Annotated in this window: 100 protein-coding genes (1 of these 100 only partly in view); 38 read left to right on the top strand and 62 right to left on the bottom strand. The window is 58.1% G+C overall.

The features are described from left to right. From G6L01_RS19700 to G6L01_RS19670, 7 genes are all read right to left on the bottom strand, one after another. Positions 1-42 carry the beginning of a thiamine pyrophosphate-dependent enzyme gene (locus tag G6L01_RS19700; protein ID WP_070165295.1) on the bottom strand. The gene continues 567 nt to the left of window position 1, outside the view, so the window shows 42 of its 609 coding nt (coding positions 1-42); the start codon lies at positions 40-42; the stop codon falls past the left edge of the window. Next, the gene (locus G6L01_RS19695) at positions 39-539 is read right to left on the bottom strand and encodes a thiamine pyrophosphate-binding protein (RefSeq protein ID WP_060717303.1); all 501 of its coding nucleotides are present in this window, start codon (positions 537-539) and stop codon (positions 39-41) included. Before G6L01_RS19695 ends, G6L01_RS19700 begins: the two co-directional genes overlap by 4 nt. 93 nt (positions 540-632) lie before the next feature. Beyond that, complete coding sequence (locus tag G6L01_RS19690) at positions 633-1,583, bottom strand: LysR family transcriptional regulator (protein ID WP_070165292.1); 951 nt, start codon at positions 1,581-1,583, stop codon at positions 633-635. Beyond that, on the bottom strand, positions 1,583-3,382 hold the full coding sequence (locus G6L01_RS19685; protein ID WP_070165664.1) for an adenine deaminase: 1,800 nt from the start codon (positions 3,380-3,382) through the stop codon (positions 1,583-1,585). The genes G6L01_RS19690 and G6L01_RS19685 overlap by 1 nt, the downstream gene beginning before the upstream one ends. 53 nt (positions 3,383-3,435) lie before the next feature. Beyond that, on the bottom strand, positions 3,436-4,068 hold the full coding sequence (locus tag G6L01_RS19680; protein ID WP_070165291.1) for a glutathione S-transferase family protein: 633 nt from the start codon (positions 4,066-4,068) through the stop codon (positions 3,436-3,438). Beyond that, on the bottom strand, positions 4,068-4,760 hold the full coding sequence (locus G6L01_RS19675) for a Rieske (2Fe-2S) protein (RefSeq protein ID WP_070165290.1): 693 nt from the start codon (positions 4,758-4,760) through the stop codon (positions 4,068-4,070). Before G6L01_RS19675 ends, G6L01_RS19680 begins: the two co-directional genes overlap by 1 nt. Before the next feature lie 52 nt (positions 4,761-4,812). Then, on the bottom strand, positions 4,813-5,046 hold the full coding sequence (locus G6L01_RS19670; protein WP_070165288.1) for a hypothetical protein: 234 nt from the start codon (positions 5,044-5,046) through the stop codon (positions 4,813-4,815). A gap of 461 nt (positions 5,047-5,507) precedes the next feature. Between G6L01_RS19670 and G6L01_RS19665 the strand changes: the two genes are divergently transcribed. The 7 genes from G6L01_RS19665 (at position 5,508) to G6L01_RS19635 (ending at position 13,534) form a co-directional block, all read left to right on the top strand. After that, complete coding sequence (locus G6L01_RS19665; protein ID WP_070165286.1) at positions 5,508-6,620, top strand: BMP family ABC transporter substrate-binding protein; 1,113 nt, start codon at positions 5,508-5,510, stop codon at positions 6,618-6,620. Between the two features lie 73 nt (positions 6,621-6,693). Beyond that, on the top strand, positions 6,694-8,289 hold the full coding sequence (locus tag G6L01_RS19660) for an ABC transporter ATP-binding protein (protein WP_070165284.1): 1,596 nt from the start codon (positions 6,694-6,696) through the stop codon (positions 8,287-8,289). After that, positions 8,282-9,328 carry an ABC transporter permease gene (locus G6L01_RS19655; protein ID WP_070165283.1) on the top strand — a complete coding sequence of 349 codons (1,047 nt, stop codon included), beginning with the start codon at positions 8,282-8,284 and terminating at the stop codon, positions 9,326-9,328. The genes G6L01_RS19660 and G6L01_RS19655 overlap by 8 nt, the downstream gene beginning before the upstream one ends. Before the next feature lie 11 nt (positions 9,329-9,339). Beyond that, entirely contained in the window at positions 9,340-10,275 is a 936-nt protein-coding gene (locus tag G6L01_RS19650) for an ABC transporter permease (RefSeq protein WP_071205704.1), read from the top strand. Between the two features lie 26 nt (positions 10,276-10,301). Continuing rightward, a complete protein-coding gene (locus tag G6L01_RS19645; protein WP_070165279.1) occupies positions 10,302-11,150 on the top strand; it encodes an aromatic ring-hydroxylating oxygenase subunit alpha in 849 nt (282 codons plus the stop codon). A gap of 19 nt (positions 11,151-11,169) precedes the next feature. After that, positions 11,170-12,534 carry a guanine deaminase gene (gene guaD / locus G6L01_RS19640; protein WP_070165278.1) on the top strand — a complete coding sequence of 455 codons (1,365 nt, stop codon included), beginning with the start codon at positions 11,170-11,172 and terminating at the stop codon, positions 12,532-12,534. Positions 12,535-12,676: 142 nt separating this feature from the next. Beyond that, entirely contained in the window at positions 12,677-13,534 is an 858-nt protein-coding gene (locus tag G6L01_RS19635; protein WP_234891878.1) for a formate/nitrite transporter family protein, read from the top strand. Between the two features lie 15 nt (positions 13,535-13,549). Here G6L01_RS19635 and G6L01_RS19630 read toward each other — a convergent pair whose 3' ends face one another. Then, on the bottom strand, positions 13,550-14,740 hold the full coding sequence (locus G6L01_RS19630; RefSeq protein ID WP_070165276.1) for an ROK family transcriptional regulator: 1,191 nt from the start codon (positions 14,738-14,740) through the stop codon (positions 13,550-13,552). A gap of 403 nt (positions 14,741-15,143) precedes the next feature. Between G6L01_RS19630 and lacZ the strand changes: the two genes are divergently transcribed. Next, on the top strand, positions 15,144-18,173 hold the full coding sequence (gene lacZ, locus G6L01_RS19625; protein WP_197432323.1) for a beta-galactosidase, LacZ type: 3,030 nt from the start codon (positions 15,144-15,146) through the stop codon (positions 18,171-18,173). Here lacZ and G6L01_RS19620 read toward each other — a convergent pair. From G6L01_RS19620 to G6L01_RS19565, 12 genes are all read right to left on the bottom strand, one after another. After that, complete coding sequence (locus G6L01_RS19620) at positions 18,135-19,532, bottom strand: cytosine deaminase (RefSeq protein ID WP_070165273.1); 1,398 nt, start codon at positions 19,530-19,532, stop codon at positions 18,135-18,137. The two genes, lacZ and G6L01_RS19620, sit on opposite strands and share 39 nt — an antisense overlap. Positions 19,533-19,600: 68 nt before the next feature. Then, complete coding sequence (locus tag G6L01_RS19615) at positions 19,601-20,503, bottom strand: LysR family transcriptional regulator (RefSeq protein WP_139190122.1); 903 nt, start codon at positions 20,501-20,503, stop codon at positions 19,601-19,603. An 86-nt stretch (positions 20,504-20,589) separates the two neighbouring features. Further along, on the bottom strand, positions 20,590-21,573 hold the full coding sequence (locus tag G6L01_RS19610; protein WP_420359838.1) for an isopenicillin N synthase family dioxygenase: 984 nt from the start codon (positions 21,571-21,573) through the stop codon (positions 20,590-20,592). A gap of 117 nt (positions 21,574-21,690) precedes the next feature. Beyond that, a complete protein-coding gene (locus G6L01_RS19605) occupies positions 21,691-22,446 on the bottom strand; it encodes an ABC transporter permease subunit (protein ID WP_070165270.1) in 756 nt (251 codons plus the stop codon). A 55-nt stretch (positions 22,447-22,501) separates the two neighbouring features. Beyond that, the gene (locus tag G6L01_RS19600) at positions 22,502-23,275 is read right to left on the bottom strand and encodes an ABC transporter ATP-binding protein (protein WP_071205701.1); all 774 of its coding nucleotides are present in this window, start codon (positions 23,273-23,275) and stop codon (positions 22,502-22,504) included. Positions 23,276-23,280: 5 nt separating this feature from the next. Beyond that, positions 23,281-24,270, bottom strand: a complete 990-nt coding sequence (locus G6L01_RS19595) for an ABC transporter substrate-binding protein (RefSeq protein WP_070165267.1) — start codon at positions 24,268-24,270, stop codon at positions 23,281-23,283. Positions 24,271-24,718: 448 nt separating this feature from the next. Further along, positions 24,719-25,819 carry an ABC transporter ATP-binding protein gene (locus G6L01_RS19590; RefSeq protein WP_070165265.1) on the bottom strand — a complete coding sequence of 367 codons (1,101 nt, stop codon included), beginning with the start codon at positions 25,817-25,819 and terminating at the stop codon, positions 24,719-24,721. After that, positions 25,816-26,643, bottom strand: a complete 828-nt coding sequence (locus G6L01_RS19585; protein ID WP_070165264.1) for a carbohydrate ABC transporter permease — start codon at positions 26,641-26,643, stop codon at positions 25,816-25,818. Before G6L01_RS19585 ends, G6L01_RS19590 begins: the two co-directional genes overlap by 4 nt. Beyond that, positions 26,640-27,542 (bottom strand): carbohydrate ABC transporter permease, encoded by a 903-nt coding sequence (locus G6L01_RS19580; protein ID WP_071205699.1) that lies wholly within the window; start codon positions 27,540-27,542, stop codon positions 26,640-26,642. Before G6L01_RS19580 ends, G6L01_RS19585 begins: the two co-directional genes overlap by 4 nt. A 136-nt stretch (positions 27,543-27,678) precedes the next feature. After that, positions 27,679-28,911, bottom strand: a complete 1,233-nt coding sequence (locus G6L01_RS19575) for an ABC transporter substrate-binding protein (protein ID WP_070165259.1) — start codon at positions 28,909-28,911, stop codon at positions 27,679-27,681. Between the two features lie 75 nt (positions 28,912-28,986). After that, positions 28,987-29,919, bottom strand: a complete 933-nt coding sequence (locus G6L01_RS19570) for a sugar phosphate isomerase/epimerase family protein (protein ID WP_070165656.1) — start codon at positions 29,917-29,919, stop codon at positions 28,987-28,989. A gap of 11 nt (positions 29,920-29,930) precedes the next feature. Beyond that, the gene (locus G6L01_RS19565) at positions 29,931-30,971 is read right to left on the bottom strand and encodes a Gfo/Idh/MocA family protein (RefSeq protein WP_070165654.1); all 1,041 of its coding nucleotides are present in this window, start codon (positions 30,969-30,971) and stop codon (positions 29,931-29,933) included. 356 nt (positions 30,972-31,327) lie between these two features. On the opposite strand from G6L01_RS19565, the gene G6L01_RS19560 reads away from it, so the two are divergent. From G6L01_RS19560 to fucP, 6 genes are all read left to right on the top strand, one after another. After that, the gene (locus tag G6L01_RS19560; protein ID WP_070165257.1) at positions 31,328-32,365 is read left to right on the top strand and encodes a LacI family DNA-binding transcriptional regulator; all 1,038 of its coding nucleotides are present in this window, start codon (positions 31,328-31,330) and stop codon (positions 32,363-32,365) included. Between the two features lie 167 nt (positions 32,366-32,532). Next, entirely contained in the window at positions 32,533-33,564 is a 1,032-nt protein-coding gene (locus G6L01_RS19555; RefSeq protein WP_070165255.1) for a sulfate ABC transporter substrate-binding protein, read from the top strand. A gap of 27 nt (positions 33,565-33,591) precedes the next feature. Next, on the top strand, positions 33,592-34,449 hold the full coding sequence (gene cysT / locus G6L01_RS19550) for a sulfate ABC transporter permease subunit CysT (RefSeq protein WP_070165253.1): 858 nt from the start codon (positions 33,592-33,594) through the stop codon (positions 34,447-34,449). After that, positions 34,436-35,305 carry a sulfate ABC transporter permease subunit CysW gene (gene cysW / locus G6L01_RS19545; protein WP_070165252.1) on the top strand — a complete coding sequence of 290 codons (870 nt, stop codon included), beginning with the start codon at positions 34,436-34,438 and terminating at the stop codon, positions 35,303-35,305. Before cysT ends, cysW begins: the two co-directional genes overlap by 14 nt. A gap of 14 nt (positions 35,306-35,319) precedes the next feature. Next, a complete protein-coding gene (locus tag G6L01_RS19540) occupies positions 35,320-36,357 on the top strand; it encodes a sulfate/molybdate ABC transporter ATP-binding protein (RefSeq protein ID WP_070165250.1) in 1,038 nt (345 codons plus the stop codon). Between the two features lie 431 nt (positions 36,358-36,788). After that, a complete protein-coding gene (gene fucP / locus G6L01_RS19535; RefSeq protein WP_070165652.1) occupies positions 36,789-38,063 on the top strand; it encodes an L-fucose:H+ symporter permease in 1,275 nt (424 codons plus the stop codon). A gap of 59 nt (positions 38,064-38,122) precedes the next feature. On the opposite strand, the gene G6L01_RS19530 is transcribed toward fucP, so the two are convergent. Beyond that, on the bottom strand, positions 38,123-38,587 hold the full coding sequence (locus G6L01_RS19530) for an SgcJ/EcaC family oxidoreductase (RefSeq protein ID WP_070165248.1): 465 nt from the start codon (positions 38,585-38,587) through the stop codon (positions 38,123-38,125). 198 nt (positions 38,588-38,785) lie between these two features. On the opposite strand from G6L01_RS19530, the gene G6L01_RS19525 reads away from it, so the two are divergent. The 5 genes from G6L01_RS19525 to G6L01_RS19505 are packed head-to-tail and all read left to right on the top strand — an operon-like array spanning position 38,786 to position 43,326. Continuing rightward, positions 38,786-39,880 (top strand): sensor histidine kinase, encoded by a 1,095-nt coding sequence (locus G6L01_RS19525; RefSeq protein WP_081344083.1) that lies wholly within the window; start codon positions 38,786-38,788, stop codon positions 39,878-39,880. After that, positions 39,877-40,527, top strand: coding sequence for a response regulator (locus tag G6L01_RS19520; RefSeq protein ID WP_070165246.1), 651 nt, complete (start codon positions 39,877-39,879; stop codon positions 40,525-40,527). The genes G6L01_RS19525 and G6L01_RS19520 overlap by 4 nt, the downstream gene beginning before the upstream one ends. After that, positions 40,524-40,871 (top strand): CHASE3 domain-containing protein, encoded by a 348-nt coding sequence (locus tag G6L01_RS19515; protein WP_345799433.1) that lies wholly within the window; start codon positions 40,524-40,526, stop codon positions 40,869-40,871. Before G6L01_RS19520 ends, G6L01_RS19515 begins: the two co-directional genes overlap by 4 nt. 35 nt (positions 40,872-40,906) lie before the next feature. Then, on the top strand, positions 40,907-42,880 hold the full coding sequence (locus G6L01_RS19510; protein ID WP_234902131.1) for a hybrid sensor histidine kinase/response regulator: 1,974 nt from the start codon (positions 40,907-40,909) through the stop codon (positions 42,878-42,880). Next, positions 42,877-43,326 carry a response regulator gene (locus G6L01_RS19505; protein ID WP_070165243.1) on the top strand — a complete coding sequence of 150 codons (450 nt, stop codon included), beginning with the start codon at positions 42,877-42,879 and terminating at the stop codon, positions 43,324-43,326. Before G6L01_RS19510 ends, G6L01_RS19505 begins: the two co-directional genes overlap by 4 nt. Before the next feature lie 110 nt (positions 43,327-43,436). Here G6L01_RS19505 and G6L01_RS19500 read toward each other — a convergent pair whose 3' ends face one another. The 9 genes from G6L01_RS19500 to G6L01_RS19460 form a co-directional block, all read right to left on the bottom strand. Then, a complete protein-coding gene (locus G6L01_RS19500) occupies positions 43,437-45,011 on the bottom strand; it encodes an ABC transporter substrate-binding protein (RefSeq protein ID WP_070165241.1) in 1,575 nt (524 codons plus the stop codon). Between the two features lie 41 nt (positions 45,012-45,052). Further along, positions 45,053-46,129, bottom strand: a complete 1,077-nt coding sequence (locus G6L01_RS19495) for an S-methyl thiohydantoin desulfurase family protein (RefSeq protein WP_070165239.1) — start codon at positions 46,127-46,129, stop codon at positions 45,053-45,055. 2 nt (positions 46,130-46,131) lie between these two features. Further along, the gene (locus G6L01_RS19490) at positions 46,132-47,256 is read right to left on the bottom strand and encodes an S-methyl thiohydantoin desulfurase family protein (protein ID WP_070165238.1); all 1,125 of its coding nucleotides are present in this window, start codon (positions 47,254-47,256) and stop codon (positions 46,132-46,134) included. Continuing rightward, positions 47,253-48,806 (bottom strand): hydantoinase/oxoprolinase N-terminal domain-containing protein, encoded by a 1,554-nt coding sequence (locus G6L01_RS19485; protein WP_070165236.1) that lies wholly within the window; start codon positions 48,804-48,806, stop codon positions 47,253-47,255. The genes G6L01_RS19490 and G6L01_RS19485 overlap by 4 nt, the downstream gene beginning before the upstream one ends. 24 nt (positions 48,807-48,830) lie before the next feature. After that, positions 48,831-50,498 (bottom strand): dipeptide ABC transporter ATP-binding protein, encoded by a 1,668-nt coding sequence (locus G6L01_RS19480; protein ID WP_070165235.1) that lies wholly within the window; start codon positions 50,496-50,498, stop codon positions 48,831-48,833. 2 nt (positions 50,499-50,500) lie between these two features. After that, entirely contained in the window at positions 50,501-51,379 is an 879-nt protein-coding gene (locus G6L01_RS19475; protein WP_139190105.1) for an ABC transporter permease, read from the bottom strand. After that, positions 51,376-52,404, bottom strand: coding sequence for an ABC transporter permease (locus G6L01_RS19470; protein WP_070165232.1), 1,029 nt, complete (start codon positions 52,402-52,404; stop codon positions 51,376-51,378). Before G6L01_RS19470 ends, G6L01_RS19475 begins: the two co-directional genes overlap by 4 nt. A gap of 116 nt (positions 52,405-52,520) precedes the next feature. After that, on the bottom strand, positions 52,521-54,836 hold the full coding sequence (locus G6L01_RS19465; protein ID WP_174089291.1) for a helix-turn-helix transcriptional regulator: 2,316 nt from the start codon (positions 54,834-54,836) through the stop codon (positions 52,521-52,523). A 272-nt stretch (positions 54,837-55,108) separates the two neighbouring features. Beyond that, positions 55,109-55,759 carry a GntR family transcriptional regulator gene (locus tag G6L01_RS19460; RefSeq protein ID WP_070165648.1) on the bottom strand — a complete coding sequence of 217 codons (651 nt, stop codon included), beginning with the start codon at positions 55,757-55,759 and terminating at the stop codon, positions 55,109-55,111. Positions 55,760-55,926: 167 nt separating this feature from the next. Here G6L01_RS19460 and G6L01_RS19455 point away from each other — a divergent pair, with 167 nt between their 5' ends. The 3 genes from G6L01_RS19455 to G6L01_RS19445 all read left to right on the top strand — a co-directional run bounded on the left by G6L01_RS19455 (position 55,927) and on the right by G6L01_RS19445 (position 60,411). Further along, positions 55,927-57,324: a malonyl-CoA decarboxylase gene (locus G6L01_RS19455; protein WP_070165230.1), complete on the top strand. Its 1,398-nt coding sequence runs from the start codon at positions 55,927-55,929 to the stop codon at positions 57,322-57,324. Between the two features lie 97 nt (positions 57,325-57,421). Further along, on the top strand, positions 57,422-58,936 hold the full coding sequence (locus G6L01_RS19450) for a malonate--CoA ligase (protein ID WP_070165228.1): 1,515 nt from the start codon (positions 57,422-57,424) through the stop codon (positions 58,934-58,936). A gap of 128 nt (positions 58,937-59,064) precedes the next feature. Then, positions 59,065-60,411, top strand: a complete 1,347-nt coding sequence (locus G6L01_RS19445; protein ID WP_070165226.1) for an SLC13 family permease — start codon at positions 59,065-59,067, stop codon at positions 60,409-60,411. Between the two features lie 109 nt (positions 60,412-60,520). Here the strand turns inward: G6L01_RS19445 and G6L01_RS19440 are convergent, their stop codons facing one another. Both G6L01_RS19440 and G6L01_RS19435 read right to left on the bottom strand, forming a co-directional pair. Beyond that, positions 60,521-61,258, bottom strand: a complete 738-nt coding sequence (locus G6L01_RS19440) for a PspA/IM30 family protein (RefSeq protein WP_070165225.1) — start codon at positions 61,256-61,258, stop codon at positions 60,521-60,523. Next, positions 61,255-61,701, bottom strand: a complete 447-nt coding sequence (locus G6L01_RS19435; RefSeq protein ID WP_070165224.1) for a YjfI family protein — start codon at positions 61,699-61,701, stop codon at positions 61,255-61,257. The genes G6L01_RS19440 and G6L01_RS19435 overlap by 4 nt, the downstream gene beginning before the upstream one ends. A gap of 279 nt (positions 61,702-61,980) precedes the next feature. Here G6L01_RS19435 and G6L01_RS19430 point away from each other — a divergent pair, with 279 nt between their 5' ends. From G6L01_RS19430 to G6L01_RS19415, 4 genes are read left to right on the top strand one after another with little or no spacing between them, the layout of a single operon-like run. Next, positions 61,981-62,640 carry a YjfK family protein gene (locus G6L01_RS19430; protein WP_070165222.1) on the top strand — a complete coding sequence of 220 codons (660 nt, stop codon included), beginning with the start codon at positions 61,981-61,983 and terminating at the stop codon, positions 62,638-62,640. Between the two features lie 27 nt (positions 62,641-62,667). After that, positions 62,668-63,069, top strand: coding sequence for a DUF350 domain-containing protein (locus tag G6L01_RS19425; RefSeq protein WP_070165220.1), 402 nt, complete (start codon positions 62,668-62,670; stop codon positions 63,067-63,069). 10 nt (positions 63,070-63,079) lie between these two features. Further along, complete coding sequence (locus G6L01_RS19420; RefSeq protein WP_070165219.1) at positions 63,080-63,661, top strand: DUF1190 domain-containing protein; 582 nt, start codon at positions 63,080-63,082, stop codon at positions 63,659-63,661. Between the two features lies 1 nt (position 63,662). Further along, entirely contained in the window at positions 63,663-64,817 is a 1,155-nt protein-coding gene (locus G6L01_RS19415) for a glutathionylspermidine synthase family protein (protein ID WP_071205695.1), read from the top strand. 119 nt (positions 64,818-64,936) lie between these two features. Here G6L01_RS19415 and G6L01_RS19410 read toward each other — a convergent pair whose 3' ends face one another. From G6L01_RS19410 to G6L01_RS19355, 12 genes are all read right to left on the bottom strand, one after another. Then, complete coding sequence (locus tag G6L01_RS19410) at positions 64,937-66,769, bottom strand: ABC transporter ATP-binding protein (RefSeq protein ID WP_071205693.1); 1,833 nt, start codon at positions 66,767-66,769, stop codon at positions 64,937-64,939. Positions 66,770-66,865: 96 nt separating this feature from the next. Then, the gene (locus tag G6L01_RS19405) at positions 66,866-68,650 is read right to left on the bottom strand and encodes a gamma-glutamyltransferase family protein (protein ID WP_070165212.1); all 1,785 of its coding nucleotides are present in this window, start codon (positions 68,648-68,650) and stop codon (positions 66,866-66,868) included. 47 nt (positions 68,651-68,697) lie between these two features. Continuing rightward, positions 68,698-69,567 (bottom strand): ABC transporter permease, encoded by an 870-nt coding sequence (locus tag G6L01_RS19400; protein WP_070165211.1) that lies wholly within the window; start codon positions 69,565-69,567, stop codon positions 68,698-68,700. After that, positions 69,564-70,511, bottom strand: coding sequence for an ABC transporter permease (locus G6L01_RS19395; RefSeq protein WP_070165210.1), 948 nt, complete (start codon positions 70,509-70,511; stop codon positions 69,564-69,566). The genes G6L01_RS19400 and G6L01_RS19395 overlap by 4 nt, the downstream gene beginning before the upstream one ends. Positions 70,512-70,611: 100 nt before the next feature. Beyond that, positions 70,612-72,120, bottom strand: coding sequence for an ABC transporter substrate-binding protein (locus G6L01_RS19390; protein WP_070165209.1), 1,509 nt, complete (start codon positions 72,118-72,120; stop codon positions 70,612-70,614). Positions 72,121-72,171: 51 nt separating this feature from the next. Further along, a complete protein-coding gene (locus G6L01_RS19385) occupies positions 72,172-72,888 on the bottom strand; it encodes a FadR/GntR family transcriptional regulator (protein WP_070165208.1) in 717 nt (238 codons plus the stop codon). Positions 72,889-73,004: 116 nt separating this feature from the next. After that, positions 73,005-74,150, bottom strand: a complete 1,146-nt coding sequence (locus tag G6L01_RS19380; RefSeq protein ID WP_070165207.1) for a M24 family metallopeptidase — start codon at positions 74,148-74,150, stop codon at positions 73,005-73,007. A 21-nt stretch (positions 74,151-74,171) separates the two neighbouring features. Then, positions 74,172-75,146: an ABC transporter ATP-binding protein gene (locus G6L01_RS19375; RefSeq protein WP_012653733.1), complete on the bottom strand. Its 975-nt coding sequence runs from the start codon at positions 75,144-75,146 to the stop codon at positions 74,172-74,174. Further along, positions 75,143-76,159, bottom strand: a complete 1,017-nt coding sequence (locus G6L01_RS19370; protein WP_234891880.1) for an ABC transporter ATP-binding protein — start codon at positions 76,157-76,159, stop codon at positions 75,143-75,145. The genes G6L01_RS19375 and G6L01_RS19370 overlap by 4 nt, the downstream gene beginning before the upstream one ends. A gap of 7 nt (positions 76,160-76,166) precedes the next feature. Beyond that, entirely contained in the window at positions 76,167-77,120 is a 954-nt protein-coding gene (locus G6L01_RS19365) for an ABC transporter permease (protein WP_081344082.1), read from the bottom strand. 8 nt (positions 77,121-77,128) lie between these two features. Next, positions 77,129-78,208 (bottom strand): ABC transporter permease, encoded by a 1,080-nt coding sequence (locus G6L01_RS19360; protein WP_070165205.1) that lies wholly within the window; start codon positions 78,206-78,208, stop codon positions 77,129-77,131. Positions 78,209-78,536: 328 nt separating this feature from the next. Then, positions 78,537-80,156, bottom strand: a complete 1,620-nt coding sequence (locus tag G6L01_RS19355) for an ABC transporter substrate-binding protein (protein WP_070165204.1) — start codon at positions 80,154-80,156, stop codon at positions 78,537-78,539. Positions 80,157-80,386: 230 nt separating this feature from the next. Between G6L01_RS19355 and G6L01_RS19350 the strand changes: the two genes are divergently transcribed. The 3 genes from G6L01_RS19350 to G6L01_RS19340 are packed head-to-tail and all read left to right on the top strand — an operon-like array spanning position 80,387 to position 83,734. Further along, positions 80,387-81,115, top strand: a complete 729-nt coding sequence (locus G6L01_RS19350) for a FadR/GntR family transcriptional regulator (RefSeq protein ID WP_070165644.1) — start codon at positions 80,387-80,389, stop codon at positions 81,113-81,115. Beyond that, complete coding sequence (locus G6L01_RS19345; protein WP_070165203.1) at positions 81,112-82,284, top strand: PLP-dependent transferase; 1,173 nt, start codon at positions 81,112-81,114, stop codon at positions 82,282-82,284. The genes G6L01_RS19350 and G6L01_RS19345 overlap by 4 nt, the downstream gene beginning before the upstream one ends. A 43-nt stretch (positions 82,285-82,327) precedes the next feature. After that, complete coding sequence (locus G6L01_RS19340; RefSeq protein WP_070165202.1) at positions 82,328-83,734, top strand: M20/M25/M40 family metallo-hydrolase; 1,407 nt, start codon at positions 82,328-82,330, stop codon at positions 83,732-83,734. Here G6L01_RS19340 and G6L01_RS19335 read toward each other — a convergent pair. The 5 genes from G6L01_RS19335 to G6L01_RS19315 form a co-directional block, all read right to left on the bottom strand. Further along, entirely contained in the window at positions 83,721-84,449 is a 729-nt protein-coding gene (locus tag G6L01_RS19335; RefSeq protein WP_070165201.1) for an SDR family oxidoreductase, read from the bottom strand. The genes G6L01_RS19340 and G6L01_RS19335 overlap by 14 nt on opposite strands. A 40-nt stretch (positions 84,450-84,489) precedes the next feature. After that, on the bottom strand, positions 84,490-85,239 hold the full coding sequence (locus tag G6L01_RS19330; protein WP_070165200.1) for an ATP-binding cassette domain-containing protein: 750 nt from the start codon (positions 85,237-85,239) through the stop codon (positions 84,490-84,492). Further along, positions 85,229-86,275 (bottom strand): ABC transporter permease subunit, encoded by a 1,047-nt coding sequence (locus tag G6L01_RS19325; RefSeq protein WP_070165642.1) that lies wholly within the window; start codon positions 86,273-86,275, stop codon positions 85,229-85,231. The genes G6L01_RS19330 and G6L01_RS19325 overlap by 11 nt, the downstream gene beginning before the upstream one ends. Positions 86,276-86,395: 120 nt before the next feature. Continuing rightward, positions 86,396-87,385, bottom strand: coding sequence for an ABC transporter substrate-binding protein (locus G6L01_RS19320; protein WP_071205691.1), 990 nt, complete (start codon positions 87,383-87,385; stop codon positions 86,396-86,398). Between the two features lie 111 nt (positions 87,386-87,496). Beyond that, positions 87,497-88,438 carry a sugar-binding transcriptional regulator gene (locus G6L01_RS19315; RefSeq protein ID WP_070165198.1) on the bottom strand — a complete coding sequence of 314 codons (942 nt, stop codon included), beginning with the start codon at positions 88,436-88,438 and terminating at the stop codon, positions 87,497-87,499. A 275-nt stretch (positions 88,439-88,713) separates the two neighbouring features. On the opposite strand from G6L01_RS19315, the gene G6L01_RS19310 reads away from it, so the two are divergent. The 3 genes from G6L01_RS19310 (at position 88,714) to G6L01_RS19300 (ending at position 92,954) form a co-directional block, all read left to right on the top strand. Beyond that, positions 88,714-89,628: a tagatose-bisphosphate aldolase gene (locus tag G6L01_RS19310; protein WP_070165197.1), complete on the top strand. Its 915-nt coding sequence runs from the start codon at positions 88,714-88,716 to the stop codon at positions 89,626-89,628. Between the two features lie 14 nt (positions 89,629-89,642). Continuing rightward, a complete protein-coding gene (locus G6L01_RS19305) occupies positions 89,643-91,109 on the top strand; it encodes an ROK family protein (RefSeq protein ID WP_070165196.1) in 1,467 nt (488 codons plus the stop codon). 369 nt (positions 91,110-91,478) lie between these two features. Further along, a complete protein-coding gene (locus tag G6L01_RS19300; RefSeq protein ID WP_234891881.1) occupies positions 91,479-92,954 on the top strand; it encodes an aldehyde dehydrogenase family protein in 1,476 nt (491 codons plus the stop codon). Between the two features lie 96 nt (positions 92,955-93,050). On the opposite strand, the gene G6L01_RS19295 is transcribed toward G6L01_RS19300, so the two are convergent. From G6L01_RS19295 to G6L01_RS19275, 5 genes are all read right to left on the bottom strand, one after another. Then, a complete protein-coding gene (locus tag G6L01_RS19295) occupies positions 93,051-93,851 on the bottom strand; it encodes a phosphodiesterase (protein WP_070168040.1) in 801 nt (266 codons plus the stop codon). A gap of 101 nt (positions 93,852-93,952) precedes the next feature. Further along, positions 93,953-95,248, bottom strand: a complete 1,296-nt coding sequence (locus tag G6L01_RS19290; protein WP_070168039.1) for an ABC transporter substrate-binding protein — start codon at positions 95,246-95,248, stop codon at positions 93,953-93,955. Between the two features lie 43 nt (positions 95,249-95,291). Beyond that, the gene (locus tag G6L01_RS19285; protein ID WP_070168038.1) at positions 95,292-96,113 is read right to left on the bottom strand and encodes a carbohydrate ABC transporter permease; all 822 of its coding nucleotides are present in this window, start codon (positions 96,111-96,113) and stop codon (positions 95,292-95,294) included. Further along, positions 96,113-96,979 carry a carbohydrate ABC transporter permease gene (locus G6L01_RS19280; RefSeq protein ID WP_322192600.1) on the bottom strand — a complete coding sequence of 289 codons (867 nt, stop codon included), beginning with the start codon at positions 96,977-96,979 and terminating at the stop codon, positions 96,113-96,115. The genes G6L01_RS19285 and G6L01_RS19280 overlap by 1 nt, the downstream gene beginning before the upstream one ends. A gap of 56 nt (positions 96,980-97,035) precedes the next feature. Then, positions 97,036-98,196 (bottom strand): ABC transporter ATP-binding protein, encoded by a 1,161-nt coding sequence (locus G6L01_RS19275; protein WP_070168036.1) that lies wholly within the window; start codon positions 98,194-98,196, stop codon positions 97,036-97,038. 371 nt (positions 98,197-98,567) lie between these two features. Here G6L01_RS19275 and G6L01_RS19270 point away from each other — a divergent pair, with 371 nt between their 5' ends. The 6 genes from G6L01_RS19270 to G6L01_RS19245 all read left to right on the top strand — a co-directional run bounded on the left by G6L01_RS19270 (position 98,568) and on the right by G6L01_RS19245 (position 107,256). Further along, complete coding sequence (locus G6L01_RS19270; RefSeq protein ID WP_070168035.1) at positions 98,568-100,172, top strand: inorganic phosphate transporter; 1,605 nt, start codon at positions 98,568-98,570, stop codon at positions 100,170-100,172. Between the two features lie 194 nt (positions 100,173-100,366). Beyond that, a complete protein-coding gene (gene katE / locus G6L01_RS19265) occupies positions 100,367-102,523 on the top strand; it encodes a catalase (RefSeq protein ID WP_070168034.1) in 2,157 nt (718 codons plus the stop codon). A gap of 242 nt (positions 102,524-102,765) precedes the next feature. Next, complete coding sequence (locus G6L01_RS19260; RefSeq protein ID WP_139190104.1) at positions 102,766-102,966, top strand: hypothetical protein; 201 nt, start codon at positions 102,766-102,768, stop codon at positions 102,964-102,966. A gap of 109 nt (positions 102,967-103,075) precedes the next feature. Then, positions 103,076-103,408 (top strand): hypothetical protein, encoded by a 333-nt coding sequence (locus tag G6L01_RS19255; RefSeq protein ID WP_234891883.1) that lies wholly within the window; start codon positions 103,076-103,078, stop codon positions 103,406-103,408. Between the two features lie 119 nt (positions 103,409-103,527). Continuing rightward, positions 103,528-105,807 carry a glycosyltransferase family 4 protein gene (locus G6L01_RS19250; RefSeq protein WP_070168032.1) on the top strand — a complete coding sequence of 760 codons (2,280 nt, stop codon included), beginning with the start codon at positions 103,528-103,530 and terminating at the stop codon, positions 105,805-105,807. A gap of 135 nt (positions 105,808-105,942) precedes the next feature. Continuing rightward, the gene (locus G6L01_RS19245) at positions 105,943-107,256 is read left to right on the top strand and encodes a glycoside hydrolase family 130 protein (RefSeq protein ID WP_070168031.1); all 1,314 of its coding nucleotides are present in this window, start codon (positions 105,943-105,945) and stop codon (positions 107,254-107,256) included. Positions 107,257-107,272: 16 nt separating this feature from the next. Here the strand turns inward: G6L01_RS19245 and G6L01_RS19240 are convergent, their stop codons facing one another. The 8 genes from G6L01_RS19240 to G6L01_RS19205 form a co-directional block, all read right to left on the bottom strand. Further along, on the bottom strand, positions 107,273-108,403 hold the full coding sequence (locus tag G6L01_RS19240; protein ID WP_070168029.1) for a PQQ-dependent sugar dehydrogenase: 1,131 nt from the start codon (positions 108,401-108,403) through the stop codon (positions 107,273-107,275). Positions 108,404-108,575: 172 nt separating this feature from the next. After that, on the bottom strand, positions 108,576-109,427 hold the full coding sequence (locus G6L01_RS19235; protein WP_070168028.1) for a fumarylacetoacetate hydrolase family protein: 852 nt from the start codon (positions 109,425-109,427) through the stop codon (positions 108,576-108,578). Positions 109,428-109,442: 15 nt separating this feature from the next. Beyond that, positions 109,443-110,333, bottom strand: coding sequence for an acetoacetate decarboxylase family protein (locus tag G6L01_RS19230; RefSeq protein WP_070168027.1), 891 nt, complete (start codon positions 110,331-110,333; stop codon positions 109,443-109,445). 215 nt (positions 110,334-110,548) lie between these two features. Continuing rightward, positions 110,549-111,448: a VOC family protein gene (locus G6L01_RS19225; RefSeq protein ID WP_070168025.1), complete on the bottom strand. Its 900-nt coding sequence runs from the start codon at positions 111,446-111,448 to the stop codon at positions 110,549-110,551. A gap of 12 nt (positions 111,449-111,460) precedes the next feature. After that, the gene (gstA, locus tag G6L01_RS19220) at positions 111,461-112,051 is read right to left on the bottom strand and encodes a glutathione transferase GstA (RefSeq protein ID WP_070168054.1); all 591 of its coding nucleotides are present in this window, start codon (positions 112,049-112,051) and stop codon (positions 111,461-111,463) included. Between the two features lie 72 nt (positions 112,052-112,123). Continuing rightward, positions 112,124-112,543 carry a nuclear transport factor 2 family protein gene (locus tag G6L01_RS19215; protein ID WP_060717227.1) on the bottom strand — a complete coding sequence of 140 codons (420 nt, stop codon included), beginning with the start codon at positions 112,541-112,543 and terminating at the stop codon, positions 112,124-112,126. Between the two features lie 62 nt (positions 112,544-112,605). Further along, entirely contained in the window at positions 112,606-113,937 is a 1,332-nt protein-coding gene (locus G6L01_RS19210; protein WP_234892369.1) for a carbohydrate porin, read from the bottom strand. A gap of 74 nt (positions 113,938-114,011) precedes the next feature. Next, positions 114,012-115,334, bottom strand: coding sequence for an MFS transporter (locus G6L01_RS19205; RefSeq protein ID WP_174089289.1), 1,323 nt, complete (start codon positions 115,332-115,334; stop codon positions 114,012-114,014). Positions 115,335-115,343: the final 9 nt, after the last annotated feature.

The raw sequence follows: 115,343 nt of genomic DNA, 5'->3' as shown, positions 1-115,343 counted from the left end.
CAGCCGCGCGGCCAGCAATTTCATGCAATCATAGCGCTTCATCGGACGATGCTCCCGCCAAGGGCGATGGCCGAGTGGTAGTAGGCATTGTAGGACCAGTTATAGGCATCGATAATCGATTGCTCGATTTCGTCTTCCTCGCGCACCACCCGGTAGGGAATGCGCAGCGCGTTCAGCACCGGCTCCATGGTGATGCCATGGGGAATGGCCCACCAGTTGTTTTCACCCAGTTCGCCGCGATAACTCATCAGCATGACAACCGGAATACCAGCCCCCAGCCCCATGCGGGCCAGCGGTTCAACGGAAGCCCGCAGGCCGGAATTTTCCATGACCAGGGCCGCGCGCTTGCCGGAGAGAAATACGCCGCCACAGATTGCTGCCCCCTCGCCCTCATTGGTGACACGGATGGTGCGGATATCAGGATCGGCATCGAGTGCCGGATACAGCTCCTTGAACAGCGAGTCGGGCAGGTAGCAAACGACACTGACCCCGGCTTTCTTGAGGCCGCGGATAACGGCATCGACGGATGATGGTTTCATGGTGATCCCTCGTTTCCGAGTGAGGTTCGCAAACTGCACATGTTTCGAATAGACGGCATTTTTCGACGCAAGTGATGCGCAAAAGGCAACATGTTACGATGTCTCTCGCGCGGCCTGTCCTGCCGCCTGGGCAAGCTGTTCGACCGATTGCTCCAGCAGCCGACCCAGCGCCGAGGCCGCATCCGACATCTCCTTGGCCGAGCGCGATAGCAGCATCAGCTTGCGGTTCGGCAAACGGCTGTCGGAGAGCGGCACGAAGACCAGCGAACCCTCGGCTAACTCCTGTTCCACGCCGACCCGGGTCTGCAAGACAAGGCCGAGATTGCGCCTCGCCAATTCCACCATCAGGCCGATGGAATTGGTGCGTGAGCGGTGCGAGAGATCCACCAGTGACCGGTTCAAGGCCTCTTCCACCGAAGCGCCCAGCGTCAGGCTGGCATCCGAGAGGATCACCCGCAGATTGGCAAGATCGAACAGCTTGATTTCCGTGCGCTTGGCCATGTCGCTATCCGGCAGAGCCAGAACGCCGATTGGCAGCGAGACGCTGGCAATGCGGCGCACAGTGCGCGGCACGCGCACGTCGAAAATAACCGCAAGATCACATTCGCCCTCGGCCACAGCATTTGCTGCCTGCTGCGAAGCCATGACCTTGATATCAACGGTAATGGCCGGATGGCGGCTCCAGAATGCCTCCAGCGCCGCCGGCAACAGGCCCCGCGCCACGCTTTCCACCACAGCCACCGAGACGGTGCCTCGGTGCAGCCCGTGCAGATCGTTGATTTCGGCGCAGGCCCGGCTGAGTTCCGACAGCGATGCTTTGGCGTGATACAGCAGCAATTCACCGGCGCTGGTCAGTTTCAGGCGCTGGCGCACCCGGTCAAACAATGGCGTGCCGATTTCCTCTTCCAATTGGCGCAGGATACGGCTGACGGAAGAAGGTGCCACATTGAGGGTAAGGGCAGCCTGGCGGATCGAGCCCAGCCGCGCCACCAGCTGGAAATAATGGATGCGCGTTGCAACCAGGCCCAGCCGGTAGGCATCCATCACGCCGCCTCGAAGGGCGGCACGATCACCATTTGCGGCACCGTCACCAGGCCCTTGTCCGTAATGCGGATTTCCGGGATCACCGACAGCGGGATGAGGTTGAAGCCCATATAGGGAATGGTGCAGCCAGCCTTTTCCCACTCCACTTTCAAGGCCTGAACTTCAGCTGCCACTTCATGCACCCGCTTGTCGGACATCAGGCCCGCCACCGGCAGCGGCACCATGGCTGTCACCGTGCCATCCTGCACCACACAGACCCCGCCCTGATGGGATTCGATGGCGCGCAAAGCCACCTGCATATCGGCCTCATTGGTACCGGCGATGATGATATTGTGGCTGTCATGACCGACAGAAGAAGCAACGGCACCGCTTTTCAGCGCGAAATTGGAAAGAAGCGCATGCGCCACATTGCCCGGCGATTTGCCGTGCCGTTCGATCACCGTCACGAAGCAAAGACCATGGCGGGCAAAATGCGTTTCCCAGTCATTGGCCGGTTCCAGCTCGATCTTCTCGTGTCCGAGGATGATACCCGGCAATTCAGTGCGGATCGTGTTGGCTATGACTTTGCTACTCGGCAGATCTGGCGTCAGCTTCACCACGTCAGGCAGCTTGACCGTGTGATAGGCAGCATCGGGATAGCGCCAGCGGCTGGAAAGGGCGGCATCGAGAACCGGAGTAATCTTTTTGTGGTCAACCACCAGTTCACCGCCATACCAAGTACTGACCGGTTCAAGGTCGTCATTCAAAAGCACCAGATCGGCCCGGCGACCGCCGCCCAACCCGCCGATCTCCCCATCCATACCAAACCGTGTCGCGCCATGCAGCGAGCCCATGGCCCAGGCCTGCTCCCGGCTCATGCCCGCGCGTCGTGCCTCGCGCACCACCCAGTCGAGGCCGAAGGCCAGCAGGTCCTCGGCATCGCGGTCGTCGGTGCAGACGGCGATGCGCTTATGCGAAGCGCCAAGCTCGGTGACGGTGCGGATCGCCTCCGGCAGTGAATGCCAGGGCGTGGTTGGCGGGCCGCCGCGCAGGAACAGCCAGATCCCCGCCTCCAGCAGATCATCGGCAATGTCGCGGTCGATGGCTTCATGCGTATCGGTCACGCCGGATGCGGCATAGGCCGAGACGAATTCACGGCCATAGACATGCCCGGAAACTGGCCTGCCCCGGCCAAGCGCCGCGGCCAGAATAGCATGAGCGCGCTCATCGCCCATGGTGACGGGGACGAAATCCATCTTCTCACCCAGCGCCACCGCTTCCGGCCATCTGTCGAACAGGGCAGCGATCTTTTCCGCTGTCAGATCCCCGCCCGCCGTTTCCAGCTCCGGTGAGGTGGCAGGCACGGTTGAGGGAACGGTGAGAAAAATCGATAGTGGCGCATGACGGGCGTCTTCCAACATCGCCTCGACACCGGCCACATCCATGACATTGCCGATCTCGTGGCTATCGCAGAAAATCGTCGTCGTACCGTTGAGAAGCGCTGCCTCTGCATAGGCGCAGGCCGTGACCATGCTGGATTCAATATGGATATGCGGATCGACCAGACCCGGCGCAAGAATGCCGCCCTGCGCATCGTAGCGCGGCACGCCCAAAACTTTCGAGCTGCCCGCCGGTTTGACGGCGGCGATCCGTCCGCCAGCCAGCCAGATTTCCCTGTCAGGCAAAATACGCTCGGAATAGGTCGAGAGAACGCGGGCACCGGTGATCACCAGATCAGGCGCGGCGCGACCGGACGCCACATTTGCCAAGTGCCGTGTCATGCCCGCCAGCGGGGCAACGGAAAATCGGGTTAAAGCCATCGGCATGAACTCCTCTGATGGACAGAATGGTGAGATCCGGCTCTGTCCTATCGTCAGTGATAATCGGGTATGCCCGGCATAGTCCGGAAACCGGGGATGCTGCGAAACCGCCTTATCCACCGCCGCAGCGCTGGAAATTCATCGTGATCGATGCCGTAGTCGCGGCTGAGGGCAAAGCTTGGAAACAGGGCGAGATCGGCAATGGTCGGGCCTGCCCCGGCAAACCATTCGCAGCCATCCATCTGGCGCAGCGTCATGTGGTCGTCCATGATCCGGAAGGCGGCGCGGGATGACGCTTTCAGTGCTTCGGCATCACCTGGACCGCCAAACAGCGCCACCCGCCGGGCCGTGACAGCACAGCCAAGCGGCGAGACTGAAAACAACGTCCATTGCATGACGCCGCCAAAGATGGCTGGATCGAGTGGCAGCCATGTGCCGGAGGGGTCATACGCCCTGGCCAGATGGGCAAGAATGGCCTGCGTGCCGTAAAGCACCTGCTCGCCATCCCTCAGCACCGGAAGCTCCCCCAGCGGATTGAGCGCCAGCATCGCCGGGGTCTGTTCCTCCCGGCCCGGCACCATATCGATAGCAAGGGTTTCATAGGCCATCCCAAGACAGGACAGCAGCAGCCGCACCCGGTAGCAGTTTTCGTCCAGATCGTAATTGTAAAGCGTGATCGCAGACATCAGGCCACCTGCGCCAAGGCGGAGGGTGCCTCAAGTGTCAGGCGCAGGGCCTCTGCCCAACGGGCAAGCGTCGGCCTAGATGCCGCCGACGCAGCATCTGTCACCAGATGGAGGGCAAGCCTTCCGGCGGAGACCGCCTGAACCGCTACGGCGACACGCAGATCGCCAGCCTCAAGCCGCCAGGCATTGGCGGCAATAACCTCAAAATGTGCGGGCAAAATTCCCTTTTTGGTGGGGAGTTGCGCTTCCTTCAGCACATTCATGGCCTGTTGCAATGTGCAATCTGCATAAAGGCTGCGCACGCTTAAGCCCAAGCCAAGATCCGGGATGCTGGCCACGTCGGCACGATCGGCAAGCGCTGTCCAGATCACGCCATGGCGCTCCTCGGCGGCATAGGTCGTCACCCGGATGGTCTTCGGCACATCCAGATCGGGATGCGCTGGAATATGGGTGCATTGTCCCGCCGTATCGTAGGACCACCCGTGGTAGAGGCAGGCAATATGGTCACCCCGCACGAAGCCAAAGCTCATCCGCATACCGCGATGCGGACAGCGGTCTTCCCAGACATGCACTGCCCCCTTGGCATCGCGCCAGATGACGATCTCCGCACCATCAACGACAGCGCCAGCCGAGGTTCCAGGCTCGATAGATGAAGACAGTGCCACCGGCACCCATGCTTTTTCAATGCTCATGACCCCTTCACCTTTCAAAAACTGCCTGTCTCGCACTCTCAAACCTGTGCCATCACGAAAGCCGCCGGACATCCCACACGATGCAGTCTGCCGGGCCGAGGCTACAGGCCATTTCAAACATATCGACCAAGGCCTCCTGCCCGATGACGCAAACCGCAACGCGGTTTTCGCTGCAAGCCTCGACATCAATGCCGATATCAAGCCTGCCAGCGCGATGGCGGGCAAAACTCAGGAAGCTTTGGCAGTTGAAATTTCCCTCGAACACCAGATTGACCGTCAGGCTCATCACAGATCCACCATTGCTGGTACATCATTTTTCGGCTCAACCTCAGGCTCAATCCTGCGCAATATTTCGTCTCCGATTGACCGTTTCAAACGCATAAGATTAAATCTTGTGCATGCCTGATTTTTATTCAGTCTAGCGTCAGGAGAAGCAGGCTTACAAGCATTTTCTTCAGCCTAGATGTTGCCTTTTACGCATCGTCTTGATCGATTTTTTTCGACTATGCGGAACACCAGCGTTTTGAAAAGGTCAAAGCCGATTGGAATGGGGTGAACATCAGCGCGGTGAACAACCCAGCGTGTATGACGTCGTCCTACCAATGTCGATGCTGAAGCATCGGCCGTTGAACGTCACCATCTGGCACGGTTGTTGCGTCAGAAAGGACGGCAGGTGGATGCGGATCGCCGCTTTCCAACCGGTAGAGTTCGACAAAACCAGTTCAACAAAAACATATGGGGGTTCCAATGATCGACCTGCGCAGCCTTTCCCGTCGCGGCTTTCTCAACATGGCAGCAGCCGGCAGCGCCTCGCTGGCGCTTCCCGGCATGTTGCGCACCGCCGCAGCCGCAAGTGCCTTGCCTGCTATAAAGGAAGAGGACGCCGTGATCGGCTTCGGCCATGTCGGCCCGGTGACGGATGAAGGCTGGACCTGGTCGCACCATCAGGGTGTTATCGCCGTAAAGGAAAAATTCCCCAAGCTGAAGAAGATCCTCGAGGTCGAGAACGTCCCCTATTCAGCGGATGCCACCCGCACCTATCGGCAATTCGTGTCGGAAGGCGCGAATATGATCTTCGACACGTCCTCGACAGGCGACTTCCTGCATGACGTGGTGCGCCGCGCCAAAGACACCGCCTTCATGGAATGCAATGGCCATGTGACGATGGACAATCTCGGCTGGTACTACATGGCCCATTGGTATCCGACCTATGTGGTCGGCGTCGCCGCCGGGCATCTGTCGAAAACCGGCAAACTCGGTTACGTCGCCTCCTTCCCGGTTGCCTCGGTCTATGCCTCGACCAATGCCTTCCTGATGGGGGCGCGCACCGTCAACCCCAATGCCACCTGCCAGACCATCACCATCAATTCCTGGTTTGATCCGCAGGCCGCAGCCCAGGCTGGCACCGCGCTGATCGACAATGGCTGTGACTTCCTGTTCGGCATCATGGATGAAGCCGCCTATCTCCAGGTTGCTGAAAAACGCGGCGTCTGGGCTGCGATGTGGAACACCGACATCCGCCGCTATGGCCCCAATTCCTATGTGTCCTCGATCATTATAGACTTCAAGGAGTTCTATATCGATCAGGTGCGCAAGCGGCTGGCAGGCGAATGGTCGCCTTCGGAAAGCATCTTCGCGATGGGCGCTGGCGTTGACCGCGATACCTGGGGAGCCAAGGTTCCCGCCGAAGTCGGCAAGGCGGCGGATGACGTGCGCACGAAAATCCTCGGCGGCTGGTCGCCGTTTGTCGGCGAATTGAAGGACGCCAAGGGTGCCGTGCGGGTGGCCAAGGGCCAGAAGATGACCGAACTCGAGCTTTATAATTGGGATTGGTCGGTGGAAGGCGTCACGGGGCTTTAAAGCACCCGACGCAATATAGAGGCCGGGCGATGATGCCCGGCCCTTCGCAGTCTCTCATGCCGGTGTGCCGAGAATGAATGAACATCCTGCGAAATATACAGTGCCGACGGGGGCAGCCCCTCTCGTCCAGTTGAAAGGCATTGCCAAATATTTCCCCGGCGTTATCGCCAATCGCGATGTCGATCTTGAAGTCATGCCCGGTGAAATCCACGCGCTGCTGGGGGAAAATGGCGCTGGAAAATCGACACTGATGAATATCCTGACCGGCATTTACCAACCGGATGCGGGCGAGATCATCATCGACGGCTATGCAAGGCAATTTACCGGGCCGCAACAGGCGATTGCCGCAGGCATCGGCATGATCCACCAGCATTTCAAGCTGGTGAATGCCTTCACCGTGGCGGAAAACATTCATCTCGGCTGGAGCGATACGCCACGCCGTGCCTCAGCCTCGGTTCTGGAGGAACGCACCGCAGAGCTTGCGGCCAGGTTCAATCTTCAGGTCAAGCCTTCGGCGCGGATCACCGAGCTTTCGACAGGTGAACAGCAGCGGGTGGAGATCCTGCGGGTTCTCGCCCGCAAGGCTCGCGTGCTGATCCTTGATGAGCCAACCGCCGTCCTCACACCGCTTGAAGCACGCGAGCTGTTCAAGGCCTTGCGCGATTTCGCCTCCACCGGCAATGCGGTGATCTTCATCTCCCATAAGCTCGATGAAGTGCTGGAAATTTCCGACCGGGTGACGATCCTGCGCGGCGGGCAAAAGGTCGGCACCGAGCTTTCCGCCGATTGCAGCCCGGCCAAGCTGGCGCGGCTGATGGTCGGGCGCGATATCGTGCTGGCCGACATGCGGGGCCGTCCGCAGGGTGCCGCCGCGCTATCGTCTGCTCCTGTCATGCGGGTCAGCACAGTGACGGCGCTGGACGATAGCGGACGCCAGACCTTGCACGATATTTCCCTTGATCTGCGTGCAGGCGAAATCCTCGGGATTGCCGGGGTAGCAGGCAATGGCCAACGTGAACTGTCGCAGGTCCTGACCGGCACGCGGCCCATCGCTTCCGGCACCATCGAAATCGACGGCGAAGCGGTTGGTCCCGCAAATGCCGCTGATTTCGTGCGGCGCGGCATCGGCCATATCCCGGAAGACCGGCTACAAAGCGGCTTGGCACCGGGGCTGTCGATCACCGTCAATGCCGTGATGCGCGAATATGGCAAACCGCCGGTCACTGTTGGCGGACTGTTTCGCCCCTCCGCCGCCAAGGCGCTGGCCCGCAGCATTGCCAGCGTCGCAGAGGTCGCCATCCCGGATTTCGCCATGCCAATCCGCAATCTATCGGGTGGCAACCAGCAAAGGCTGGTGGCGCGGCGCGAAATGCGGATCGCCACGAAAATTCTGGTCGCCGCCTATCCCAGCCGGGGGCTGGATGTCGGGGCGATCAACACCATGCTGCGCTATATCGTTGACCTGCGCAATGCAGGCGCCGGTATCCTACTGATCTCGGAGGAGCTTGAAGAATTGCTGAACCTCTCCGACCGCATCGCCGTGCTTTACGAAGGCCGGATCATGGGCATCGTCGAGAATGACAGCACCGATATCGAGCAGATCGGCCTGATGATGGGCGGGCGACAGCTTCAGCCGGGTCAGTTGGCAGGAGGCACGCATCATGGCTAGTCTTCGCCTGCAACGCTTCCCTTCAGCCACGCCCACTGCTGCCCTTGGCGCACGGGTGGCGGCTATTGCGCTGGCGTTAGTGATCGCGGGTGTCATTCTGGCTATTGCGGGGAAAAGCCCTGTTAACCTTGGCATTCAGGTGGTTTCGTCCTCGCTCGGTTCCAGTTTCGGCCTGGAAGATCTCGGCCTTCTGGTTATCCCGCTGATCCTGACCGGCCTGTCCGTCACGGTCGCGCAACAGATCGGCGCCTGGAATATCGGAGCGGAAGGGCAGTTTTACGCAGGCGCCTTCGCCGCCAGTGCCGTTGGTCTTTTTGTGCCGCTGCCGGAAGGCTGGAGCCTGGTGGCGATGTTTTTCGCCGGAGCGCTTGGCGGAAGCGTGTGGATCGTCATTCCGGCCCTTGCCCGTGCCTATGCTAATGTCAACGAGCTGATCACCACGCTGCTGCTCAATTTCGTCGCCATCCTGATGGTTTATTATGTCTCCACGGATGCGTGGCGCGAACGCGGCGGCGTCGCCAACTCGGCCACTCCGCGCATCAAGGCCGAAATGCCGGAATTCTGGGGTCTTGTGCATTGGGGCCTGCCAATTGCAGTGCTTCTCGCGCTGGCCATGGCGGCGCTGCTGGCCTTTACCCGCTGGGGTTATGAGGTGCGGCTGATCGGCTCCAATCCGCAGGCCGGAAACTATGCGGGCATTGCCGCCCGCCGTCATCTGATCACCGTCATGCTGCTATCGGGGGCAATTGCCGGTCTGGCGGGCATGTTGGAAGTCACCGGAACAGTGCATCGTCTTCAAGGCGGCATTTCCAACAATTACGGCTATCTCGGCATCATGGTCGCGGTGCTGGCGCGGGGGTCCTGTATTGGGGTTATCCTTGCGGGCGCGCTGATGGCCTTCATCCTCAATTCGGGCATCATTTTGCAAACGCAGGGGCTGACAACCTCGACCGTGCTGGCAATCACCGGCCTCATCCTCTTCCTGACAGCCATCGGCGACGAGATTTCCCATTACCGCATCGTCCGCGACAAGACCTGAAAGGACCCGCGATGGAACTGTTGACCGGACTTCTGACCACCGCCTTTCTGGCTGGCGGCGTCTTGGCGCTGGCGGCCATGGGCGAAGTGCTGGCCGAGCGGGTCGGCGTCGTCAATCTTGGCGTCGAAGGGCTGATCGCCATGGGAGCGATCACCGCTGTTGCCACCGTCACCGCCTTTCCCTCCCCCATCCTCGGCTTTTTGGCGGCGCTCGCTATCGGCGCTTTGTTCGGCATGGTGTTTGCGGTGGCGACTGTGACGATCAGGGCCAATCAGGTGCTCTGCGGGCTGGCATTGACCTTGATCGGCACCGGCCTTGCCCAAACGATTGGTAAATCCTATTCCGGCATGCCGGTTCCGGCGACATTCCAGGGCGTCAAGATGCCGATCCTCTCGGAGATCCCCATCCTCGGACCGGCTTTTTTCAGCCAGAATATTCTCGTCTACCTGATCTACATCATCCTGCCGCTGGGCCTGTCCTTTCTGATGTTTCGCACCCGCCACGGGCTCAATATGCGCGCCGTTGGCGAAAATCCGGCGGCTGCCGATGCGGCGGGCATTCCGGTCCATCGCATCCGCTTTGGCTATGTCTGCGCAGGCGCGGCGCTTGCATCAGGCGCAGGTGCCTATCTGGTTCTGGCCTTCGTGCCATCCTGGTCGGATGGCGTGGTGGCGGGGCGCGGCTGGATCGCGGTGGCGCTGGTGATCTTTGCTGGCTACCGGCCTATTCCGGCGGCTCTCTCCGGCCTGTTATTCGGCTTCATCACCGCGCTCGGCTTCGTCGGACAGGCGCGCGGCTGGCCGATTGCTCCGGCCTTTCTGTCCATGCTGCCCTATGCCGGAACCATCGCCTTCATTATCGTGCCTGTGATCGCCTGGCAGCGCATGCGCCGGTTGATGGCGGCACCAGCCGCCCTTGGCCTGCCCTATTACCGCAGCCTTCGTTGACCAAGGATGCAGGGAGAAACCCAGTGATGGCAATCGACAAAACAAGCCTCGATCAATGGTATCCCATCGATACCGAAACGCTCATTCCCTATGGTCTATCCGCCAACCGGCTGCTGGGCATTGATCTCGCCGTGACCCGCACCGAGGACGGTGACGTTACCGTGAAAGCGCAGGAAAACAACCTGCCAATCCGGCGGCGCTACGGCTATATCTGGACGACGCTCGGCAGCCCGGACAAGGAGCTTTTCCCCATTGAGGAAGCCGATGAGCCGGATCGTCGCATCGTGCCCTGCGGTGCTGTCACCGTGAAGGCATCAGGCCTGCGGATCGTCGAAAACTTTCTCGACATGGCGCATTTTCCCTTCGTCCATACCGATATTCTCGGCTCCGAACCGCATACGGAAGTCGAGCACTATAATGTGGAAATCCGCCGCGACGTCGATGAGGTCTGGGCGACCAATTGCCAATTCTTCCAGCCGCAAGCGGCCCTTTCCGCCACGGACGGATTGATGACCCACTATATCTACCGGGTGATGACACCCTTCACGACGCTGCTCTACAAGACCTGTCCGAATTCTGACAGCCGCTGGGATGTGATCTGCCTGTTCGTCCAACCCCTGGACCCGGATCGCTGCCGCGCCCATCCGATCATGTATCTGATCGATGATCAATCGACCACCGCCTCGCTGATCCAGTTCCAGCAGCTGATTTTCCTGCAAGACCGGATCATCCTTGAAAACCAGCGCCCGGTTCTGCTGCCGATGGAGCCGCGCTCGGAAATCCCCACCCGTGCTGACGCAACCTCCATCGCCTACCGCCGATGGCTGAAGGAAAAGGGCGTGACCTATGGAACGTCGCTGAAAGCCGTTGCATGACCAATACCGCGCACCAGCAATGAGTGATTTCAGGGACACGGTGCTGATCGCCAGCGGTTTTCATGCGCCGGTGGCTGGTGAAATCGATGTGCTGACTGATTGCCTGATCGCCATCGATGCGGATGGCGTGATACTCTCCGTGCTGCACCCCGACGATGAAGGATACGGATTGGCGAAAGCCGATGCCGACCGCCAAGGACGGCTTTCACGTCTACCGGCGGGCTGCCTGCTCCTGCCGGGTCTGGTGGATTGCCATGTGCATGCGCCACAATATCCGCAGCTTGGCACCGCCCTGGATGTGCCGCTTGAAACCTGGCTGCATGCCCATACTTTCCCGCTGGAAGCCCGCTATGCGGACCTAGCCTATGCAAAGCGCGTCTATGGCCTGCTGGTCGATGATCTGCTGGCCAATGGCACGACCACGGCGCTGTATTTCTCCACCATTCACCAGGATGCGACACGCGTTCTGGTCGATACCTGCCTGGAAAAAGGTCAGCGCGCCCTGATCGGCAAGGTCGCCATGGACAATGTAGAGCAATGCCCGGACTATTACCGGGACGCCTCACCGGATGCGGCTTTGCAGGGAACACAAGCGCTGATCGACTATATCAGCACCCATCCGGATAACACAGCGTCCCGCGTCTGGCCGGTGGTGACGCCACGGTTCATTCCGGCCTGCACGGATGCGACGCTGGAAGGGCTGGGTGCGATGGCACGGGACTGCGGCTGCCATGTGCAGACCCATTGTTCGGAAAGCGATTGGGAACATGCCTATGTGCTCTCGCGCCACGGCATGACGGATGCGATGAGCCTTGATCGTTTCGGCCTTCTCACCCGCCGCAGCATGTTGGCCCATGCCAATCTGCTGACTGCGGATGATATGGATCTGATCAAGCTCAGACAGGCGGCAGTGGCGCATTGCCCGCTCTCCAATGGCTATTTCGCCGGTGCGGTCTTTCCCCTGCGCGCTGCCCTGGAAAAGGGTCTGCATGTCGGGATGGGCAGCGATATTTCCGGTGGACCGAGCGCTTCGCTTCTCGACAATATGCGCGCCGCCATTCTCGTCTCCCGCATGTTGGAAACCGGCGTCGATCCGGGCCTCCCGCCGGAAAAGCGCGCAAGCGGCGCCAAGGCCCGCATCGACTTTCGCCACGCCTTCCATATCGCCACCGCTGGCGGCGGCAAGGCATTGGATCTCCCCATCGGGCAATTTGCCCCGGGCTATCGTTTCGATGCCATCGTCATTGATCCGCAGGCGGCCCAAGGCACGGTGCGGTTCTACGAGAGCGATGAAATGACGGAGACCCTGCTGCAGAAAATCGTCTTTACGGCATCGCGCGCCAATATCTCTGCCGTGTTTATCGACGGATGCAAGGTGGCCTGATCGGCATGGAAAAGCGGCGGCACAGTTGCCGCTGGAACCGAATGGGCTCTCGATAGTTTAGCCTGCCGTGCGAGCGTCCACCCCGGTTCAATCAGGGATGATGAGAGAGCACGCTCGCCAGTTTTACCCCGGAAAGACAAGAATGCCTGATATCGCCGAACAGGAAGCCGACAAGGAGGCGCAGCCCTCCAACGCCATGTCGGAGGAAGACAAACAGGATATTGGCGAGCGAGGGTCCGGTTCGCCCAAGGTGGTCCATGAAGTCGTTCGTCTGCAAGGCGATGAGGAATTGGGCCGCCCGCTTCAGTCCCTGCTTTTTTCGGGCTTTGCTGCCGGGGTCGCAATCTGTGCATCCCTGCTGGCGGAGGCTTTCCTGCACGCGCGACTACCCGACACGCCTTGGCGGGTGTTGATCGTCTCCCTTGGCTATACCGTCGGCTTCGTGATCGTCATTCTGGGCAATCTGCAACTGTTTACCGAAACGACCGTCACCGCCGTGCTTCCTATCGCCGCCCACCCGACACGTCGCAACCTTTTCCGGCTTGTTCGCCTATGGGTGACGGTGCTGCTGGCCAATCTGCTCGGAACATTTTTCATCGCGGTGCTCATGGAAAACCAGCTCATCATCGGCGCCGAGCAGCGCGAGGCGATATTGGATATTTCCAGGGCGATCCTCGGGCATGATTTTGCAGCGACATTGCTGCTTGCCACGCCTGCGGGCTTTCTGATTGCCTCAATCGCCTGGATTCTCCCCAATGCCCGAGGCAATGAGTTTTGGGTGATCGTGATGATTACCTATACGGTGGCGCTTGGCGGGTTCAGCCATGTCGTCGCCGGGTCTGGAGAGGCCTGGCTGCTGATGCTGGCGGGCGAAACAAGCGTCTGGGGCGCTATCGGCGGCTTCATCCTTCCAACGTTGATCGGCAATATCATCGGCGGCACCGGACTGTTTGCCGTTGTTGCCCATTGCCAGGTCCGCGATGAACTCAAGCCGGAGTGATATGGAAAGCAATTTTCAGGCTGGCAGGCGCATTTCGCTTGGAAGGTCCTGGGGAGAAAACAGCGCATTGTGAAGCTGGTTGAGCGCGATGGCCACCGCGCCAACCAGGGTGGCGCGGGACTGAAGTGTGCTGGCCTCAAGCGAAATGCAGCTGCGGGTCGAACTTGCCAACGCCTCCTTGACCATGCGCACCATCAACGGATTGCGACCAACATTGCCGCCCAGAATAATCTTGCCTGGATCAAGCATGGCGTGAACCGAAACCACCAGCAAAGCCGCCAGCCGGGCGGTCTCCTGCACCGTCGCCAGCGCCTTTGCTTCGCCCTTTTCAGCCGCTTCGAGAATATCGCGAACGGTCATCCCGCCGTCTCCGGGATTGCCATAGCGCTCCAGAATGCCGCGTGCGCCAATCGCGCATTCCAGCGCGCCGCGCTCCAGACTTTCAGAGCTATAGGGATCGGTGCCAAACGGTAGATAGGCGATTTCGCCCGCCGCCCCTTTGGCCCCGCGCATCAACTTGCCATTGACGAGAACACCAAGGCCAATACCGGTTCCCAGCGATACGAACGCAACCGAATCGAGACCGATGCCACTGCCTTTCCAGCTTTCGCCGATCACTGCCGCATTGACATCGTTTTCGACGATGACATCGCAGCTAAACAGGCCCTGCAAGGCCTTGATCACATCGAGACTGCCGATTTCAGAGAGGTTCGGGGCAAGGGAAAGCCGACCGGTTTCAGGATCGACCACCCCCGGCATGGCCACGGCAGCAAGAAGAACCTTGCTGCGGGGAATACGCGCCTTTTTAAGCGACGCTTCGACAATGCCGCTGACATGGGCCAGAAGGGCCTCTCCACCACGCTCCCCGGCTGACTTCTCGGCTTCCTGCACAATTGTCCCGGCAATATCGGCAATCGCCACCCGAATGGTCGTTGCACCAATATCCAGGCCAATGACGAAACCGGCATCCGGTGCGACTTCATAGGTCACGGCGCTGCGCCCGACCTTGCCGGACACGATGCCCTTGACCCGGACCCAGCCCGCTGTCTCAAGCGTGCGGATGACCTCGGACATCGTCTGTTTCGACAGGCCGGTCTTTTTTGCCAGATCCGCCCGCGATGTCGGCCCCTGGTGCAGAAGAATGTCCATGGCGGCACGAACGGAGATCTGGCGTAACATCGGCGGTGTGCTCGTCCAGAGATTCATCCGCAATCACCTCATCCTATCGACAACAGGCATGTTTAAATCTTGACGACACGTATCGCACGACTGGGTCACAGGTGCAAATAGTTCGTCCCCGTGACGAATTATCTCATCTTGCCACAATTCGTCCTCACCCCGTTGATACGCGAGAACAATAGCACGATCAATGCCACCGCAAATTGCCTGAGGAAAATGCAACCGGAGCCAGCATAGGATTTTTTTATCGCCGCGATCGAGTTCGCCGTGTTCCAGACTTTTCTTGTCTTTCAAGCTTCTTTTGCGCGCAAAAAATCGATAACACTCTATAGATGCTGGATATTTTTGCCACTATCCGATTCCGGTTTCGCTTGTAATATGATAAGAGACACTGGTATTATGAGTTAGAATAGACGTCCGGGAGGGACATGTGACGACCAATACTCTGCCTGCCACAGCACATCTCGATTGGCTTTCCGATCCCAAGGTTTTTGCCGTCGGGCGGTTGTCTGCCCATTCCGATCATATCGTCTATCCCGATGAAGCATCCGCTGCGGCGGGATCTGCCTCTCCGCTTCGCCAGAGCCTGGATGGCACCTGGAAGTTCGTCTCCGCCACATCAGCAACTGAGCGCCCTGAAGGTTTTCACCAGCCAGACTTCGACCGCAGCGGCTTCGGCGACATTATCGTGCCTGGCGCCATGCAGTTGCAGGGCCATGGCCGCCCGCAATATGTCAACACCCAATATCCCTGGGACGGCCATGAGGCGCTGGCGCTTGGGCAGGCCGCCGGGGCCAACCGGGTCGGCTGCTATGCCCGGACCTTCCGACTTGACCCGGCCCTTGCCGGCCAGCGGATCATTCTGACCTTCGACGGTGTCGAGACCGCCTTCTATGTCTGGCTGAACGGTCGTTTTATTGGCTATGCCGAAGACAGTTTCACGCCCTCACGCTTCGATATTACCGATGCGCTGATTGACGGCAACAACCTGCTGGCCGTCGAGGTCTATCACCGCTCTTCCGGCGCCTGGCTCGAAGACCAGGATTTCTGGCGTCTGTCGGGCATCATGCGGCCCGTGCGGCTGGAGGCCTGGCGGAGCCTGCATATCCGCGACCTGTTCGTCACCACAGATCTTGCTGATGATTTCAACAGTGGCTCCCTGCGCCTGCGGCTGGCCCTCGACTTGGCGGATACAGAAACGGCCAGTCTTGGCGTGACGCTGTATGATCCAAACGGCGATACCGTGCTGTCGGCCACCTTCGATGCCGCAATCAATATGGATATCGCCCTGCCCGTCACCGCCCCGCATCTGTGGAGTGCCGAGACGCCGCATCTCTATCGCCTGATGCTTGTCCTGAAGGATAGGAACGGCGCAACAGTCGAGGCCGTGCCGCAGCCGATCGGTTTTCGCCGGTTTGAAATGCGCGATGGGGTGATGCGCCTCAATGGCCAGCGCATCGTTTTCCGTGGCATCAACAGGCATGATTTCCATCCACGCCGTGGACGTGCGCTGACGGTCGAGGACATGCTTTGGGATGTACTGTTCTTCAAGCGCAACAATATCAATGCGGTGCGCACCAGCCATTACCCAAACCGCAGCGAGTTCTACGCGCTCTGCGACCAGCACGGCCTCTATGTGATCGATGAGGCCAATCTTGAAACCCATGGCACCTGGTCGGTCGAGACCCTGGACCCGGACAAAGTCCTGCCCGGCGACCGCGACGAATGGCGGCCCGCCGTGCTCGACCGTGCCGCCAACATGCTGGAGCGCGACAAGAACCATCCTTGCGTGCTGATCTGGTCCTGCGGCAATGAGAGCTATGGCGGCAGCGTGATTGCCGATATGGCCGATTGGTTTAGGGACCGCGATCCCTCCCGCCTCGTCCATTACGAAGGCGTGTTCCACGACCGTCGCTTTGATGCGCGCTCCAGTGACATGGAAAGCCGGATGTATGCGCGCCCGCAGGACATCGAGGACTACCTGCGCAGCAACCCGTCCAAGCCTTTTGTGTCCTGCGAATATACCCATGCGATGGGCAATTCCTGCGGCGGCATGCATCTCTATACCGACCTCACCTATCGTTATGATCAGTGCCAGGGCGGCTTTATCTGGGAATATATCGAACAGGCCCTCTACGGCACCCGCCCGGATGGCAGCGAAGGCCTGCTGTTTGGCGGCGATTTTGCCGACCGTCCGACCGATTACAGCTTCTGCTGCGACGGCATTATCACCGCTGACCGGCAATTGACCCCAAAAGTCCAGGAAATCAAGGCGCTTTACCAGCCTGTCCGGCTAATCCCGGACGCGCACGGCGTCAAGGTGATCAATGACAACCTGTTCTTGAACCTCGACGCTTTCTACCTCAGATATTACCTGCTGAAGGATGGTGTCGCGGTGGCAGAAGGGCAGGCCGATATTGCGCTTGCGGCCCAGGAACAGACCTATCTGCGTCTGTCCGTGCCTGTCACGCAGCAGCCGGGCGAATATGCCCTGCAATGCTCCCTGCGCGAACGCCATGAGCGCGCCTGGGCACCGGCTGACCACGAAGTGGCGTTTGGCGAGCATGCCTGGACCGTGGCAGACGAAAAACCAAGCTCGGTTTCCCGTCCCCTCACCCGCGCCGAAGGCAGCTACAATCTCGGCATTTCCGATGGCCACAGCCGCACCTTGTTCTGCCGTCGCTTTGGCGGACCGGTATCGCTGGTCAATACGGCGGGCGTGGAGTTCCTGGAACGGCCGCCCCTGCCGATCTTCTGGCGCGCGCCGACCGACAATGACCGGGGCGCAGGCTTCGGCTTCAAATTCGGTAGCTGGCGTCGCGCTAGCCTCGACCAGAAACAGGCTTCCTATACCTATCGTGACACCGGGGCCGATTATCGCTTTGCCCTACCTGACAGCAGCATGCAGGCCACGGTGTCCTACCGCTATGAGGAGGATGGCGCGATTGCCGTCACCGCCCATTGGCCGGGCGATGCCAGCCTGCCCTCGCTGCCACTGTTCGGCCTGACGATCCCCATGCCAGCAACCTTCAACCGCTTCCGTTATTATGGACTTGGACCGGAGGAAAATCACATCGACCGCGCCCATGGCGCACGGCTTGGCATTTACGAGCGCGCGGTGGCCGACAATGTCACGCCCTATGTCATCCCGCAGGAATCCGGAAACCGAACCGGCGTGCGCTGGGCCGATCTGTTCGACGCTGACGGCAACACATTGCGCTTCGAGGCGGTGGATATGCCGTTCGAGCTGGGCGTTTCGCCTTATACGGCTTTCCAGCTGGAAGCCGCAGCCCGGCCCTACGACCTGCCGCCAGCCAACCGCACCATCGTCACGCTGATGGCCCGGCAGATGGGCGTCGGTGGTGACGACAGCTGGGGCGCGCTGCCGCATCCTCAATACATGATCGAACCGGGTGAGCCTTTAACGCTCACCTTCCGGATGAGAGTGATGGCAGGATGAGAGTGATGGGGTGAGAAAGGGCAATTCGATCTCCCGATAGGATGGCAACACTGCCTCGCTGACCCTGCCTGCCCGCACGATCACCCGGTCGGTTTGCGGGCGGGCAATGACCTGGTCCATGCTCCAGGCCTCAAAGATCATCAGATCCGCCGGACGCCCGGCGCCGATGGTTCCAGCGGAAAAGCCGGTCATCGCGGCGGGTTGGGTGGTCGCCAGTGCCACGGCATCGTCATAGGGGTGGTCGAGATGCAGAATGCGCACCGATTGGCGCCAGGTATCGACCATATCATGATCGCCATAGGCAAAAAACGGATCGCGGCAATTGTCACCCGCAACCGCGACGCGGATACCGGCAGCGCGTAGCTCCTTGACCGGCGTAACACCACGCCAGCGCGGGGTGACGCCCGGAGCACGGCCTTGCAAATACATATTGACGGTCGGCAGTGTGACGATGGACATTCCGGCATCGACCAGAAGCGCAATCCGCTCGCGGATTTCCGCATCACTGAACAAAGCCAGCGAACAGCAATGGCCGCAGGTAACGCGGCCCTCATAGCCATGGCGGATGGCGGCGCGGGCCACATGCGGCAGGGCATCGGCTTTCTCGGCTTCATCCACATGCAGGTCGATATCGAGATCACGCTCTCGGGCCAGCAAAAACAGGCTGTCGAGCAAAGCATCGATATCATCGAGACCTCGACCATGTGTCCCGCCCGAGGCGCGGGTCACGCCGCCCAACAGCCCGCCCTGACGGGCAACCAGGTCGGCGAGCTGCTTTCCATGGTCAGTGCGATAGGCATCCAGCGGCACAAGGCCGACCGCCTGCAATGCGATACGCCCCGACCACCGGGCCTGCACTTCTTCAAATGCCGCCCAGGTGGTTTCCGCCTGGCCCGCATGGCTATCGAGATGGGTGCGGAGTGCGGCAACGCCGTGAGCATCCGCGCAGGCCAGACCGAATTCCATCCGCTGGACCAGATCGTCGTGACACCAATGGGCCTGCCGGTCAGCTGTCGTTGCCGCGCGGGCGCTGGGATGCGTGCCATCGGAGGCTGGTGCCCGGCTGATCGTGTGGCCCTTGTCGAGATGAACATGCATGTCGACCATCAACGGCCAGAGATGGCGGCCCTCCAGATCGATGCCACCGCCGCTCACCCCGCTTGCCGCTGGCAGCACGGCTGCAACACGTCCGTCATCCAGCAGAATATTAACCAGAGCACAGCCGTCGCGGTCGAGAACGCTACCCGGCGGCACACCGTCCGCAAGACAGACCGTTGGCACGCGGGCCTGACGGATAGCGATGCGGCCATGGCCGGTGAAACTGGAACGCGCTAGCGCGCGGACGGAATTGTCAATCATGATCGATCTCGATAGGGCATAAGCCGAATTTCAAGGTGTGGGGATGGCGACGTCGTCGAATATCGCCATCAACGGCTGTCCTCCACCATGCGCAGCCGTTCCTGGGCGTAGTGCATGAAATGGCTGGCAGCAGGCGAGAGAGAACCGCGCGCCCGGTGAAGAATGTTCAGCCTTTGCAGTCCCGCAGACCCGGTCAGCGGAAGAAAGACCAGTTCTCCGCTTTGCAGTTCGCGGTCCACATCGACGCGGTTGAGAAAGGTAACATGCGGTGCGCCATGCACCAGCCGCTTCATCAACTCCATGGAATTTGTCTCGACCACCGGCATTAATTGGGCCTGGGCTGGTGTCAGGTTCTCAACCACCTCCCGCAGCGACAGGCTGTTGTCAGCCAGTACCAGCGGATAGATCAGGCAATCGGCAATCCGCACCGTCTTGCGCGCCGCCAACGCATGGTCGGGCGCAACCACTGCGCCGAGCGGATGCATGAATTCCGCCGCCCGCTGCAAACGGTTATCCTCCGGCAGATTGTAGGCCAGCGCCAGATCGGCGGCCCCTGAAGCGACCATGTCGCAAACTGCGGCGCGATCACCGACCTTGATGCGCAAGCTGACCTGCGGAATATCGGCGCGGTAAGCAGCAATGATGTCGGCAAGCCTGCCTGCCGCCAGCGTCGCCATGGTGGCGATCACCACCTCGCCGCGGCTGAGGCCACGCAGAGCCTTGATCTGCACCCGCATCGTGTCATGCGCTTTCAGCGTCTCGCGGATATGGGCAATGAGGATTTCGCCGGAGCTGGTCAGCTTCAAGCCGCGCGACAATCGCTCGAAAATCGGCGCATCCAACTCCTGCTCCAGGTCGAGGATATAGCGATTGATGGCGGAGGCAGCGACATTCAGTGTCTTTGCCGCCTTGCGGATCGAGCCCTGCCGGGCGACTTCGTCGATATAGCGCAAAGCGCGGCCATGAAGCATCAGCGTTCCCGTCACGCGACAGGGGCGTTTGCCCCTGTCCGCTGTCTGTCTGGCCACGATGGCATCATGGCTCGCCGGGTTCAACATCATTTCCGGGCGAAGTTGGCGTTGATGCGCTGCGTCAGATAATCACCGGCGGTGATCGCCTCATATTTGCCGAGCGGACCCTGCATGACCGCATCGCGATTGGCCTGGCAGAAGAAGGGAAGCGACAGGCGGCGGCCCAGATATTCGCCCGGACGCGGCATGCGCACACGGTGAAGCGTCGATTGCAACTGGTCATCGGACCAGCGCATCAGCATGTCGCCGATATTGCAGGTGATATAGCCGTTTTTCGGCGGTACATCCGTCCACTCGCCGGAGGCCGCATCCTTGCCGGGGCAGACCTGCAAGCCGCCCTCGCCTTCCTTCTGGTGCAGGATGGTCAGGCAATCGAAATCGGAATGGGCACCGGCCCGCCAGAATTCGAAATCCTCCGGCTTGGCATGTTCCATCGACATATAATGGATAAGTCGCTGCGTCGATTGGTACTCACCGGAGGCCGGATCATGCGCCTTGGTGAAGAAGTCCTCGGCAAAGCCCATCTTGAGAGCAAAGCAGGAGAGAATCCTCATGCCGAGTTCCCAATTCTGCCGCTCGAAGCGCAGCATATTCTCCTTGAAATCAGGCAGCTCTTCTTCACTCGGCCACAGCCCACCCATCATCGGACGGGTAATCTGGTAGCTTTCCTTGTTATCAGGGGTGCCGGTGGAAGGGCGCACCTGCGCCTTGAATTCCCAACCGGCATTGGTGCCCTTGGGCATCGGATACTGGGCTTTGACCTCGGCTGGCAATTCAAAGAAGGACCAGGCGGTCTCAAACGCCGCGTCGATATCCTGCTGCGGAATGCCGTGGTTATAGACCTGGAAAAACCCGATACCAACAGAGGCGTCCCACAATTGATCGGCGATTTCTGCCTTGCGATTGTCGAAATCGGCGAGATCAATGACAGGCACCTCGCGCTCGACAGTCTTGCCGACGCCGCCAATGGTGGTTTCCTTGTTCAATTCGGCAAGGCTGTAGCTTTGCATGGTCATGGCAGTCTCCTTGAGGTTGGGCCGGATACCGGCCGTTGAGGAGCAATGTCCGGGCATGCCCGACTGCTTCTACTCCGAAAAGAACGGGGAGATTTTCCCCGGCAAGAGGCTTCAACTGTTCTTCGGCAGGCTCCACGGAAAGAGCAATTTCTGCACGAGCAGCACGGTCTGAAACAGGATGAGCGACAAGGCTGCCAACACGAACAATCCGGCCCAGGCCTGGGGCAGTTTGAACAGCGATGTCGAAAACTGGATGAAATAGCCCACCCCCGCTTCGGACGCGCAGAATTCCGCAACCACCGCGCCAATCACCGCCAGCGTGATCGAGATTTTCAGCGCAGAGAAGATGTAAGGCACGGCAAAGGGCAGCCTGATCTGGGTAATCTCCCGAAAGGCGGGCGCCCGCAGGCTTCTGGACAGTTCGATCAATTCCGGCGGCGTCGCCGCAAGCCCGGTCGCCGTCGAGACGACCAGCGGAAAGAAGGTGATGAGACAGGTGATCACCACCCGTGGCGCATCGCCCGCCCCCAGCACGACGATGATGATCGGTGCCACCGCGACGACCGGCGTTGACTGGATGACGACCAGCAGCGGGTAAAGCGTCTTTGACAGAAGCGGCGAGCGCATCATGACAATGGCCAGCGGAATGGCGATGGCAATCGACAACACATAGCCAATCATCGCCACCCGCAGCGTCGCCCAGAGGTGCAGGCCCCAACGGTCAATGCCGATGGACGAAAACGCATTGAAGATCGACGATGGCGACGGCAGCAGATAGGACGGAACAGCAAATAGCCGCACAGCCAATTCCCAAAACAGAATAACACCCGCCAGCGAGACAAGCGCTGCAAGGCCCGGCAGGCCCATGAGCTTGGAGACAGTATTGCGCAACGACAGTCGCCCGCCAGTTCCAGCCACAGGCTCAGGCCGCCTGTCGCTTGAGGAGGAGGTCGCGGAGATAAGCGGTAAGGTCATGAATGGCTTTCTCGTTGGCTGTTTCGGGACCACGCGGCCGACCGACTGGCACGGCAATATCGGTCAGCACCGTGCCGGGACGGCCGGTCATCACCAGCACGCGGTCGGCCAGCAGCGCCGCCTCATTGACGGAATGGGTAATGAACACCACTGTCTTCGGACGGTCGGTAAAAATCCGCAGCAGATCAAAGCCCATCACTTCGCGGGTCAGCGCATCAAGCGCCGAAAACGGCTCGTCCATCAAAAGGATATCCGGGTCCATCAGCAAGGCCCGCGCAATGCCAACCCGTTGCTGCATGCCACCCGACAATTCATCGGGAAGCCGGGAGGCGAACCCCTCCAGACCCACCATCCGCAACAACTCGCCTGCCCGCTGCCGTTCCTCGGCGCTCACCCTGCCGCGCTTGTGGCGGGCCGGAAACAGCACATTGTCCTCGACTGTCGCCCAGGGCAGCAGTGTCGGCTTCTGGAACACAATGCCAATATCGTCGCGCGGCTCGGTGACGGGATGGCCGAACACCTGGAGTGAACCACTGCTGGGGGCCAGAAGCCCGGCGATCATCCGCAGCAAGGTGGATTTGCCGCAGCCGGACGGGCCGAGAATGGCCAGAAACTCATGCCGCGCCACCTCGAAGCTGACATCGCGCAGCGCTTCCGTTTGTCCCGAGCGGGTCGAAAATACCTGACCAAGCCGGTCGAAGCGGATTGCGGGTATCGTCATGCTCTTCACTCCGTTGGAATGAAGCTGCGGTTGACCACGGTTTCCGGGTCAAGCTTGGCCGGATCGATGGCTTGGGCGGCGGCAACCCGGCGCCAGGTTTCCGTCAGGCGCTTGGGCTCGAACACGCCCAAGCCATCCTTGTCCGTGACCTCATTGAAGATCAGCGGCAGCGTGTCATTGATCGATCCCTTGACGTCTTCCGACCCAAGTTCCGGCACCACACTGGTCACGGAGGTGACGGCGGCATCAGGATTGGCGCGGGTAAATGTCACAGACTTTTTGTAGGCCTCGATGAAACGCTTGGCGACATCCGGGCGCTTGGCCAGGAAATCCTCACTGGCGATCAATGAGGCCGAATAAAGCTCAAGCCCGGCAGCAGACCAGGGTAGCGCGACGATTTCCTTGCCCGCTTGGCGGGCCTGATTGGAATAGCGGGTGAAATCCGTCATCCAGGCAATGATCCCATCGGCATTGCCGGTCATCAGCATCGGACCGAGCGCGCCGGGATCAGCCTTGATCAACTTGATCGCGGACGGATCGATGGACTGGTCCTTCAGTACCAGCGGCAGATAGACATTGGACGAGGTAAACGGCGATGTGGCGATGGTCTTGCCCTTGACGTCGGCAACAGTGGCGATTGAGCCGCCCTTGATCACATAGAAGGCGTGCGGCCCCTTGTTGAACACCGACAGAACGCCAACAACCTTCACGCCTTCATTGGCACGAGCCGCCATCAAGGCGCCGATATCCGAAACACCGATATCGGAGGAGCCCGCCGCCAGTTTCGAAATCGCCTCGGTCGAGCCGCGGCCCGAGGCAATGGTGACATCAAGCCCCGCGTCCCGACAGAAGCCCTGATGGATACAGACATAAATCGGTGCTTTGTCGCCACCCGGCAGCCAGTCCAGCTGGAATGTGACCTTGTCGGCGGCAAGGGCAGTCCCGGAAAAAAGGCCAAGGGTGAACAGCGTGGACGCAAGCTTACGACGAAACATGGTGTATTTCTCCAAGGCTCAGTGTTCGATTTTCAAGGACGGTTGACGGGGGGAAGCATGAATCTGGCAGACGTGCGATGGCACGCCCCGCATCAAAAAGACCGGGCTGTGATGGTGATTTTCGGCAAATGGCGGCAAGAATAGCGGCACGAAAGCATCTCTTCGACAGGGTTTACCGTCGAGCAATGCCCAGAGCGTCAGGCTCAGACCGCTTCTACTCGCGTCCAAACCATTTCACGCAAGCGCGCATTCTGCAAGAGTTTTAAACAATGCATAATTTTGCATATAAAATAGGCGAAACTCAGTTTCGCGGCGTGTAGCCTTCAAAACTGAAGGCCCCGATCCTTATATTTCAACAGCCTGCGGCACGAACTTGCCGCAAGCAAAGAATTAGCGTCGGTCAAAAAATAAGCGCTCTAATAATTAGAACACAACAAGCGGAAAATTCTTATCGCGCGCCCTCAAAATCCAGCCGCAAACCGGTCTGCGCATCGTAAAGATGTACGGTCTTCGGATCGATCCCGACACCCAGCCGATCGCCGGAGCGCAGGCCACGCCCACCGGAAACGACAATGGTCAATTCCGGGTCGGTTCTGGTCGTCACATAGGTTGACGATCCCGTCGATTCGACCAGCGCCACCTCAACGTCGAACGCGCCTTGCCCGGATGGCATCAGCGACAGGTGTTCCGGCCTCAGGCCAAGGGTCAGGGGCTGGCCTGGCGCAACGCCAATAGTAATCCCGGCTGCAAATGTCAGTACCTCGGCTTTCCCGACGAAATCGAGTTCCAGGCGAAGTCCATCCGGCGAGACCCGCGCAGGAATGAAATTCATCGCCGGGGAACCGATGAAACCGGCAACGAAGCGGTTAGCAGGCCGGTCGTAAAGGTCCAGGGGCCGCCCCTGCTGCTCGATCACGCCATCGCGCATCACCACGACATGATCGGCCATGGTCATCGCCTCGACCTGATCGTGGGTGACATAGACGGAGGTCGCCTTCAACCGGTCATGCAGCAGCCGGATCTCTTTTCGCATATGCACCCGCAGCGAGGCATCGAGATTGGACAGCGGCTCATCAAACAGGAAGGCCTTGGGATTGCGGATGATCGCCCGGCTCATGGCGACGCGCTGGCGCTGACCGCCGGAAAGTTCACGCGGATAGCGCTTCAACAGCGGCATCAGCCCGGTTGTTGTCGCCACCGCCTCGGCGGCCTGGCGCGCCTCCGCCTTGCCTATACCCTTTATCCGCAGGCTATAGGTCAGGTTTTCCTCAACCGTCATATGCGGATAGAGCGCGTAGGACTGGAACACCATGGCAATGTCGCGCTTGCGCGGCGGCACATTGGTCATCAGGTTTCCCGCGATTTTCATTTCGCCGGCGGAAATCTTCTCCAATCCGGCCAGTGACCTCAAGAGTGTGGACTTGCCACAGCCGGAAGGACCGACCAGGGCGACGAAACTGCCCTTTTCAATGGCGAGATTGATGTTCTTCAGGGCATGGAAAGCGCCGTAATGCTTGTTGACGCCGTTCAATTCGATCTGGATGGTCATTTCAGGGCTCCCGAAGTGAGGCCGGAGACGATGCGGCGCTGTAAAAGAACGAAAATGGCGAGGATCGGCGTCACATAGATCGAGGCATAGGCCATGATCCCGTTCCATTCATTGGTATTGGGACCCATGAAACTGTTCAGCCCGACGCTGGCCGGTTGCAGGTCCACCGATTGGATCATTGATTTGGAATAGACGAATTCGCCAAAAGCCTGCATGAAGATCAGAATGGCGCTGACGAGAATGCCATTGCGGGCCAGCGGCAGGACGATGCTGAAAAACGCCCCGATCCGCGAATTGCCATCGACCATGGCCGCTTCCTCCAGCTCGATCGGCACCGTCATGAAGCTGGAACGCACCAAAACCACGAAGAACGGCATGCTTTTCGCCGCCACCGCCAGCATCACGGCAAAGCGCGGCGTGTTCAGCAGGCCAAGCTGCGAAAAGCCGACGAAGATCGGGGTGATCATCAGCGAGGCCGGTAGAACCTGGAGCATCAGGATCAGGAACAGACCGGCATCGACCCAGCCATTGCGATAGCGCGCCAGCACATAGGCGCAGCCGGTGCCGAGAACGCAGATGATACTGACAGAACCCAGGGCGATCACTGTCGAATTCCACAGATAGCGGCCCATATTGCGGCTTTGCCAGACATCAGCATAGACACCCCATTGCGGATCGTCGGGCCAGAAATGCGGCGGGGTGGCAAACATTGCCGAGCCGGTTTTCAGTGCCGTGACATACATCCAGTAGAGCGGAAAGAGATAGATCGCCGCCATGACGAGGGCGATGGCAAGCATCAGGCGGTTACGAACTGTTTCGCTCATCCGCGCACCTCATGACGTGTGGATCGGACATAAACGAGCGATGCCAGAAGCACGAAGACGGTCATGATCACCGAAACAGTCGCACCCTTGGCGAAATCATATTGCCGGAAAGACAGGTCCCAGGCCCAATACTGCGCCACATTCGATGCATTGGCCGGTCCGCCGGAGGTAATGGCGGCAAACAGGTCGAATTGCTGCAAGGTAAAGATCAACCCCAGCGACACCAGCGCGCCAATGGACGAGCGCATCATCGGCAAAGTGATGGTGTAGAACCGTTGCAGCACGGTCGCGCCATCCAGTTGCGCTGCCTCATACAGATCCTTGGGGATGCCGGATAGCCCCACGGACAGCAGGATCATGTTGAAGGAGGTGCCCAGCCAGACATTGGCGATAATCACCGCCCATAGCGCATAGGCCGGATCGGACCGCCAGAAGATATTGGCGCTGATCAGCCCGGTTTCGCGCAGCATATAATTGAATACGCCGAAATCACCTGAGAGTATCCAGTTCCAGGTCGCGCCGACGACGAGACCGGGCATGATCCACGACACCAGAAACAGGCCGCGCAGCCAGGAGGAACCAGGAAATCCCACCCCGAAAAACAGCGCCAGACCAAAGCCCAGAAGGAATTGCCCGGCAATCGATGCCACAACGAAAATCGCCGTATTGGTGAATATGGGCAGCGTTTCCGGTTGCGCCATCAGGTCGATATAGTTCTGAAAACCGACAAAGGGACGGGAAAAGGTTCCAAGGCTGAACATGTCAACCTCCTGAAAGCTCATCACGATATTATAGATCAACGGCAGACCCGACATGACCAGAAGAAAGGCCAGCGGCACCCCGGCCAGACCGAAGTCGAAGCCACGCCCATCGACAATACTCGACATGATCCGTTTCATGAGACCTCTTTCTCCATTCAGAGCGCCGTCCAGGGGCCGCATTCTCCCAGGAGAAATGCAGCCCCTGCCGGGAGGAAGGGTAGCCATGCCACGCGCATTGACGGCGCATGACGTGATTGCGGGATGGTGTCGACGCTCAGCCCAGGGCGGCTTTGATCTTTTTCTGCGCCTGGTCCAGCGCATCCTTGGGCGTCATCTGGCCAGTCAGGGCGGCCTGAATGGCATCCTGGATCGCCTTGGAGATTTTCGGCCAGGCCGGATGTGGCCCGCGCGGCTTGGCATATTTCATCTGCTCGAGAAACACTTGCAGCGCCGCATCCTTCAAAGGCGAACCCGATGGCGGAATGGCGATGTCGGAACGGGCTGGCAGCTGTCCGAAATTCTTGAACATATCCTTGTCCTGCGAGGCGAAGAACTCCAGCGCCTTGAAGGCTTCGGCGGGATGCTTGGTGCTGGAAAAGATCGCCCAGTTGAAATCACCCATGCCGGAAGACCGTTCAGCGCCGGGGCTTGGCACCGGAAGCAGGGCGACGCCCCAGTCGAACTTGGCTTCCTTCAGCATGCGGTCAAGTTCCCACGGCCCCGAAATCGCCATGGCGGCATTGCCGGAATTAAACGTACCGGTCGAATCCCACTGGCCGCGGGTCAGCGTATCCGGCGAGGCCAGTTTTTCGATCATGATGGTTTTCCAGGTCTCCAGCGCCTTTACCGCGCCCGGAGCATTGATATGGTCATAGCCGCCGCCGCCCATCTGCGCCCAGGGCAGAAACTGGAACGTTCCCTCTTCACTGGCCTTGGCGGAAAAAGCCAGGCCGTAGACGTTCTTAGCCGGGTCGTTCAGCTTGCGGGCAGCGGCCACAAGTTCGTCCCAGGTCTGCGGTGGCTTGAGTGGATCGAGCCCCTTAGCCTTGAACATGTCGCGGTTGTAGTAGAGCGCGATGGTGTTGGTGGCTTTCGGCACGCCGAAATAGCGCTCCTTCCAGGTCACAGACGCAAGCGGTCCCGGAAAATAGTTCTGTGGCTTGATCACATCCGACTTGGCGATCATGTCGGTGAGATCGAGGAAAGCACCCCGCGAGGCAAACAGCGCGTGTTCCGGATTATCGACCGCGATGATATCTGGCGCCTGTCCGGTCGAATAGGCGCGCATCGCTTCCGTTACGACATCGTCGAACTGAAGGAGCCGATACTCGATCTTGATGCCATTGTTGAGCGCGTTGAATTGCTTGACCAGATTGGGCGCAGGCTGGATATCCTTGTCGAGCGACCAGAGATTGAGTGTAACGTCGTCCGCCCGGGCGGTCGATGCAAGCGGGCAAGCCGTGGCAAGAGCCAGCACAGCGATCAAGGCACGTCTGTTGATGATCATGGGTTTCCTCCTCCGTTTCTATCCCGTCCTCCAATCGCCCGGCACCTCCATGCCGGACGATCTCGAGACTTCATGCTATTTCAGCGTTGGGTCTCCCCCGCCATAGACGGCGGTTTCGTCGATAAAATCGCCGCCACGCGCCTGCTTCAGATGGTTGAGGGCATGGACCTGGCCGGTCATTTCCAAAGCGTCGCGATAGACGGGATCATGCCAGCCTTCGATATCGATCGCGCCGCTATAGCCGGCAAGGCGCAACTCGCTGATCACATTGGTCCAATTGCTGTCGCCGAAGCCCGGTGTGCGCATGAACACGAACGGCTCCTTGCCGAAAATGCCGTGTTCACGAATGACATCCCAGCGAATGGTGGCATCCTTGCCGTGCACGTGGAAGATCTTGGATGCCCATTTGCGGATCTGCGGCAGGGGATCGATCAGGTAGACCATCTGATGGCAGGGTTCCCATTCAAGGCCGATATTGTCATCCGGGGTCTCGTTGAACATCAACTCCCAGGCATCGGGGTTATGGGCAATATTCCAGTCTCCGCTCTGCCAGTTGCCGTCCATGGCGCAGTTTTCAAAGGCGATGCGAATGCCCTTGTCGGCAGCGCGCTTGGCCAGTTCGCTCCAAATTTCGCGGTAGCGTGGCAGGCTGTCCGTCAATACCTTACCTCGCAGCCGCCCGGTAAAGCCGGCAACGCAAGTAGCACCGAAATGATGGGCATTATCGATGCATTGTTTCCAGCCCTCCAGCGTCTCAAAGTCGATGTCGGTTTCCTCAAGCGGATTGCCGAACATGCCGAGCGTCGAAATGGTGATGTCCCGGTCGCCGATGGCATCGACGCAGCGCTTGCCGAGTTCGGCAAGGTTCTGGCCCTTGGTCGTCTGCCAGAAAAACGGCTCGAAACTTTCAAAGCCAAGACCGGCGATTTCCCGGATGCGGGTGGCGGCATCGCCGTTATTGCCGCTGATCATGGTGCCGATACGAATGGATTTTGCAGGATTGCTCACAGTCATGGTCCTTATAGCGAAGCTGAAATGTCGATACGCTTGCCGCTCTTGGCGCTTTCGATGGCGGCAAACACCATGGCAAGACTGTTGATATTGTCGAAACCGGCGGTCTCGGGCGGATCGCCACCGGCAACTGCCGCAATGAAGCTTTCCAGCACGCTGGCATGGCCATGCGTCTCGCCCGGCGCGACGTCTTCAGAAACGTTTACGGTCGAATATCCACGCAACAGGCCGGGTTCGTCTGCGGCAATGGAGGCTTCAAACGTCTCTTCCCCATCCCAGGTCAGCATGCCCCTGCTGCCGACCAGCCGCCACGCACTTTCCCAACTCGTCCTGTGCCCTTCGGCGCACCAGGAGCCGCGATAGGTGAAGACCACATCGTCAGTGAACTCGAAGATCGCATTGGCGCTGGCGCCATGGGCATACCAGGAGCCTTGCGGATTGCGCTCCACGCAATAGGCCGCCAGCGGCTGACGATTGGCTATGAAACGGGCGGCATCGAATGTATGGATTGCCATGTCGAGCAGCAGGACATGCTCCATCTCATCCCTAAACCCGCCGAAATGCGGTGCCAGGAAGAAATCACAATGCACTGCCGTCAACTCACCGATCGCGCCGCTGTCCAGGAATTGCCGCATCCGGCGGACCCCTTGAATGAAGCGGCGGTTCTGCACGACGGCGTGGATACGCCCCGTCTCAGTGGCCAGTTTAACCAGGGCCTTCGCCTCTTCCAGCGTATTGGCCATGGGCTTTTCGCTGAGCACGTGGCATCCGGCCTTCAGCGCGGTGGACACGATATCGAAGCGGGCCGCCGGGATGACGACATCGAAGACCAGATCGGGTGCCGTCTGTTGGAGAACATCGGCAAGACTGTTGCCCGTCACCGCACCTTCGAAGCCGAATTCCTCTGCCAAGGCCTCGGCTGCTGAAACATTGACGTCAACGAGCCCGACGACAGAAATTCGCTCGGCAAGCGAGGGCGTGTCGGCAATGGCCCGAAGCCAGCCCTTGGCCATAGCTCCGCACCCGCATAAAACGGCTTTGAATTGCAAGATATCCTCCCTTGCATCCCATCCGGTCGCTATCGCGCCAGACATGGTTCCAGTTTCCGGTTTTCGATAGGCCGAAACAGCAAACGCTCTTCCGACAGCCTCCAGCCGCGCAAACTCCTCTTTGCATCGGTTTCCGTAAACGTTTACGATACTAATCGCGGTTTTTGTCTCATGTCAATACGCGGCCTGGTTATTATGCCCGGCGACACGATAAACCGCTTCAAGCTCAAGGGAAAAACCGATTCCTGCTTGCGAAATTTTACAGTACACCGGACAAGGCAGAGCATGGGATTTACAACCGGCCTGCTCATCGTAGCGCCTTTTGGTGAGGTGGCTTCAGGGAGAAAGTATCTGGCATGAAGGGCATACATCAGCTTGCAAAACATCTCGACATCTCCATCGGGACCGTGTCGCGCGCGCTGAATGGACGCCCCGACGTCAATGCGGAAACGCGACGGCGGGTGCTGGAGGCCGCTGAGCAGCTGGGCTATGTCGCCAATCAGTCCGGCCGCAGCCTGCGCAAAGGCACGACCAATGTCATCGGACTGATGATCGAGGCCGGCAAGGATAATGCCGACAACAGCGACAACTTCTTTTTCGGCGTCATGGACGGCTTGCAAACGGTGTTTGCCCGCCACAATCTCGACCTCGTCCTTCTCCCCTGCCCCGCCGACGAAGACCCCCTTGAGTATCTACAGCGCATGGTGGCCCGCCGCTTGGTCGATGCGATGATCATTTCCGCCACCCAACGGGTCGATAAGCGCATCGACCTGCTGATCAAAACCAAGATACCCTTTGTAACCCTGGGGCGCAGCACATCCGGTGGCAGCCATACCTGGATCGACCTCGATTTTGCCGGTGTCGCCAATTCCGCCGTGGATCGGCTGGTGTCGAAAGGTCATCGCCGCATCGCCATCGCCGCCCCCTGCACCGATATCAACCTCGGCACCGTGTTTACCGATGCCTATCAGGCCGCACTTGAGCGCAATGGCATCACATTCGATCCGGCGCTGGTGCTGCGGGCAAGATCCAGTGAAAGCGGCGGTTATAATGTTGGCAGCGAACTGTTAGCGCTCGATCCGCGCCCCACCGCCGTCATCCTGGTCTATGAACTGATGGCGATTGGCCTGTACCGGCGGCTGGCCGAAGCAGATATCATCCCCGGCAAGGACATCGCCGTCATCGGTTTTCGCGAGTCCCCGCGCGCCCAATTTTTGCAACCGGCATTGACCTGCTATCGCTTATCCCTGGAGGATCTCGGCGTAGAGCTGGCAGAAACCTTGCTGGCCTCGATGCCCGACTATGCCGAGAGCTACAAGACCCATGCCGGCAACCGTCTCTGGCCGCTGGAACTGGTGCCCGGCGCAAGCGATACTTTCCATCTGGCGCCGTGAGGCAATGCCCCCGGCGCTGAAAAATCCTGCCGCTCTGAGCCGGAATGACGCTTGAAATTGCTAAACTGGAAGCGCTTGAGGGCACGTTCTCTCTCGAATTATCCTTATCCGTTGACATACTCTATAACCTCAATAGATTTTACAGTCTTAGGGGTAAGGAGATCGCAATGTCCCGCTTTCGAACCATGAAGATCGTTGCCGCAATGACACTGGCGGCAAGCCTTGCCATGCCGGTTCTGGTGGCCCCAGCTGTCGCCGCCAATGTCACGCTGCTGAATGTCAGCTATGATCCCACGCGCGAGTTGTACAAGGATTTCAACCCCGCCTTCGCCGCCTATTGGAAGCAGAAGACCGGCGATAGCGTCTCGGTGAGAATGTCGCATGGCGGTTCCGGCGCCCAGGCCCGCTCGGTGATCGACGGTCTTGAGGCCGATGTCGTGACCCTGGCATTGGAAGCGGATATTTCCGCCATCGCCGAAAAGACCGGCAAGATCCCTGCCGACTGGAAAACCAAACTGCCAAGCAGCAGCGCACCCTATACATCCACCATCGTCTTTCTGGTGCGCAAGGGCAATCCGAAAGGCATCAAGGACTGGGCCGACCTCACCAAGGACGGGATCGAAGTGATCACCCCCAACCCGAAAACCTCGGGCGGTGCCCGCTGGAACGTGCTGGCCGCCTGGGGCTGGGCGTTGAAGGCCAATAATGGCGACCAGCAAAAAGCCAAGGACTATCTGAGCGCCCTGTTCAAGCATGTGCCGGTTCTGGATACCGGGGCGCGCGGCTCCACCACCACCTTCGTGCAGCGCGGCATCGGCGATGTTCTGCTTGCCTGGGAAAACGAAGCCTTCCTGTCAATCGATGAACTCGGCCCCGACAAATTCGACATCATTGTGCCGTCCGTTTCGGTCAAGGCAGAACCGCCAGTCGCCGTCGTTGAAGGCAATGCCAAAGCCCATGGGACGGAAGCAGTCGCCAAGGCCTATCTCGATTATCTCTATTCCGACGCCGGGCAGAAAATCGCTGCCAAGCATTATTATCGCCCTGCAAAGCCGGAGCTGGCCGATCCCGCTGATTTGAAGCGCTTCCCGTCTGTTGATCTCGTCACCATCGAGGATTTCGGTGGCTGGGCAAAAGTACAACCGCAATTCTTCGCTGATGGTGGCCTGTTCGACCAGATCTACCAGCCCGGAAAATAAGTCAGCCAAGAAAGTAAGAAAAACAGAATGGCCCATAGTCCTGTTCAAGGCAGGTGGCAATTCCGTCAGCCGAGCGTTCTTCCCGGATTCGGGTTAACGTTCGGCTTCACGGTGTTTTACCTCGCCCTCATCGTTCTCATTCCCCTGTCCGGTCTGGTCTGGCGCTCCGCCGAACTCGGCTGGGCGGATTTCTGGCATATCGCGTCTGACCGCAGGACGCTTGGCGCACTGAAGGTCAGCTTCGGCTCGGCCATCCTGGCGGCACTGCTCAATGTCGTATTCGGCGTATTGGTCGCCTGGGTGCTGGTGCGCTACAATTTCTGGGGGCGGCGGATCATCGACGCGATGGTCGATCTGCCCTTTGCGCTGCCAACCGCCGTTGCCGGTATCGCCCTTGCCTCGCTCTACGCGCCAAACGGCTGGATCGGCTCGCTTCTTGCGCCGCTTGGACTTAAAGTCGCCTATACCCAGGCTGGTATCGTCGTTGCCATGGTGTTTATCGGCCTGCCCTTCGTGGTGCGCACCGTGCAGCCGGTCATGGAAGAAATCGACCGCGACGTGGAGGAGGCCGCAGCAACGCTGGGCGCCAGCCGCTTCGCAACGATTTTCAAAGTGCTTCTGCCGGGCCTTGCACCGGCTATTCTAACCGGCTTTGCCCTTGCCCTGGCGCGTGGGGTCGGGGAATATGGATCGGTGATCTTCGTTGCCGGCAATGTACCTTATGTGTCTGAAATCGCACCCCTTCTCATCGTCATCCGGCTGGAGGAGTTCAACTATGCGGGCGCAACCGCCGTTGGCGCGGTGATGCTGGCGATTTCCTTTGCCATGTTGCTGCTGATCAATCTCATTCAGGCTGCAAGCCGGAGAAAATATGGCAATGACTGACCGCCGCTCCCCTACCTTTCATCGAGCGACGACCGAGACGCCTGTCGTCCAATGTCTGCTCATTCTCGTCTCACTGCTGTTCCTGCTGCTGTTTCTGGTGCTCCCGCTGGTGGCGGTGTTTTCCGAGGCATTCCGCAATGGCGCCAGCGCCTGGCTGGAAGCGCTTGTCGAACCCGACGCCCTCTCGGCCATGCGGTTGACACTGCTGGTCGCGGTAATCGCCGTTCCTGCCAACGTGATCTTCGGCATTGCGGCCGCCTGGGCGATTGCGAAATTCGAATTTCACGGCAAGGCCTTCCTGATCACCCTGATCGACCTGCCATTTTCAGTGTCGCCGGTCATATCCGGTCTGGTCTATGTGCTGCTGTTCGGCTCCAACAGCCTGCTTGGCCCATGGCTGCGCACGCATGGCGTCGAGATCCTGTTTGCCGTGCCGGGCATCGTGCTGGCAACGATTTTCGTCACTTTCCCTTTCGTGGCGCGCGAACTGATCCCGGTCATGCAGGAGCAGGGCACTGGCGATGAAGAGGCCGCAATCAGCCTCGGTGCCAGCGGCTGGCAAACCTTCTGGCGGGTCACCCTGCCGAATATCCGCTGGGGATTGCTCTACGGCGTGCTGCTGTGCAACGCCCGGGCCATGGGAGAATTCGGCGCGGTCTCGGTGGTTTCAGGCCATATCCGGGGTGTGACCAACACCATGCCGCTGCATATCGAAATTCTCTATAACGAATATAACTTCGCCGCTGCCTTCGCGGTCGCTTCACTGCTGGCTGGGCTGGCATTGGTCACCCTCGTTCTCAAGACAACCATTGAACTGCGCTATGCCGACCAATTGTCGGCTGCCCGTGGGCATTGATCGGGAATTCGCTCATGGAACTGAATATTCGCAATATCCGCAAGGACTTCAACGCGACCGCCGCCCTCCACGAACTGTCGCTGGACATCCGCTCCGGCGAGCTGATCGCGCTTGTCGGCCCCTCCGGTTCGGGAAAAACCACCTTGCTGCGGCTGATCGCCGGGCTTGAGCGGCCAAGCGCCGGGCAGATTTTCTTCGGCGACGACGATGCGTCGCGCAAGACGGTGCAGGAGCGGCAAGTCGGCTTCGTGTTCCAGCACTATGCGCTGTTCAAGCATATGACGGTGCTGGAAAATGTCGGCTTCGGCCTCACCGTTCGGCCAAAGTCGTCGCGTCCGCCCAAGGCAGAAATCCGCAAGAGGGCCTTGGAGCTGCTTGATTTTGTTCAGCTATCGGGCCTTGAAAAGCGCTACCCCGCCCAGCTCTCCGGTGGCCAGCGCCAGCGCGTCGCGCTGGCCCGCGCCATGGCAATCGAGCCCAAGGTGCTGCTGCTGGACGAGCCCTTTGGCGCCCTCGATGCCCAGGTCCGCAAGGATTTGCGGCGCTGGCTGCGGGAAATTCATGATCGCACCGGCCATACCACCGTGTTCGTCACCCACGACCAGGAAGAAGCCCTGGAGCTTGCCGACCGGGTGGTGGTGATGAGCCAGGGCCGCATCGAGCAGGTCGGCACCGCTGATGACGTCTATGACAATCCGGCGGCCCCCTTCGTTCACCGCTTCATTGGTGAATCCTCGGCGCTGCCGGTGCGCATCGAATCCGGCCAGATCTGGCTTGATGACCGGCCAACCGGGCTGAAATCCGAGGGCAACGGCAATGCGACCCTGTTCTTCCGGCCGCAGGAAGTCGAGATTGTCGATGGCTGTGGCGGTTGCTTTGCCGGAACGGTGATCAGCAGCCGAAGGCTGTCGGGAACCCGTCGTCTGGAACTGGAGCTTGGCGGCGCACGGCATCTGGCGGAAATCGACGTTCCCGTCGATCATCCCGCCGCCACCCGAACCGGGATATCCTTCCGGCCCAAACGCTGGAAAGTCTATCCGGCAAGCGCCTGAATCATGCATCACAAGGCATCAGCATCGTGCGGCAACCTAGAAACCGCACGATGCTGGAGGATGTTTACACATCTTCGCCTTGTATAAATTACCAATATCTCAAACACATAGAGAAAACCGGGCCGAAAGGCTCGGTCCCTCAAATTGCACGGGATTACACCCTGCATCTTCTTGCGGTGCCCTATCAGGAGCGATAAGCCAACAGGGCTTACAACTGGCCGTCCTCCCAAGCGGACAGTTGTCAGTCGCGGTTGCCCGCAGCCAGCACGCCGAAATCACGGCCAGGCATTTTTGCGGAACAATCACGCTCTCCTCCGCGTTGCGGGCCGGCACTTGCGTATTCGAGCCGCAGCCACGGCCATCGCTCCGCCAGATCGTTAATCCATGCCGCAGTGTTCCCGCTGCGCCGCATCAAGAAAAAAGAACCGAAAATGGCAGGAATTCAAACAGGCGCGTCACAAACCGCGCGCGCAGGAGCCAGCCGCTCCTACACCGGTCCGCTGATTGCGCTGACCTCTCTTTTCTTCCTCTGGGGCTTCATCACCTGCCTCAACGATATTCTTATCCCACATCTGAAAAACGTATTTCAGCTGAATTACACGCAGACCATGTTGATCCAGCTGTGCTTCTTCGGCACTTATTTCATCGTGTCTCTGCCCGCAGGGGCTCTGGTCAAGCGCATCAGCTATAAATGGGGCATCGTCACGGGGCTTCTGGTTGCTGCCATCGGCTGCGCCCTGTTCATCCCCGCTGCAAGCATGCGGGTCTATGGCCTGTTTCTCGGCGCGCTGTTCGTGCTGGCGGCAGGTGTCACCATTCTCCAGGTTGCGGCAAACCCCTATGTTACCGTGCTGGGCGCCCCTGAAACGGCTTCCAGCCGTCTTACGCTGACCCAGGCTTTCAATTCCTTGGGCACCACCGTCGCGCCGATTTTCGGCGCCTTCCTCATCCTGTCTTCGGCAACGGCTGCCGTTGAAAATGCCACACCGGAGCAGATGGACGCCCTGCGCATGGCGGAAGCCGCAGCGGTCAAGTTTCCTTATCTGATGCTGGCTGCCGCCTTCCTTGTTCTCGCTGCCATTTTCGCAGCGCTGAAACTGCCGGCTGTCGAGGCCGAAGAAGACGCCAAGTCCAGCGACATTTCCGGCTCCGCCTGGGGCTATCGCCATCTGGTTCTCGGCGCGGTCGGGATTTTTCTCTATGTCGGCGCAGAAGTCAGCATTGGCAGTTTCCTGGTGAACTTCATGGCCGAGCCCAGCATTGCTGGCCTGCCGGAACAGACCGCTGCGCATTACGTCTCCTATTTCTGGGGCGGTGCCATGATCGGGCGTTTCATCGGTTCTGCCGTGATGCGCTACATGGATGACGGCAAGGTTCTGGCCTTCAATGCGGTCGCAGCCGGTATTTTGCTGCTGGTCACCGTGCTGACAACAGGCCATGTCGCCATGTGGTGCGTGTTGTCGATCGGCTTCTTCAACTCGATCATGTTCCCGACCATTTTCAGCCTGGCGCTGAAGGGCCTCGGTCGCCATACCAGCCAGGGTTCCGGCATTCTTTGCCTCGCCATTGTCGGCGGCGCGTTGTTGCCACTGGTACAGGGTGGGCTTGCCGATACGGTCGGCATCCACCTCGCCTTCCTGATGCCGATCTTCTGCTACGTCTATATCGCCTATTATGGCGCGCTCGGTTCCAGAACCGCAGCATAAACGGATGTCATTGCATGTCGCCGCGCATCCGAGCGCGGCGACATGTTCATAGCTTTCCTTTACGACGTGCGTTCCGGCATTGCCGAAGAGTGATGGGAGGAAATCAGCCATTTCCCACCATCATAGTCATAGGTGAAGGTATAACGCGCCGGAACCTTCGTGCCATCCCCCAGGGTGAACGTGTAGACGCCGGTATCAATGGCCGTGTTGCAGCCCAGCTTGATCGTCCGGTTATTGACCACGCCCTGCGGCTTCTTTTTCAGAAAATCGACAAAATACGCGCGACGCTCGTCCTGCGTCAGCCGCGGCTGGTTTGACAGGGTCGCCAGCAAAACCGCATTGCCCTCATAATTTTCGACGACTTTCTCCGGATCGAGCGTCGCAAGGGATGCGTTCCAACGGTCAAACAGCTTTTCCACCTGTCCCTCTGTCATCGGCGCGCATTCCTGTGCCATCGCGGGTGCGGTAAAAGACGATACCGAAAGACCGGCGGTTACACCGAGTGCCAAAAGAATTTTCTGCATGAAAGTGCTCCTTTATCAAGCCCGAGCCAAGCCAAACGCCGGTCGGTTGCTTAGAAAAGTGGCCATCAAGACGGGCTGTTACGTCTGCCGCATGGTGTCGAAAGGATATGCCGAATGGCCTATGTAAAATGGCCCCATGATTTCTTATCTCTCCCCTCGGATAGCTGAACGCACCTTGATACAGGAGCATGATGACGAATGATGACGGCGACGGACCCGGAACACCTTGCCTCTCCCATTCAGGAGTTGCGCAAACTTTACCGGGAGGCGGAAGCCAGGGCCAGCCGGTTACGTCTCATTGTGGAAACACGCGCCAGCCTTGATCACTATCCGCTATCGCGCGCGATCACTGATATCACCGGATTAATCTCCAGCTTTTGCGGCGGCGCGACAATTCATTTGCGCCCACCAACAGAGCAACACCAGACGATTGCCGATAACGCCATGGCAAGCAAGGATGGCAGAACGGTCATCACCTTCGAGGATCGATCGATCGCAAGGATGGGTGAAGAAGATAAAACCAGTCTTCAGATCGTCGCCGACCTTCTTGCCGCAGCCGTTTTTGCCGATGACCGAGAACAGGAGCGGGAAGCCCTGCTCCTGACGCTTGCCGAGCGAGAAAAGCAGCTCGCGCAATTGGTGGCCGCCATTCTCTCCACACAGGAACGAGAGCGCAGCCATATTGCCTATGACCTTCATGATGGCGTGGCCCAGACCCTTGTCAGTCTGCTGCATCACTTGCAGGCATTGGAAGCAGATCCGGGCTTGACAACAGCACTCGCAAGAAAGGTCGATCAATGCAGCGAGATTGCCCGCATGGCGATCCAGGATATCCGCCATGCGATTGCCGACTTGCGGCCCGCCGAGCTCGATGACCTTGGCTTGCCAGCCGCCATCAGTGCAAAGCTGGACACCGTCGATGAGATTGCCTGTCGGCTGGACAACCGGTTGCCGGATGGCCGTCTGCCTCAAGCCATTGAGATCGTCCTTTATCGTGTGGCGCAGGAAGCGATCACCAATGCCCGCAAACATGCGGGCTGCCAAAATCTGCATGTGCAATTGCGGATTGATGCCGGGCATGTCGTCCTTGAGGCGAGCGACGATGGTTGCGGTTTTCCCCTTTCCGCAGGGCAAGGCGAAACCAAACCCGTCCGTGGCTTCGGGATCGGTCTGTCGGCGATGCAAGAGAGGCTGTCGCTTGTCAACGGCACGCTGGATATCATCAGCGCCCCAAATCAAGGCACGCGGCTGATCGCCCGCGTTCCTCTGACCGAAAAAGACCAGAGCCGATGACCAAAGCGCGTATTCTGATTGCCGACGACCATGATCTGGCCCGATCCGGCATTATTTCGGTCCTGTCGGGTGCGCCAGACCTGGAGGTCGTGGCCGAAGCGCGAGATGGGCTGGAAGCAATCGCGCTTGCCGCACAGTTTTTGCCTGATATCGCCCTGCTCGATATCAGGATGACACCGATGGACGGGTTGGCGGCGGCGACAGAAATCCGCCGCGTATCTCCCTCGACACGGATCATGATGCTGACGATGCATGACAGCCTCGACTATCTGGAAGCAGCCGTTAAGGCCGGAGCCAGTGGCTACGCGCTGAAAGATGTGCGGCGTGACACTTTGCTGCGGATGATCCGGGCTGTTCTCGACGGCCAGGAATTTTTCGATACTGGATTGGTGCGGCGGATGCTGACCCGCGTCTCGCGCACATCGCCAGCCGAGGATGCCATTTCACAGCTGACCACCCGTGAGCGGGAAATTTTGCAGGAAGTGGCACGGGGCGCGACCAACAAGGAAATCGCCCGCAGACTGTCCATCGCTCCGGGCACGGTCAAGGTTCATGTCGAGCGCATCATTGCGAAATTGCGGGTGGGCGATCGAACCCAGGCCGCCGTGCTGGCAGCGCAGGCCGGATTGGTTGCGGGAGAGGCATGATGACGGATATCCCGGCAAAGACCATGGTGTCCGCCCACAGTCGCTTTCGCTTTCTCAACCAGCCTTTGGCCGTCAAAGGCCTGATCGTGATTGCCCTGCCCCTGGCCTGTCTTCTCATTGCCCTCGGCTCGGTCTTCCTCGCTGATCGTGAAAGCCGAAAGGCCGAAAATTACGTGCGCGTCACCTTCGCCATTCAGCAGAATATTCTGGAGCTACACGCTTTGCTGGCCGAAGGAGCCTCCGGTGTGCGGGGATATCTTCTCACCCGCGACGAAACGTTCCTCGCCCCCTACAACAAAGCCGTGACGGAGTTACCGGCGGTGTTTGCCGCGATCGGCCACTGATCATCGATGCGGAACAGCTTGAGCGGCTAAACCGGATGGAACCACTGGTCGATAAAAAGCTGAAGGGCCTTGCCTCGCTGATGCAAGGTTCGGTTTCGAATAACCAGATTCCGGAAGCTTTGCGGCAGACATTGATTGCCAACAAGGCCTTCCTGGACGAGCTGCGCCTGCAGATCGCCGAGATGCGGCTGAGGGAGGACGCGCTTCTGGCGCAACGAACGGCCAAGGCCGATGAAATCCGGGCGCTGTCGCAAAGAATTACCCTGTCGGGCGCCATCGCTGGCGTTATCGGATGCATCGGCGCCATCGTCCTAATGTCGAAAGGTATCGTTCGGCGGGTCGACCGGCTGAAACTGGCCGCCAGCCGCCTCGCCCAGGGCCAAAGCCTGAGGCTGTCAGAACATGCAACAGACGAAATCGGTGAATTGTCGAGCGCGCTCGAAGAAGCAAGTCGCCTGCTGACAGCGCGCGAGGAGGCCTTGCGGGAAAGCGAGGAACGCTTCCGACTGCTTGTCGATGGTGTCCACGACTACGGTATTTTTGGGCTGGATACCGACGGCAATGTGGTGAGCTGGAATGCGGGTGCAGAGCGTATCAAGGGGTACCGCGCCGACGACATCATCGGCCAGCACTTTTCTCGCTTCTATCCTCTCGAGCATCGAGAAACACTGCCACTTCAGGAAATGGCGCAGGCCGCCGCTTTTGGCCGTGTCGAAGACGAGGGATGGCGGCTGCGCAAGGATGGCCGCCGCTTCTGGGCCAATGTGGTGATGACAGCCCTGCGCGATAAACAAGGACAATTGCGGGGCTTTTCCAAGATTACCCGCGACGTGACGGATCGCAAACGAACCGAAGAAGCCCTGCTGACAGCACGGCGCGACGCCGAACGGGCCAGCCAGGCCAAGAGCGAGTTTCTCTCGCGCATGAGCCATGAATTGCGCACGCCCCTAAATTCCGTTCTGGGCTTTGCGCAGATCCTCGACATGGACATCGAAGATCGGGAGATGCGCGAAAGTCTGGCGCAAATCCTCAGAGCCGGGCGGCATCTGCTCAGCCTGATCGATGAAGTTCTCGATATTGCCCGGATCGAAGCGGGCCGCATGGAACTGTTGATCGAGCCGGTCGGATTGGACGATATCGTAACTGAAGCCATTGCCCTGGCGGCTCCCTTGGCCGAACCGAAGCAATTGACGATCAGCGTCGAGATGGAGGCAGCGGGCCAAGCCATTGTTGCGGTTGATCGTCGCCGGTTTTTGCAGGTGCTGCTGAACCTGCTTTCAAATGCGGTGAAATTCAACAGGGATGGTGGTGATATCCGGTTGTCCGCTCATTGCTTGGCAGAAAACATCATCGCAGTCGATATCACCGACACGGGCTGCGGAATTGCTGATGTGGATAGAGACCGGCTGTTCAAGCCGTTCGAGCGGCTTGGCACCGACCGAAACGCCACGACCGGCACAGGCCTTGGCCTTGCTCTGTCGCTCAATCTGATGCGGGCCATGGATGGCGATCTTTTCTTGACCGAGAGTGGCGCGACCGGCTCGGTATTCTCCATCCATATTCCCGTGTCGCAAGCCCCTGACGCCTTCACAGAGAGCGTTAAAACAGATGAGAAACGGGCAGCCCCAAGCGGATCGACCGGCAAAGCCACGGTCCTTTGCATTGAGGACAACCTTGTCAATCTCAACCTGATTGAGAACCTCGTGCGCCGCCGTTTAAAAACCAGGATCATTCCGGCCATGTTGGGCGGCCTTGGGTTGACGCTTGCCTTCGAGCACCACCCCGACCTTATTTTGCTGGATGTTGATCTGCCCGACATGAATGGACTATCGGTGCTTGCCGCCTTGCGCGCCGATCCTCGGACGCAAACCACCCCGGTCGTTGTGATAAGCGCCGATGCCACGGAAAAAACACGCATGCTGGCGATGGAAAAAGGCGCGACACAGTACCTGACCAAACCGCTGGACGTGCGCCGCTTGATGAAAACCCTGGATGAGGCTCTGACGTGAAATTTCCCTTCGACCTCGCCTCAGAGGCGCAGATACTGATCATTGATGACGAACCCGCCAATATTGCCCTATTGGAAAGGCTTTTGCGGCGCGAGCGTTTCGACAGGATTGCATCGACCACGGACCCGCGCGAGGCCACCGCTCTTTTTACAAAGCATAAAGCCGATATTATCCTGCTCGATCTTCTGATGCCGCATCTGGATGGTTTTGCCTTGCTCGACAGGTTCACACGGCTGATCGGACCGGATGATTTTGTCCCCATCCTCGTGCTGACAGCCGATGTGACAACAGAAACACGCCGCCGCGCCCTGTCGCTGGGCGCAAAGGATTTCCTCGTCAAACCGATCGATACGGTGGAAACGGTTTTGCGTATCGTCAATCTGTTGGAAACGCGCTTTCTGTTCAAGGCATTGAAGACGGCAACGCCACCAGATGGGGCTGATTGATCAGGTCACCGGTCGATTGTGAGGTTGAGATAAAAACACCAACCCTGGAAAATCTTTTGGCAGAACAGCCAGATTTTCCAGAGTTGAAATAGTCGCAAACAGACCCCGGATTACTTGGCCGGGCAGGTCCATGTCAGATTGTGGAAATTGTAATCCCAGCTTTGCATCGGCACAAATTTGTAGCCGGAGATGCATTTGCTAAAGGCGACACGCTGCACTTTCGTTAGCAAATTCACATCTGGCGCCTTGTCGGAAATGACCTGCTGGATCTGTTTGTAAAGCGCATTCTGCTTGGCACTATCGGTGGTGGAGCGGGCATCATCGATCAATTTATCGACCTCGGCATCCTGCAACCATTCCATCGAGGCCCATGTTCCCGCCGATTTGGAGTGATATTGCACGTAGAATACGCTGTCCGGCGAAGGATAGGTTGGGCCATAGAACACTTGCGTTGCCGAAGGCGTGGTCTCCGGCTTGGCGGCCAATTCGGTGATGCGGTTCCAGGGTTCGGGCTTGATGTCCACATCCACACCGATCTGCTGTAAATTGGACTGCATCAGAAGCGCAATATCCTCCTCAAACGACAGGCCCGCGACATAGGTCATCGTCAGCTTGATGGGTTTGCCAGCATATTTGGACTGAGCAAGCTCGGCCTTGGCCTTTTCAAGGTCGAATTCGGGTGCTTTCAGATTGTCAAGATAGGCTTCCTTAAACACCGGTGCCATTGGCCCGGCCAGCGTGTCACCGGTCATAATCTGGGTCTGGATCGTCTTGTAATCGGTGGCATATTGCAAGGCGCGGCGCACATGCACATCGTCTGTCGGCGCGGCCTTGGTGTTGAGCTTCAGATAAAAACCTGTCGCTGTCGGCGTGGTCTGCACCACATAGCCGTCGGTTTTGGCCAGCGCGTCATACGTTTCATTGGCCTGCGTTGTGGAAGAGATTCCCAATAGGCCTGATGTGGCCAGCGCCTTGACGGTTGCCTCATCATTGGTCTGCACGAAGCGCACTTCATCAATCGGGTTTGTTGGCCAGCCCGCGTAATATTTCTCATAACGGCTGATGACCATTTCCGAGCCGCGCTGCCAGCTGGACAGGACATAAGCGCCTGCGCCCATGGATTTTTCGCCGACAACATCCTCGCCCCAAGGCTGCTTGGATGCCGCTTTGACGGCATCCTCGTTGATGACAAGCAGCAGCGGGGTGGTGGTCAGGAACGGCGCATAGACCTTGTTCAGCGTGATGGAGACGGTGTGGGCATCCACCGCCTTCACATTGTCGGGGTTGATCAGCGACGCAAACAGATAGGCCGGCCCCTTGTTGATCGCCAGCAGGCGCTGGACAGTATAGACGACATCCTTGGCCTCAACCGGTGAGCCATCCTGAAAACTTGCGTCCTTGCGCAGATGGAAGGTGTAGGTCAGGTTATCGCTGGACACATCCCAGCTTTCGGCCAGCTCGGGGATGATCTTGCCGGTGCTGTCCACGGTGGTCAGGCCATCGTAAAGGTTCACGGCGGCGAGATATTGAGTGTAATCGGTGATCTTGGCCGGATCGATGGTGCCAAACACCTGCGTTACATTCATCACGGTGGAGGTTTTTGCCACGGCCACTTGTGGCGCGACAATGGCGGTTCCCATCGCCAAAACCACCGCAAGGTGCTTAAAAATCTGTGTTGCGTTCATCTCATTCCCCTTTTTTTGACAGTTCGCTGTATTTTAAAAAATCATGCAGAGAGTGGCTTTGCGCTGTCGCCGTAGCCAAAATAGCCCGGCCCCGCGAGCGCCAAGCCTTCTGGCGTATGCCATTGCGGATCGGCGGGGATGCCGGTGAATTCTACCATCAAGCCGTAGCGCATCTGTTCGGTGGTGACAGGCAGGCCCATATCGGCATCAAGGGCACAAATCAGGTCCGGCGTGGCCCAGACGGTTTCACCATTTTCGCCCTCGGCCAGCAGAAACTCGTTCTGGAAATGCACGGCAAAACGTTGGCCTGCAAAGCGGTCCACACCGCGCAAAATCAGCTTGCCACGGGCAAAGCCACCCGTTGTGGCGCGCTCCACATCCACCACGCGACCGGTGAAAAGATGGGTGCCGCCAAGCTTTTCGCGCAAAGCCTGCCCGGCATGGCGGGAGCGGGCACGCTCATGCAAAATGGTCTCGCCAATGGTACGGATTTGCGACATCGTGCCGTGCAAAAGCGCCTGTTTCATCTGCTTTCCACTCATGGCATAGGCCGCAACAAGGGCGGCACCGCCCATTTGAATGGTCACGGCGCGGGCCATTTTCTCGGTCCACAGATTGGAAACGGCTGAGAACAGTGAGGAATTGCCCTTGTCATCGGCCAGAACCAGTGGGCTTGCCGAGATCCCATGCAGGGTGAAACTCACCATCTGTAATTCCGGAAAAGCGCGGCCCATGCCATCGCCATCCACCAAAGGCAGACCAGTCACAGCCGCCACCATATAGGGAATGGTGGAGTTCAGCCCGCCTGCCTCAACGCAGAGGATGGCTCCGGCCTTGCGGCCCAAAAACTGCTCCAGCTCATGCAGGGCTTTCAACACTTCCGCACCAGATGGCAGTTTTTCCAGCATCACTGTGGGCGCACCCATCATAAAGACGGAAATGCACAGCGTGTCGTCATCCACTTCGTCTGCGGCAACCACTGTGACTGGCCCATGCTCGCGAAGGGCCGCTTGCGCCATCAACTTGCCAATATAGGGATCACCGCCGCCGCCCGTGCCGAGATAGGCACCGCCAAGGGCAATGGCCTCCAGATCATGTTCTTGCACCTGATAGGACATGATCACGATCCCTTCATCGGGGTATAGACAATGCCATCCAGCCCGAAGGCCTTGGGGCCAACCACGTCCAGCGCTTCGCGTGAGCGCAACAACCCATGGCACGGCAAGGCAACGATGGCGACGCGCTGGCCATAGCGGAGCATTTCGGTGGTGATGGCTTCGCCGCTATCGACATCCAGCACCAGAATCAGGTCTGGCACGCAGCATTCCATCTCACCATCGTGGAAGAACACCAGATTTTCATTCTGGATCAGCACCGAGCCGGTTTCGCCGTGGTGGGCATCAATGCCGGAAAGCTGAACTTCGCCGCGCACAAAACCGCCGCGCAAGTGACGCTTCAAATCGTTGATCTTGCCGGTGAACAGCTTTTTGCCATTCTCCTTTTTGCAGATCGCTTCAATCGGGTCATCGTGGTTTTTCTGCGCAAGCCTAACTGCCTGCCCGAGGCTGACGGCTTGCGTGTAGGAATTGGGAATGCCGAATTGCTTGACAAAAGCCCCGGTCATGGGTGCCGAGGCCAGGGTCGATGCTCCGCCCTGCGCTACCACGCAGGCCCGCGCCATGCGCTCGTGCCAAAGCTCCGACACCGCATGCTGAAACAGCACGACATTGCCATGCACATCGCACATGGCCGATGGCGTAGAGCTATGCCCGTAGATGGAAAACGTGGTCATCTGCATTTCCGGGAAGGCACGGCCCATGCCATCACAATCGATCACCGGCAGGCCCGTCAAAGCGGCCACGACCAGCGGCTCCATAGCATTGGAGCCACCGATTTCCTCGCAGACAATGGCATCGATGGATAGGTCCAGATGCGCTTCCAACGCCCGAATGCACCGCAAGCCTTCCCGGCCCTCCCGCAAACGCTCAATGCCAACCACCGGCGCACCGATACCGCCCACGGAAACGCAAAGCGCATCATCGTGGATTTTCTGGTGCGGCAGAACGGAAAGCGTATAGCCCTCATCCAGCAATTGTCGGGCGCGCAGCTTGCCAATATAGGGATTGCCACCGCCGCCGGTCCCCAGAATGCCCGCGCCGATTTCCAGCGACAGGAGATCATCGTGATCGAGAATCCAGAGATCTTTCGGATCAAAATAATCCTTTTGGGAGATAATCGCGCTCATAGCTGCCCTCCCATCTCACCCACGACCTTCACGTGGATGCGGGTGGCATTGCCGGGCAGATAGGCCAGAGGCACATCTTCACGCTCAATCACCTGAATGGTGGTTGGATCAGCCCCGGCAGCAACGGCGTTTTTCGTGGCTTCCTCTTCGGCCTGCTTCAGGCACAGCTCGCGGGTCAGGCCATTTTCAAGGGCAAAGACCCGGTCTACTTCGCCAGAAATCTGGGCAATGGCAGCACCAACGGCATTGGCAACCGAGAAGTTTTCGGGCCGGATAATCTGAAAATCACCCAACTTATCCGGCATCAGGATAGAGCCGCCACCAACGGCGATGACCGGAATAGGCTCTGGAGAAACCCGGCTGCGCTCAATGGCATTTTCCAGCATCTGGTGGATGCGCGCAAGCGCTGCCTTGGCAAGCTCTGGGGAGACATCGGCCACCTTGCTCTTATCGCCCACATCGGCATGGCCAGCGGCCACGGCAATATCGGTAGCCGTCAGCGTTGCGCCGCCAAACACTTTAGCTTCAGAGGTGATACGATAGCCCACCGATTGTGGCCCAACGGTAACTGTTTCCGCGTCCCCACGCACCAGCGAACCGCCGCCCAGACCGATGGAAAACACATCTGGCATACGGAAATTGGTGCGCACGCCGCCAACATCCACCACCGTGGCTGCCTGACGTGGAAAGCCCAGATGCAGCGCCCCAACGTCCGAGGTCGTGCCGCCAATATCGACCACAATCGCTTCCTGCACGCCGGTGAGGAAGGCCGCACCGCGCATGGAATTGGTGGGGCCGGAGGCAAAGGTCAGAACCGGGAAATCCTTCACCGTCTCTGCCGCCATCAGCGTGCCGTCGTTTTGGGTGATGTGGAAGGGGCAAGTGAGACCAGCACTTTTGAGCGCTTCGCCAAAGGCCCGCACGGTTTTATAGGCCAGTTCCAACAGGCTGGCGTTCATGATCGCCGCACTTTCGCGCTCCAGCAACCCGATACGGCCAATATCGGTGGACATCACCACCGGCAAGCCGGGGCAATGCTCCTGCAAAATTGCCTTGGTCCGCTGCTCCATCGCCGCATTGATCGGGCCGAATACACACGTGACGGCTGCGGCCTTGAGATTGTTGGCGCGGATTTCACCGGCAATGCGCTTGATCTCATCTTCATCCAGTGGCGAAATTTCGCGGCCATCAAATTCATAACCGCCGCGCACCATATAGCCGTGCTTGCCAACCACGGGTTTCAGGTCTTCCGGCCAGTCGATGGCTGGCGGCAAGCAGGCGGTGGCGGGCAGGCCGAGGCGGATGGCGGCCACCTGCGTCATATGCTTGCGCTCAATCACCGCATTGGTGAAATGGGTAGTGCCGATCATCACGTTGGTCACGAGGCTGCGGTCAATGCCTGCGGCTTTGATCGCCCCTTCCATGGCCTCAACCACGCCAGTGGTGACATCCTCCGACGTTGGAGCCTTGATCCCGGACAGAACCTTGCCGCCTTGCATGACCACAGCATCCGTATTGGTGCCGCCCACATCTATTCCCAATCGGTACACGTATGTTTTCCTTTCAACAACGGGTCAATGTCCGGTGCTTTGCACCAGAAAGCGGCCTCGTTCCTCTTCACTAATGGTGGGTTTCAACGCCTCTTGCGCATCGGTCAGAACCGGAATGGCAGCAATGAGGGCGCGGGTGTAGGGGTGGTGGGCCTGTGCGAATACCTCGGCAGGCGTGCCTTGCTCGACGATTTCGCCCTTGTACATGATGACAATGCGCGAGCAGAAATTGCGCATCAAAGACAGATCATGAGAGATAATCACATAGGTCAGACCGAGCTTTGCGCGCAGGTCCAACAGCAGCTCAATCACGGTTTTCTGCACCGAGACATCCAGCGCCGATGTTGGCTCATCCAGAATGATGATCTGCGGATTGGCCGCCAAGGCGCGCGCAATCGCCACCCGCTGCTTTTGCCCGCCGGAAAGTTCATGCGGATATTTTGAGACGAAATTGGCGGGCAGGCGCACGAGGTCCAGAAGCTCGACCATGCGTGATTTACGTTGCTCCTTATCGAGACCAACATGGGCCAAGGGAACAGCCAAAATCTGCGCCACCGTGCGTTTGGGGTTCAGCGATGTGCCGGGATTTTGGTAGACAATCTGGCTGAGGCGCAAAGCGCCCGCTCTGGGCGTTCCGCGCACAACAATCTCGCCACCGCTGGGCTGCAATAGGTTCATCATCATCCGCGCCAGCGTGGTTTTGCCAGAGCCGCTTTCTCCGGCAAGGCCAAAGATTTCGCCCTCATTGACGTGAAGATTGATGTTGTTGACGGCCAGATGGCCGCGTTTTGCGCCAAACAGCGCCCGCTTGGCATAGAGTTTGCGCACATTACTCAGAGTGATGATCGGAGCTTTGTCACTGACCGGCTGATCAACCACACCCTCGCCATAGAGCGGCGGCACCGCCGCCATCAGCTCGCGGGTATAGGCCTGTTGTGGGGCCTGAAATACGGCTTTCAACGGTCCCTGTTCGACAATGCGGCCATGCTGCATCACAATCACCCGGTCCGCCGTCTGGCGCACCACGCCGAGATTGTGGGTGATCATCAGCAGTGACAGGCCTTCTTCCGACACCAGCCGATTGATCAGCCGCAAGATTTCATCCTGCGTGGTCACATCCAGTGCCGTGCCCGGCTCGTCGGCAATCAACAGATCGGGCTGATGCAAAAGCGCCAGCGCAATCAACACCCTTTGGCGCATACCGCCTGACAGCTCGAACGGCCAGGCGTTGAACACCCGCTCAACATCGCCCAGTTGCACCTTGCGCAACACCTCGAAAATCCGCTGCTTGCGCCCCTTCGGCGTGTCATAGATGCCTTGATTGCGATCAGCATAATGCATCACATCTTCCAGATGCCGACCAATGCGAAACACCGGGTTGAAGGAGGACAGCGGGTCCTGCATGATGATGGAAAAGGCTGTGCCTTTCAGCTTGTTGCGTTCACCTGATGGCAGGCTCAACAATTGCCGTCCGCGATAGGCAATTGCGCCCGCCTCCACCTTGGCATTGTTTGGCAACGTGCCGAGAATGGCCTTTGACGTGACGGATTTACCCGATCCGGTTTCGCCAATTAGGGCGACCCGCTCTCCGGCATCGATGGTGAAGGAGATGTCGTGCAACACCCGGTTCACCCGACCATAGCCGGAGAAGGCAACCGTCAAATCCTGCACACTCAGCAAGGGATCAGCCATGGTCACGCCTCCACATCAAACATGTCGCGCAGGCCATCGCCCAGCAGGTTAAAGCCGAGAGTGGCGTAAAAAATCGCACCACCAGGAGCCAGCACTTCCCACCATTTTTCTGGCAGAAACTGACGCCCATCGGCCACCATCGAGCCAAGGTCCGGCGTTGGCGGCTTCACGCCAAAACCGAGGAAGGACAAGGTTGCGCCAAACAGGATGACAAAGGCCGCATCCAGCGTGGTCTTCACCGAAATCACCGCAATGCAATTGGGCAGGATTTCCCGAAACAGGATATGGATAGGCCCGGCACCGGCGAGACGTGCCGCCTCGATAAAATCTTCACCGGCAATCGAGACTGTGACGCGGTAGACAAGCCGCGCATGCCATGTCCACCACAAAAGCGTAATCGCAATCATCGCATTGATCAGGTTTGGCTCCAGCACATTGCCAATCGCCAGCGCCATCACCAGTGGCGGAATAGCCAGCATGATATTGGTAAACCCGGTGATCAGCCGCTCTGTCCAGCCGCCGAAATAACCGGCACACAGGCCCAGCACCGCACCAACAGGCACCGAAATCCCCAACACGCCAAACACCAGCAGCAGCGAGACGCGAAAGCCAAAAATGGTGCGGGTGAACAGATCGCGGCCCACCTTGTCGGTTCCAAACCAGTTGATGAGGTTCGGCGGATTGTGCCGATGGCGAAAATCGACAATGGAGCCGATATGGCTTGGAAAGGGCGTGATCAGCGGTGCAAGGATCGCCATGACCACGACCGAAATCACAATCAACGCACCGATCAAAGCAGCAGGATTGCGGGAAAATCGATACCAGTTCATGTAACCGGCTGAGAGGTCGCGCTTGTTCATCATAGAATTGGGGCCCATCATTGGCCTCCCCGAAAACGCAGGCGCGGATCAATCAGGCTGACAGTGAGATCGATGACAAGATTGGCGAGGATGAAAAACAGGCCGGAAATCAGCACCACAGCCATTAGAGCGTTCAGGTCTTTTTGCAAAATGGCATTGAGACCATAGGAAGCAAAACCGCCCCAGCCAAACACCATTTCCACCACAAAGGCATTGCCAATCAGCGAGGCAAATTCCAGCCCCATGATGGTCAGCGGCGCAACAGACGACAGCTTGAGCAGGTAGCGAAAGGTCACGACATAATCCGGCACGCCAAAACTCAGCAACGTCAACACATGGTCCTTGCGCTGATTTTCAATCATTGCCGAGCGCATGATGCGGGTGATCTGGCCAATACCGGCCATGGCCAGCGCCAGTCCAGGAAAGAGCAGATGCTGAAGGGCATCGGTGAACACATCAAACCGGCCATGGAGCAGGCTATCCACCAGCAGAAAGCCGGTTGGCCCGGCGGGGGCGTGAAGATCGAAATTCACCTGCCCCAACAAAGGCCAACCCGGCAGAAAATTCGCCGCAAACAATTGCAGGCCAATAGCAAACAGAAAGGACGGCACCGTGACGCCAACCATGGAAAACAGCCGTCCGAGATTATCGATCCAGGTGTTGCGATGGCGTGCCGTAATGACGCCTAGCGGAATGGCAATCAGCAGATCCAGAATGACCGTAACCACCACAAGCTCCAGCGTGGCGGGAAGAAATTCGACAACATCATGAATGACCGGACGATGCGACGACAGCGATTGGCCAAGATCGCCTTGCAGGGCGTTGGCGATATACCGGCCATATTGCACAATGACCGGCTGATCGAGGCCCATTTCGCGGCTCAGCGCCGTGACCTGCTCCTGCGATGCGGACGGCCCAAGCGCCATGCGGGCCGGATCACCGGGCACCACGCGGGCCAGCGCAAAAATCATCAAAGACAGCACGAACAGCACCATGACCACGGAGAAAACCCGCCTCGCGATCTGTTCGACAACATGCAAAATCATCCCGCCATTCCCTCTTTGCGCCATGGTGGCGCGGAAGGACGGGCAAGAGCAATGCGGACGAAGGATAGGTTTTTACAAAATAAGGATAGGTTTTAAGGCATTTCAGTGATGAACTATTAGCGCACCCACCCCAGCGCCTTTGCCGCCGCAATCGCCTCGTGTCGCCGGGAGCAGCCCAGTTTGCGATAGACATTTTTCAGATGAAATTTCACCGTCGGCTCTGAAATGCCGCTGTTGCGGGCAATCAGCTTGTTGGAGGCGCCTTCCGCCAGCATGGTCAGGATTTTCAGCTCCTGCTGGGTCAGCCGGGTTCGGGCCGCCGCAAGACTGCTGTGACGCCCCTTGTCCAGCCGCCGCAGGATAGCCCGCGCCGGGGTGGCCGCCATCACGAATTCGACTATCCGCTTGTCTTGCAGCAGCTGATCGAGAAACAGCCATTCCTCTGAAAGGGCCGTCAACCCTCCATGGCTTGCGCAGCGTTCAAACACCTGCCGCAGCAGAGTGCGAGCTCTGGAATTTTGCTGCGTTTGCCGCAAGACAAAGGCCAACCAGAGGGAAACCGCAATTTCCTGCCGGACCAGCAGATGCGGGTTGGTCAGCATCACCTCAAGCTTGCGGTCGAGATGGGGAAAACCCGGGCGCTCGTAGGAGATTTGCCGCAGCCAGCTCAAGGCCAGCGTAATCTCGTCTCGACCCGCCAGACGGGCCAAAGCCTCCTGCGCGCTTTCAATCCACACCCGATCAAATCCGGCCCGCAACGGTGCAAGAAGCCGGGTCGCATCACCCCAGCAATTACCGCTTTGCAGGATCTGCGCCTTGCGCACATCCAGGGAGAGACGAAACTGCCGGTTCATCGGCTGGTAAACGCTCCAGCCATCCAGAAAGCGAAGAGCGACGCGGGTGGACATGTGGACGCTCAAGGCTTGGCTGCCGTAGTAGATGGCGACATCGGCCAGACTTGGCCACAACTCGCCCGCAATCAGTGCGGCCATCTCTTCTTGCAAAAAGCCAAGCAGCACCGCTGGCTCGCCGTTTTCATAGGCCATGCAAGCTGTCAGCAGATCAAGAAAGCGACGATCTCCGGGACTGTCAAAGCCTGTTTTTGCCAGCATGTCCTCGGCAAGCCGCAGAGACTGGTCCATACGGTTGAAATCGGAGGTCAAAAGGCTGAGCACCGATTGATGCAGCGCTATGTAGAAGCAAAGAATGGGACAATCCGCCTGCCGATAGGCCTTCATGGCCTTTTCGGCCATGCCATTTGCCTCTTCGTAGCGCCGGAGCCGAAGGAAAAACTCCAGCATGGCGTTGTAAAATGATCCGCGCTGCTCCGGCTCGCCCAGCGGTAACTCGCCACCAATCTCAAACAGCGCTTCCAGCAATCTATCGGTCGGCGCAACATCCTCATAAATCAGGACCGTGATACGAAACAGTCTGACACGTAGGGAAAGCGCACTGTCGCGCGAGAAAACGGCCAAAACATTGCGCATTTCCACACCGAAGCACTGGACCAGAAATTGCATTGCCCATGCCACATCACCGGCTTTGATCATCAGAAAGGCGCGACTGATGGCCAATTCTTCCGGTAGATCATCACAGCCCGCCTCAAGACCTGTCACCACACGCAAGAACGCATCATGGCCCAGCCGATAATAGAGAAACCAGCCGCCTGTCTTGCAAAACAGTGCCAGCGCGTCCTTGCCCTGATTGCACGCCAGCAATCGCAGGATCACCACCTCCAGATTTCGCGGGTTTCGACGTAAAGCCTGCGCGAGAACGCCAGACGGATCAGCAGTCCGGGACGGATCGGCAAGACGCCGGAGCATTTCTTGCTCCAGCGCGCCGGGCAAGGCGCTGTTGATCCTTTGGCAGGCTGCGGTGGCGGAATGTGCAAGCGGCGGCAGACGCATGGCAAGCCAGGACGGCCAATCCTGTCCACAGACCAGCAGCGCCGACATATCAGCATCATCCAGGCCAGCCAGACAGTCGTCGCCCAGAAACGTCGAAAGCCGGCTCTGTCCAGCCAGCGCATCCTGACAATCTACCCCCGGCGACAACAGGACTGGCCAGCCTGCACACCTGTCCCAGTCACGATGGCTTAACCCGTCCTGAGGCAGCAGAAGATCCTCACCATCAAGATCCAGAACCTGACCATAAAGGCGCAGCCGGTCCAGTCCGGGCAAGCTCTCGCCGGGGCGCAGGGCAACGGCATAGCGATGTCCTTGCTCAAGCCGCGAAAGATCGGGAGAAATGGTTGGGCGATCATACACCGTCCACCGGGCGGCATCAGCCCCCAGCGCGACGATCAATGCCTGAAGAAGCCAGGTCTTGCCGAAGCCTGCGGGCGCAGTCACGACAATGACAGGGCTGACGTCATGGACAATGCGCGCGATCAGATCGCTTCGCGCAATCGGCGCATCGGGGGGTGAGGTCATGGATTTCGCATTATGCTTCGACATCAGCGCTTACAGTCTGCCTAACAGTCTATCCAATAATCGCCGCTGGCCGTCTGCAAATGGAAATTTCTGCGCTTGCCTGCTTCATTCGCATTTCCAAACGGAAAACCGCTTCGCACTTTTCCTGGAATGCTTGTACTCACGTACATTAAGTACGCTCCGTTCCGGTTCTCGAAATCACCATTTTCGCCAGGCCAACAGCAATTCTTGAACAGACTGTAAGAGACCAAAACGCAATTATAATACTCTAATCACCGTGCAGCCATATTGGCAACGAGGTCGCTGAACCTTTCACCCTGAACGGCCACATGCATTCCGAGCAGCCGTCTTGTCTCCTCGACATCGCCTCGGAAAAGCGCCTCAACAATCGCCCCATGTTCGGAAAATGACGTCGACAAGCGGTTGCGCACCCGCAATTGCAGCCGCCTGTAGGGTCGCAGGCGACGATGCAACTGGTTGCACTGCTCCTCCAGAAATTCACTTCGGCTTGCCGCATAGATCGCCTTGTGAAAGGCTTCGTTGTCATAATAATAGCTATCGCTGTCACCAGCACCCGCGGAGATTTCGCACCGCTTATGGGCATCAAGGATCGCCTCTTTGGATTGCTCATCCAGCCGACGGGCGGCAAGCGAACCGGCCAGACCTTCCAGCTCGGCCATAACCTCGAACATTTGATAGATACGGTGCGGCCCCGGATCGATAACCACGGCGCCACGGCGCGGACGGATCTCGATGAGGCCAATGGCGTTCAACTGCATCAGCGCTTCGCGCACGGGTGTGCGTGACACACCGAACCGGTTAGCCAGCAAGGTCTCATCCAAGCGGAGACCGGGTGCGAATTCATGGGACAAAATCGCATTTTCAATTTCGTCTCGCAGCCAACGCCCCGCGTTTTCAGACATGCATCCGGCCTTCATAATGCAATTTTTCCATTCTTGTATACAAGGCTGTTGACACCGTGCACATTGTGGGCCAGCTTACATACCATATTGCGGTGGATATTGAATAGACAATGATAATAAAAGGGGCAGCGCGGGGGGCGCCGTCCTGATGATCGGAGGAATTTTAGATGGCCGGAACCTCTTTTCTCAGTGACCTGCTTTCGGGCGTCACGGAACGCGGTCGCGCGCTGCTGTTTTCGGGATCGAAGGCACGCGACAGGGTCGTTGATACTGACATCGAAACCCTGTGCGAGATGCTGCTTTCAAGTCGTGGCGAAGCCTCGGGCATGGCAATCGCAGCGGAAATCCTGGATCGCTGGAGCCGTTTCGATGCCGCGGAGGCCGTCCAGTTCTTGCACATGCTGTCTGACCGTTTCGGCGCGGAAGCCGCAGCGCTCGACAAGGCGATAGACGCCTATCGGACCGACAAAAGCCCGATGGCCGTCATCGCGCTGCACAATGCAGCCGAACCACGCCGGCAGGAGCTTCTGCGCCGCCTCAACCTTGCACCCAACGGCACGCAAAAGCTTGTCCGCATGCGCGAACGACTGCTGGAAACCAAGGAGGATCGCGCCGATCTTGGTGCCGTCGATACCGATTTCGCCCATCTTTTCAGCTCCTGGTTCAACCGTGGCTTCCTGACGCTGCAACCCATCGACTGGACGACACCGGCGCATATTCTGGAAAAGATCATCAAATACGAAGCCGTGCATGAGATTGCCGGGTGGGAAGAGTTGCGGCGGCGGCTTGCGCCCGCAGATCGGCGCTGCTTTGCCTTTTTTCATCCGCGCCTGCGCGATGACCCGCTCGTTTTCGTGGAAGTCGCGCTGACCCGTTCGATACCGAGTGCCATCGCCGATGTGCTGGATGAAAGCCGGGATCATATCGGCCCCGATACCGCAACGACTGCGGTCTTCTATTCGATTTCCAACTGCCAGGACGGTCTTCGCGGCATTTCCTTCGGAAATTTTCTCATCAAGCAGGTGGTGGAAGACCTGCGGCGGGATCTTCCCGGCCTCAAGGAATTCGTCACGCTCTCGCCGGTTCCGGGCTTTGCCCGCTGGATTTCGAAGATCAGAGATCCGAAGTCCGGTTTCCCGCTGTCGCAAGAGGACCGCAACACGCTGGCTTTGCTGGATGATCCGACATGGCCTGAAGATAAGGCAAGGGCGGATGCCGTGGAGCGCGTGCTGCTGCCGCTCGCGGCACGATATTTCATCACCGAGAGAACGCCGGACAACCGCCCGGTCGATCCGGTTGCCCGTTTCCACCTTGGCAATGGCGCCAGGCTGGAGCGGCTTAACTTTCTGGGCGACCGCTCAGTGAAGGCAATGCGCCAGGCGCATGGGCTGATGGTCAATTACCTCTACAAGCTGGAGGACATCGAGACCAATCACGAGGCCCTGGCACAGCGCGGAGAAGTGGCAGCGTCGCCAGGCGTTAAAGCCTTGCAGGGAAAAATCGAGCTGGGTCTTCCCGAAAAAACCAGGGATATCAAAAAGGCGGAGAGCCTGTCCGGTTCTTAACCGAACTGGAGAGAGACCCGCACGCTGCCTGGAGCCAGGACGGATTTACGGTCCGCGGCACAGACGGCGATCACCATGATCGGAGGAGTAGAGTAATATGAGCAACCATCTTTTTGATGCTATCAAGGCTGCAGCACGGCCTGATTCACCGTTCATTCTGACCAATGGCGGGAAGACCTGGACGTATGCCGATGCGATTGCGCTTTCCGGACAGATTGCTGGCGCTATCGCCAAGCTCGGCATTCAGCCCGGCGACCGGATTGCCGTGCAGATCGAAAAAAGCCCGGAAGCGCTGATCCTGTACCTGGCCTGCCTTCGCGCTGGCGCGGTCTATCTGCCGCTGAACACCGCCTATACGCTCGCCGAACTGGACTATTTCATTGGCGATGCCGAGCCGAAGCTGGTGGTTGTCTCCTCCTCCGCGCTGGAACCCATCAGGAAAGTGGCTGCCCCCTATGGAGCGCATGTTGAAACGCTGAATGCCGACGGCTCAGGCTCGCTGATCGATCTTGCCCGCATCGAACCGGCCGATTTCGCCAATGTCGCCCGCGCGCCAGACGATCTCGCCGCCATCCTTTATACGTCGGGAACGACCGGTCGCTCCAAAGGCGCGATGCTGACCCATGACAATCTTCTGTCAAATGCCTTGACCCTGCGTGATTTCTGGCGCGTCACAAGCGATGACCGGCTGATCCACGTCCTGCCGATTTTCCATACGCACGGGCTGTTCGTCGCCACCAATGTGACCCTGCTGTCGGGCGCGTCAATGATCCTCTTGCCAAAATTCGATCCTGAGGAAGTGCTGTCATTAATGCCGAATGCCACGCTTCTTATGGGCGTTCCGACCTTTTACGTGCGCCTCCTGCAAAGCCAAAAACTGGACCGGGAGATCACGGCCAATATACGTCTTTTCATCTCCGGTTCGGCGCCATTGCTGGCCGAGACCCATGTCGAATTCGGCAAGCGCACCGGCAAAGCTATCCTTGAGCGCTATGGCATGACCGAAACCAACATGAACACGTCCAATCCCTATGACGGAGACCGGGTTCCAGGCACAGTCGGCCTGCCGCTGCCGGGCGTGACCGTGCGCATCACCGATCCCGCCAGCGGTGCCATTCTCCCGGCGGGAGAAACAGGGTCCATCGAAATCAAGGGACCGAATGTCTTCAAGGGCTATTGGCGGATGCCTGAAAAGACCGCTGCGGAGTTCACCGCGGACGGCTTTTTCATCAGCGGCGATCTCGGCAAGATCGATGAGAACGGCTATGTTCATATCGTTGGACGCGGCAAGGACCTGGTGATTTCAGGCGGATACAATATCTATCCCAAGGAGGTCGAAAGCGAGATCGACCAGCTTGAAGGCGTGGTCGAAAGTGCTGTTATCGGCGTACCGCACCCGGATTTTGGCGAGGGCGTAACCGCCATTGTCATCTGCAAGCCGGGCGTCTCGCTGGATGAGAAGGCAATTCTCAATGCGCTTCAGGATCGGCTTGCCCGCTACAAGCAGCCCAAGCGCATTATTTTCCTGGAAGATCTGCCGCGCAACACGATGGGCAAGGTCCAGAAGAATGTTCTACGCCAGCAATATGCCGATCTTTACGCGGCAGCCTGATTAAACCCGGGAGCGCGCTCCAATCGCTCCCGGATTACGCCGCGTCATTTGGGAGGGGCGCGTGCGGACATATTCAATCCGAAAACACACATGCTGCCGGCGCTCATCACGCCGCAGGGAGGGGACTTATGAGCATCGAAATCCTATCTATAGGGCTGCTGGTTGCGATCTTCATTATCGCGACAATCCAGCCGATCAATATGGGGGTCCTGGCCTTTGGCTGCACCTTCGTCCTGGGCTCGCTGATTATCGGCATGAAGCCCGCCGACATTTTTGCGGGCTTTCCCGCCGACCTGTTCCTCACACTGGTGGCCGTCACCTATCTCTTTGCTATCGCTCAGATTAACGGAACCATCGACTGGCTTGTGGAGAGGTCTGTCCGGATGGTTCGCGGGCGTGTCGGGTTGATACCCTGGGTGATGTTCCTCGTTGCAGCGATCATCACCGGCTTCGGCGCCCTAGGGCCTGCTGCGGTGGCCATCCTCGCGCCCGTGGCACTCAGCTTTGCGGTTCAATACAGGATCCATACGGTATTGATGGGCCTGATGGTCATTCACGGCGCACAGGCCGGTGGGTTCTCGCCGATCAGCATCTATGGCGGCATTACCAACCAGATCGTTGCCAAGGCAGGTCTTCCCTTCGCGCCGACCTCACTGTTTCTCTCCAGCTTCTTCTTCAACCTGGCGATTGCGGTTCTGGTCTTCTTCGTTTTTGGTGGCCTTTCCATCCTGAAACAGAGATCCTCTGTCAAAGGCCCCCTGCCCGAACTTCATCCTGAGGGCATCTCGGCCTCGATAAAGGGCCATGGCGGCACGCCTGCCAAGCCGTTCCGTGACCATGCCTATGGCACAGCGGCAGACACGCAGGCAAAGGTCCGGTTGACGACCGAGAAGGTCACGACCCTGATCGGCCTTACCGCGCTCGGCGTCGGGGCTCTGGTGTTCAAGTTCAATGTTGGGCTGGTGGCGATCACTGTTGCGGTTCTGCTGGCTCTGCTTTCGCCCACAACGCAAAAGGCGGCTATCGACAAGGTAAGCTGGTCAACCGTGCTGCTGATCTCCGGCATCATCACCTATGTCGGCGTGATGGAAAAGGCAGGCACCATCGATTACGTCGCCCATGGCATCTCCAGCCTCGGCATGCCGCTCCTCGTAGCCCTGCTGCTGTGCTTTACCGGCGCCATCGTCTCGGCCTTTGCCTCATCGACTGCTTTGCTTGGGGCAATTATTCCGCTCGCCGTTCCCTTTCTGCTGCAAGGGCATATCAGCGCCGTTGGCGTGGTTGCGGCGATTGCGATCTCTACGACCATTGTCGATACCAGCCCGTTTTCCACCAATGGGGCCCTCGTGGTTGCCAATGCGCCAGATGAGCAACGCGACAAGGTCATGCGCCAGATGCTGATCTACAGCGCCCTGATCGCGCTGATCGGACCGGTCATCGCCTGGCTTGTCTTCGTCGTGCCCGGCATCATTTGATACGAAAACCGGGTGGCCAGAATCGGGTGGAATGCATCAGCGTTCCACCCGGTTTATTTTGGACTATACCGGCTCAGGTTTGCGTGTCCGGAAAGCCGCGTCCCTTTTCTTAGCGCTCAACCTTTTCGGCAGGCGCGGGCAGCAGAACCTGGGTGCCGGAACCGCTGGGGGCCATCAACTGCTTCAGCACATCGTCCGCCGATTGGCTGGAGCCACCGATGCCTGCTTCCCGCAGCTGACGATCAAGATCACTGCCATTTTCCAGCGCTGCCAATTCCGCACCGGCCTCGATCCGGCCTGCGGTGATTTCCTGGCGTTTCTTGATCCGCTCAAGGCTTTCCACTGCACTGCCAAGACGGGTGTTAATGCCAGACTGGCTATGTGAAATGGCCGATTGCGCCCGCAGCAGCGATTCGTTTGCCTTCACATTTTCCACTTCGCGCTTCATCTGGGTAATGCGCGCCTCGGTGTCCTGGATCGTGCGCAGCATCTGTTGCTGGCGCGGCAGCAGGCGGTTCAATTCCTCTTCGTCGCGCTGGATCTCCCCACGGATAGTAGCGATACGCTGTGCCAGGCCTTGGGCAAGGTCCATACGGCCAGCATTGACGGCGGCACGCGCGCTGTCGCTATCCTTTAGCTCCTTGGCACGGGCTTCTTCCAGCCGGCGCATGACGCTTTTATTGGATGCCATGATTCCAGCCAGATCCGAGCGCGCCCGGCGCAAGGACTGCTCGGCGTCCCGCAGTTCCTGATCGAGAATACGCATGGACTGACTATCGGCAGCAGCCTCAGCCACCTCGTTGACGCCGCCGCGAATGGCGGTGAAAATCTTTGCCCAGGTGCTCATGCTGCCATCTCCCCGTTCTTCCATTCGTCGATCATGACAGCCGCATCCACCGCATTGGCCGCGAGTATAGCGACTTCCTCGACCACTGTTTCGGCGCGGGAGCGGGTCGAAAGCGACCCAAACAGCTCATACCATTCCTCACCATCAATGATGGTAATGCCGAAGCTGGAGAGCGGTACAAACTTATGGGTCTTCAGAACCATGCGCTCGAAATCCGCGCGGTTCGGCACATCATCGCATGGCACCAAAACAATGCTGGCGAGAATATCGCGTTCGCCGCTGACCGCGACGAAAACATCCATGTCGCCCTTTTCCTTCAGCGTTACGCAGATCACGTCGCCGCTCTGGGGAACGGTCACATCGACATCGCCCAGCGCCTCGGGATCGGCTGCAAACAGACGGGTCAAACCTGTCAAAGTCCAGGGTTCCAAACATTCCTCCATCGGTTGAAATTCTGAGCGTTATCTGGGTATTCCGGCAGGCAGTTAAAAGCCTGTCATGCTAAATAGTTTGCGTGGAAAACGCCTTAAAGACAGGGCTCAAGTGATAACACCTGCGCCCTTGCTGGCCTTTCCCTCTCGTTGTTTTCAAGGAGCGGTCGCCCTCTTGTCGCTCAATCCTGACGTTTTTTCACGACGAAAGAATGATGGTCGAGGTTGTTCTTTCCAATCTTGATGCCATATTCACCGCAGCTATCGATTGCGCCTGAGAGGAGATGCTTGATGTTGGGCTGGTTCAGCGGACGCAAAACCGAAAAGCCGATGCAAAAGGAACTCGGTCCCCTGGGTGCCGTCATCGGTGGCGCGCTCGATCTTGATTTCCTGTCGCTGGAGGCCGACGCGCTGGGGTCGCAACCGGCGATGCCGCTGCCTCAAAGCGGCGCTTTCATCATTGCCGCCTATGGGGAAGTCCGGCTCGATGCAGCATCGGTACTGTCGCGCTATTACGATGAAAACCACCATATGATCCAGGTCATGTCCCCATCCGGCATGCCGGGCGATGGCATAGAGGATATCAGCTTCTATCGGCCCTGGGATAGCGTCGTGCCGGTCAGCCAGAGCGAATGGAGCCGCTGGACAGGACCATCAGGCATGATTGGTGCGTCGTCCTACGATGCCGACGGCATCCTGTTTAACCGCTTCTGGGGCGAAGGGCCGGAACGCGCCGAGACCGTGCAATTCGTCGAAGATATCGAGGATGGTGAAACCAGGCGTTCGATCCATCAATCCTGCATGCTGTATTATCGGCCCCTTGGGAACACACAGGAAATGCTGCTGATCAATGTGGAGCGGGATCTCGATCCCTCCCAGGCGCAGGCGGGCCGCTCTGTCGAATTTCTCATTGGCTACGGTATCGGTGCCGCCGATGTTCGTCGCGTCTGACCAAAACCTTTCCTGAGGGGATATTTCATGCTGCATTATATGGCGGGACTTCCAGCCTTTCTGGGTTATTTCTTCATTGGCATCGCGGCTTATGGTGTTTTTGCAGCAATTTACACGTGGCTGACACCCCATAAGGAAGTTGAATTGATCCGGGCAGGCAATCTGGCGGCGGTCACGGCATTTCTAGGCGCTCTCATGGGATTCAGCCTGCCGCTTGCCTCGGCGGCGGCCAATTCCGTTAGCATGATCGATTATATTCTTTGGGCATTCGTCGGCATTCTCGTGCAGATTTTCGCGTTTTTTGTCGCCAATTTCACCATGAAGGATCTGCATGAGAAAATCACCGCCGGTGATATTGCCGCAGGCCTTTGGGGCGGCGGCATCGCGCTGATCGTCGGCATTCTCAATGCTGCCTGCATGACCTATTGAGGAGGCCAGGATGCGCAGACGTTTAAGCGGGCGAACGCCCCCTATCCTCGCCCTCGGCACCATCGCCGCTTCCAGCCTACTGCTCTCCGGCTGCGGCGAGGATGCGCCCACCGAGCGCACCTTCACCTCCGTCGATCAATGCATCTCTCAAGGGATGGATCGGGAAGTATGTCAGACGGCTTACCAGGATGCCGTCAAAACCCATATGGCCAACGCACCGCGCTTTGATGGCATGGCCGCCTGCGAGGCTGAATATGGCGCAAAACAATGCGTGCAGCAAACAGCGCCCAATACAGGTGGCACCGGTAGCGGCAGCTTTTTTATGCCCTTCATGGCAGGATACCTGCTATCTTCGACCATTAACAATATTGGCGACTATTATCGATACCAGCGGGAAGCGACGCAAGGCAGCAGCTATGGCGGCGGAGGCAGCACGCCGATCTATCGCAACCGCAGCGGCCAAACAGTGACCATCAACAAAGGCCGCGACACGATCCTTGCTCCATCGAGCTCCAAGCCCGCCAATGTCAATACCCGCACGGTGAGCCGCCAGGGCTTCGGGGGGCGATCCTCCTTCAGTTTCGGCGGCTGACATGAAGCGCATCACTTTTGCGGAACGTCCAGATTGGCGCGACAAGGCGCGCGCCGTTGGCTTTGGTTTTCATGAAATGTATGGCGAGCCCTATTGGGTGGACGATGCCGCCTATGTGTTCTCCCTGGAAGAAATCGAGACCCGGATAGAGGCGCCAAGCCAGGAACTGCATGATATGTGCATGGACCTGATCGGCGATATCGTCGGCAGCGAGGAGGCGCTTGACCGGCTGGCCATTCCAGACGATCTTCGCGACGTTATCCGCAGATCCTGGCAACGCCAGGACCGCCATCTCTATGGGCGTTTCGATCTCGCCTATGATGGCGAAGGCCCTGCCAAGCTGCTGGAATATAATGCCGATACACCGACCTCGGTCTTCGAGACAGCCTATTTCCAGTTCAATTGGCTCACCGACCAGCAGGCGCTTGGCGCACTGCCCGCCGATGCCGACCAGTATAATCTATTGCAGGAAAGCCTTGTGGAGGCGTTCGAGCAGTTTCCAAAACAGCCGATGTTCCATTTCGCGGCGATGACCGAGAATGAGGAAGATCGCGGCACCACGGTCTATCTGATGGATTGCGCCCTCCAGGCGGGGCATCGTGTCGAGCTTCTCGATATCGGCGATATTGGTGTCGATGCAGAAGGCCGATTCACGGATCTGCAAGACCGTGTGATCGACCAGTGTTTCAAGCTTTACCCCTGGGAATTCATGCTGCGCGAGCCGTTTTCGCGTCAATTGGCACGGTCCGGCGATGTGTTTGTCGAACCTGCCTGGAAATCAATCCTGTCCAACAAGGGGCTGCTGCCACTGCTCTGGCAACGCTACCCCAACCACCCCAATCTATTGCCAAGCTTCTTTGCAGATGACCCCGCCGCCTCAAGCCTTGGCGACTACGTGCGAAAGCCGCTTCTGTCGCGCGAGGGAGAAAACGTCACGCTTTTCCAAGGTGGCAGGGAATCTCTTGTCTCTCCAGGTGGTTACGGCGAGGAGGGATTTATCGTGCAAGCCTATGCGCCGCTGTTTAAGAGCGAGGCGGGCTTTGCAGTACTTGGTAGCTGGATTGTCGGTGATCGCGCCTGCGCCCTTGGCATCCGCGAGGACCGATCCCGCATCACCGCCAATCTCTCGCGCTTTGTGCCGCATGTGATCATCTGACGTTAGAGTCAGTCTGAACCAGACTGACTCTAGATTCTTTTGTTTTCGTTTGTCTTTTGGGAAAACCGGTTTCCACTTTTCCCTGACAAACTAGTGCAGCGGATTTGTCCGAAAGCCTATCATACCCTCGCGTCATCCCGCATGACCATATGGCCCGGTGACACCTGTTCATAGCGTCTTTTGGGCGGTTGATAGCCGAGCGGGCGCACCGGGCTTTTCAGCTCTTCGCTGTCCAGATCGCGCCGGATATTTCGGCGGGAAGGATCCGGTACCGGCACGGCTTTCATCAGTTTTCGGGTATAGGCATGTTGCGGATTGGAGAACACAGCAGCTCTCGGGCCGATTTCGACGATTTCGCCCAAGTACATCACCGCGACCCGGTGGCTGACCCGCTCCACCACCGCCATGTCGTGGGAAATGAACAGAAAAGCGATTTTCAGGCTGGCCTGCAAATCCATGAGCAGATTGCAGACCTGCGCCTTGATGGATACGTCAAGCGCCGAGACGCTTTCATCGGCGACGATGACTTTCGGGTCCAACGCCAGCGCCCGGGCAATGGCGATGCGCTGGCGCTGGCCGCCGGAAAACTCATGCGGATAGCGGTTGGCCATATCGGCGCTGAGGCCCACCCGCTCCATCAGGTCGGCGGCTTTGTCCCGCGCCTGCCGGTGCGTGGCCAATCGGTGAGTGGTGATCGGCTCGGCCACCGAAGCACCGACAGTCATGCGCGGATTGAGGCTGGCGAACGGGTCTTGAAAAATCATCTGGATGGAGCGGCGCATCCGGTTGATATCGGGGCCCCTCAGGGAGAGGACATCATAGCCATCCAGCTGGACCGAGCCGCTGAGCGGATCGATCAGCCGCATGACGGAGCGTCCGGTGGTCGATTTTCCGCAGCCGGATTCTCCCACCAGCGCTAATGTTTCGCCCTGGAAAAGATCGAAGGAGACATCCTCGACAGCATGGATCACGCCGGTTTTTCTGCCGAACAACCCACCTTTGATATCGAACCGGGTGACCAGATCTCGCACCTGGAGAACCGGCGTCAGGCCCCGCTCGACAGTATCGGCGACAACCGTGGGCTCCACCCGTTCGCCGGTCGCCATATCCACGACCGGAAAACGCTTCGGCCAGGCGGCATCGCCCATTTCCCCCAGCCGTGGCACCGCAGAGAGCAGGGCGCGGGTATAGGGATGGCGGCCCTTGTGAAACACATCGCCCGTCGTGCCGGTTTCCACCACATCGCCGCGAAACATCACCATGGTGCGGTCAGCAATTTCGGCCACAACGCCCATGTCATGGGTGATGAACAGCACGGACATGCCCTCTTCCGCCTGCAATTGCTTGATGAGATCAAGGATCTGGCCCTGGATCGTCACGTCAAGGGCCGTGGTCGGCTCGTCGGCGATCAGGATTTTCGGCTTCAGCGCCAGCGCCATGGCAATCATCACCCGCTGGCGCATTCCGCCCGAGAATTGATGCGGATAATCATCAAACCGCGCCCCGGCATTGGGGATGCGAACCTTGTCCAGCAAGTGGATAGTCTGCGCCCGCGCCTCGCCTTTGGACAGACCGCCATGGGCAATCAAGGCCTCGGAAATCTGCCGGCCGATGGTGAAAATCGGATTGAGGCTGGTCATCGGCTCCTGAAAGATCATCGCCATGTCCCTGCCGCGTACGTTGCGCATGGCCTTTCGGGATAGAGCCATCAGATCGCGGCCCTCCAGCATGATCCTCCCGGTCGTCCGGCTGGTCTGGTCAGCCAGCAACCGCATGATCGATAGCGACGTCACGCTTTTGCCCGAACCGCTCTCGCCGACAATGGCGAGCGTCTCGCCCGCCATCACATCGAACGACACATCGCGGACCACGGTTTTCCAGCGTCCATCCACCAGAAAAGCGGTGTTCAGCCCTTCTACGGACAAGATCGGTGCAAGTGTTTGCGCGCTCATGGCGGGTCCTCGTTGGCTACGGGCTACAGACTCGAGTTTGTCTTGATTTCGTTTGTCTTTTCGGGAAAGCGGATTTCACCTTTCCCAAGGCAAACCCTATCGTCCGACAGCATAGGCCTGCATCAATCTGGGCGTTGCCGCCGCTCGCAACAGTCCATCGGCATCGCGTCGCGCTGCGGTCAACCGGCCAATAGACCATGGTTCGGCAACGGTCAGGGCATGACCGCGTCTGGCCAACTCAGTAATCGTCGCCTCGGGGAAATTCTTCTCCACCATCAGGCTGCCCGGCTCACGGGTGCGCGGATAAAACGAGCCGGGGAAATGCGAGGTGTGGAAGAGCGGTTGATCGATAGCCGCCTGAAGATTGAAGCCATGGTGAACATAGCGCAGGAAGAACGACAACTGCCATTGATCCTGCTGGTCGCCGCCCGGCGTGCCAAACGACAGGGTGGGACGGCCTTCATACAGCGCGATGGATGGCGTCAGGGTGGTGCGTGGGCGCTTGCCCGGTTGCAGCGAGGTGGGCAGGCCGGGTTTGAGCCAGAACATCTGCGCCCGTGAATTGAGGCAGAAGCCCAGCCCCGGCACAATCGGCGAGGATTGCAGCCAGCCGCCGGATGGCGTGACGGACACCATATTGCCGTCGCGGTCGATCACATCGATATGCACGGTATCACCGCGCTTTTCGCTCAAATGCGCCATGGTCGGCTCAAACACCGCCCCGGTTTTCGACGTGGCGCCCAACATCTCCATGGTGCGGGTATATTGATCCTCAAAGCCCGCAACCCGGCCCGGCACCAGATCGAAAGACGCCGTCTCGCCGATCAAGGCGCGACGCTCAGTGGCATAGGCCTCGCTCAGCAAATGCTGCATCGGCACCGTGGCGAAGGCCGGATCGCCATAATAGATCTCGCGGTCGGCATAGGCCAGCTTCATGGCTTCGGTGACGGTGTGAACGAAATCCGGGCCATCCGAGGCCATGGCCGCAATATCGAAGCCTTTCAGGAGCGATAGGGCCTGCAACAGCACCGGCCCCTGGCCCCATGGTCCGGTCTTGGCCACGGTCCAGCCATGATAGTCAAAGGTTTGCGGCTCCTCTATCGTCGCAGACCACTGCGCCATATCGTCAGCCGTCAGCACGCCTTTGTGGCACGCGCCACTCGCATCCATCACCGCCGTGGATTGGACATAGCGATCGATTTGTTCGGCCACAAAACCACGGTAGAAGGCATCACGAGCAGCCTCGATCTGCGCCTCGCGGCCGGATTTCGCCTCGGCTTCCGCAATGATCCGCTTCCAGGTCTCGGCCAGAACTGGATTGGTGAACAGGTTGTTCGGCTCCGGGGCGAAGCCGCCCGGCAACCAGGTCTGGTGCGAGGTTGGCCAATGCTGTTCGAAGAAACTGCCAAGGCCCTTGATGGTGGCCGAAACTCTGGCCAACACCGGGTGGCCTTTTTCGGCGTAATAAATGGCTGGTTCCAGCACGTCGCGCACGCTCATCGTGCCGTAATCGCGCAGCATCAGCATCCAGCCGTCAAAGGCGCCGGGGATAACGGTTGCCAGCAGGCCATCACCGGGAATGAGATCCAGGCCTTCCGCCGTGTAATGCTCGATGGTGGCGCCCGCCGGTGCTGTCCCCTGGGCGCAGATGACCTCCACCTTGTCCTTCTTTTTCGAATAGATCACGGCAGGCATATCGCCACCCGGACCACACAGATGCGGCTCGACAACTTGCAGCACGAAGCCGGTGGCCACAGCGGCATCGAAGGCGTTACCGCCCTTTTCCAGTATGGCCATGCCGACGGCAGAGGCAATCCAGTGGGTGGAGGCGACAACGCCAAAGGTGCCGAGAATTTCAGGCCGGGTGGTAAAATCAGTCATAGCATATATCCCAGAATTGAAATGGAGGTGGGTTTCGGCTGTTTGCCTCAGGAAGAGCGCGGATCGAGAACGTCACGCAGCCCATCACCCAGGAGATTGAAGCCGATGACGACGAGAAAAATCGCACCGCCCGGCCATATGGCCATCCACGGCGCCTGGCTGAGAAAATTCTTGGCGACATTCAGCATCGAACCCCAGCTGGGCGCTGGCGGCTGCTGTCCAAGCCCCAGAAAAGACAGGCTGGCTTCGGCGATGATCGCAGTGGCAACCGTCAGCGTTGCCTGTACCAAAACCGGCGCCAGGATATTGGGAAAGATATAGCGGCTCATGATTGCCACATGTCCGAGGCCAATGGAGCGTGCGCCCTCCAAATAATCTTCCGTTTTCACCGCCAAAACCTGACCGCGGCTCAACCGGATGAAGGTTGGCAGTGCCGAAAGGCCGATGGCGATCATCGCATTGGTCAGGCTGGGCCCAAGAAAAGCGGCAAGGGCGATGGCCATGATCAGAAAGGGCATTGCCAGGAAGGCCTCGGTGATGCGGGAAATGACCATATCGATCCAGCCGCCGAAGTAACCGGAGAGAATGCCAAGCGGAACGCCGAGGATGGTAGCAATCGCCACGGAGAAAATTCCTGCGGCAAGCGATGCCCTCGCCCCCCAGATCATCCGGGACATGATATCCCGCCCAAGGTCATCCGTGCCGAACGGGTGGGCCAGCGACGGTGCCTTGCGAATGGCCGACCAGCTCGACGCCAAGGGATCGGCAATCGGCAGTAATGGCGCCAGCAGCGCCACCGTGAGAAAGAACAGGATGATTGCCAGGCCAACCAACGCCGCCTTATTGGCTTTCAGTTTTCGCCAGCCTCTTCCGGATGGATGGAACGGGGCGGTTGCGGCCTCACTTATGGCGGTCATAGGCTGGCCCTCATCCGAGGATTGAGAAGAAGATAGAGACAATCGGCCATCAGGTTCATCAGGATGAAGCCGATGGCGGTGCAGAGCACGACGCCCTGGACGACGGCATAGTCACGATTGAAAACCGCATCGACGATCAGCTTGCCAAAGCCGGGAATGGTGAAAATCTGCTCCGTCAGCACCGCACCGGCCAGCAATTCGCCAAACAGCAAGGCGGTCAGGGTGACGATGGGCAAAACAGCATTGCGAAAACTGTGCGACAGGATGACCGAACGTTCGGGCATGCCCTTGGCGCGGGCGGTGCGCACATAATCCGAACTGAGAACCCCCAGCATGGCCGAGCGCGTATGGCGCATGATCGATGCCGCCAAGGCGTTGCCCAACACGAAAGACGGCATCAGCATGGTTTTCATCGACATCCATGGGTCGGAAAAGAACGGTTGATAGCCGGAGGCCGGCAGCCAGCCAAGCCGGACCGAAACCAGCAGAATGAGCATGATACCAAGCCAGAAATTCGGGATCGACAGGCCAGACAGCGCCACCACGCTTGCCAGGTAATCGATCAGCGTATTCTTCTTGACCGCCGCCAGAATGCCGAGGGGAATGCCGAGGGCGAGAGCAAAGATCATCGACATGATGGCCAGTTGGCAAGTGACGGGCAATTTCTGGCCGATCAGTTCCAGCACGGGTTGATTGGTCCGCAACGACATGCCGAGATCACCCTTCAGAGCAGCGCCAAGCCACATCGCATATTGAACGGGCATAGGATCATTCAGGTGATATTTCTCGCGCAGGCTTTCCATCACCGCGGGATCGCGATCTTCTCCCGCCATGATCAGCACCGGATCACCAGGCAGAAGCTTTTGCAGCGAAAACACGAAGACAGAAATGATCAACAGCGTCGGTATGGCCAGCAACAGGCGCCGGGCAAGGAAAGTGGGCATGACGGTCTCCGGATGAATGAGACGTTTGTGTCAGGCGGCGGACCTGCCGCCTGACAAAGATCGCTTCCGTGACAGGATCATCAGGGCGACAAGCAAGCGTTCAATTGGCCTTTTGCATGCCCGTCAGCCGGATCATTCCATCCGGTGAAGGCACAAAACCGGTGATCTTCTTGCTGGACGCCCAGAGCCAGGACTGATGACCGAGATAGATGATCGGCAGATCATCGTTCAGGATTTCATCGGCCGCATCGTATTTCTGCTTGCGCACGGCTTCATCGGTGGACTGTCGTGCTTCGTTCAACAGCGTATCGACGGCGGGATTGCAATATTTGGTATCGTTGATGCCACCCTTGCAGGTGACGAACTGATGCAGATTGCCATCCGGGTCCACACGCCCGGACCAATCCGAACGGCTGATCTGGTAATTTCCAGCCGTCTGCTCGTTGAGCATGGTGGCAAATTCCATCGTCTTCAGCGTCACGTCAAAACCAGCCTCAGCGACCATCGATTGCACGACCTGCATCATCTGCAACACCGTCGCGCTGTTGGACACCTGGAGTTCGATCGGCACCCGGTCAAATCCAGCGGCTTTGATCAGGGCTTTTGCCTTTTCGACATCGCGGGCAGGAACCGGAATCCGCTTGTCATACCAGGGGCTGACAGGCGGAAATGGCTGATTGCCCGCCAGAGCCGTCCCCTCGAAGACGATCTGGTTCAGTGCTTCGCGATCGATGGCCAGCGAGAAGGCCTGACGCAGACGCTTGTCCTTGCCAAGCGGGTTATTGGCGCGAGGACCATTGCCGATATTGACATACATCGCCATGTAACCGACGCCGACCGCCTGTTCAAAGTCCAGCTTGCCATCGGACTTGATGGAGGCGGCATCGGTTGGGGCCACCCTCTCGATCATGTCGAGATCGCCGGAGCGCAGATTGGCGAGGCGCACCGTGCTATCGACAATCGGCAGATAGGTGAGCTTGTTGATGAAAATCTGATCCTTGTTCCAGTAATCAGCAAATTTCTCCAGCACGATCCGGTCCTGCTGCACCCGCTCGACAAATTTGAACGGACCGGCGCAGACCGGATGGCTGCCGAAATTAGCGCCCAATTCCTTGGCGGCCTTGGGCGAGACGATCATCCCGGCCCGGTCGGACAATTGCGCCAGCAGGGTCGAATCCGGCGCCTTGAGCGTGAATTTCACCGTATCACTGCCGATAGCCTCGACCTTTTCAACGGAGGCAAGCTCGCTCTTGCGCCGCGATTCCGGCATGGTCATGTTGCGCTGGATGGTGGCGACAACCGCTTCGGCATTGAAGGGTGTTTCGTCGTGAAATTTCACGCCCTGGCGCAAAGTCATGGTCAAAACCTTGCCACCCTCGCTCCAGGCCCAGCCGGTGGCAAGCTGCGGGATGATCTTCAGGTCGGGCGACACATCGACCAGTTTATCGCACATCGCCGTATAGACGATGCGCCCCACGAACGTGCGCGACTGCGCCGGATCGAGAACGTCAGGGTCTTCCGACAAGCCGATCTTCAGGTCTGCGGCCATCACAGGTGCGGCAAAAGCGGCGGTGACAAGCAGCGCGGTCAAAACTCTGTTCAGTTTCATGCCATTCCCCTCATTGTTGTTTTTATGCTGATGATAGGCAGTTCTTGGCCGTCATGCCTCTGCGAGGTGGACGGCGGTATCGATTGAGGTAATGCGGATCAGGCTCTCTTGCAGGGTGAGAAGGTGGGTCCGCATGGCTTCGCCCGCGCCGATCGGGTCGCGCGATGCAATCCGATCGATAATGGCGAGATGCTGGCCATGGGTGACAGGGCGGGTTTGGGCAAAAGCCCGTGCCTGTTCACGAATATTTTGCCAGGCCGGGTCCTGCCGCGTCCGGTTCATCACATCGAACAGCGCCAGGAAAAGGCTGTTGCCAGCGCATTGGGCAATCTTTCGATGCAGCGCCCCATCCCAAAGCTCACGCCCATCGGCATCCTTGCTGGCGCCGATCTTTCCCACCAGATCATACATGGCCTGCACATCCGCGGCATTGGCCCGCAAGGCCGCCAACTGCGCCAGTTGCGGTTCAAGCCGCAGGCGCACTTCCATGACTTCCAAAGGATCGGTTCCGGCAACCAGGGCGCCGACATAATCATCGAATGCGTCGGGGCGTGCGCCAGCAAACGTACCAGACCCCTGCCGCCGCCAGATAAGCCCTTCTGCTTCCAGAACCTCCAGGGCCCGGCGAACGGAACGGCGGCCAAGGCAAAGTTCCTCGCAGAGTGACCGCTCTGTCGGCAGTTTTTCCCCTGCACTGAACCGGCCGGAGCTCAGCAGTTCACGCAATTTGTTCAGGGCGAGATTGGAATTGTCGTGATCGTCAATCATGCATTGGTTCGAACCAATTGATAATTGGTTCATACTCAGACGAACGAAGAGATGAGTCAATCCGACTCTGCATATTTTTTCATGCTGCTTTTATTTTAGGCAAACAGATGCTGCCCTTATCCCGAGAAAGGCTCCGTCGGCCCCTTGGCGGGTTGGGTAAACCAGTTCGGTCCATCCGAGGTCATGTAAATAATGTCTTCCAGACGCAGGCCGAATTGTCCGGGCAGCACGATCATCGGCTCGCAGGAAAAGCACATTCCCGCGTCAAGACGAACAGTGTTGCCGCGCACGATATAGGGCTCCTCATGCCCCTCAAGGCCAAGACCATGACCGGCGCGATGAGGCAGTCCGGGTAGCTGGTAATCCGGGCCGAGGCCGTGGCGGGTCAGCACGTCGCGGGCCGCATCATCCAGGCTACCACAGGTCGCGCCAATCCGGGCCGCATCAAAAACCGCCTGCTGGGCCGCCCGCTCGATCTCCCAAATGCGGGCAAACTCGGCGGTTGGCTCCTCCAACATATAGGTGCGGGTGATGTCGGAGTTATAGCCATCAATGCGGCAGCCGGTATCGACCAGCACCACGTCGCCCGGCTGGTAATATTGCTCGCCATCGGCCCCATGCGGCAGGGACGTGGTCTCGCCAAAGGAAACGATACAGAAGGTGGAGCCGTTGCTGGCGCCTAGGCGTCGGTGTTCGTCGTCAATGAAGCGCACGACCTCCGAAGCGGCAATGCCGGGGCAGATCATGGCATGCGCTTTGCGCTGCACATCCAGTGTCAGGTTCATCGCATATTGGATGATGGCGATTTCAGTGGCGGATTTTCGCAGGCGCTGACCGCGCAGCAGCGGTCCCCCATCAATCAGCCGATCTGCTGCTATTTCACCCTTTAGGGCATTGTAGACGAAAAGCGGTACGGAATCGTCGACGGCAAGCGTGCCACCGTGTGGCAGGAAGGACGCGACAAGGGCGGCGCTGCTTTCATCTTCTTCCCAGACCCTGATATCGCCCGGAAGATGCGGCAATGTCTCCACCCGGCTGCGCTCAAAGCCCGGCACCACATAAACGAGATCCGATGCCGTAATCACCGCACCCACAAGCCGTTCGCTGCCATGCCAGACCAGCCCGGTGAAATAGCGCAGGCTCTCGGTGGAGCCGATCAGCACCGCGCCGACATCCTTTTCCGCCATGGTTTTTCGAAGGGTTTCTAACCGGAGAACCCGCTCTTCCATGGAGATTTTCGGCGGAAATGCGCTTAATGACATGGTCTGTTTCCCTGGTAAAATTCAAGCCCGGCCTTCTTCAACGGCATGACAGGCCACCTGGACGGTATCGGTCATGGTCATCAGCGGCATTTCCGCCTTGCAGCGGTCATTGGCCAGCGTGCAGCGCGGATGGAAGGGACAGCCCGTGGGTGGATTGAGCGGAGACGGCATTTCGCCGACGAGCTTGATCCGCTCGCCGCGCCGGTCGGGATCGGCAATCAACGTCGCCGAAAGAAGGGCCTTGGTATAGGGATGGCGTGGATTGGTAAACAGCGCTTCCACCGGACCAAGTTCCACCGCATGGCCGAGATACATCACCACCACATCATCGGCGATGTGGCGCACCACGGCCAGATTGTGGGAAATGAACATCATGGTCAGGTTGAGCTGGGTTTTAAGCCGCTTCAAGAGGTTCAGGATTTGCGCCTGCACCGAAACGTCGAGCGCCGAGGTTGGCTCATCACAGACCAGAAATTCCGGCTGGAGAATGAGGGCGCGGGCAATGCCGATGCGCTGGCGCTGGCCGCCGGAGAACTCATGCGGATAGCGGTCTGCGGCTTGCGGTGGCAAGCCCACCAGTTCCAGCATGTCGGCAACGGCCTTTCGACGGCTGGCCTTGTCGCCGATGCCATGGATGACCAGGCCTTCGGCAATGGAATCGCCAATCGGCAGCCGTGGATCCAGCGAGGAATAGGGGTCTTGAAAGACAATCTGGATGCGGCGGCTGGAGGCAAAATCAACACCCATGCCGGGTCCGGCAATCTGCTTGTCATCAAAGATGATTTCGCCTGCGGTCGGCGCAAAAAGACCCACCACGATGCGGGCCAGTGTGGATTTTCCGCAGCCGCTTTCACCGACCACACCCAGCGTGCGCCCGCGCTCGATGGTGAGGCTCACATCATTGACGGCGTTGACATAGCCTTTCACCCGCTGGAACGCCCCGCCAGTCACGGCGAAGGCCATTTTGATGCCGTTCATTTCGATCAGGGCGCTCATGCGGGCTGAACCTCTTGTTCACCGGCAAGATTGGCCGGTTCGGTCAGCCAGCATCGACAGTGATGGGCCTTGTGGATTTCGGTCAGCGCCGGAACAGCGGTCAGACAGCGCGGTTCATTAGCCTCGCGCCGGGCTGTGCAGCGCGGCGCGAACAGACAGCCGTGGGGCAGATGGGTCAATTGCGGCACGCGACCATCGATGACTTCGAGCATGTCAGGGGATTCGCCCAGCACCGGCACCGAGCGCAGCAAGGCTTGCGTGTAGGGATGCTTGGGCGATTTGAACAGGGTTCTCACATCGGCAAGCTCTACCACTTGGCCCGCATACATCACCGCGACATGGTCGGCCATTTCCGCGACCACGCCAAGATCATGGGTAATGAGGATGATGGCAGTGCCGAAATCACGCTGCAAATCGCGCATCAAATCCAGAATTTGCGCCTGAATGGTAACATCCAGCGCCGTTGTTGGCTCATCGGCGATCAGCACTTCCGGCTGGCAGGCCAGCGCCATGGCAATCATCACCCGCTGCGCCATGCCGCCGGACATTTCATGCGGATAGGCCTTCATGCGACGTTGGGGATCGGGAATGCCGACGGCTTTCAGCATGGCGATTGCCGCCACTTCCGCCTCCTGCTTGCCCATGTTTTTGTGCAGGCGGTAAGCCTCGGCAATCTGCCGCCCCACGGTGTGGACCGGATTGAGCGAGGAAGACGGGTCTTGGAAAATCATCGAAATCCGGTTGCCGCGCACTTTGCTGAGGTCCATCGGTGACATTGTCCGCAGATCGGCCCCATCCAGCAGCACTTCGCCACCGATGATTTTGCCGGGATAAGGCACCAGCCCCATGATGCTGAGCGAGGTGATGGATTTGCCGCAGCCGCTTTCGCCAACAATGCAGAGCGTTTCTCCGGCCTTAAGCGACAGCGAGACCTTATCGACGGCGCGGGCGGTGCCGGATCGGGTTTGGAAATGGGTGGTGAGATCGCGGATCTCCAGAATAGGCCGGGTCATGCTGTCCTCACGTATGGAGCCGCGGATCGAGGGCATCACGCAGCCCGTCTCCGAGAAGGTTGAAGCCAAGCACGGTCAGCATGATGGCAAGGCCGGGAAAGAACACCAGATGCGGCGCGGAAAAGATCTCGTTGCGGGCGGCCCCCAGCATCGTCCCCCATTCCGGCGTCGGCGGCTGTGCGCCAAGGCCAAGGAAGCTGAGACCAGCGGCATCGAGAATGGCGGTGGCCACCCCAAGTGTTGCCAGCACCACAATCGGCGTGATGGCATTGGGCAGCACGCGGCGAAACAGGATGCGCCATTTGCTGCCACCCAGCACCCGCGTGGCCGCGACAAAATCAAAGGTTTTCACCGAGAGCACGCTGGCGCGGGTGACGCGGGCATAGGCGGGAACCGAGACGATGGAGATGGCCAGCAATGCATTGCGAATGCCCGGCCCCAGAACCGCAACGATGGCAATGGCCAGCAGCAGCGACGGAAAGCCGAGGATCACATCCATGATCCGCATGATGATATTGTCCACCCAGCCCCGGAAATACCCGGCAATCGCCCCCAGCAGCACGCCGAAGAACAGCGCGCAGGTAACGGTGGTGAGGCCAATGACCAGACTGACGCGCGTACCATACAGGATACGCGAGAAGGAATCGCGGGCATTGCCATCGATACCCATGATGTGCTGCGGACGGCTGGCGTCACATCCAAGCAGATGCACGCAAGGCGGCTCGCGGCGCTTGACCTGCTCGACCCCGATCAACACCTGATCGGGATCATAAGGGGCAAGCACCGGTGCAAAAATGGCAATCAGGATCAGCATGCCAATGATGAACAACCCGACCTGCCCGGAACGCAGCCTGAGCAGCCGTCCCCAGGTTCTCCGCCACTGGGCGACCGGTTCACCAATCAGGCCATCTTCAAGAATGGCCTCTGCTGCACTGGCCGATACACTATTCAAGCGCGTCATGAACTGTCCTATTGTGGGCGAATGCGGGGATCGAGATAGGTGTAGGAAAGGTCCACCAGCAGGTTGATGGCCACGTAGGACACGGCAATCATCACCGTGAAGGCCTGTACGACAGGATAGTCGCGCGCAAAAATCGCCTCCACCAGCATACGCCCCACGCCGGACAGGCCAAAAACGGTTTCAGTCAACACAGCACCACTGAGCAGGGCGCCCATTTGCAAGCCCAGAATGGTGACAACCGGCAACAAAGCATTGCCCAGCGCATGTTCGCTGACCACGCGTTTCTCCGGCACGCCCTTGGCCCGGGCGGTGCGGACATAATCACGCCCCAGCACATCCAGCAGCGAGGAGCGGGTCATGCGGGCAATCACCGCCATCGGAATGGTGGAGAGCGCGATGACCGGCAAGATCATATGGCGTATGGCATCCCAGAACACCGTCCAATTGCCAGTGATCAAGGCGTTCAGAATATAAAAATTGGAGAAGAATTCGAGCACCTTGCTCCAGCCGCTCTCCGCCGCCAATTGCCAGTGCCAGACCTCGTAAAAGGGAATGGAATTGACCCCGGCGGAAAGCCGTCCGGATGGCGGCAGCCAGAAGGGCGTGCCGCGCAGCATCACCCCAAACAGATAAGCCAACATCAACCCCAGCCAGAACACCGGCATGGAAATCCCGGCATTGGCAACGATCATCGTGCCGACATCGGCTGCGGAATTATGGCGACGGGCGGCAATAACGCCGAGCCCGACACCGATGATGGTTGCGGTGATCAGAGCCAGGACCGCAAGCTCGGCGGTCATCGGCAGGCGCTCGATAATGATCTGCGTCACGGGCCGCGAGAAGCGCACCGATGTCCCGAAATCACCTCGCAGCATATCCCCCATATAAATGAAAAACTGCGTCGGCAGCGGCTTGTCGAAGCCGTAGCGGGTGATGAAACCGGCGCAGGTCTCTGCTGTGGCCTTCTCTCCCAGCATGGCCTTGCAGGGATCTCCAGGGATCAGCCGAGCGAGCGCGAAAGTCACGATCAGGATGCCAAGAATCACCGGGATGGAAATCAGCAGGCGTTTGGCTGCATATCCAAGCATTGCAGGTCCTCATTACCAGATTTTACAGCGCCGTTTGGTTTGTCAGATGTCACCGATAGGCGACTGCGCCAGGACACCCCCTCTGCCCTGCCGGGCATCTCCCCCTCAAGGGGGGAGATCACCTTGGAGTTTACCCTTCGCTCGAAATCTCACGCATCAAAGTTTGCTGCGTGTTCGAGGAAATGGATGATCTAACTCACTCTGATCTCCCCCCTTGAGGGGGAGATGGCTGGCAAGCCAGAGGGAGGTAGCCACATATAAAAACGATCTCGTCAGACAGGACGGGCCAGACATTTGCGCCTAGCCCGAAGCGTCGAAATCCTCACGATTACTTCTTGGCGTTCATCAATCCGCCCCAGAGGGAGGAGAAATAATCGAAGGAACCGGTATTGCCGACATGGGCCGGATTGGATGCATCGAGGCCAGCAGCCCAGGAAACGACAACGTCATTGGCGTTGAAGGCAGAGCCGTCGGTAAATTTCACGCCTTCCTGCAAATGGCAGATCCAGACAGTGGAGTCGGCATTGGCGTCGCAGCTTTTTGCAAGACCTGGAAGGATATCGCCGCTATCCTTGGCATAGTTCAGCAGCGTTTCAGTGATCGGTGTGCAGGCATTCAGCGTTTCGCCATCGGTTTCGTCACCGCAATAGAGGCTGATCGGCTCGGCATTCTGCATGAAGACCAACGTATCCTTCCCTGGAATCTCATCCTGCAACAGCGGCGAGCCGAAGGGGCGGACGATGGCATTCTTCAAGGTCGCACGCGCTGCATAGGCAGCGGCACCATGGACAATCGGCACCATCGGCACATGCTGGCGAATGGCATCGTTGACGGCCGCATAGATCGGTTCGGCCTGCTTGGTATCGGCAATCGTTCCGCCTTTGGTCAACCCCTCGGTAATTTCCGGGAAGGTGGTGCCGAACATTTTCGACGTCTTGCCGAAGTGATAATCGAGGAAGTTGGTGACATGCGGATAGTCCGCGCCCCAGCCCAGCAGATAGAGCCCATCGATCCGGCCTGCCGAGGTATCGTCAATGAACTTGCCCGATTCAATCGGAACCACTTCTGCATCGATGCCGAGATTTTTCTTCAGCTGGGTCTGGAATTCGACAGCCACGACACTTGGTTCCGGCAGGTAAGCGCGGAACACATCGCGGTAGTAGATCTTGGTCTTAAAGCCATTCGGGAACCCGGCATCGGCCAATAGCTTCTTGGCGGCGCTGGCATCGAACCCGTACCAATCCTTACCGGCGCAGCCATTGGGCAGCGAACAGGGGGTGAAATGGCTGGCGACGACCGAACCCTTTGGATAGAAATTATCGACGATGCGCTGGCGGTCGATGCCCATGGCAATGGCTTGGCGCACCTTCTCATTCTCGAAGGGCTTGGCGGTATTGACCATGCCGAGATAGAGAATATTCGGGCTTTCCTGCGGCAGGAATTGCAGGTCTGGATCGTTCTTGACGCTGTCGAAATCATCCGGGCTGATATTGGTGATTTCATCGACGGTGCCGGAGCGCAATTCATTCAGGCGACCCGCGCCGGACTGGTTCCAGCGAAACACCAGCTTGTCGAAAGCTGGCTTGGCGCCCCAATAATTCTCGTTGCGGGTCATGGTGATGGAATCACCGCGATTCCAGCTTTCCAGTTTGAAAGGACCGGTGCCGATCGGATTTTCGAGCAGCTTTTTCTTCGGTCCAGCCTCTTCGATATGCTTGGCCGGCTGGATGCCGAAGGGCACGAAGGCTGCCTTGGCTTTGAAGGCCGGATCAGGCGAGCACATGGAGAAGGTCACCGTGTGCTCGTCGGTCGCAACGATTGATTTGATCTTGCCACCATAGTTGCAATCGGGCGCCACAAGGCTCTTGCCTTCAAAAGCAACAGCCGGGCTGGTGAGCAAAGCAGCAACCGACACGGCCACAGCTCCGCCGAATAGACGAAATTTCATGCCTTTAATCCCCAGTTTGTTTGTTCGCGCCTTTGCGGCACCCTCATTTTTTATGTGTGCGGATAAATTATTGTTTTCATTTCTTCCACCGTATCCGCGACGATGAAATTCAGTTTTTGGAGTAGACCAAATGCCTCGTTGGTCGCCTTGACATTGTTCCTGGGCGGCATACTGCTAAGATGTCAGACCAATTGTCAAGCGGTCGGCAGGAGGAAGAAATCTCAATGACAATGCGCACCGGAAACGCGCTGAACGACACCCAACATATCGCCGCGCTGCCACCGCTGGACCGTGTCCAGCAGGTGAGTGGGGCCATGGTTGGCTATATCAACAAGGCCGGTCTCAAGCGTGGAGATCGCCTGCCGACGGAACGCGAATTGATGAACGCGCTCGGTGTTGGCCGTTCAACAGTGCGTGAAGTGATCGGGAGGTTTCAGGCTTTGGGCGTGGTGGAGACCCGAAAAGGCAGTGGGACCTATCTTTTGCAGCCCGTGAGTGCTGCCACGGTCCACATGCCATTGATGCTGGAGACGGTGAATTTACGCGATGCTCTTTTGCAAACGCTGGAAGTGCGTCGCGGTATTGAAGTCGAAGCCGGAGCCTTGGCTGCCATGCGCCGAACGGCAGACGATCTGCGCATCATCGAGGAAAAGCTCGATGAAATGGAGCGGGTACATCTTGCCAAGGGTACATCCGGCAAGGAAGATCTGGCCTTTCATGTGGCGATCTACGATGCCACCCATAACCCGCTGTTCAAACAGCTTCTGGAGCAGATGCGCGAAGCCTTCGAGCGCTTCTGGCATAAGCCTTTCGACAGGCCGGATTTTGCCCGCCGCTCCTTTCCCTATCATCGCACCTTGTTCAGCGCGATAGCCGATCAGGATAGTGAAGCGGCCCGCCGTGAAACCCTCAAAATTCTTGCCGTGGTGGAAGAAGACATCAAGGAAATGTCCAAATGAGCGACGCTCTCGATTATCTGCAACAGGCATCGCTGATTACGGCGCATGATGAGGCCAATGCTTATGATGCGGTGGTGCCGCCGATTGTGCAGACCTCGCTGTTCACCTTCAGCGATTATGACGAGATGGTCGCGACCTATCGCGGTGAAAAGCTTCGGCCGGTTTATTCACGCGGGCTGAACCCCACCGTGCGGATTTTCGAGGAGATGCTGGCAAAACTGGAAGGTGCGGAAGATGCGCTGGCCTTTGCCAGTGGCATGGCGACGATTTCTTCGACCGTCCTGAGCTTTGTCGAGCCGGGAGATCGGGTCGTTGCCGTTCGCCATCTCTATCCCGATGCCTACAGGTTTTTCGAAACCATGCTGAAACGCATGCGCATCGAGGTCACTTACGTCGATGGCCGCGATGAGGATGCCGTGGCCAAAGCGCTTCCGGGCGCAAAGCTTCTCTATCTCGAAAGCCCCACCAGCTGGGTGATGGACGCCCATGATGTCGGCGCGCTGGCAGCCCTTGCCAAACAGCACGGCGTGTTGTCGGTGATTGACAACAGCTGGGCAAGCCCGGTTTTCCAAAAGCCATTATCGCTCGGCGTCGATCTCGTGCTGCATTCGGCCTCGAAATATCTCGGCGGTCACAGTGACGTTGTCGCCGGTGTGGTGGCTGGCCCCAAGGAACTGATTAATCGTATCCGCAATGAAACGCTGCCTTATCTCGGTGGAAAACTGTCTCCCTTCGATGCCTGGCTGCTGATCCGGGGCATGCGCACATTGCCGATCCGCATGAAAGCGCATGAGGCCTCGGCGCTGGAGATTGCCCATCGCTTGCAGGCGCTCGATATCGTTGAAAGAGTCTGCCATCCGGCGTTGAACAATGGCTTGCCTCCGGGCCTGCATGGCACGTCCGGGCTATTTTCCTTCATCTTCAAGGAAGGCACCCATATTCAAACCTTCTGCGATCATTTGAAACTGTTCAAACTGGGCGTCAGTTGGGGTGGTCATGAAAGCCTTGTCGTCCCCGGCGACGTGGTGGCCAACCAGAAAGCCCCGCCGAGTTTCGCTGATGCCTTTGGCGTTGATCCGCTCTCTGTGCGCCTCCATGTCGGGCTTGAGGGGACCGAGGCACTGTGGAGCGATTTGCAGGCGGCAATGGCGGCGGCTCGAACAGACTGATCTGCTGCAAACATCCATCCTACCACCGACTGGAAATCCACCCATGACCGATATTGAAACCGTCCTCGCCCGCGTTGATGACAATCTGCCCTCCAGTTTGGAAACACTGTTCGATCTGGTGCGCATTCCCTCGATTTCCACCGATCCGGCCTACAGCCCGCATTGCCGCAAGGCTGCGGAATTTCTGGCGGCATATCTGACGGGCATAGGCTTTGCAGCATCCGTGCGCGACACGTCCGGCCATCCGATGGTGGTTGCTCATCATGAGGGACAGGGCGCGGACTGCCCGCATGTGCTGTTCTACGGCCATTACGATGTTCAGCCGGTCGACCCGCTCGCTCTGTGGCAGAACGACCCGTTCGACCCAGCCATTCGTGACGGTTCAACCGGAGAAAAGATCATCACCGGACGCGGCACGTCGGATGACAAGGGGCAGCTGTTGACCTTCGTCGAGGCTTTACGCGCCTTCAAAGACACCAGGGGCGGGCTGCCGTTGCGCGTCACCATTCTCTTCGAAGGCGAGGAAGAATCGGGGTCGCCGTCGCTTCAGCCTTTTCTAGAAGCCAATGCCCAGGAATTGAAGGCCGATTTTGCCATGGTCTGCGACACCGGCATGTGGGACGCGCAAACTCCGGCGATCTGCGCCAGCCTACGCGGTCTGGTTGGCGAGGAAATCACCATCAAGGCCGCCAGCCGCGACTTGCATTCGGGCGGATATGGTGGCGTTGCAGCCAATCCTCTGCATGTGCTGAGCGATGTCATGGCTGGCCTGCATGATGCAACCGGTGCTGTGACGCTGCCCGGCTTTTACGATGGTGTCGAAGAAACACCGCCCGATATCAAGGCTGTCTGGGCGGATCTGGAGAAAACCCAACCCTCATTCCTAACGGATATCGGCCTTTCCGTTCCGTCAGGCGAAAAGGGCCGTAGCGTGCTGGAATTGCTCTGGGCCCGCCCGACCGCCGAGATCAACGGCATGTCCGGCGGCTATACTGGCAAGGGCTTCAAGACCGTGATTGCTGCCGAAGCCATGGCAAAAGTATCCTTCCGTCTGGTGGGAAAGCAGGACCCGCAAAAAATCCGCGATAGTTTTCGCGCCTATGTAACCTCAAAGTTACCCAGGGATTGCCAAGTTGAATTTCAGGCCGAAGGAGCCTCGCCTGCCATTCAATTACCCTATGACTCGCCGATCCTGGACAAGGCCAAGGCTGCTCTTTCACAGGAATGGCCAAAACCCGCCATCGTTGTCGGCGGCGGCGGATCAATCCCGATTGTCGGCAGTTTTCAGTCCATGCTCGGCATGGAATCGCTACTGGTTGGCTTTTCCCTAGACGATGACTGCGTTCACTCACCCAATGAAAAATACAACCTCACCTCTTTTCATAAAGGCATCCGATCCTGGGTGAGGATCTTGCACGGCCTGAGCGATGAGGCGATCAACAGGCTGTAAAGCCACCGTCAATTGGGAGAGAGACACCGGTGATCATTGACGCCTCCTCACTCAACAAGAAGCGGATCGGCTTTGCGATGTCATCGACGGTAGCCCACCGTCCCAACGGCATTTTTTGCAGGAAGGGTTCGCCTATCTCCGGGCGTCCCCAATAAAATGCCGACATCTCCGTCATGACAACGGTGGGATTGACGCTATTGACCCGAATTTTGTATTTGCCAAGTTCAAGCGCACTGACACGGGTGATGCTATCAAGTGCTGCCTTGGAAGACGCATAGGAGACATGGCCCGGCAATGCCGCCAATGCGGCCTGGCTCGAGACATTGACGATCGAGCCACCCTTGCCTTCGTTGATCATCGAGCGCGATGCATATTTCGTCACCAGAAGCGCGCCTCTCACATTGATGGCAATGGCTTTGTCGAAGATCGAGATGTCGGTTTCCTGCGGGGTGGCGATTTCGCCGCCAAAGCCACCACAGTTCACCACGCCCCACAATGGCAAAGCCTCCACAGCCTTGCGAATTTCGTCTTCCGAGGTGAGATCGAAAATCAACGTCTCACAACCGGTTTGCGCGGCCAGCGTGTCAAGCTCGTCTCGCGACCGTCCGGCCGCATAGACCTTGGCCCCGGCTTCTTTCAGCCTCTTCACCGTCGCGCCACCGATTCCACCGCTTGCACCGGTGACGAGGATTGCTTTTCCATCAAGGTCCCACATGAGTATAATCCTGCGTTGATTTGCTTGCTGCCTTTTCGGATTAGCCACCAATCATCAGCTTAACGATTTCGTCGTGGTTGGTATCGGCAATATTGCGCGTTCCCGCGACAATACCCCGTCTCAGGACAACGATACGATCAGATACCGCGAATATGTCCTGGAGGTTATGGGAGATGAAAATAACGCCCCTGCCCTGGGCTTTCAGCGATTTGATCAGGGCAACAACTTTACGCTGTTCCGGCACGCCCAGCGCCGCTGTTGGTTCGTCCATGATCAGGATCTTGGCATTCCAGTAAACGGCCCGACCGATTGCCACCGCCTGGCGCTGCCCGCCTGAAAAGTTGCTGACCGGTGCATCCAATCGCTTCACATGAAAGTCGAGAAGCGCCATGGTATCGGCTGCGGCCTTGGCCATCGCCTTGCGGTCGAGGACGGGAATAAAGCCGAAAGCGCGTTTCATTGGCTCACGGCCAAGAAAAATATTGGCGCCAATGGACAGATTATCGGCGAGCGCCAGATCCTGGTAAATGGTCTCGATCCCTTTTTCGCGCGCATCCTGCGGCGAGGAAAAAGCAACCGGGTGTCCATCGATCAGAATTTCACCCGATGTCGGCGAATAGACACCCGAGATCGCCTTGATCATCGTGGTCTTTCCGGCACCATTGTCTCCGGCCAAAGCCACGACTTCACCGGCACCGACCGTCAGCGAGCAATTATCAAGGGCTTTCACAGCGCCGAAATACCGGGAAAAATTACGAACTTCCAGAAGGGGTGCGACATTACTCAGCATGTTTGACTCCACTGAAGCGGCGTTGCGCCTGATCGATAAGAACGGAAATGATGATAACGACGCCAACGGCAATGAATTGCCAGAATGGCTCAACATTCATGAAGACCAGACCATACTGGATGACCGCAATGACCAGGGCTCCCGCCACCGTTCCGCTGATTGTTCCAGAGCCTCCAAACAGGCTGGCGCCGCCAATCACCACTGCGGCAACACTGTCGAGAAGCAAGGGTTCTCCGGCCTGGGCAGCGCCCGCCGTGAAGCGCGCGGCGTATAATGCGCCGCCAAGGCCTGCACAGACCGAAGACAGGATATAAAGCCGCAAAATATGGCCTTTGATATCGATACCTGCCCGGCGTGATGCCTGGGCATTGGCGCCGATCGCATAATTATGCTGCCCAAATCGCGTCTGGCTGAGAATATAATGCATTACCAGCACGAAAACGGCGGTTACCAGAACGAGATACGGTATGCCCTCTATCCGTCCATTCCCCAGCATGGCGAAGTAGGAGTTCTTGACCGGCACGGTTGTTCCTCCGGCAAGAAGGAAAGCCGCGCCTCTGGCAACACCGAACATGCCGAGCGTGCCGATAAAAGGGGGCACGTTGAGCCTGGAGATCAGCAACCCGTTGATGATGCCTGGAATAGTAGCTGCAAGGATGGCGACGAGGATGCCGCCCACCATCGCAGCTGGCAAAGGCATGAAAACCCCGAAATAATTGGTGGCGTGGGCAGCGACGACCGCCGCAAGCCCCATGATGAAACCCGCAGAAAGATCTATGCCGCCAGAGATAATGACGAAGGTCTGGCCGATTGCCAAAAGAAGAGGCGCAACGGCAAAGACCGCGACAGATTGCCAATTGAAGGGTGAACCAACGAACGTCCCTCCAAAATCTGTCTGCGCCCAAATCTCGAAGATCACAATAAGTGCAGCCAGAAAGACCCACGCCCGCAACTGAGCGATACGCTGCACGATCGTCTTGGTAACGTCGGCGTGGTCGGCCTGGGGAGCGACGGCGCGTGCGTTCTCGGGCGCCATGGTCTGGTGTTCCAGCATGAATTCCATCCTGAGTTCTGGTCAGCTGTCAATGAAGGGATTTGGACGCTTATCCTGGCGTCCGATCAGCCTTGGCTGACGTTTTAACGAGGCCGTGGAGGTCTATTCAGCGTAGATGAACCGAGCGATGGCTGGATCAGTCACGTTGCTCTTGTTGATGACCGTAAAGCCAGTCCCAATCTTGGTTGGGATGGACTGCCCGGTCAGGTGCGCATAGGCGGAGATCACCCCGTAATAGCCGATTTCCGCAGGATGCTGAGCGATTGCAAAATCGATAAGGCCGGATTTCAAATTGTCCACCACCGACCCTGGTGCGTCGAAAGCCACAACCTTGATTGTGCCGGACTGACCAGCCTGCTGGACGCCATTCGCCGATCCAAGCCCGGAAAACAGATTGGCACCAAATACGCCGGCCAAATCTGGATTGCGAGCGTAGACAGCCTGGAGCTGAGAGGCGGCTTTGTTAGCGTCATTGTCATTGAACTGCGTTTCGAGAACCGTGATGCCGGGATGTTTGGCCATCTCGGATTTGAACCCCTGCTCACGCTGGTCCGTCGTCGATACGCCGGGCTTTACGTTGGAGACGTAGACCTTGCCTTTGTCACCAATGGCCGACGCCAAAGAGCGCGCTGCGATTTCGCCGCCCAGAACATTGTCGGATGCGATATAGGACAACGGAAAATCCCCGTCCCCTGCGCCGGTTTGATAGTCACCGGTCCCGATGAATGTATCGACCGTGATCAGCGGAATGCCGACATCCGCAGCTTTTTTGAGAGGCTGCACCAATTGGGTCGTATCGGTGGGAGCGATGAGAATGGCATCCGGCTTTTTCGCAATGACCGCATCAAGGACAGGAACCTGTGTTACCGGGTTGAAATCCGGGGCCCCTTGAAAGATGATCTGCGCGCCAATGGCTGCGGCTGCGGCTTCTGCGCCCTTGTGCATTGTGATATAAAACGCATCGGTCGTTAGACCCGGAATGAGCGCAATTTTGAATTTCTTACTTTCGGCTTGAGCCCGCGTAACCGCCAGAACAGCCGGTGCGGACAAGGCAAGAGCGGTCGCAGATTGAAGAAAATGCCGACGTTCCATGTTTCTCTCCTCCCAAATCGAAACAGTCATCTGTCGTGAATTTAGTACTCAATTCACGACAGCATCATCACGCGGTTTTCATCTTGCCGTCAAGAAATTTTTTTCAGAAACTTATTTCTTTTTCGCTTTCGTCTGTTTTTCCGAAGTCTGGGAAGGCGTATCCTGTTGGAGAAGATTGAGAATTGCGATGCAGGTATTGGCGTCGGTAACCAGGGAATTGATCATTCCGGAACGGACCGCTCCAATGATTCCAGCTGCCTTTTCGACTGTTGCGGCCACACCGATGGAGAGTTTGGCTTTGCAAAGCTGCTGGCTGGATGCTGCAATCATTCGCTCTTCCCCATCCCAGGATAAAAGCCTGCCGTTGATATCGACATAGTGCCTGATGACGTCACCAACCGCGCCTCCAATGGCGCGCTCATTCACTGTCGCGGCACTCGCCTCAGGCGGATTGATAGCATGCGGCAGCCCTATACCGACAATCGCGCAATCCAAGCGATCCCAAAGTTTCGTTGTTTCCTGCACGAATGCATCGGCAAGAAAGGCATCCTTCAATTCGGCGGAGGAAAGATAAGGCGCGTGCAGGAAATGGGCGCTGCCACCCAGTTGATCAGCGGCCTGGCGGACGAATTCGCTAATCTGGAAATGCGGCGCTGATTGCTGGAGACCGCCGTTCAACGCGACGGCAACAATGCCCGGGATACGCGGCAAGCCAGCGGCAATAACCTCACGTATGGCACGACCCCAACCGATGCCGATGACCGACCCTGCGGCCAGGCCTTCTTCCTTGAGCAAATCGCCCAACGGCTTTGCCAGCGCACCCAGAACACCTGTCGATGGGGTATCGATCACCGCCGCCCTCTTCAGGGACAGCGCCTCGATCAATTCCTGGGTCAGACCGGCGGGCGAGACAAGGTCAAGCACCTCGATCTTGACGATCCCAAGCACCCTGGCCCGTTGAAGCAAACGGGAGACGGTCGCGGTCGAGATTCCAAGCTTGCGCGCGATCTCAACCTGAGACATCTCCGCTTCGTAATGCAGCTTTGCGACCATATGCAATGTCGCCCGGGACGCCGTATCCTGTGAAGTTTGCGGAAGCAGCTTGCAATTCCTTTCTGAAATGTGTTACACGAAGCGGGAAGGCTACACTGAAACGGCTCCGGACTCAATGCAATACGGCGCCCTTCCCTGTGACTTCCCAGGCCCTATGACGTCCAAGGCCCTGCGACTTTCAAGGCATCATCAAATCACCTGACGCAGGAGAGCCCGCGCATGGCTAAAGCTTTGCGCTGTTCGCTTTTGCCTGCAATTTCTTTCGGAGTGGACACATGACGGCAATGACGACGGCAGAACGACGCGGATACCATCAAATTTGCGACGGTAGCGGATCCATGATGGTTATTGCATGCGACCAGCGCGGCGGTATGCGATCCATTCTTGCCGCGACCCCGGAAGAACAGGCAAAAATCGACAATGATATTCTGGGAGAAACCAAGGCTGACATTGCGCGCTATCTCGCCTCTCATGCCGGCTGCGTGCTCGTTGACCCCATCTGCGCCGTACCCGGGCTGATCGACAACGACATCCTTCCAAGGGATACGGCCCTTCTGATCGGCATCGATGCCTCCGGATGGGACACGTCGCCAGAAGGCTATCGCATTTCCAAGATGGTGGAAGGTGTCGATGCGCGGCGCGTTCGCGCCCTTGGGGCCACCGGCGGCAAGGTCATGGTCTATCTGCGGATGGATACCCCGGCGGCCAATGTTGCAAACCTTGAAACCCTGAAGAGGACCATAGAGGATTTCGCCCGCGAGGACTTTCTTCTGGTCGTGGAATTCCTGACCTACCAGCTTGAAGGCGAAAGCCGTGAAGCCTATCAGGCCAAGATTCCGCAACTTATTGTCGAAGGCTCACGCGCCTGCCTGGAGCTGGGGTCCAAAGTTCTGAAAATTCCTTATCCCGGCTCCGAAAAAGCCTGCGCCGAGGTCACGAAGGTTGCCGGCGATGTGCCTTGGGCCGTGCTTTCGGCTGGCGTCGATCATGAAACCTTTCTTCACCAGGTCGAGGCCGCCATGAAGAACGGCGCCTCCGGCGTCATCGCTGGCCGCTCCCTTTGGAAAGACTGCATCGACCTTGACCGAAATGTCTCACAACAGAAGCTTTCGACAATTGCCGTGTCTCGATTGCATGATATTCAAGACATTATCGGGCGCTACCGCAACAAGCAGAGAGTTGCGGCGTAAGATCGGCGGATGTCATGTCTCTTCAATTGTTCTCTATCGGCATCGATGTCGGCGGAACCAACATGCGTGCGGCACAGATTTCGCCAAAAGGCGAAATCATCCGTAAGACGTCGGTTACAGGCAGCCGCGACCCCTCCAAGGCCGTTACTCTTATAAAGAGCCTGATCCACGGGATGGACGGTGCGCACGCCGCGGCGATTGGAATAGGAATACCCGGCCGCGTCGATGGCTGGACGGGAAAGATCATATCGGGCGGATTTCTGAACCTATCCGGCTGTGATCTCCAGTCTGAGATGTCAGCGACATCAGCTCGTCCGGTAACCGTTGCAAATGATTGCAGCATGGCCCTGATTGGCGAGGCCCGCGTGGGCGCGGCGCGGGGAATGAACAGTTCGGTCATGCTGACCATCGGAACCGGGATTGGCGGTGCCGTCATGGAAAATGGCCGGATCGTCAATGGCAGACGATGCGCTGGCCAATTGGGCCATCTTGTCGTCAATCTCCATGGTCAACCATGTCCATGCGGTCAACGCGGCTGCATTGAAACGGAATCCTCAGGAACCGCCTTGCAACGCCATCTCCGCGAGGCAGGCTACGCACCTGAAACGCGATTTGAAGCCATCCTGGCGCTTGCGCAAGCAGGAGATGAGGCTGCCTTGCAGGTGATGACGGCATGGGCCGCGCCCCTGAAGTCAGCCATTAACACGCTCTCCGCCGCCTTCGACCCGGACGTGGTTCTGCTTGGTGGAGGCATGGGCAAGGCAGCCTTAGCTGCCCTCAGTTTTCTGCCTCGCAGCGAGACCTGGTATGAAGCGGATATTCGGGGAGCACGCCTCGACGACGATGCCGGTGTCATCGGCTGCGGGCTGGCGGCCTTCGATCTCATCAACGCTGGCCATCATGGCAAATCTGCCCCTGACAAGAGACTGGTCATGGTAAACGGCGTACCCGCCTCCGGCAAAAGCGCGATCGCCCATAAAATCGCCGGTGAAACCGGCTGGCAGGTATTGAGCCTGGATGAGATCAAGAACCCTTTCCTGGAATTGATGGACAATGTGGACCGCCCCTTCAATCGCCTCCTGGGACGCGCGAGCTACAAGTCGATTTTCTCCATCATCCGCGCTGCCGCTCCGGGAACCACCTTCATCGTTGATGCCTGGTTTGGATTTCAGCCAGCAGATGTTCTGCAACAGCATATCGCCATGGCCGGCATCACGCAGATCGTTGAACTCTGGTGCCACGCCCCCGCCGAGACGATAGGCGAGCGCTATAGATCAAGGCTTGAAAATCGCCTTCCCGGTCATCCCGGCGCATCCTATATCCCGGAACTTATCGAACTTGCGCAGCGTGCGAAACCCATCGGGCTTGGCCCGGCTTTGAATATCGACACGACGCAACCAAAGGACGTAAAAACTATTCTGGATTGGGTGGAGAATGCCTTTGAAAACACGGAGGAACTATCCAGAACCGATTTCCTCTAGTGTCTGTCAGGTTCAGATTGAACCAGACAGACACTAGATTTTCTTGTTTTCGCTTGTCTTTTCGGGAAAACCGGTTTCCACTTTTCCCTGACAAACTCTAAGAAACGGATAAAGCGGCCAGGCTATGAGCCTTTAAAAAGCGAGAGCATAAAAGACAACGGACTGAGCGCTTTATAAAATCATTTATTGATACAATAAAAATTATGAATTACCATTTTTATCATAAATCAATAATTCGTATTGATTGACTGAGGCTTTCGCCGTATTCTTCCCGCCGCAAAGAGATAGACCGCCTTCGTTTACCGCCATCCTATGCTGGCGGCATTGGCGTGGCGAAGGCGCGTAAAACCGGCAAGAGGAGGAGACGTCTTGCAACAGAATATTGGTCAGTCCGCATTCCAACCACAGGCCTATGAAGGGTTTTCCGGACAGTATATTGCCGGTCGCTGGGTGGAAGGCACCGAGGGAAACACCGCCATCGATCGTAATCCTTACGATGATACGGTTGTGGCGGAAATCGCCCAGGCAAGTCTTGGTGACCTCGATCGTGCATTCGGTGCAGCCAAGGCTGCCCAAACCGAATGGGCGCGGGTATTGCCGAGCGAGCGCGCAGCGGTGTTCCTGAGAGCGGTCTCGATTCTTGACGCCCGCAAGGAAGAAATCATTAGCTGGATTATCCGTGAATCCGGCAGTACGCGCATCAAAGCTGGCATAGAATGGGGCGCGGTGCGCGCTGGCATGCTGGAAGCCTTCACCTTGCCCGCTGCCGCCCAGGGACATATCATTCCAGTCGACAAGCCAGGCAAGGAAGCCCGGGTTTACAAAAAGCCCGTCGGCGTCGTCGGCGTCATCAGCCCGTGGAATTTTCCGCTGCATCTGTCGAACCGTTCTGTGGCGCCAGCGCTTGCGCTTGGAAATGCCGTGGTTTTGAAACCATCGAACGACACGCCGGTCACAGGCGGCCTTCTGTTGGCCAAGATCTATGAGGAAGCTGGCCTGCCCGCAGGCTTGCTCAATGTCGTGGTCGGTAGCTCGAGCGTCATCGGCGACGCTTTCTCGCGTCATCCGGTTCCTCGCGTCCTCACCTTCACCGGCTCCACACCTGTCGGACGCCATATCGCCCAGGTGGCGGGTGAATCCTCCCTGCTCAAGCGTGTAGGCCTTGAGCTTGGCGGCAATGCACCGCTGGTGGTTCTCGATGATGCCGACCTGGAAAAGGCCGTGGGAGCAGCCCTGATCGGCCGCTTCATGCATCAAGGCCAAATCTGCATGAGCACGAACCGCATCATCGTTGATGCCTCGATTTATGACAACTTCGTCGAGGCGTTTACTGCTGCAGTAAAGACGATCAAATTCGGAAACCCGAACGAGCCGGATACCTTGATCGGCCCGCTCTGCAACGACAGCCAGCTGCGCAGCGTCACCGCAAGTATTGCGCGGGCGCGCGACAGCGGCTTCCGCGAATGCGTATCCGGCCCAATCGAGGGACGGGTGGTTGCACCGCATGTCTTCGCCGACGTAACCAATGATTCCGACTTCGCCCGCAATGAGATCTTTGGCCCGGTCGCACCGATCATCCGCGCTCAAGATGAAGCCCAGGCCTTGGCTTTCGCCAATGACACCGAATTCGGCCTTTCCAGCGCCGTTTTCACCCGCGATGCGGCCCGTGGATTGGCCTTTGCCCAGCAGATTGAGGCTGGAATGTCCCATATCAACGACATCACCATCCATGACTATCCGCATGTGATGTTTGGTGGAGAGAAAAACTCCGGTCTTGGGCGCTTTAACGGCAAATGGGCCGTTGAAGAGTTCACCACGGATCATTTCATCTCGGTACAGCGATAATACGATAACGAAAACCGCACCGCTGGAGACAGCGGTGCGGTTTCATCTGCTTGTTCCAATGCGAACCACAAAGCCATCCAATTCACTGGGATGTCTTCATGGCCCTTCGCAAATGGACGCTTGCCCGAAGATAGCCTCCCCCACTTCGGCGCCATAGGCACGCAGTCCGTGATCATCAAGGCAAATGATCCGATAGCAGGGATTGCCACCGGTCCAGAGCGGGTCGGGCGCATCGAGATCGGTGATGAAGCGGTGCGCGCAAGCCTGACCGGAACTATAGCTGATGCCTTCAGCGCTTGTGCCGGCAAGCGGCACATGGATATGACCGAACACAATATGACGGATACCTGGCCGATGGGTGCTAAGGCGGCGCATCAGCGCGCCATCGTCATGCAGGCCGATGTTTTCGAAATGCCTGATACCGCAATCCATCGGTGGATGATGGATGAAAACTGTGACGGGCAAATCGCCAGCGCTTTCCAAGGTAGTATCGAGCCATGCAAGGCGGTCGGCACCGTACATGCCGCCGATGACACCCGCTTCATGACTGTCCAGAAACAGCAGCCGTCCGAATTCCGTATCCGCAAAGGATTGGATGTAACCATTGCTATCACATGGCTGGGCTGGAAAAGCCGCCTGGAATTCCGGCCTGCGATCATGGTTGCCAAGCATCAGGCGGATGTCGAAGGGTACCGGCGCCAGAATTTCGCGTAGAAGTTCGTAGGCCTCGGGATCGCCGTGATTGCAGAGATCACCGGTCATCACCAGAAGATCTGCATCGGCATGCTTTTCAACAATGTCACCCACCGCCGCACGCAGCTGCTTTTCAGGGTCGACGCCGTTGACGATGATGCCCGGTGGCATGAGATGGGTATCGGTGATCTGGATGATCTTCATTATCCGTCTTTCTGGAAAATGGCCGCGGAGAAAATTCCCCGCAGCTTTGCCGTTCTTCAAAAGGACGATGCACAAGCATCGTCGATTCCCTGAACGATTGGTTATTTCAACAATGCGTTGGTCTGGTCGACCATCTGCTTTAGGCCAACCTCCGGCGTCACTTCACCGCGCATTACCGTGCCGATAATGTCGCGCTGCGTGCGCCAGACGCGAACGGAATCCCCACCTGGATAACCGGCCCACGGCAAGGACCGGTCTGCCTGGAGCGAGGCGGTCTTTACATTCGGATGCTCGGCATAATAAGGCGCGAGATAGTCCGAACCGGTTGCAAGCTTGTTGGTCGGCAGATAGCCGGTGATCCGCACGATGGTGTTCTGGGCCTCAGGACCGGTGATCCATTTCAGGTATTTCCAGGCGGCGTCCTGCTTGGCCTTGTCCTGCGTCAGGATCACGGCTGAGTTGCCGCCCGTCGGCACGCCACCTTTTTCCGGGTTGTCCAGCGGGAAGGTTGCCGTCTTCAGCTTGAAACGGTCGCCCACCAGTCCCTCGATCGTCTGGACATGAGCCGGTGTCGAGAAGATGAAACCGGTGAGACCGGCACCGAATTGCTGACGGGACTGGTCCCAGTCGAGCAGGGTCTGACCACCCTCGGTCACGAACTGGCGAATCATTTTCAGAGCATTGAGGCCAATCTCGTTGTCAAAAGCCACAGTCTTGGTCTTTTCATTGACCAATGTGCCGCCCTGCTCGAGAATCAATGCCTGCCAAAGCCAATCATCCGGCCAACCATTGATGTCGTAGCTCATGCCGGAGATTTTCGGATCGAGCCCGTGGATCTTCTTGGCCAGCGCGATCAGTTCGGGAAAGGTTTTCGGCATATTGTCCGGATCGCCGCCAGCCTTCTTCACCAGGTCAGCATTGATATAGATGATTGGCGAAGAGGCATTGACGGGCAGGCCGTATTGCTTACCATCAATCTGGCCGAGGGCCGCCATTTTCGGGTTGTAATTTTTGTCGAGGAAGGCCTGGCCGCCTTCCGCCGCGATAAACGGCGCCAGATCGGTGATCTGGTTGCGGGGCGCCAGTGTGTGAACGAGTTCGGCGGTCAGGTTGAAGCCTGAGAAATAAACATCGGGTAGATTGCCGGTCACGGCGGCGCGCAGAACCTGCTGCTGACCCTCGTTATAGCCTGGAGCGGGCGCCAGAAAATTGATCTTTACATTGGGATTGTTCTTCATGAACGCATCGGCCAGCGGCTGATGGAATTTTGTGAAGCCTGGCAGATTGTAAAGCACGTTGAGCGTGACTTCGTCAGCAGCCAGCACGGGCGTGGAAAGCGCGGCAGCAGCCAGGCCGAAAGCCAGACCGCTCACCACGGTGCGTCGGTTCATTTTCATTGTCGTCTCCGAAAAGGTTGGGAGGAGGAGCATGTGAACGACGTCACTTGACGCCGGTCATGGTGATACCCGCGATGAAGTGCCGCCGTGCCAGGAGGAAGCACAGCACCATCGGCGCGGTAATTAGTGTTGCGCCAGCCATAAGCGCACCGTAATTCGCACCGGATTCGACATCCGCGAACAACAGCATGCCCAGAGGCGGCGGAGCCAGATTGGTGTCGGAAATCACGATCATCGGCCAATAGAGATCATTCCAATGGGCAACCAGCGAAAAGACTGCAAACGCCGCAAGCGACGGCAGTGAGCCTCGCAAGACCAGGCCCCAGCAGATTTCCATCTCGGAAAAACCATCCATCCGTGCCGCCTCGATGATTTCATCGGGATAGCTGCGGAAAGATTGGTGAAACAGGAAGATTGCAAAAACCGACAGGAAGAAGGGCGCCATCATGGCGAAATAGGTGTTGAGGAGTTGTGCCTTCGCCAGTCCGACAAAGAGAGGCAAGGCCAGTGCCTGGATCGGCACGCAGAGCGCGGCAATCACCAGCGTCAACAACAGTTTTCGCCCTGGGAAGCGAAGTTTTGCCAAGGCATAGGCTGCGGGAACCGCGGTCAGGACCTGGACGAACAGGATGCCAAAACAGACGATGACGCCATTCAGCATGAAGCGTGCCATCGGCACCTGACTGGCAGCCCTTGCGTAGTTTTCCAGACCCTCGAATTTTTCCGGGATCGGCCAGAGGGAAACATTGAATATTTCCGATGGCGAACGGATCGAAGTCAAAACCATCCAGTAGAACGGCAAGAGCATGACGAAAGCGCCAGCAGCCAAAACGACGTGCGGAAGATAGGTACGAAGCCGGATCATTAATAATGTACCTTCCGGTCCATATGCAGTGTCTGGCCAATCGACAGGATCAGGACGATGGCGAGGAAGAGCAGCGTCAAAGCTGCGGCGTAACCGGTATTCGAATATTCGAACCCTTCGAGATAGAGATCGAACAGCAGGGTTTCCGACCCCGAACGGCCCTTGGTCAGCACCGCGACGGTTTCGAACACCTTGAAAGCCGAGATCGAGGTTGTGACAACCACGAACAAGGTGGTCGGTCCCAGCATGGGCCAGGTGACGGTGAAAAACCGGTCGATGGCATTTTTGGCACCGTCCAGCCGAACGGCCTCGTGCAAATCCTTGGGAATGGCCGTCAGCCCGGCAAGGAACAACACCATGTTGAAGCCAAGAACCTGCCAGATGCCAATCCATGCCATGGTTGGAATGAGCAGCATCGGATTGGACAGGAAGGCGACGGGCTCGAAGCCCAGCCATTTGATTGCCGCATTCACCGGCCCGAGTGAGGGGTGCAGCAGGAATTGCCAGACCGTCGCCATCGCCACGAGCGTCGCGGTAACCGGAAGGAAATAGGCGACTTCCCAGAAGGCCCGGCTGCGCTTGCGATTATGAACCAGAAGCGCCACGCCGAGCGCCAGGAACACGCCAAAGGGAATGACGATCACGGCGTAGATCGCCGTGTTGATCACCGCACGCGTGAAGACGGGATCGTGAAAGGCCTTGATGAAATTTCCGAGCCCGACAAAGTGAATGGTGAGAGCACCGAGCTGATAATCCGTCACCGAAAAAGCGGCCAGCACCAGCATCGGAATGATATAGATCGCCAGAAGCAGCAGACCGGCCGGAGCGGCAAACAACAGGCCACGGCGGACCATCCTGCGCTCCATTGTCCGACGGATCGCAACAGGTCTGGCTGTTAGCACAGTGGAGGACGAGACGGCGCTCATGCCGCCACCCGTTCACGAATAGAAACGGCGCAGCGCGTGCCATCTGCGCCAAACAGATGAGCGCGCTCAGCTGTAAAGCCAATGGTCATCAGACCATGTGCATCAGCACCGATAGCTTCTCTCGCGCCTTGCCGCATCGTCACCACGACCGTTTCATCATCGACAAGACGGCAGGTTACGAACCGGTCGGCGCCATGGGTCTCGCTGCGCTGGACGCGCACGGCAAAGCCGTTGCCGCCCGCCCTCAGATCTTGGGTCCGCAGGTCTTCGGGCCGAAGGCCTAGCGTTGCCGGTCCGCTATCCTGTTCGGTTGCCCTCAGGTCGAGGTCCTTTCCGAAAGCGGTAACCTGCCCCTGCACGCCGATCATGACAGGCAGAAGATTGATCGAGGGGGTGCCGATGAAACGCGCCACCGTCAATGTCGCTGGCCGGTGGTACAGTTCATCGGGTGTCCCCAATTGCTCGATCCGGCCTTCATGCATCAGCGCGACACGGTCCGACATGGTCATGGCCTCGATCTGATCATGGGTGACATAGATGAAGGTCGCGCCAAGGCGGCGATGCAGGCCGGCAAGCTCTTCGCGCATATGGGCGCGAAGCTTGGCGTCGAGATTGGAAAGTGGCTCATCCATCAGGAAGGCGGCAGGCGAGCGCACCAGCGCCCGCGCCAGCGCCACACGCTGCCGCTGGCCGCCTGAGAGCTGGGCAGGCCTGCGATCCAGAAGATGCGAAATCTGCAATGTCTCCGCAGCCTCTTCAACGCTGCGCTTGATGTCTTTCACAATCTCGGAAGGCGCAACCAGACGCCCGATCAAAGGCAATCGACCCGCAAGCGACAAGCGCCGCATCCGCAGCGGCGTGGCAATGTTCTGCCGCACAGTCATGTGGGGATAGAGCGCATAGGACTGGAACACCATCGCCAAGTTGCGGTCGCTCGGATCCATGTCGGTCACATCCGAATTGTCGATCAGAACCTGGCCGCGATCGGGCCGCTCCAATCCAGCGATGATCCGCAACAGGGTCGACTTGCCGCAGCCGGACATGCCAACAAGCGACAGGAACTCGCCAGGACGGACATCGAGATCGATATTCTTCAGAATATCATCAGATGCGAAGCTTTTTCCAATTCCAGCCAGTTTTAGAGAATGTTGCATCATTATGCGCTCCTTCGACGGAGCGTGTAATGGGGCGGCATTATGACAGCCAAACAACGGATCTGCGAAGGTTTAGTGAAAGGTCACGGCGCAATGACAATAAATATACTTATTGCTCACTCACTCTTTGAAACAGAAGAAACAAGCCGCCTGTATGACTTCGGGCAACCACAAATTAAATAATCGCTTAAATTGCATCCATCTCAACTACTCAAATTTCCGGAAAGGTTTTTGCTTACCTAGCGCCTGGCATAAATGCGCTTTCGCAGTGACCTCTTTCATTAAAGAGAAAGCCTGTGGCGAGGTGGGTGTCATGAAAGGTTCACTCAAAGCCGCCAAAACTCCTTAACAAATATCAAATGTGAGGACCTTGAATGGCTGAATTAGCGCCTTCGAATTCGCCGCTCGGCAGCGCGGGCCATCCCCTTGATCGGGCGCATGGATCGGGCAAGTGGTTCATGCCGGTGTTCGGCGTGGTCCTGTTGGTCGGACTAGGCTATATCGGCTACGCACTTGGCCAGGATCTGACCAGCACCGTCGCGGTTCCCTGGATATTTTTGGGGCTTGCGCTGCTGATCGCGCTCGGGTTTGAGTTCGTCAACGGCTTCCACGATACGGCAAATGCCGTCGCCACCGTGATCTACACCCGCTCGATGCCCGCTGAATTCGCGGTCATGTGGTCGGGATTCTTCAATTTTCTCGGCGTTCTGACATCGAGCGGCGCTGTCGCCTTCGGAATTCTTTCCCTTCTTCCGGTGGAACTGATCCTTCAGGTTGGCTCAGGCTCCGGCCTTGCCATGGTGTTTGCCCTGTTGATCGCTGCCATCGTCTGGAACCTCGGCACCTGGTATCTGGGCCTGCCCTCCTCCAGTTCACACACCCTGGTCGGCTCGATTATCGGTGTCGGTCTCGCCAATCAGTTTCTGGCACCGGCGGGTTCGGCCACCAGCGGCGTCGACTGGTCGCAAGCGACCAATATTGGCCTGTCCCTGTTGATCTCACCGCTGATCGGCTTTGGCTTTTCCGCCATCCTGCTGTTGGCCATGAAACTGTTCGTGAAGAACAAGGCGCTCTACCAGGAGCCGAAAACCAATCAGCCGCCGCCGCTCTGGATCCGTGGCCTGCTGATCTTCACCTGTACTGGTGTCAGTTTTGCACATGGATCGAACGACGGTCAGAAAGGCATGGGCCTGATCATGCTGATCTTGATCGGCCTGGTGCCGACCGCCTTCGCCCTCAACCGCACACCGGATGTGAATTATCTCGAAGCATATAAATCTTCCTCGGCACAGGTCGAGACCGCGCTCGGCAAATATATCAAGCCGGGTGTGTCGGTTGCAGATGCAAAAGCCGCCGTCGCGGATGCCGTCAAGACCAAGACCTGGAGCGACACCACGACATTCGCCCTCCAGCAATATATCCACGCGACAAGCGCGGAAGTCGCCGCTTTTCCAACCCTGGAAGCAGTCCCGAGCCATCTGGTGCAAAATATCAGAAACGATATCTATCTGATCGGTGAGGCCTTGAAGCTGATCGACAAGCAGAAGCTGCTGCCGATGGAGGCAGGCGATCTTGCTGCCGTCAGCGCCTATCACAAGGCGGTCGACAATGCGACGAAGTTCATTCCGACCTGGGTGAAGGTTGCTGTGGCCCTGGCGCTTGGCCTGGGAACGATGATCGGCTGGCGGCGCATCGTTGTCACTGTCGGCGAAAAGATCGGCAAGACCCATCTCACCTATGGCCAGGGTGCAGCCGCTGAAATCGTCGCCATGGTGACGATCGGGGCCGCCGACCATTTTGGCCTGCCTGTTTCGACAACCCATGTCCTGTCATCAGGTGTGGCTGGCACCATGACCGCCAACGGCTCGGGCCTGCAATGGTCCACGGTGCGCAATATGCTGATGGCCTGGGTCTTGACACTCCCTGCCTCGATTGCCATCGCCTTTGTGCTTTACGTGGTCCTGCGCCAAGTGTTCTGAAGCCACCCAAACAGACAGAGCCTTGGCGCCTTTGGCCGCCTGTTTCGCGAAAACCAGGGAGCATTTCTGATGGTGACGGGATGCGACGCGGCAGATGTCCGGGTCGCATTGTGACCGGTTGCGCGCGAAAACAATGGAACCAATAGCTGCGTATTCAGTTCGCTTTTGTACCTCAACAAAATCGCGGAGAGAATATGCCAAAGCAACGGTCCCAAACCACAGGCAAGAATGCGGCTGCAATCTCGAATGAGGCCACCATCCACGATCAGAAACTTGTGCGCGGCAAGGGTGGCGAGCTTCACCAGATCGCCGAAGGCGATGCGATTTTGACCACAGCACAAGGCGGACCTGTCGCAGACGATCAGAACTCCCTTCGCATCGGTGATCGCGGCCCGCTTGTCGTTGACGACTTCCATTTCAGAGAAAAGATTTTCCATTTCGACCATGAGCGCATTCCAGAGCGCGTTGTTCATGCCCGCGGCTACGGTGCTCACGGTTTCTTCGAAACCTACGAGTCCCTGGCGGACTATACGCGCGCCGACGTGTTCCAGCGGCCCGGTGAAAAAACCCCTGTTTTCGTTCGGTTTTCGACGGTAGCGGGAAACAAGGGCTCAGCCGACCTTGCCCGCGACGTACGCGGCTTTGCGGTGAAGATGTACACGAAGGAAGGCAACTGGGATCTGGTTGGCAACAACATCCCGGTGTTTTTCATTCAGGATGCCATCAAGTTTCCCGATCTTATCCACGCCGCCAAACAGGAGCCGGACCGGGCCTTTCCCCAGGCGCAGACCGCCCATGACAATTTCTGGGATTTCATCTCTCTGACGCCCGAAAGCATGAACATGATCATGTGGACCATGTCGGATCGGACAATCCCAAGATCATTGCGTTTCATGGAAGGTTTCGGCGTCCATACGTTCCGCTTCATCAATGCCAATGACGAATCCACCTTCGTCAAGTTTCACTGGAAACCGAAGCTTGGTCTTCAGTCAGTGGCCTGGAATGAAGCGGTCAAAATCAATGGCGCCGATCCGGACTTCCATCGACGCGATCTGTGGCATTCAATCAAGTCTGGAAACTTTCCCGAATGGGAACTTCAGGTCCAGCTGTTCGACCAGGAATTTGCCGACAGCTTTGATTTCGACGTGCTTGATCCGACAAAAATCATCCCGGAAGAAATCCTGCCTCCGAAGGCAATCGGTCGTCTGGTGCTGGATCGGATGCCGGATAATTTCTTTGCAGAGACCGAGCAAGTGGCATTCATGACCCAGAATGTTCCGCCGGGGATCGATTTCAGCAACGACCCTTTGTTGCAAGGCCGCAACTTCTCCTATCTCGACACCCAACTGAAACGTCTGGGCGGACCGAACTTCACGCATTTGCCAATCAATGCACCAAAGTGTCCCTTCGCGAATTTCCAGCAGGATGGCCATATGGCGATGCGCAATCCGGTCGGTCGGGCGAATTATCAGCCCAACTCTCTCGGCGAGGGACCGCGAGAATCGCAAACACGCGGCTATCGTCATTTCCCTGCCGAGGAACAGGGTGCAAAGGTTCGCCTGCGCCCGGAAAGCTTTGCCGATCACTATAGTCAGGCCAGGCAATTCTATATCAGCCAGACGCCTCCGGAACAGCGCCACATTGCAGCCGCTCTCACGTTCGAGCTGAGCAAAGTGGAAATGCCAGTTATCCGGGAACGGATGGTGGCGCATCTGATGAATATCGATGAAACGCTCGCCAATACCGTGGCAGAAAAACTGGGCTTCAAAACCATGCCCAAGCCGGCTGATGCGGCTGTGCCGACACGCGACGACCTTGAGCCGTCCCCTGCACTCAGCATCATCAAGCGCGGCCCCAAGCGCTTCGAAGGCCGCAAACTGGGTGTGTTGATCACCGATGGCGTCGACGTGAAACTTCTCAAGGCGCTGACTGGCGCTGTCACGGCAGCAAAAGCCGAATTCGAGTTGATTGCCCCGAAGGTTGGCGGCGTGACCGGTTCCGACGGCACCTGGATCGAAGCGCATCATATGATCGATGGCGGGCCATCCGTCCTGTTTGACGCCGTAGCGATTCTGGTTTCAGATGCAGGCATGACAGATCTTGTGAAGGAAGCAACGGCACGGGATTTCGTTGCCGACGCCTTCCAGCACTGCAAGTTCATCGGTTATACCCAAAGCGCCATGCCCCTTTTGGAGAAGGCTGGCATAACCGAAGATCTCGATGAAGGCACCATTGGTCTTCCCGGAGAAGATGGTCTTGCCGATTTCATCGAAAAACTGGGCAAACTGCGCGTCTGGGCGCGGGAGCCCTCGGTAAAACTCGGAAAAGCATCCGTGCCTCTGGACGATTGATCGGCAAAATCCCCATCTCCGTTCCAAAAAATGAGCGTAACCGCTGACGTCAGCGGTTACGCCAAGCGAGACCGGGTAGACTGTCTTGGAAACACGTGATTGAGGGAGGTGCCACGAGATAAATCACAATCGCGCCTTGCAATCTGGACGCAAAACCCCATTTCTATCTCGATGTCAGCCATTGTAAGGGCGCTGTCATTTTCTGGGCGGCACGCACCCTGGCCCCAATAAAGGAGGACAACATGTCTTCCGACACTCCTTTCAAGCCAATCGACCCATTCAAGCCAATTGGCAACGTGCACCTCGGCCTTGCACCAACGGCATCACACAGCGCTTGCCTGGGATATCTCACGACAAAACGGGGCCTGCGCCAAAACGTCACTCGTTTTATGATGGCTCCATTTGCGCAAGGCATTCGTTTTGTCGCTCATGATGGACATTGATAAAACAGTTTCAGTCTCGTTACGGAACGGCTGAATTCCAGCTCCCTGATTGCAGCTCACCGTCGATAGATGCGGCGCCTCCATTTTTTTAAATTGCGCGACACGGTTCATGCCGTGCCGAACCCGCCGTGCCAGCCTGATGATCCTGCCGTGGCCGTCCAAGGAAGCCAGATTGATGTTTACCAGAACCACAAGTCGCATCGTGCATTTCGAATGTCCGTTCACCCTTCCCGGCCTTGAGGGTACGCAGCCCGCCGGTGACTATCAGGTCAAGGATGATGAGGAGCAGATTACCGGTATTTCCTGGCTCGCCTACCGGCGGGTGGCAACCCTGATCGAAATTGCCAAGGGGACGACAACCAGCCTTGTCGCCATCGACAATTTGGATCTGGACGCAGCCATGGAAAAGGATCGGACAACATACCTCGCCGCAACTGGATAGCTGCGCCAGGTTCAAGAGGAACCAGAAAGACATTCACTGTTCAAACCATCGCAGGCTCCCGGTCCAGGGACGAGCCGGCAGTCAACCCACCGGCGACGGCGTTCTGAAGGGAACCTCTGATGATCAAGACCAAGCGTATCGCATTTATTGGCAATTCGCTTCCAAGGCAGTGCGGGATCGCAACGTTCACCACCGACCTCAGCCACGCCATGTCCAATCCGTCAGAGGGGATCGAGACCAGCATCATCGCGATGACCGATGACAAACTGAACTACGCCTATCCGGCCAATGTGGTGTTTGACATCCGCGATGGCGAAATCGAGGACTATGTGACCGCGGCCCGTATCCTGAACAACGGGGATTACCGGGCCGTCTCCTTGCAGCACGAGTTCGGTATCTTCGGTGGCCCGGATGGCGAGTTCATTCTCACCCTGCTGTCACATCTGCGAATTCCCGTCATCACCACGTTTCACACCATCCTTGCCGAACCGACACCGTCCCAGAAACGGGTGCTGCAACAGGTCGCCGCAGCATCGAGCCGCGTGGTGGTCATGGCAGACAAGGGACGCGAGTTTCTCGAAAATGTCTATGGCGTGGCCCCCGGCAAAATTGATGTCATACCCCACGGCATTCCCGACAAAGCCTTCCACGACCCGGAGCTTGCCAAAGGCAAGATGGGCTATAGCGGGCGGCAGATCATTCTGACCTTTGGACTTCTTTCCCCCAACAAGGGTATCGAAGTGGTCATCGATGCCATGCCAGCCATTTTGAAGGTACAGCCCGACGCGCTGTATATCGTCCTTGGAGCGACGCATCCCACGCTGCTGCGCCGGGAGAAGGAAGCGTATCGCGACAGCCTGCGCATCCGTGCCGAACAACTCGGCGTCGAACGATCCGTCGTGTTTCTCAACCAATTCGTCGATGTGCCGACCCTTCTGGACTTCATCGCCATGTGCGATGTGTATGTGACGCCCTATCGTGATGAGGCGCAAATGACGTCGGGAACGCTCGCCTACAGTTTCGGCATGGGCAGCGCGGTGGTATCGACCCCTTACTGGCATGCCCGTGAGCTTCTTGCCGACCACCGAGGCATCCTCGTCCCGTTCAGCGATGCGCAGGCGACAGGTGAGGCGATTGCCCGATTGCTTGATAACGACCAGGCGCGTCAGGCGATGCGCCAGGCCGCCTATGAGACGGGCCGCTCGATGATCTGGCCGCAGATCGCGTCGCTCTATCTGAAAAGTATCGAGACAGCGCGCGCGGCCTACCGGCCCCGCCTGATCCGCGACCTCATAACGCAAAGCATGACCCGCCCGCAGCAAGGCGCGAGTTTGAAACTCGGCCATTTCAATGCCATGTGCGATGATACCGGCATCTTCCAACATGCGGTGTTCTCCGTGCCGGACCGTGCGCATGGCTACTGCGTGGATGACAATGCCCGCGCGCTGATCCTTGCCTGCCATCTGGCGGGTGCCGGAGAAACAGGCATCCGTGATAGCAGAACCGCCTCTTTCGCCAGCTTCATCCAGCATGCCTGGAATCCCGACCTGAAACAATTTCGCAACTTCATGAGCTTTGACCGCCGGTGGCTGGAAGACAAGGGCTCTGAAGACAGCCATGGCCGAACGCTCTGGGCGCTCGGCGTCTGTGCCACATCCGACAGCGACCGCCCGCGCCGCCACTGGGCAGCGGCCCTGTTTGCCAAGGCGGCCCCTGTGGTCGAGCATTTCCATTCGCCACGGGCCTGGGCTTTCACCCTGATCGGGCTTGATGCCTATTGCAGCGTCACGCCAGAGGATGACACGGCAGCAGATCTGCGCACAGTGCTTGCAGAGCGCCTGATGAAGCTTGAACGCAAGGTATCAACAGCAGACCGTCATTGGTTTGAAGACGGGCTTTCCTATGAAAACGCCCGAATTCCGCAGGCACTGATTTCCACGGGCATGGCGACCGGCTCTGACGAACTCATGGATACCGGCCTCAGAACGCTGCGCTGGCTGATGCAGCAGCAGACGGCTTCCGGTGGCCAGTTCCGGCCGGTCGGCACTGATGGATTTTTCGATGTGGGCGAAGCGCCCAAGCTCTTCGACCAGCAGCCGGTAGAAGCAACAGCGACAATTTCCGCCTGCCTTGCCGCCTATGATGCTACCCGCGACAAGACATGGCTGGACGCCGCCACACGCACATTTTCCTGGTTTACCGGCAGCAACGATCACGGTCTCTCCCTTGTCGATCCGGAAACCGGCAGTTGCCGGGACGGATTGCATCCAGATCGGGCCAACGAAAACCGGGGAGCGGAATCCGTGCTCTGCTACTTAATCTCCTGCTTTGAAGTTGGCCGGGCAGCCCGCCTGACGCAGACCGCACCGAAGCTGGCAGAGCTACAACAGCTTTCTTAGAGTCTGTCAGGTTCAAATTGAACCAGACAGACTCTCGTTTTTTGTTTTCGTTTGTCTTTTCGGGAAAACCGGTGACCACTTTTCCCTGACAAACTCTAAGCCCTCGTCCAGCGCCCAATCAAAAAAGGATCAGCCTTGCCCCATTCAAGCCTCCTCAATCGGCAGGCCCTCTATCTCCGGCCTGATCCCACCCGTGTCATCGTCCGGCCCTTCAAGCCCTCGACGGAACCACGTCACCTGAACCCGCGCGATAAAAACCGGGCGAATGAAATTGTCGACCGTGTCTTGTCTCTCGATCCGACTGGCACGACGAACCAGCTGCGTGACATTCTCGACAATTTCGAAGGCCGGCATCGCAACCTGCTGCGCCAGTTCGAATTGCGTGCCGATGCGATGGAGGATGCTTTCTCCCAGCATCAAAGCTTCAGTCAGCAGCAAAGACAATTGGTTGGCGCGTATTTCATGAACGAATATTCGTTTGAATCCGCAGCTCTCTTCAATCCAAGCATCATTGCGCATCCCGACCAGACCGGTATGGCGCAAGGGTGCTGCCGGGTGATCATCAGCCTGCGAGCCGTTGGAGAAGGACATATTTCCTCCCTGACCTTCCGAACGGGCATGATCGATGCCGAAGGAGCGGTCACCATCGACCCGCCAGTCCGGCTTGCAGGCCTGCCGCACATCCATGCCAGTGATGGCCTGTCACCGGCAGGCTGCATCGGCATCAGCTTCGACAGTGAAAGCGATCTCAGCGAGCGCGTGATCTTTCCGGTGACAGAAGCCCAATCGAACGGGATAGAGGACGCCCGGTTCGTGGCTTTCGATGACGATGGCAAGACCGTCTATTTCGCCACCTACACGGCCTATAGTGGCTCATCGATCCGCTCTGAGCTTCTGGAAACCCAGGATTTCCTGAGTTTCACGCTGACGCCGCTGCGGGGTCCGGCAGCCCGCAACAAGGGCATGGCGCTTTTTCCACGGCGCATCAACGGGCGCTTTGCGATGATTGCCCGTCAGGACAGCGAAAACCTTTTCCTGCTGTATTCAGACGATCTCCATCACTGGGATGAGGGACAGGTTTTGATGAAGCCGGAATTTGCCTGGCAGTTTGTTCAGATCGGCAATTGCGGATCGCCTGTCGAGATCGATGAGGGATGGTTGCTTTTTACCCATGGGGTCGGCCCGATGCGCCGTTATTCGATTGGCGTCACCCTTCTCGACAAGCAGGACCCAAGCATCATCCTGGCGCGCACGGTCGAGCCTCTGTTGCAACCGGAACCAACCGAGCGTGAAGGCTATGTACCCAATGTCGTCTATTCCTGCGGCGCCATGCGCCACGGTGACCTCATCGCCCTGCCCTATGCCGTGTCGGACACCTATTCAAACTTCAGCACCGTGCAGATCAGCGCGCTGTTGAGCTCAATGCACCCCGCCGGGCAGACGGGGTGACGATCACCAACAAGTCTCACCTTTTGACGGGCGTCAGACGCAACAGACGCCCCTCACTATCGTCTTCAATAACCCACACCGCCCCATCAGGGGCAACCGCCACATCACGGATGCGCGCCTCCATATCGAAGCGATCCGCCTCATCTGCTCCACCTTGACCGTCGAATGTCACCCTGACCAAAGCCATGGAGGCAAGGCCGCCAATCAGTGCCGAGCCGCGCCATTGCGGGAACATCTGACCATCATAAATCGCAAGGCCAGCCGGAGCGATCACCGGGTTCCAGTAAAGAGCCGGGGCAATAAACTCCGGTCTGGTCGAGTGGCGCGGTATCCGCGTGCCGCTGTAATTGTCGCCATTTGACACCAGCGGCCAGCCATAATTGCCATTGGCTTTTATCAGATTGAGTTCGTCGCCACCCCGCGGCCCCATTTCATGCAGCCACAGTTTTCCATCAAGCCCGAAGGCAAGGCCATAGGGATTGCGATGACCGGTCGTGAAGGTTTGGGCTTTCACGCCGCCTTGATCCGCATGGGGATTATCCGCAGGCGTCGAGCCATCCAGATTGAGCCGCAGAAGTTTGCCCCGCGCCTGGTCGGGGTCCTGCGCCGTATCCGGGCGCATCCGGTCACCGACCGTCAAGTAAAGATGCGTGCCGTCTGGATCGAAAGCAATAATGCCGCCGGATTGCCCGCCACCGCCAGCTGGCGTCTGGCGCCAGATCACCTTCATGTCTTCAAGTGATGCGCTTGTAGCGGATGTGGCCAATTGCGCGCGCGACAGAACGAGACTGCTGCCGGACACTCCTGGCTCAGAATAGGTAAAATAGACCTCGCGGTTCTTTTCAAAACTCGGTGAAATGGCGATGTCGAGAAGACCGTTCTGACCTTCGGCGGCCACGGCAGGGACATTGGCAACCGGCGTTTTCCGTCCGTTTTGGAGGACGAGAAAGATTAGGCCCGGCTTTTCCGTCACCAGCATTCGCCCATCCGGCAGAAAGGCAATCGCCCATGGGGTGTCGAAGCGTGCGACCTCTTTAGCGGTGAAGGGCTTCGTCGAGGATGCAGGATGATTGCCCGCATTCATGCTTTGTGCGTGAGCGGATGTGATCACTGCCGCCCAGACGATCATCACAGATAGAAACTTCATGTCTCCTCCCTATGCCAAGGCGAAGATGCCACCGCATCCTCGCCTTGATGGCATTGCAACTATCTCAGATCCCGCAGAGGCCTGAGATAGTTACACAAGGAATACGAAGTGCCATCTTGAATGACTCTTCGTATAATGTAGGAGGCTGTGGCTGAGATTAAACCAGGCGGTTCTAGTTTTCAGCTATGCAGCGGTTTTCAATGCTCCCTAAGCCCTGCACTTCAACGCGGACGACGTCACCGGGCTTCAGAAATGTCTGGGTCGCAATTCCGACATTTGATGGTGTGCCTGTGATAATGACGTCGCCAGGCTCCAAGGTCATGACCGTCGATAAATAGGCGATCTGGTCATAGATGTCGTAAATCATATCGCCGGTCGATGAGCGCTGACGCTCCTCTCCATTCAACGACAAGGTCAAGGTGAGGTCATGCGGATCGGCAATTTCGTCATCCGTGGTGATCCAGGGGCCGATGGGGCCATGGGTATCGAATGATTTGCCCAATGTGTAGGTCGGCGAACGGAATTGCCAGTCGCGGGCGGTCACGTCGTTTGCAACAAGATAGCCGGCGATCACGCTCCGGGCATCTTCGCGGCTCACATGGCGGCAACGTTTGCCGATAACGAAACCCAGTTCGGCCTCATAATCCACCATCTTTGAAACACCGGGCACGACGACATCGCCGTAAGGTCCGTTTATGCAACTGACCTGTTTATTGAACCACAATTGGCTTTCCGGGGTCTTGATACCCGCAGCCGCAGCTTCGTCGGCATGAGCCTGATAATTCATGCCGATGGCCAGGAATTTTTGTGGGTCGGCGACCGGCGCTTCCAGCCGCACATCCGCAAGCAGATAAGACGGCTCGGTGGCCGCCTCCAGCGCTGGCCGCAATGTCGGATAGGCCTCCAACAGCAGGCGCATCGAATGGCCATACTCTGGAACAACGGCGGTCAGATCGACGATCCGCTGATTGTCGACCTTGCCCAGACGGGTAACGCCATCGATTGTGAATCTTGCCAATTTCATAAAAATATTCCCTGTCTAAGACGGTTCGACCGCACGCATTGAATTGACTGAAACCGCAATACCGGGACCGGAAAAGGCCACCATCTGCACTTTCGTGACCTCAAGAATGTCCAGATCGGCCATTCCATTGACGACATGGGCGCTGAGCGGCAATTGCTCGAATGTCGCCCGGTGCCAAGCCACGCTGCCTTTTGCCGTCCAGCGTTTGAAATCAAAGCCATCGAAATTGATATTGCTGACCCTGCCGCCAGTCTCGGGCGGTGCTGCTGCGGTGGTCACATAAGCAATATCGGCCCCCTCACGCCCGCCGGGACTGGTGCGTGGCACATATTTGTAATACATCGACGGACCATTATCCGCTCCGGGAAGTGCTGGTTCATTGCCAGCCTCGACCAGGTCGGTCAGCGAGATATCGAAGAATTTAAAGCCCATCCAGGAGGCAGAGCAGGCGGCGGTGCCTTGTGCCTTGTCGTGCTCGATTTCCGGAATATCGGCAAACATCTTGGGAAAGCCAAGCTCATCGCGCCCGGTCATGATGGCGTCAGGCGCACCTTCCCACAATACGGGGCAGAAGGTGCCTTCAAGCGTCTCTGTCTTGCCGCGATAGGTAACGGGAAAATCCACCACGACAATCCCGTAACCCCGACCCGCAAGCCAATAGAGATTCTTGAACCAGGCGCAGGACACCGTCACCAGGGGTTCGCCGCGCAGTTCCATGCCCGGCGGAAGCAGTGCCTCGAGCTTTTCGGGCAATGTTCTGTAGGTAACGGCCATCCACTCGGCGTTCATCCGGCCTGTCTCCTCTGCCGCCCACATGCCACCGCCGGGCTTTTGGCGGGGTCCAGGGGCTGGTCCGAAGGACAGTGGCATTCGATACCGGAACGCAGGATTTAATGTAAAACTCATTTTCTAACCTCTCCCAGCCAGCCAGGACGCCGACACGACCTTTAAATACCAAGTCTCAACGATGTTGACCACATCTAGAACCTGGGAAAAATTCGAATATCTCAAATTTATCAAAGCCTTGAGATATTCAAGAGCGGAATACGAACTACCATTTTCAGTAATACTTCGCATAAATCTCAGCCAGAAAGCGCCGAGACGGCCTTTCCTGACAAAATCTAGATGGTCGGATCGAAAGCGATGCCCGGCCGCAGGAACGACGGAGTGGGTGGCGTGCCCCAAAGGTTGAGCCAGCGTCCCGCCAATCCCTCCGAAATGTCCCAGCTACGCGGTTCATAGGTTGCATCATTGTCGATCCGATCGAGTTCGATGGAGTTCTCGACAAGGCATCCGTGTGGATCGGCATAATAGGTGAAGACATTGCCACCCGCACCGTGACGGCCCGGACCCCAGACCAGAGCGCGCTCCTTGCCGGCAAGATTGTCGGCGATCGTCTGAAGATCCTGAAGCGAATGCAAGTCGAAGGCATAGTGATGCAATCCGCTTTCGCCCGGCCCCATGGCAATGGTGTGATGGTAGCCGTCTTCGGCACGGTACCAGCGCAAGGCACCGTCTTCTGTCATGTCCGACAGCTTCAAACCGAGAACTTTGACGCAGAAATCCCCGTAGGCAGCGGTATCAGGTGCGAAGGAATTGATGTGCTCGATCCGGCGCGGACGGGCGCCCGGCGTCGAATAGCTGTATTGACGAGGCTGGTTGCGAGTGATCGGCGTATGGACTTCGAAAATCGTGCCGCCGGGCGCAACCAGACGAACGGCGCGGTCATAATGTTTGCCCAGAGGCCTGTCCGACAAGATCTCCAGCCCATCGGATTTTGCGCGGCGATAGACCTCGTCTACGGCATCCGCATTGACAGCCTCCAGCCCGCAGGCAACGGCCTTTCCGTCACCCTTGATATAGGTGACTTCGTGGTGGCGGTCGTTGCTGGAAAGATAGACGGTCTCGCCGTCGACTTCCGTGATCCGCAGGCCGACGACATCGCAAAGATCCTGTGCCGCGCCCAGGGGATCCGGCGAGGAGATGATCACGTGGCCCATTTGTCTGATAAGATAGGTCATGGCTTTCTCCACTTACTGTAGCGATTGGACGGATGGACGGCTCTCAATCCGCTTGAGATAGGCCTGGATGTTCGGCCAGGCGGCCAGATCAATGGCCTGCAGCTTTGCCCATCCGAGAATGACGAACGCATAGGCATCCGCGATCGAAAATGTTGCCCCGGCGAGATAGTCGCTTAGCCCCAGACGGCGATCAAGCGTGCCGAAAACCCGTGGCAACAAGGCCGTTTTGGTGATTTCGGCAAAGTCCGGAGGTGTGTTTGGCCGCATCAGGGGGGTAAAGGTCTTGTGCAATTCGGTTGCCACGTAATTGGTCCATTCCAGCACGCGGTAGCGGGCAAGATCGCCGGGCGGTGGCAAAAGGCCACTTTCCGGGGCCTGATCGGCCAGATATTGCAGGATGATCGCGCCTTCCGTCAGCACGTCGCCATCATCGAGTACAAGGGCCGGAACCTGGCCCTTCGGGTTCACCTGGAGATAGCTCGTTCCATCTGGAAGGATCTTCTCCCTGAGATTAACAGGAACGGAAGAGGCGGCGATCCCGGCCTCTTGCAGAACGATGCGAGATGCGGTGGAGCAGGTGCCGGGCGTATGGTAGAGTTGCATGCTGTAATCCTGATGAATGGTGATCGATGGTTGCCGGTATGCTGCCTGCGGTGACAGCATACCGCTGTGCCGTCAGGGCTGTTTTGGGGGCGCGATCTTGTTCACGCCGCTCCAATGCTCCGCCAGACGCTCGTCCCGAAGCCGATAGGCGTCAAAAACGAAATAGTCGTAGGTTTCGCCCGGCTTGTCGGGGTCAGGCTGCGGCAGATAGGCGGCGACCACGACCATATCGCCTTCCGCCACCATGAAAGCGGGAGGGATGCGCATCTCCGCCGGCTCCGGGACTGGTCCATTTGGAAATACCGATTGCACAAACCGTTCCAAGCCTTCGCGACCGGTCGGAATATGGCGGCTGTGCTGCTTATAATCCTCAGTGACGAAATCCTTGACGGCTGCCGGGTTCTGGCCATCGAACACCCGGCGGTAAAACTCCCGGACCAGATGCTTGTGGCGTTCAAGTTTCGCATGGTCATGGCTCTTCGTGTCGTGCATGACGTCGATCTCCTCTTGATAAAGTGATTGTGAAAGTGTCGCCGGTTCAGATCGAACCAGGCTCAGGGCCCCTTGCGGGGGGAAAGACCGAGGCTGCCGCCCAGGTCGAAAGCCAATGCCGCGTAAATGACGACACCGTTCTTTTCTCTTCCGGTTGAGTAATCAGCCAGAATGGAATTGTTGGGATTGATAATATAGGCGGCACCGAAATCGAGAATCCCGTTGCCGAAGAATCCTGTACTCGCATGCACGTCGACCATGAACGTGTCCTGCGGCTGTTTCTGATTGACGCCCGAGAAGAACCGCCGGGCATTCTGTTCATACTGCGCGCGCTCTTCACTCAAGCGGATATAGTGAACGGAGGCCCCAACTGTCGCGAGCGGATTTTGCTTCCAGAACCCGGAATATTCGACACCGGCATAGGCCTCCCATGGATAGGCTTGTCCATCGCCGAACGTATGGAAAAGACCACCATAGACAGCCAGGTTTTCAGGAATCGGGCCAGCGGATGGCGCACTCCACACGACTTTGCGAACCTGCCCGTAGACGCCGCTCGTTCCGCCGTCATGATTAACAATCCTGGTATTAGCTCCATATGTCGGATTACCCCAACCGCTATTGTAAAGCGCATCCTCGTAAGACGTGGAGCGGTGATAGGCACCGACCTCGTATTTCAGAGGATTGTCATTTTGCATGAAGGTTTCATCATGACTGATATTGGCAATGGCTATATAACCTTTTGAATCACCGGTTCCCCAATCCCATCCATCGCCATTCTGCCAATTGTCCGAATTGTCCTCGATGGCTCCAAATCCCAGCGTGGTTGTTTGATCGAGTCGATAGGCCAGTCTCCCACCCCAGACAGACAGTGCTTCGCCTGGCATGTTGAGGGTGATTGCCGGCGTTGAGGGGACGCAGCCAATGCCACCGCAAAACCCCTTTTTCATAAAATCGCGATTGAGACCCATCCGTCCTGCTTCAACGGTCAGCCGGTCATTAAAAAGGTCGCCCTCAATGGTTAAACGGGTCAGATCCGTATCCGAATTGACGATAGGGACGGGGAAAAAGGCATTCGAAAGATCAAACAGGTAATTGTCAACATTGTGAGTCGGGGCGTTGATGGTCTCGATCAGATTGACCCGAAGATCAGGTGTCAGATTGCCGGTAACGCCTAAAATGAACATCCCGTAATTGGCCGAGGAGCCACCTGCTGCCCCAAAAGAGGGGGCATTCTGATAGAAATCGACAAAATCGAGTTGAAGATCGATACCATTGTCATGAAGAGTTCTCCCCACGCTGGCCAAGGGGCCGGAATAGACCGGACCGGGCATGGCACCCTCGCCAGGTGGTGTGTCGCTCGACGGCAGTGCCGTATCGGCTGCTGCGGCAGGCATCAAGGATGCAAGCAGCAAAGGCACTGCCAGCAGATTTAAAGTTCGCATTGTCACCCTCCCATTTTTATCATTTGTTATTCCGCTGCGATTGGACTGCCGGAGACCTCCTCTTTGTTGCCCCGGTTTTGCGGTGGTGATGCTGCAAGAATGGCAAAGAACGCGACCACGCACAGGGTGATGATTGTGATAAACACCCATTCATATGTACCGGTTTGATCGAAAACGGCCCCTGCCGACCCCGCGCCAATCGCCGCGCAGAGCGTCGATACCGGCATCATCGAACCCAGAATGGCGGAAAACGATGCCTTGCCAAAATAATTGCCCAGAAGAGCCATCAGGCAGACCTGCGAGGCACCGTAGCCAATGCCGGCAGGAAGCGCATAGAGCAGGATACCGGTAAAGCCTACGGGCTTGATGACCATGCAAAAGCCGAAAATAATCAACACCATGCTTGCTGCAGAGATCAATGATGGTGAAATGCGATCCCCCAGGAAACCGGCGGTCATATTGCCAATGAAGGAGGCGACGATAATGACCGCGACGGCGTTAGCGGCTTCAGCAGGCGAGTAGCCGACATCACGCAGATGCACCACGCCATGAGCCATCAGGAAGATCCAGGCGACCCCGGCAATGCTCATATAGGTCAGAATAAGCCAGTAAGCCTTCGTTCCCAGTGCTTCACGCAGCGTCCAATGAACCGAACTCTTGAACACCTTGCTGTTTTCGCGTGCGAAGGAAGGAGCAGGATTTCGGGAAATGTAATTTTCGACCCGCCGCTCATCGAGCGCTACATAGGCGGTTATCATCGCAATGAGCGCCGATCCGGCAATAAGCCACCACGCTGTACGCCAATCGCCTGATATCGCCATCAGTCTTTCAAGCGCCGGTGGAGAAAAGAAACCGCCAATTTCGACCGCTGAAAATACGATGGAGACAGCCAAGGCCCGGCGTGCATGAAACCATCTCGTCACGATGGTCTGGGCTGGCAGCATGCCGGCAATGCAGACGCCGGAACCGGCCAATAGACCAAAAGCCACGGCATATTGCCAGCCATTATGCACGACAGTCGCCATGGCAGCCGACCCCAGGAACAGCACCAGGCATCCGAATGCAACTGTTGACCGATAACCGAATTTGCGGATCAGCACTGCAACGACAGGGGCCTGAAAACCCATCATCATCACGAAAAGGCCAAAGCCCATACCGAAAACCGCTCGATCCATATTGAGATCGGTGATCATTCGGGCGTTGACGACCGCGGTACCGATACTTGGCACCGCCAAGACCAGCAGCACGATTGCCCATAGCGCGCCCAACACCTTGGCAGCCTGAAAACTGTATTCGAAACCTTTATTTGCCCGAAAATTGGCAGGGGCATGCGTCTTATTCGACTGCATAAAAAATCC

It is taken from the genome of Agrobacterium vitis, assembly GCF_013337045.2.
Classification (GTDB): domain Bacteria; phylum Pseudomonadota; class Alphaproteobacteria; order Rhizobiales; family Rhizobiaceae; genus Allorhizobium; species Allorhizobium vitis_B.
This window is presented reverse-complemented; position numbering and strand designations above follow the sequence as displayed.

Excerpts from the sequence above, each read along its gene's own strand:
- G6L01_RS19695 (WP_060717303.1), bottom strand. The coding sequence starts at position 539 with ATGAAACCATCATCCGTCGATGCCGTTATCCGCGGCCTCAAGAAAGCC.
- G6L01_RS19690 (WP_070165292.1), bottom strand. The coding sequence starts at position 1,583 with ATGGATGCCTACCGGCTGGGCCTGGTTGCAACGCGCATCCATTATTTC.
- G6L01_RS19685 (WP_070165664.1), bottom strand. The coding sequence starts at position 3,382 with ATGGCTTTAACCCGATTTTCCGTTGCCCCGCTGGCGGGCATGACACGG.
- G6L01_RS19680 (WP_070165291.1), bottom strand. The coding sequence starts at position 4,068 with ATGTCTGCGATCACGCTTTACAATTACGATCTGGACGAAAACTGCTAC.
- G6L01_RS19675 (WP_070165290.1), bottom strand. The coding sequence starts at position 4,760 with ATGAGCATTGAAAAAGCATGGGTGCCGGTGGCACTGTCTTCATCTATC.
- G6L01_RS19670 (WP_070165288.1), bottom strand. The coding sequence starts at position 5,046 with ATGAGCCTGACGGTCAATCTGGTGTTCGAGGGAAATTTCAACTGCCAA.
- G6L01_RS19665 (WP_070165286.1), top strand. The coding sequence starts at position 5,508 with ATGATCGACCTGCGCAGCCTTTCCCGTCGCGGCTTTCTCAACATGGCA.
- G6L01_RS19660 (WP_070165284.1), top strand. The coding sequence starts at position 6,694 with ATGAATGAACATCCTGCGAAATATACAGTGCCGACGGGGGCAGCCCCT.
- G6L01_RS19655 (WP_070165283.1), top strand. The coding sequence starts at position 8,282 with ATGGCTAGTCTTCGCCTGCAACGCTTCCCTTCAGCCACGCCCACTGCT.
- G6L01_RS19650 (WP_071205704.1), top strand. The coding sequence starts at position 9,340 with ATGGAACTGTTGACCGGACTTCTGACCACCGCCTTTCTGGCTGGCGGC.
- G6L01_RS19645 (WP_070165279.1), top strand. The coding sequence starts at position 10,302 with ATGGCAATCGACAAAACAAGCCTCGATCAATGGTATCCCATCGATACC.
- guaD (WP_070165278.1), top strand. The coding sequence starts at position 11,170 with ATGAGTGATTTCAGGGACACGGTGCTGATCGCCAGCGGTTTTCATGCG.
- G6L01_RS19635 (WP_234891878.1), top strand. The coding sequence starts at position 12,677 with ATGCCTGATATCGCCGAACAGGAAGCCGACAAGGAGGCGCAGCCCTCC.
- G6L01_RS19630 (WP_070165276.1), bottom strand. The coding sequence starts at position 14,740 with ATGAATCTCTGGACGAGCACACCGCCGATGTTACGCCAGATCTCCGTT.
- G6L01_RS19620 (WP_070165273.1), bottom strand. The coding sequence starts at position 19,532 with ATGATTGACAATTCCGTCCGCGCGCTAGCGCGTTCCAGTTTCACCGGC.
- G6L01_RS19615 (WP_139190122.1), bottom strand. The coding sequence starts at position 20,503 with ATGCTTCATGGCCGCGCTTTGCGCTATATCGACGAAGTCGCCCGGCAG.
- G6L01_RS19610 (WP_420359838.1), bottom strand. The coding sequence starts at position 21,573 with ATGCAAAGCTACAGCCTTGCCGAATTGAACAAGGAAACCACCATTGGC.
- G6L01_RS19605 (WP_070165270.1), bottom strand. The coding sequence starts at position 22,446 with ATGGGCCTGCCGGGCCTTGCAGCGCTTGTCTCGCTGGCGGGTGTTATT.
- G6L01_RS19600 (WP_071205701.1), bottom strand. The coding sequence starts at position 23,275 with ATGACGATACCCGCAATCCGCTTCGACCGGCTTGGTCAGGTATTTTCG.
- G6L01_RS19595 (WP_070165267.1), bottom strand. The coding sequence starts at position 24,270 with ATGTTTCGTCGTAAGCTTGCGTCCACGCTGTTCACCCTTGGCCTTTTT.
- G6L01_RS19590 (WP_070165265.1), bottom strand. The coding sequence starts at position 25,819 with ATGACCATCCAGATCGAATTGAACGGCGTCAACAAGCATTACGGCGCT.
- G6L01_RS19585 (WP_070165264.1), bottom strand. The coding sequence starts at position 26,643 with ATGAGCGAAACAGTTCGTAACCGCCTGATGCTTGCCATCGCCCTCGTC.
- G6L01_RS19580 (WP_071205699.1), bottom strand. The coding sequence starts at position 27,542 with ATGAAACGGATCATGTCGAGTATTGTCGATGGGCGTGGCTTCGACTTC.
- G6L01_RS19575 (WP_070165259.1), bottom strand. The coding sequence starts at position 28,911 with ATGATCATCAACAGACGTGCCTTGATCGCTGTGCTGGCTCTTGCCACG.
- G6L01_RS19560 (WP_070165257.1), top strand. The coding sequence starts at position 31,328 with ATGAAGGGCATACATCAGCTTGCAAAACATCTCGACATCTCCATCGGG.
- G6L01_RS19555 (WP_070165255.1), top strand. The coding sequence starts at position 32,533 with ATGTCCCGCTTTCGAACCATGAAGATCGTTGCCGCAATGACACTGGCG.
- cysT (WP_070165253.1), top strand. The coding sequence starts at position 33,592 with ATGGCCCATAGTCCTGTTCAAGGCAGGTGGCAATTCCGTCAGCCGAGC.
- cysW (WP_070165252.1), top strand. The coding sequence starts at position 34,436 with ATGGCAATGACTGACCGCCGCTCCCCTACCTTTCATCGAGCGACGACC.
- G6L01_RS19540 (WP_070165250.1), top strand. The coding sequence starts at position 35,320 with ATGGAACTGAATATTCGCAATATCCGCAAGGACTTCAACGCGACCGCC.
- fucP (WP_070165652.1), top strand. The coding sequence starts at position 36,789 with ATGGCAGGAATTCAAACAGGCGCGTCACAAACCGCGCGCGCAGGAGCC.
- G6L01_RS19530 (WP_070165248.1), bottom strand. The coding sequence starts at position 38,587 with ATGCAGAAAATTCTTTTGGCACTCGGTGTAACCGCCGGTCTTTCGGTA.
- G6L01_RS19525 (WP_081344083.1), top strand. The coding sequence starts at position 38,786 with ATGATGACGGCGACGGACCCGGAACACCTTGCCTCTCCCATTCAGGAG.
- G6L01_RS19520 (WP_070165246.1), top strand. The coding sequence starts at position 39,877 with ATGACCAAAGCGCGTATTCTGATTGCCGACGACCATGATCTGGCCCGA.
- G6L01_RS19515 (WP_345799433.1), top strand. The coding sequence starts at position 40,524 with ATGATGACGGATATCCCGGCAAAGACCATGGTGTCCGCCCACAGTCGC.
- G6L01_RS19510 (WP_234902131.1), top strand. The coding sequence starts at position 40,907 with ATGGAACCACTGGTCGATAAAAAGCTGAAGGGCCTTGCCTCGCTGATG.
- G6L01_RS19500 (WP_070165241.1), bottom strand. The coding sequence starts at position 45,011 with ATGAACGCAACACAGATTTTTAAGCACCTTGCGGTGGTTTTGGCGATG.
- G6L01_RS19495 (WP_070165239.1), bottom strand. The coding sequence starts at position 46,129 with ATGTCCTATCAGGTGCAAGAACATGATCTGGAGGCCATTGCCCTTGGC.
- G6L01_RS19490 (WP_070165238.1), bottom strand. The coding sequence starts at position 47,256 with ATGAGCGCGATTATCTCCCAAAAGGATTATTTTGATCCGAAAGATCTC.
- G6L01_RS19480 (WP_070165235.1), bottom strand. The coding sequence starts at position 50,498 with ATGGCTGATCCCTTGCTGAGTGTGCAGGATTTGACGGTTGCCTTCTCC.
- G6L01_RS19475 (WP_139190105.1), bottom strand. The coding sequence starts at position 51,379 with ATGATGGGCCCCAATTCTATGATGAACAAGCGCGACCTCTCAGCCGGT.
- G6L01_RS19470 (WP_070165232.1), bottom strand. The coding sequence starts at position 52,404 with ATGATTTTGCATGTTGTCGAACAGATCGCGAGGCGGGTTTTCTCCGTG.
- G6L01_RS19465 (WP_174089291.1), bottom strand. The coding sequence starts at position 54,836 with ATGACCTCACCCCCCGATGCGCCGATTGCGCGAAGCGATCTGATCGCG.
- G6L01_RS19460 (WP_070165648.1), bottom strand. The coding sequence starts at position 55,759 with ATGTCTGAAAACGCGGGGCGTTGGCTGCGAGACGAAATTGAAAATGCG.
- G6L01_RS19455 (WP_070165230.1), top strand. The coding sequence starts at position 55,927 with ATGGCCGGAACCTCTTTTCTCAGTGACCTGCTTTCGGGCGTCACGGAA.
- G6L01_RS19450 (WP_070165228.1), top strand. The coding sequence starts at position 57,422 with ATGAGCAACCATCTTTTTGATGCTATCAAGGCTGCAGCACGGCCTGAT.
- G6L01_RS19445 (WP_070165226.1), top strand. The coding sequence starts at position 59,065 with ATGAGCATCGAAATCCTATCTATAGGGCTGCTGGTTGCGATCTTCATT.
- G6L01_RS19440 (WP_070165225.1), bottom strand. The coding sequence starts at position 61,258 with ATGAGCACCTGGGCAAAGATTTTCACCGCCATTCGCGGCGGCGTCAAC.
- G6L01_RS19435 (WP_070165224.1), bottom strand. The coding sequence starts at position 61,701 with ATGGAGGAATGTTTGGAACCCTGGACTTTGACAGGTTTGACCCGTCTG.
- G6L01_RS19430 (WP_070165222.1), top strand. The coding sequence starts at position 61,981 with ATGTTGGGCTGGTTCAGCGGACGCAAAACCGAAAAGCCGATGCAAAAG.
- G6L01_RS19425 (WP_070165220.1), top strand. The coding sequence starts at position 62,668 with ATGCTGCATTATATGGCGGGACTTCCAGCCTTTCTGGGTTATTTCTTC.
- G6L01_RS19420 (WP_070165219.1), top strand. The coding sequence starts at position 63,080 with ATGCGCAGACGTTTAAGCGGGCGAACGCCCCCTATCCTCGCCCTCGGC.
- G6L01_RS19415 (WP_071205695.1), top strand. The coding sequence starts at position 63,663 with ATGAAGCGCATCACTTTTGCGGAACGTCCAGATTGGCGCGACAAGGCG.
- G6L01_RS19410 (WP_071205693.1), bottom strand. The coding sequence starts at position 66,769 with ATGAGCGCGCAAACACTTGCACCGATCTTGTCCGTAGAAGGGCTGAAC.
- G6L01_RS19405 (WP_070165212.1), bottom strand. The coding sequence starts at position 68,650 with ATGACTGATTTTACCACCCGGCCTGAAATTCTCGGCACCTTTGGCGTT.
- G6L01_RS19400 (WP_070165211.1), bottom strand. The coding sequence starts at position 69,567 with ATGACCGCCATAAGTGAGGCCGCAACCGCCCCGTTCCATCCATCCGGA.
- G6L01_RS19395 (WP_070165210.1), bottom strand. The coding sequence starts at position 70,511 with ATGCCCACTTTCCTTGCCCGGCGCCTGTTGCTGGCCATACCGACGCTG.
- G6L01_RS19390 (WP_070165209.1), bottom strand. The coding sequence starts at position 72,120 with ATGAAACTGAACAGAGTTTTGACCGCGCTGCTTGTCACCGCCGCTTTT.
- G6L01_RS19385 (WP_070165208.1), bottom strand. The coding sequence starts at position 72,888 with ATGATTGACGATCACGACAATTCCAATCTCGCCCTGAACAAATTGCGT.
- G6L01_RS19380 (WP_070165207.1), bottom strand. The coding sequence starts at position 74,150 with ATGTCATTAAGCGCATTTCCGCCGAAAATCTCCATGGAAGAGCGGGTT.
- G6L01_RS19375 (WP_012653733.1), bottom strand. The coding sequence starts at position 75,146 with ATGAGCGCCCTGATCGAAATGAACGGCATCAAAATGGCCTTCGCCGTG.
- G6L01_RS19370 (WP_234891880.1), bottom strand. The coding sequence starts at position 76,159 with ATGACCCGGCCTATTCTGGAGATCCGCGATCTCACCACCCATTTCCAA.
- G6L01_RS19365 (WP_081344082.1), bottom strand. The coding sequence starts at position 77,120 with ATGACGCGCTTGAATAGTGTATCGGCCAGTGCAGCAGAGGCCATTCTT.
- G6L01_RS19360 (WP_070165205.1), bottom strand. The coding sequence starts at position 78,208 with ATGCTTGGATATGCAGCCAAACGCCTGCTGATTTCCATCCCGGTGATT.
- G6L01_RS19355 (WP_070165204.1), bottom strand. The coding sequence starts at position 80,156 with ATGAAATTTCGTCTATTCGGCGGAGCTGTGGCCGTGTCGGTTGCTGCT.
- G6L01_RS19350 (WP_070165644.1), top strand. The coding sequence starts at position 80,387 with ATGCGCACCGGAAACGCGCTGAACGACACCCAACATATCGCCGCGCTG.
- G6L01_RS19345 (WP_070165203.1), top strand. The coding sequence starts at position 81,112 with ATGAGCGACGCTCTCGATTATCTGCAACAGGCATCGCTGATTACGGCG.
- G6L01_RS19340 (WP_070165202.1), top strand. The coding sequence starts at position 82,328 with ATGACCGATATTGAAACCGTCCTCGCCCGCGTTGATGACAATCTGCCC.
- G6L01_RS19335 (WP_070165201.1), bottom strand. The coding sequence starts at position 84,449 with ATGTGGGACCTTGATGGAAAAGCAATCCTCGTCACCGGTGCAAGCGGT.
- G6L01_RS19330 (WP_070165200.1), bottom strand. The coding sequence starts at position 85,239 with ATGCTGAGTAATGTCGCACCCCTTCTGGAAGTTCGTAATTTTTCCCGG.
- G6L01_RS19325 (WP_070165642.1), bottom strand. The coding sequence starts at position 86,275 with ATGGCGCCCGAGAACGCACGCGCCGTCGCTCCCCAGGCCGACCACGCC.
- G6L01_RS19320 (WP_071205691.1), bottom strand. The coding sequence starts at position 87,385 with ATGGAACGTCGGCATTTTCTTCAATCTGCGACCGCTCTTGCCTTGTCC.
- G6L01_RS19315 (WP_070165198.1), bottom strand. The coding sequence starts at position 88,438 with ATGGTCGCAAAGCTGCATTACGAAGCGGAGATGTCTCAGGTTGAGATC.
- G6L01_RS19310 (WP_070165197.1), top strand. The coding sequence starts at position 88,714 with ATGACGGCAATGACGACGGCAGAACGACGCGGATACCATCAAATTTGC.
- G6L01_RS19305 (WP_070165196.1), top strand. The coding sequence starts at position 89,643 with ATGTCTCTTCAATTGTTCTCTATCGGCATCGATGTCGGCGGAACCAAC.
- G6L01_RS19295 (WP_070168040.1), bottom strand. The coding sequence starts at position 93,851 with ATGAAGATCATCCAGATCACCGATACCCATCTCATGCCACCGGGCATC.
- G6L01_RS19290 (WP_070168039.1), bottom strand. The coding sequence starts at position 95,248 with ATGAAAATGAACCGACGCACCGTGGTGAGCGGTCTGGCTTTCGGCCTG.
- G6L01_RS19285 (WP_070168038.1), bottom strand. The coding sequence starts at position 96,113 with ATGATCCGGCTTCGTACCTATCTTCCGCACGTCGTTTTGGCTGCTGGC.
- G6L01_RS19280 (WP_322192600.1), bottom strand. The coding sequence starts at position 96,979 with ATGGAGCGCAGGATGGTCCGCCGTGGCCTGTTGTTTGCCGCTCCGGCC.
- G6L01_RS19275 (WP_070168036.1), bottom strand. The coding sequence starts at position 98,196 with ATGATGCAACATTCTCTAAAACTGGCTGGAATTGGAAAAAGCTTCGCA.
- G6L01_RS19270 (WP_070168035.1), top strand. The coding sequence starts at position 98,568 with ATGGCTGAATTAGCGCCTTCGAATTCGCCGCTCGGCAGCGCGGGCCAT.
- katE (WP_070168034.1), top strand. The coding sequence starts at position 100,367 with ATGCCAAAGCAACGGTCCCAAACCACAGGCAAGAATGCGGCTGCAATC.
- G6L01_RS19260 (WP_139190104.1), top strand. The coding sequence starts at position 102,766 with ATGTCTTCCGACACTCCTTTCAAGCCAATCGACCCATTCAAGCCAATT.
- G6L01_RS19255 (WP_234891883.1), top strand. The coding sequence starts at position 103,076 with ATGCCGTGCCGAACCCGCCGTGCCAGCCTGATGATCCTGCCGTGGCCG.
- G6L01_RS19250 (WP_070168032.1), top strand. The coding sequence starts at position 103,528 with ATGATCAAGACCAAGCGTATCGCATTTATTGGCAATTCGCTTCCAAGG.
- G6L01_RS19240 (WP_070168029.1), bottom strand. The coding sequence starts at position 108,403 with ATGAAGTTTCTATCTGTGATGATCGTCTGGGCGGCAGTGATCACATCC.
- G6L01_RS19235 (WP_070168028.1), bottom strand. The coding sequence starts at position 109,427 with ATGAAATTGGCAAGATTCACAATCGATGGCGTTACCCGTCTGGGCAAG.
- G6L01_RS19230 (WP_070168027.1), bottom strand. The coding sequence starts at position 110,333 with ATGAGTTTTACATTAAATCCTGCGTTCCGGTATCGAATGCCACTGTCC.
- G6L01_RS19225 (WP_070168025.1), bottom strand. The coding sequence starts at position 111,448 with ATGACCTATCTTATCAGACAAATGGGCCACGTGATCATCTCCTCGCCG.
- gstA (WP_070168054.1), bottom strand. The coding sequence starts at position 112,051 with ATGCAACTCTACCATACGCCCGGCACCTGCTCCACCGCATCTCGCATC.
- G6L01_RS19215 (WP_060717227.1), bottom strand. The coding sequence starts at position 112,543 with ATGCACGACACGAAGAGCCATGACCATGCGAAACTTGAACGCCACAAG.
- G6L01_RS19210 (WP_234892369.1), bottom strand. The coding sequence starts at position 113,937 with ATGCCTGCCGCAGCAGCCGATACGGCACTGCCGTCGAGCGACACACCA.
- G6L01_RS19205 (WP_174089289.1), bottom strand. The coding sequence starts at position 115,334 with ATGCAGTCGAATAAGACGCATGCCCCTGCCAATTTTCGGGCAAATAAA.